Genomic DNA, 113,779 nt, shown 5'->3' with positions numbered 1-113,779 from the left:
ATCCGCCGCGAGGCCCTGACCCTCGTCGAGGCCGTCCGCGCGGGTGTCCGCTCCGAGCTGCCCGCCGACCGCCAACTCTGGGAAGGGCTGCGGGCGTTCTTCACGCACACCGCGCAGAACCCGGACGGCTGGTCGATCCTGCACCTCCAGGCCCGTACGCACGGCGAGCCGTTCGCCGCCGAGGTCACCGCGATGCGCGAGGAGATCGTCGCGTTCGTGACCAGGCTGATCGCCGTCGCCGCCCGGGAGGCACACCGGAATCCCGACCTGCCCGAGCGCGAGGTGGCCGGCCTCGCCGAGGCCCTGGTCGGCGCCGCGGAATCACTCGCCGCGTGGGCCAACGCGACCCCGGGTGTCACGGCCCGCCAGGCTGCGGCGACATCGATGAACTTCGCGTGGGCGGGCCTGGGGAACCTGATGGAGGGAAACCCGTGGTCCGCGCCGGACACGGCCCATGAGGTGAGCGGGTAGTCCATCTCTCACGCGGTGAGCCGGCTTCCGTGACCACGCGCGCCCCGGTCCCGCGGGGAAGCGGCCGGGCGCGGTGCCGGTGAAGCCCGGACGGCGGTCGGCCTCGTCCAACTCCCAGCGGTGAAAAGTACTGACTCCGGAGTAATGTCACCGGGGGTAACAGGGTGGGCCCCGGCTCCCCCGCGAGCACCCCCGAGGCTGCACAGCCCTGGCTCCGGACCATCCCGGAACCCGCACACGCCCCACACGCCAGGCCCGTACCATCCCCTGCTTAACCGGCGGTAGCCCCTCTTCTTCGGGGTCCACGGTGAACGCCTCGGTATGCGAGGTACGTACGTCTTGCAGCAGAGCAGTTCGTCGCTGCACGCCTCAGGAGCCGCCCGTGTCCACTCCGCTTCCCTCCTTCGCCGCCTCGGCCGCCTTCGACGACGCTCCTGGTCCCGTCCTCGTGGAGCCGGAGACCCGGCGCCTGGACGGGGCCGTCCGGGAGGCGTACGTGCCGCCGTTCGCGCCGCCGGTCAAGCACGGCTCACTCGCGGACCTGCCCTTCGACAACGCGAGCGCGGCACCGGACGCCGCGGTCCTCAGCCGCAAGGCGCGAGAAGGGCAATGGGCGGACGTGACGGCCACCCAGTTCGCCGGCCAGGTACACGCGCTCGCCAAGGGACTCATCGCCGAAGGCCTCATGCCGGGCGACCGCATCGCCGTCATGGCGCGCACGACGTACGAATGGACGCTGCTGGACTTCGCCGCCTGGGCCGCCGGCCTGGTGACGGTCCCCGTCTACCCGACCTCCTCCGTGCACCAGGTCCGCTGGATCCTCCAGGACTCCGGAGCGGTGGCCCTGGCGACGGAGACCACCGGACAGGCCGCGGCCCTCGGCCCGGAGCTCGACCGCCTCCCCGACCTGCGGCACATGTGGGTCATGGAGAAGGGCCACCTGGACCGGCTGGCGGAGCTCGGCGAGTCCGTGCAGGACCAGGAAGTCGCCGTACGACGCGGCATGTCGGGCCCCGACACCCTCGCCACCCTCATCTACACCTCGGGCACCACGGGCCGCCCCAAGGGCTGTGTGCTCACGCACGGGAACTTCTTCGCCGAGGTCGACAACGCGATCGAGCTCCTCTACCCGATCTTCAAGGCGAAGTCGGCGCACGAGGTCTCCGTCCTCCTCTTCCTCCCCATGTCGCACGTGTTCGGCCGCATGGTCGCCATCGCCTGCGTCCGCGCCCGCGTACGGTTCGCTCACGCGCCGAGCCTGAAGGCCGAGGACCTCCTCCCCGCACTGGCGGGCTTCCGGCCCACATGTCTGCTGGCCATCCCGTACGTTTTGGAGAAGGTCTTCAACACCGCGCGCGCCAAGGCGGAGGCGGGCGGCCGGGCGTCGTCCTTCGACCGCGCGACGTCCGTGGCGATCCGCTACGGGGAGGCGGTGGAGGCCAGGCAGACGGGCGCGGGGAGCGGGCCTTCCCGGGCCCTGCGAACGGCCCGCACGTTCTACGACCCCCTCGTCTACCGCCGTATCCGCAACGCGATGGGCGGCCGCGTCCGGCACGCGATCTGCGGCGGCTCACCCCTGGGCCGCCGCCTCGCCGCCTTCTACGCCGGCGCGGGCATCGAGATCTACGAGGGCTACGGCCTGACCGAGACGACCGGTGCGGCGACGGTGACGCCTCCGCTCAAACCCCGCCTGGGCACGGTGGGTTGGCCGCTGCCCGGCACCAGGGTCCGTATAGCGGCGGACGGCGAGATCCTGCTCAGCGGCGACCAGGTGCTGCGCGGCTACTGGGACCCGGCGGCGGGCGGAGTGATCCCGGCCGCGCCCGACGGCTGGCTCGCCACGGGGGACCTCGGCAGCCTGGACGACGAGGGATACCTGACGATCACCGGCCGCAAGAAGGAGCTGCTGATCACGGCGGGCGGCAAGAGCGTTGCCCCGGCTCCCCTGGAGAACTGGCTCCGCTCCCACCCCCTCGTCTCCCAGTGCATCGTCCTGGGCGACAACCGCCCCTACGTCTCCGCCCTCATCACCCTCGACCCCGGCGGCATCAACCACTGGCGCCGGATGAACGGCAAGCATCCGGTGCCGGCAGAACTCCTGCTCAACGACGAGGAGTTGCTGAGCATCGTGCAGCGAGCCGTGGACGAGGCCAACCAACTGGTCTCCCGGCCGGAGTCGATCCGCCGGTTCGCGGTCCTGCCCGTCGACTTCACCGAGGAGGCGGGCCATCTGACGCCGTCGATGAAGCTGCGGCGGGAGGCCATCCTGCGGGACTTCGCGACGGAGGTGGAAGGGCTGTACGAGCGGTGAACCCGTGCGGCCACGGCACCCGTGAACGGACGGCTGGGGCTACTGGACGTGCGGGGTGGACTGGCCGTCCAGGAAAGCGGACCAGGCAGCGGGAGTGACGGTCACCTGGAGAGTGTCGGGGTTCTTGGAGTCGCGGATGTGGATGATGTCGGGGAAGGCGGCGACCTCCAGACATTCGCCGCCTTCGCCGTCGCTGTAGCTGGACTTGAACCAGTTGAGTTCCTGGCTGTTCACAGCTCCCCCAGCTTCTTCTCGATCAGGGCCCGGGTTTCCGTGGGCGGGAGGGCCATCGCCCGCATGATGCCATAGCGGTCCGCGATCTTCCGGACCTCCAGGAGGTCGGTGATCAGACGCGGATACCCCTGCACCTCCGTGTACGCCACCTGCGGGTGCTTCTGCGGTGTGAGCAGATTGAACGCGCCACCCATGTTCGGGTGGTCCTCGATGCACGTCGGCATCACCTGGATCTCCACGTTCCGCATACTGCCGATACGCAGCAACCGCCTCAACTGCCCTGCGCGCACGGCCTGACCGCCGATCGGCCGGTCCAGCAGCACTTCTTCCAGCACGTAGCTGCACAACGGGGCGGGCCACCTGTCGAAAACCTGCTGACGCGCCAGCCGGTCCGTCACGCGCCTGTCGATGGTCTCCTCGTCGAGCAGCGGCCGCCGGCGAGAGAACACCGCCCGTGCGTAGTCCTCGGTCTGCAACAGCCCCGGCACACCCTGGTTGGCGTAGAAGTGCAGCTCAACTGCCTCCGCCTCCAACGCCGCGTAGCTCCGATACCAGTCCGGATGCCGCGTCCGAACCCTCGACATCGCCTCCCGCACCTCGGGGACCGCTGCCGCCAACAAGCCCCCGGCGTCCAGCAACCCGTCCGCCTTCTCCAGCAACTCCGGCCGGGGAACCCGTACCCCCCGCTCCATGGCCGAGATCGCGTCGGGCCCGTATCCGACCAGCTCCCCGAACTCCCGCTGCGTCAGTCCTTTCCGTTCCCGCAGCAGCTTCAGTATCTTGCCCAGCGCGGTGAACAGCCCCGTCGTCCCCTCGGACTCCGCCGGTGTCTCCGGCCTCCGCTCGTCCGTCGTCATGTACGCCACCGCCTCACGTCCTCGTGGTCACGGCCGACGACCCGTACGCCGCACCCGACGCAGCCGTACAGCTACCCAGCGTCGCCAGGTCGCCCCTGGTCAGCGTAGATACAACCGGCCACGCTCGGTGATGTGAACGCCGAAATCTCCACCCGCGAGACCCCTGCCGCCGAGCTGGCCCAGCGTCTCAGCTCCACCCCGCGCGGCGCACGGCTGGCCCGGTACCTCACCGCGCAGCAGCTCGCCGCGTGGGGGCACCCGTACGACAGCGACGCGAACCGCACCGCACAGCAGGTGGTGGCCGAACTGGCCGCCAATGCCGTCACTCACGGCCGCGTCCCCGGACGCGACTTCGAGCTGCGCCTCCTGCTCTTCCCCGAGGCCGCCCTGCGTATCGAGGTGAGCGACGCCCGGGGCGACCGCCGGCTCCGCTTCGTCACGGCGGAGGACGGCGAGGCCGGTCGCGGCCTGCTCCTCGTATCGCTGCTCGCTCTCACCTGGGGTGTCTCCGAGCGGGAGGTCGGCAAGACGGTCTGGGCCGAACTCTTCCTCAAGGAGCCGGAGTCGTGCCGTGCCTTCGCATGGCGACGACCGTCTCCGCGAACGCCTGGGCCGGTGGACTGAGAGCGTCCCAGCGGCGGACCGCCCAGCCGACGGGCAGGGGGCGCAGGGCGGGTACGGGTACCAGGCGGAGGTTGCCGTCACCCGGGAGGGTCAGGCCCGGCAGTACGGGGACGACCGCCCGCCCCACCCCCAGCTCCGCCAGCAGCAGTGCCGTATCCCAGTCGGCGACGCTCGTGTCGTACGCGAAACGTATGCCCGACTCGGCGCAGGTCGCGTCGAGATGGGCGGCGGAGGCGGAGTTCGGGGGGAGGCGGATCAGCCGTATGTCGTGCAGGTCGCCGACATCGACGTATGGGCGGTCGCCGAGCGGGTCGTCGGGCCGTACCGCCAGGACCCACGGCAGTTCCACCACCGCCCGCTGCTCGATTCCCCGCACCGGCGGGCCGAGTGTGATCCAGGCGAGGTCGAGCGTGCCGTCGGCGAGGGCGTCGAAGCTCCCGCGGCCCGAACTCACGGTCCGGAACTCCAGGTTGACCTTGGGGTGGCGCCGGCGGTAGGCGACGACCGCGTCCGACATGAAGTGCCGTACGGTCGTCGCCCCGGTGGCCACGCGCACGAAGCCGCTCTCGCCGTCGACCAAGGCGCGCAGCCGGCGTATCGCCAGGTCGAGGCCGGAGATTCCCTCGGCGGCCGCCGCTTCCAGTACCCGCCCTGCCTGGGTCGGCAGGACTCCGCGCGGCTGCCGCTCCAGCAGCGCGACCCCCGTCTCCCGCTCCAGCCGCTTCACGTGCTGGCTCACCGCCGACTGCGTACAGCCCAGATCGCGCGCCACCGCGCTGAGGCTTTCGGCCCGGCACACGGCCACGAACACGCGCAGATCGTCGAGAGTCACAACACCCAAGCTAACACTTGGGTTTCGCGACAAAACCCAAGGATTGACTGGCCTCTGTCGTATCCACGACGATTTTCCGCAGGGCCCGGGCGGCAACCCGCTCCGCCCTCCGCCCGGGATCCGGACCCGGGACGGGGGTGGGGGAGGAGCGGGTGCCGACCCACCACTCCGGCCAACTCCGTCGTCCCCGGCGACCTCGGCACCAAGGGCGGCCTGAACACCGACGCCAGAGCGCGGGTGCTGCGGGCGGACGGCTCGGCGATCCCGGGCCTGTACGCCTCCGGGAAGGCCAGCGGGGCCGTGATGGGCCACAGTTACGCGGGCGCGGGTTCGACGATCGGTCCGGCGATGACGTTCGGGTACATCGCGGCCCGGGACATCGCGGGGGTGCTCTAGTGCCGCGTCACCAAGGTTTGCGCGACGGGGCGAACCTTGGCTGAGGCGGCACTAGACGGCGACCCGCTTGCGCGCGATCAGGAAGGCCTGCTGCGACGACTCCGCGGCGTCCGGTTCGCGTACCGTCCGAGAGACGAGCGCGAACCCCGCACCCTCCAACAGCCCGGCGATCCGCTCCGGCCGCCTGCGGCGGAAGGTGAGCGACACCGGGTGCCCCCAGGGTGAGTCGTGGTGCCGGTGCTCGTCGCCGGCCTGGAAAGCGACGAGCAGATGGCCGCCCGGCGCCAGGACCCGGTGGAACTCGCCGAAGAGGGCGGGCAGTCGGTCCCCAGGGGTGTGGATGGACGAGTAGTAGGAGACGACCCCCGCGAGCCCCCCGTCGGGCAGGTCCAGCTCCAGCATCGAGCCCCGCTCGAACCGCAGCCCCGGGTTCTCCCGCCGGGCGATCGCCAGCATGGACTCCGACAGATCGACCCCGAACACGGACAGCCCGAGCCCGGCGAGGTGTCCCGTGACCCGCCCGGGGCCGCAGCCCAGATCGGCCACGCTCCCGCCCTGCCCGACGAGTTCCGCGTACCCGGCGAGTATCGCCCGGTCCAGCGGCTGGGCGGCGAGCCCGTCGCGGAACTGGTCGGCGTAGTCCTCGGCGACGGTGTCGTAGAAGGTACGGGTACTGGTCACGAAGTCGGGGTCGGTCATGGTCGGGACCTTAGCGGCCGCCACTGACAGCCGAGCGTCTGAGCCACTCCACCCAGCACGGGCAGTCGGGCTTGCCACGCCGTTTGGCCCGGTGCTGGCTGTCGGGTGCCAGGCTGTTTGATCCGGTACTGGCAGTCGGGCTTGCCTCGCCGTTCAGCCCGGTACTGACTGTCGGGCGTGCCAGGCTGTCTGTTGGGCTTGCCTCGCCGTTCAGCCCGGTACTGACTGTCGGGCGTGCCAGGCTGTCTGTGGGGCTTGCCTCGCCGTTTGGCCCGGTACCGGCAGTCGGGCTTGCCTCGCTGTCGCCCGGTACTGGCAGCCGCGCCTTCCACGCCATTCCGCTCGCCACCGGCAGGCGAGCGTCCTACGCCACTCCGGCCGCCCGCAGCCCCGCGGCCGTCGCCGCCGCACCCAGTACGACGACCGTGAACGGCGCCCGGCGCCACGCCAGGACGCCGCCCACCAGCACCCCGGCAGGCCGCGCCCACCCCGCGAAGCCTCCGCCCTCGGTCAGCGCCCCCGTGGCCAGCAGCGCCGCGAGCAGGACGACCGCTCCCGCGGACAGCAACGCCCGCACCCGCGCGGGGGGTTCCACCCGGCCGTGCAGCGCCGGGCCGACCAGCCGGAAGGCGTATGTCCCGACCGCCAGCGCCAGGATCACGGCAGCCGTCGCGCTCATGCGGCGCCCCCGCGGCCGTGCAGGACGAGTCCGGTGAGTGCGAGGAGCACCGGCACGCCCGCCGGGACGGCCGGTGTCACCGCCAGTGCCACGGCGGCGCCGAGCAGCGCGGTCCGCCGTACCCGCGCGTCCTCGCGCAGGGCGGGCAGCACAAGCGCCATGAGTACGGCGGGAAAGGCCGCGTCGAGGCCGTACGTCGCCGTGTCGCCGAGCGCGCCTCCGGCGAGCGCCCCGGCCAGGACGCCCGCGTTCCAGACGACGAACAGGCCGATCCCGGAGACCCAGAACGCGGCCCGCCGCCGTACCGGATCCGTCTGGGCGAGGGCGAAGGCCACCGTCTCGTCGGTCACCAGGTGCGCCCCGGCCAGGCGGGCGAGCCGGCCCCGGCCGATGGTGTCGGCGACGGCCAGGCTGAAGGCGGCCGTGCGGGTGTTGAGCAGCAGCCCGGTGGCCGCCGCGGCGACGGGGCCGCCTCCGGCCAGCAGGACGCCGACCGCACTGAACTGGGCGGAGCCCGCGTACACCGCCAGCGACATCACCACCGGCACCCACACCGGCAGCCCGCCGGTCACGGCGATGGCGCCGAAGGAGACGCCTACGACACCGCTGGCGAGCCAGACCAGGGACGCGTCCCGGACGAGCTCCGGGTAGCCCCCGGGAGGCGTTCTCGGTGTTCGCTCTACCGTACGCATGTTCTCTATGCTGGACAGCAGAGGCTCTGTTCGTCAAGGCGAACGATCGTACTTCTGGAGCGAACGACATGTCCGATGCCGCCGTCCCGCCGTCCCGCCTGCCCCTCGACTGGATCGCCGCCTCACTGCGGCGCGAACGCACCCGCGCGGGACTGTCCCTGTCCGAGCTGGCCAAACAGGCCGGGATCGCGAAGTCGACGCTGTCGCAGCTGGAGGGTGCGAGCGGAAATCCGAGCATGGAGACCATCTGGGCGCTGGCGGTGGCGCTCGGGGTTCCCTTCAGCGCGCTGGTCGAGCCGCCGGCACCGGCCATTCAGGTGATCCGGGCGGGTGAGGGGCCCACGGTTCACTCCGAGCGGTCCAGCTACACGGCCGCGCTGCTCTCGGCGAGTCCGCCCGGAGCCCGTCGCGATATTTACTCCGTTCGGCTGGAGCCCGGCAGTGTGCGCGACTCGCGGCCGCACATCCCGGGGACCGTGGAACACATCGTGGTCAGCGCCGGACGGGTGAAGGCCGGGCCGCTGGGGGAGCAGGTGGAGCTGGGCGTCGGGGACTACATGGCGTACCGCGGGGACGTGCCGCACGCCTATGAGGCGCTGGCGCCGGGGACGGTGCTCGTACTGATCATGCAGCACATGTGAGACGGCCGAGGAGGGGCCCGGGAGGCGCCCGGGAGGGGCGGGACGGGCGGCGGGAAAGGCAGGAGCCCCGCTGCCGTACGGCGCGGGGCTCCTTGGGTACTGCTATCTGTTCCGGATCAAAGCACCAGGCTCCGAGACCGAAGACTCAGACGGGAGTGACGTTCTCCGCCTGCGGGCCCTTCGGACCCTGGGTCACGTCGAAGGAGACCTGCTGGTTCTCCTCCAGCGAACGGAAGCCGCTCGCGTTGATCGCGGAGTAGTGAACGAAGACGTCGGGGCCGCCGCCTTCCTGGGCGATGAAGCCAAAGCCCTTTTCGGCGTTGAACCACTTCACGGTTCCGGTAGCCATAAGCCCTCCTTGGGCCCAAAGGGTTGCCCTGCTCCAGAACCCTGCAAGTGTGAAAACAAGATGCCGCACAACTGCATACGTCTGAAAACGACGAGAGCCCGCGGTCACATGCTCCGCAGGCTCTGTACTGCAAGGGAAACCAAACTGCAACTTGCGGCGAGCCTAGCACGCGGGCAGCCGAAAGCAATAGAGGTCAAGATCACGTCACCCGGACGTTTGAATGCGTCGTGTCGGGTTGACCGGTGCGACGCGCCACCCTGGAGGCTGCACCGTACCTCAAAGGGGCTAGCCTCGCGATGTGGACAATTCTCGCACCCGGCCGCGCGTCGGCCACATCCAGTTCCTCAACTGCCTGCCCCTTTACTGGGGGCTCGCGAGAACGGGCACGCTCCTCGACTTCGAGCTCACGAAGGACACCCCGGAAAAGCTCAGCGAGAAGCTGGTGCAGGGAGACCTCGACATCGGGCCCATCACCCTCGTCGAGTTCCTCAAGAACGCGGACGACCTGGTCGCCTTCCCCGACATCGCGGTCGGCTGCGACGGCCCGGTCATGTCCTGCGTGATCGTCTCGCAGGTCCGGCTGGACCGGCTGGACGGCGCCCGGGTCGCCCTCGGCTCGACCTCGCGCACGTCCGTCCGCCTCGCCCAGCTGCTGCTCGCCGAGCGCTACGGCGTCCAGCCCGACTACTACACCTGCCCGCCGGACCTCAGCCTGATGATGCAGGAGGCGGAGGCGGCGGTGCTGATCGGCGATGCGGCGCTGCGGGCCAACCTGCTGGACGGACCGCGCTACGGCCTCGCCGTGCACGACCTCGGCGCGCTCTGGAAGGAGTGGACCGGCCTGCCCTTCGTCTTCGCGGTGTGGGCGGCCCGCCGCGACTACCTGAAGCGCGAGCCGGTCATCACCCGCCAAGTGCACGAGGCCTTCCTGGCCTCCCGCAACCTCTCCCTGGAGGAGGTCGGCAAGGTCGCCGAACAGGCGGCCCGCTGGGAGGCCTTCGACGAGCAGATCCTCGAGCGCTACTTCACGACCCTCGACTTCCGCTTCGGCGGCCCGCAGCTGGAGGCGGTGGCCGAGTTCGCCCGGCGGGTGGGACCCACGACGGGCTTTCCGGCGGACGTGAAGGTGGATCTGCTGGGGGCGTGAGTCCTGAAGGGCTGCGGCACTACGCTGCTGAGCAGGGGACGTACGGGAGAGGGCCGTACGGCTCACGCGGTACGGGGGAGGGATGACGCCAATGCAGCCGCTCGGAGTCGACGAGCCCAGCGTCGTGGGGCCCTACCGGCTGCTCGGCCGGCTCGGCTCCGGCGGGATGGGCCGCGTCTACCTCGGCCGCAGCGCCGGCGGCCGCACGGTCGCGGTCAAGATCGTGCACCCGCACTTCGCGCTCGACGAGGAGTTCCGCGCGCGCTTCAGGCGCGAGGTCGAGGCCGCGCGGCGGGTCGGCGGCGCCTGGACGGCACCGGTCCTGGACGCGGACCCCGAGGCGCCGATCCCCTGGGTCGCCACGGCCTACGCGGCGGGCCCGTCCCTGGCCGCGGCGGTCGCCGACGGCGGTCCGCTGCCGCCCGCGTCGGTACGGGCGCTGGGCGCGGGCCTCGCGGAAGCGCTGGCGGCGGTGCACGAACTCGGCCTGGTGCACCGGGACGTGAAGCCGTCCAACGTGCTGCTCACACTCGACGGCCCCCTGCTGATCGACTTCGGCATCGCCCGGGCCACGGACGGCACGGCGTCCCTGACCTCCACCGGCGTCTCGATCGGCTCCCCCGGCTACATGTCCCCCGAGCAGATCCTCGGCAAGGGGGCGACGGGCCCGGCGGACGTCTTCTCGCTGGGCGCGGTACTGGCGTACGCGGCGACCGGCGAGTCCCCGTTCCCCGGTGACTCCTCGGCCGCGCTGCTCTACAAGGTCGTCCACGAGCAGCCCGAACTCGCTCTGCCGAGCGGCGACTTGCGGGAGCTGGTGGAGGCCTGCCTGGCCAAGGAACCGGACCTGCGGCCGACCCCGGCCGAGGTGGCCCGGCGGCTCGCTCCCGAGGGGGCGGCACGGCTGGTCGCGGGCGGCTGGCTGCCGGGCGCGCTGGTCGAGCAGGTCAGCCGGGCGGCCGTACAACTGCTGAACCTGGAGGCAGCGGGGGCGACGCGGGAGACGGCGTCGGGGCCGGTGGGGTTCAGCAGTCCTTCAGTGGGGGAGTTCGGGCCGCCGCCGGTGATGACTGCGAGAAATCCGCCGGGTGAGCCTGCGAGTACGTCGCCGGGTGTGCCTGTGGCCGCGCTGCCCGCTGCCTCCGTACCCGAACCACGGGACGCTCAGCGGGAGGCGGAGACCGCCTCGGCCGCCGATCAGCGGCCCGGCAAGGTCTCCGTCAGCGTGGCGGCGACATCGGTGCCGGGGGACGGCGGGCGGGGCCGGAGGCTGAGCTGCACCGTGGCGCTCGCGGTCGCGGGGGCGCTGGCCGCGGTGACGGTGGGCTCGGTGTTCGTGTTCGACCTGCTGCCGGGCAGCAACGGCCATGACGACGCAGGCGCTTCCCACGCCGACGCCTCCTACTCCACGCCGCCGACCGGCAACTCGAGCGAGACCACGGGCCTGCCCGCCCAGGTCCCCGCCCGCTACCTCGGCACGTGGGAGGGCCAGGGCAGCGGCCTCGACGGCACCGTGCCCATGGGCACCTTCCGGCTGACCGTCCACCAGGCGGCCGTGGGCGAGGAGCTGGGCACGCTCCGGCAGACGGACATCCTCGGCGGCGTCTGCAATGACGTGCTCACCCTGAAGCGGGTGACGAGCACACAGCTCGTGGCCACATCCGTGGGCGCCAAGTCCAACCACGACGGCTGCAACCCGGCCGCCCACACAGTCCGCCTCACACCTGTGGGCGACGACCTGAAGTATGAGTCGGAGAGCTCGGCGGAGGGCAATCCCGAGGCGAGGATGCGGAAGGTCAAGTAGCCGCGGGCTTTCGCGTGAGAGCCACCGCATGCGTCACAAAGGTGTGACGGTCGCTCTCACGCAGCAACAGCCCTTCCTACAGTGGAGTCGTCACCGTGATCGTCTCGCCGTTGCCCAGGTGCAGCATGCCTTTGCCAGGTGCGACCGGGCCGCCGACCATGCTGCGGGTCGTGCGGATGCCGATGAGCTCACCGGCGGAGGAGTCCTGCGGGGAGAGCAGGATGCCGCGGCGGCCCTTTTTCGCCTCGACCTGCCAGCCGGAGAAGCCGCCGCAGACCTCCTCTTCGTCACCGCCGATGATCAGCGCAAGCCCGCGTTCCGTACCGCGCTGGATCAGCCGCTTGAACTCCCGCTCCGCATCGCAGTCCTCCAGAACCTCGCCGTCATCGACGATGACGGCGATCGGCTCCTCCGGTGAGGCCGACTCGATCGCCTCCTTGAAGTCGTCGCTTTCGATGTCGTCATCGGTGAAGACCTTCAACACGCCGTCCTGGCTTGCTAGTTCACGCAGCGGGGAAGGCCGGGGCGCGGCGATGACGATGCGCACGCCCTGCGCGAGGTACGAGCGGGCGAGGTTCATCAGTGTGGTGCTGCGGCCTGACTTCGCCGGACCCGCCACCACGAACGTGGGTACGCCCTGAGAGAGATCGGGTCCGAAGGCCATGATGTCGTCGCCGCCGATGCCGACCAGACCCCACAGCTTGGAGGCAGCGGTCTCCGCGTCCCGCATCTCCCAGGCTTCCGTGAAAGCGATACGGCTTGGCAGCACGTCGACCCGGAACGGGCGCCGCGCGCGGGGCAGCGCGGCGTCGCGGGCCGTGGCCGCCTCGCCGATCGCGGCGAGGGCGGCCGCCTGGCCCTGACCGGAGACGTCCTCGGACAGCAGCGCGAACTGTGTCTCGGTGGCCGTCTCGTTCTTGAAGCCTCTCCCCGGCGGGATCTCCTCGGGCACCTTGCGTGAGTTGATGCCGAGCATCGAGAAGTCCGAGCGGTCGGCGAGCCGCAGACCGTACTTCTCCTCCGTCAGTGAGGCCATGCGGCCCATCAGCACCTGCCGGTCGCCGGTGACGACCAGATGGATGCCGACGCTCGCTCCCTCGCGCATCATCGTCTGCAGTTCGTCAGTGAGTTCGCCGTGATTGTATTCGCCGAGCGTGGGCAGCCAGCCCTCCCAGCGGTCCAGCAGCACCACGACGTGCGGCAGCCGCTCCTCATCGGTGACACTGGCCCGCTGCTCCCCGATGTCCGCGAACCCCTTCTCAGAAAAGAGGTCCTGACGTCGGCTCAGCTCCCCTTTGAGGCGGGTGACCAGGCGCACGGCGCGTTCCGTCTGGTTGCGTGCGACGACCGCACCGCAGTGCGGCAGGCGCGTCAGCGCGTTGAGCGCGCCGTTGCCGCAGTCGATGCCGTACAAGTGGACGTCCGCGCTGGAATTGGTGCGGGCCAGCGAGCCGGCGATGGTCCGCAGGATCTGCGAACGGCCACTGCGCGGTGCGCCGCCGACGAGGAGGTGGCCGAATGAGGAGAATTCGATGACGACAGGGCGCCGCGCCTGGTCGGCCGGTAGGTCCTCGACGCCGTACGGCGCTGGGGGAAGCTTGCCCGAACCGGGCATGACAGCCGGCGCCTCGACCTCGTCGAGCAGCAGGGTCTCGGAGAGCGCTGGCAGCCACGGGCTGTGCTGGGCGGGGATACCCAGTGCCTGATTGGCCTCGCGAACCGCGTCCACCAGCACCTTCAGATCGGTGATCTCCTCCTCCTCACGCGCCTCCGCCTTGGGCTTGACGAGCGCAGCGCGACCGAGGTCGTCCCACTTGAGCCGGCCGGCCCACGGTGCGAGGGCCTGCGGATCTGCGGCACCGGGGCGGCGGCCACCGACGCGTCCCGACTGGAAGGGCACCAGAGAGGCGTGGCCGAGACGTACGTATGCCCGGCCCGGTGTGCTTTTGGAGATGTGGCCGGCTTCGGGAGAGTCGATGACGTCGCTGGACTCGCCGCCGTCGGTCACGCGCAGTGCGATACGGAGGTTGGTGTTGGCGCGGATCTCGGGGGAGACGACGCCGCTGGGACGCTGGGTGGCGAGTAGCAGGTGGATGCCGAGGGAGCGGCCTCGCTGAGCAATGTTGACCAGGCCGGTGACGAAGTCGGGCAGGTCACGCACCATGGAGGCGAACTCGTCGATGACGATGAGGAGACGGGGTACGGGCGCGTACGAAGGGTCGCGGCGCGCCAGGTCCTGGTAGTCCTCGATGTCCTTGGCGTCCGCAGCGGCGAGGATGTGCTCGCGCCGTTTCAACTCGGCGCCCAGCGACTCCAGTGCGCGCTCGACGAGGTGGGCGTCGAGGTCGGTCACCATGCCGACGGTGTGCGGGAGTTTGACGCAGTCCTTGAACGCTGAACCACCCTTGTAGTCGACGAGGACGAAGGTCATGTTCTCGGGAGTGTTGGCAACGGCGAGTGACGCCACGATGGTTTGCAGCAACTCCGACTTTCCGGATCCTGTGGTGCCCGCGATCAGACCGTGCGGGCCGTCGCGCCGCATGTCGATGCCGAACGGACCGTCATACGACTCACCGATGACCGCCATTGTCGACTGTCCGCCCATCTGCCAGCGCGCCGCGATGGCGGCACTGGTAGGCGGCTCCAGTTGGAGCACGTCCAGGAGGCGGCTCGCGCCGGGCAGAGCGGAGTCCTCGGTCTCGCCGCTGATGTCCCGCAGCGGTGACAGCGAGCGGGCCAGCCGGGCGCACCAGGCGGGCGAGACGAAGTCGGGGCGGACCTTCCTGACCCGGGCGGTGCCCGTTTGTTCGACGCGCAGTCGCAGTTCGAGCGCCTGCTGTGGGCCCGTCTGCTCCTGGTCCGTGGCATTCACGTGCCAGGCCTGGAAGGACGGGAAGCCGCCCTGAGCCGGCTGGGCGGGCCTTGCCTGCGTGGCCGCGGAGGTAGTGGTGTACTCCTGAGGCCTTGGCTCGGCGATGACCACGGCCTGGCACTCGCCTGGCAGGAACCGCTCCTCAGAGTCTAGGCATATCGCGTATATGCACACGCCCGGGCCCTCGCGCAGCAGGCGTACAACACCTGGCATGGAGCGCAGCCGCCGTGAGCCGTCCCAGAGCACCACGATGTCCGGATCGCTGAAGGCCGCCTTGCGGCCGTCCTCCTTGGCCGCCTTCTGGCGGGCGTCGAGCAGCTGGGTCAGCTCGCCGATGCGGGCACCCACGGTCTCTGCATCCGTGCCGATCAGGAAGTTGGTGTCCTGGCCCCCGCCGGGGCGGGAGTGCGGAAGCCAGCGCACCCAGTCCCAGCTCTCCTGGGCGCCGTGCTCCGTGAGGATGTAGAACTGCACGTCGAGCGGACTGTGCAGCACGGCGGTCTGTGCAACCAACCAGCGACCCAGCGCCTGTGCGGAGTCGCCCGGTCCTGCGATGCCGACGACCCCTCGCTCCTGCAGCGACAATGCCACGGGCGCGTCCTTGATCTGCCAGGTGACCTCGCGCTTGTGGTCGTCCTGTTCGGGGTCGTCGAGAACGACTTCGGAGGGAAGTTCACCGGTGCCGACCCGCAACAGGAGATGGTCGGGGTCCGTCCTGCGGCGCTCCCACAGCCGGGTGCGCGGGCCGGTGCTCAGACCGAGGACGGCCGCCGGGTCGGGAATGGCCTGGCGCCGATCAAGCCGTTCGGCGACAAGCGCCTGCTGCGCGTCCTTCTCGATCCTCTCCTTGTGTTCGTTGTACTCCTTGACCTGCTTGGCATGAGACTTACGCCCATGCTTCTTGTCCATGAAGTAGTTGCCGAACAGGATCAGAGGGCTCAGCAGAGCCATGATCAGGTAGTACCAGCGGCCGAAAATCGCCACAGAGACGACGGCGCCGACAAGCGGCGTGACCGCCATCAGCCACGGCAGCGGCCGCGCCTCGTAGTCGCGCGGCGGCGCCGGCAGCCGGAATCTGGTCTGGCGTTCCGGCGGCTGGAGCCGGGGCGGGCGGTTGTAGTCGAGCCCAGTCCCGTCGTCGGACCACTTGAGGGCGGCGTCCGGCGGCGAGTACCGCTCGAGTTCGAGCAGCGTGTTCCCGACGGCGATCTGACCGCCGAGCGGCCACGCGTCTGCGTCGATCTGCTCCCCGTCGAGCGTGACGTCGTCTTGGTCCGCGTGTACAGCGACCTGACACGTTCCGTCGGTTGCAACTGACAAGGTCAGTGCTCGCTGCGGGACTTCGGGATCGTCGACACGGAGATACGCGGCCGGGCCGCTGCCTATGTCGTACCGGCCGATACCGAGCCGATGCACGGCACCCGCGCCGGGCCCGCCTGCGACGCGCAGTTCGACCACTCCGGTGGGCTCGCCGGGCAAGCAGCCAGCGGGGTCGTGCAGGCTGACGACAGCGCCCTCGCGCAGTGGTGAGGTGCCGATCGTGGCCGCCGGATCAACGGGATACCCGTCGACGTACGCCACGGGGGCGCCGCCGCCTCCGGGCTGGCGCTGCCCGATGGGAATAATCTGTGCACCACCGCTGTATCCGACATGAGCGGCGAGTTCCTTCGCGATGTCCCCCATCGAGGACTCAGGATCCGCATCGAGTACCACGTCGGCAAAGGCGCCACCGAGCGGGTCGACAACGGTCAGAGTCAGGCGCACGATCGTCCTCCCCAGGCACCTGAGGCCCTCCCGGAACTCGGGCCACAGTCCCTACGACGATAGCTTCTTCACCCTTCTCGCAGGCAACGGCAAGTGTGTTGGTTCGCAGAAGGCTGTTGTCGGATCCGGGGTGTGCTCCTGCAAGCGGTCTGCGTAAGCTGCTGCCCCAGCGGACGATCACATCATCCGCATCAGGAGCCACGGGGGTTGGCCCTGCGGCAGGTCGAGCTACGGAGGACGCCACATGGCCGGCGGCAAAGACGCAGATATTACATATGACGAGATGCATAAGGCGGCGACCAAGCTGACCGACGCCAAGGACAAGATCGACGAGAAGCTGGATGCCCTGGAGCGGTACATCCAGCAGCTCGTCAAGGACGGCTACACCACCCGCAAGGGCTCGCAGGCGTTCGAGGACTCCTTCACCGAGTTCAAGAAGGGTGCCAAGGACACCATCGACGGCCTGACGGGTATGTCCAAGTTCCTGACCAGTGCCGCCAAGGCCTACCAGGACTTGGACGACGAGCTGGCCAAGGGCGTCAAGGGCAGCTGAGCCCGGCTCGCGCGATCAACCCGGTGCGACGGGGCGAGCAACGCCCCGTCGCACCGGGATTCTTCGGTTCATTAAGTTATTCATGTGACTCTGCATCAGTGCACACGGGGGCACCATGGGCGGCGAAGCCGATCACACTCGGCTCGACCTTGACGTGATCAAGGGCATGGGAACAGGGCTCGGCAATATCAAGAAGGCGTTCGACGGCCTGGAAGATCTGCACGACAAGTACGAGGACGACTTCGGTAACGGGGATCTGGCCGACAAGTTCGAGGATTTCGCCGACAACTGGGAGCTCAGCCGCAAGAGGCTGACCGACGAAATCGACGCACTGGCGCAGATCGCGAAGGCGGCGGCGAAGGCGTACGAGGACATCGACCATCAGCTGGCCGAGGCGATTCGCGGCGCCGATGACCCGAAGAAGAAGGGGAAGTAGCCCATGGCGGGACGGCCGCGCGACTGGCACCCGGTCGCGGACAACGACCCGATTCCCGGAGATCCGGACCGCGTTGCGGCCCTGGGCAAGCAACTACGCAAGACTGCGGACGAACTTGCGCGGCAAATCCGCAATCTCAAGGCAGTTGCCGAAGTGGACGCCTGGGACAACAAGTCCGGCAAGGAGTTTCGCGAGAAGGCCAAGGGGAACGTCAAGAAGCTTGAGGCTGCCTTCAAGCGGTATGACACCGCCGCCACGGCCATGGGTACGCGAGTCGACGAGGTGGGTGGCGGCCACCAGGACAAGCTGCACGCGAGTCCCACGAACTACGCCTCCGACCTCAATCGTGCCCAGGAAATGGCCGATGCGGCGCTGAAGGACGCCAAGGACGCCGACGAACGCAAAGGCGCGGCACAGAAGAGCCTGGACGGCTTGTCGGGCAAGGATAAGAAGAAGGAAGACCTCGACAAGGACCGCAAGGACTTCGAGGCCAAGCGGGACGCGGCCGGTGACGAAGTCGACGCCGCGCGCGAGAAGATCAACGATGCGAAGAACGTTCGTGACGACGCCGCCAAGCGGGCTCGGGAGTCCATTGACGCGATCATCAACCACGATTCGCTGAAGGATGGGTTCTGGGAAACCCTCGTCGCTAACATTGCGGAAGTCACGTCGTGGATCGCCACGGTATGTGGGATCCTATCCCTCGTAGTGGGCTGGATTCCTGTGATCGGACAGGCCCTGGCCGGTGTGCTGGGTGCCATTGCCATGGTCGCAACATTGATCAACTTTGTGGCCACGTTCGTCCAGGTCCTTCAGGGCAACGCCGAATGGCTGGATCTTGGAATGGCGGCCCTCGGCTTCGTCTTGATGGGGGTCGGCAAAGGGTTCTCCAAGATTGCGGGTAAGTTCGCCAAGGGTGCTCTGGGTAGGCTCGGCAAGGCTGGGGTGGCCCGAACCGCACGTCAGATCAGCCGCGCCAACAAGAACCTTCGGAGGACGGCCGCCAGTCGGTCCACTCTGGGTAAGAGCGACGTGTGGAAGTCGATCAAGGAACCGTTCACGGAACCCTTCTCGACCAGCGCATGGAGCAACAACCTCAAAATTCTTAAGCCCTTCAGTGGAAACTACGCGAAAGCCGGCAGTGAGTTGGCCGGCCGAGGCGGGGGCAGCGGCTTCCTGAACGGCCTCAAGGGTATTCCAAAATCCTTCTCCATGGCCGACCCCGGTGTCGCGTCCGACCTGAAGTCGGTCAAGTTGGGAACAGCGGCCCTGGGCGGTCAATTCGACGCCAATGCCGTCAACCAGATCTCCAAGTCGGCCAGCCGCCTGTCCGTCGTCGGGGCCGGTATTACGCTGGGTGGGCTGGGCCTGGACGGAAACCTCCAAAAACTCGTCGGCCTCGGCTGAGAACACGACTACGCCCGCACGGGAAAGGACAGAGCATGGCCCCACCGGATGACGGCGCTCCGCTGGACGAGACCTACGAGTGCACCTTCGAGTTCCAGCCAGGTTGGATCGACCTGACGCTGCGCGAGGGTACGAAGGCTGAGGCCAAGGCACTGGCCACGGACGTCGTGAACCGCCTCAACCCGCTCGCCCTGGAGATCGAGAACGGCGCGGTCTTCGACGACATGGTCGAGCGTGCGGTTGATCTCAATGCGGATGTCCCCACGCTCGCGGCGGCGTACTACTCCGAGGCGGGAGAAGCTCTGGCCAACCTCATGGTTGATGGGTATGGCGACGAGGGCGTGTCGCGTCCCGGCGTCGACGAGGTCATTCCGATGATTCTGGAATGGGCGAACGCCGAGGTCACGGGCGACCCCGAGATCACTCACCTTGAGCTGCCGGCTGGACCTGCCGTGCGCGTACAGGCCATGCTCAAGGCGAAGCGCATGCTTGGCTTCGGCCGGAAATTGACCGAATTCATCAAATATGCCGTCTTTCCGCCTGGCATGCAGAGCCTCATCGTCGTCACTGTGGAGTGGGAGAAGATCGCCCTCACCGAACAGATCGCGGCGCTGGCCGACGAGGCCGTACGGACAATGACGATCACGCCGCTCGATGCGGAAAACGCCACGGCTCCGGCCGACGGAGGCACCGAATGAAGACGGCAGACCAGTTCACGTCGCGGCCCACGGACTACCGCCTCATTGTCCCCGACGGCTGGTTCCAGATTCCGCTGGATCCCGACGACCGCGATCGTGGAATCGTCGCTCTCGCCGAGCTGACATTCCGCGGAGTGGACAACGCTCCCCACCTGAAGAAAGAGTTCATGCTGGACCTTCAGCGAAAAGCCAAAGACGCGTATCGGGTCGGCGGCACCGAACTCTATCTCTCCACAATGGCGATCGGCCCCGTGCCACTGGCATCGTCGCTGCTCATCAGCGTGCCGGGGCCGGACGAATGGCCGCAGACCTCGGATGCCGACGAAATGGCCGAGCACATGGCCGGGCAGGATCTCGGAGAAGGCGGGGAACTGGGCGTCGTGGCGTTGGAAGCGGCGGGCAAGGCGGTGCGCCACCGTCGGCGGGAAGCAGCGGATCCCGAGGCACAAATGGGGAACACTCTACCGACCACGTCCCTCACGTACTACGTGCCGATTCCCACCACCACGCGCTGGCTGATGCTGAATTTCTCCACCCCCGTCGACCCGCTGGCGGACCAGATGGTGAAGCTGTTCGACACCGTTGCGGGGACGCTCCATTGGGAGTGAAGGAGGAAGAGGAGGAGCAGCAGGGCAGCGGGTCCCGAACGCGCCCGGGGCTTGGGGGCGTAGCGGCTGTTACGGGTGCCGTTGCTGCGGTGGCCGTGATCCTACTGACGGTCGGCACCTGGAAGTGGTTCGTCCGGTCGACGGCCCCGACGCTGTTGGGGTGGCCCGGTGCGTCCTGGGTCGTCGGCGGGGTCTTTGGACTGATGTCGGCCATCGGCGGAGCCTGCGGAGTCCACATCGCGGTCCGGTCCCCACGCGCCAAAGGCATGCGCAGGGTCGGCCAGGGCATCGGAGCCGCCATCTGCACGGTGGCCGCCTTCGGTCCGCTCACGTATGTGCTGAATGCCCTGCCTGGCAAGAACTGCCGGTCATACCAGGCGGGTTGTGAGTACATTCCGGGAACGGTCAGCGCGGTCCTCGCGTACGTAGTGAGCGGGGCTGTGATGGCATTGTTCCTGCACCGCAGGTCGAGGGACAGGGCCGAAACGCAGCGAGCCCAAGAGCGTGAGCGCCTACGGAAACTGCGCAAGCGCGGCATGGGCAAAAGCCGTGCGGCTGTGACTCGTCGGCATTGACTCCCGGCTCGGAATTGCCGCCGCACCAACGTGGTCGGTGTCTTCCCCGACCGCACTACCTGATCCGCCTGGTCGGCGCGGTGCGTATTCACGCCATGCCGGCTACTCACTCCTTCTCCCAATCGGGGTTTCGCAAGCAGTCGGTATTCGCTGACGCACCGAACCTGGGTAATCTCTCCGGAGGTGAGCTTGAACGGCCAGGCATAAATGTGACGCTGCCGAAGGTGCCGGGCTTCTGAGGTACGTCTCGTAGCCGTCGGGGTGGCCTGCCGGGGTTGTAATCGGCCGCTTCTTTCGACATTCCACCCGTGATTGGTCAGGTACTTCACGGTCTCCTGCACCAGAGTCTTAAAGTCCCGTTTGTTCGACCGTCGCCCGTGAGGTTGTAGATGGCCGTCGAGGTTCGCTTGCTCCCGTCCTTGCTATCGAGGATGTCCAGGCCACCGCAGTCCGCCGCGCTGGCGCTCTCGTCGAGTTCGGCATCCGGCATCGTCGACTTCAGGGCGCTCACCACATCAGGTGTCATTGCCTTCAGAGCCTGGTCGTACGTGTGCTTTGAATCCTTCCCGGTCTGCCCTTCGGGCATTCTGAACAGCTTGTTACTCCGCATACGAGAGCAGCAACTGCGACCGTCCTCAATATGTGGTGAGCTTGCATTTGCTTGTTCCGTACTGCCCCTTGCTGTGGCGTGACGTTCTGGCCTGTCGGATGCGCGGCCAGGTCGACCGAGGGGCGGGAGGCGCCAGGCGAATGAGCGGGGTTTTCTACGAGCTCCAACGCGCCTGGGTGAGGCGGACGCTCTCGACATCAGCTCGCGCTCGTCCTTGAGGGCGTGTACACGCGGAACCAGTCGCTGCCTGGGCGATTCTTGAACCGCCTCAGCGGTCTCTAGGGTCGCAAGCATGGAAGAGTTCAGGTTCGAGCTACAGCGGTTCACCAACACCGTGACGTCCAGAAACCAGCACCACGTGTCCTTCTGGCGAGGCGACGTCGGTGGGCTGGGCGCGGTGGAGCTCGCCGTTCCCGCGTTGGAGGTCGTGCCCGACGCTGATCGCACCGTTCGCAAGGGTGCCATGGTGACCGGCGAGAACATCCCTTGTCCGCCTACACGGGGCTGCCGTACGGCGGACGCCCCCGGCTGGCGCGGGGGCGGTTGAGCGTTGCCGGGCAGGATGCGACCGTCTCGCGGAAGACCATGCGGACGAGCAGGGGCGGGCGGGCGCTCAGGATCTGGGCAGCGGGGCGGGAGTACCGGTACCGGGAGGAGGGGAACCGGCGGCGTCACGTGCTGGAGCGGCCGGAGTCCCGGATCGTCATGGTCCGTTCCAGTCGGGCGGATACGACGAACATTTCAGGGTCGGCACATGAAGCCGTGGACTCCGTGGACATCAGTCTCGCGATCCTGTTCGAGGGCGTGTACATGCCTGTCGCTGCGCGGGCGCTGATCTCGATGCCGGGGCGGCTCATGGACCGGCGGGGTGACTAGCCGTTCTTCTCGCGGTGCATCAAGTGGCTTTTCTGTGAAGGGGACTTCCATGAAGTTCACAGAGTCGCATCAGTCCCATGAGGCGCTTGGCCTCGCAAGCGCCTCTCGTGGGATCATCCCATCGCACGCCGACTACCTACCTCGGGGGACGAACGCCATGCTGACCACGCGACAGAGGGCGGCCGGGGCCGGCCTTCTTGCTGCCGTCGCCTTTTCTGTGACTGGTTGCAGCAGCGATTCGGGCGGCGGCTCGGACAGTGACGAGATCGCGGGAGCGGAGTCGGGGGAGACGACTTCCCCGTCGCCGTCCGCGTCCGAGTCGGCCGAGAAGAACGCGCCGACCTTCGCGCTTCCGTCAGACATCGACGTGACAGTCGAGCAGGATCCGACGGGGGACGCCACGAAGGACGCGCTGCTGCGGGACGTTGCCTACTCCGCCCAGGCCCGGCTCGAGGCTTTCGCAAAGGGAAACGGGCAGACGACCAACATGAATCGTTACTTCGCGGCGTCCGCCCTCACCTACTGGTCCGAGCGCGTCGCGACGGTGAAGAAGCAAGGGCTGACCGTGACGGGCGCCTACCGGTTCTACGACTTCGAGGTTACGGATGTCGCGGACGGCAAGACGGCAGCGGTTCGCTACTGCGAGGACCAGAGCAAGGCGTACGGCAAGAACATCAAGACGAACAAGGTGCAGCGCACCCAGCCGAGCGACAAGGACTTCATCCTCTACACGCTCCAGGCTGTGAAGGACTCCCGCGGTGACTGGCAGGTGGGGGTGCAGAGTTGGAAGAAGGGGGACGCATCTTGCGTGCAGGGATAGGTAGAGGCGCTACTCGTCCGGTTCTTCGGACAGCCGCCGTAGTGAGCCTCGTCATGGTGCTGGGAACGGGATATCCGGCTTACGCGGGTGACCCCACGGTCGGCGGTGACGAAGGAACCACGCAGCCGGACCAGAACTCCGGCGCCAACTCCGGCAACGGAACCATCGGTGCCCACATCCAGATCCACCAGAGCAAGACCGGTTCGAGCGGCTCCAGTTCCACCGCCACGTCTTCCAACGCCAACTGGAAGCCCCCGGTCTGCTGGTACGAGCCGATGTACACGTCAGACGAGTACGAGGAGTTCATCAAGACCGCGTACAACGGCGCCGGCGAGCCTGCGGCGAGTTACGCCGAGAAGCGCGACAAGGAGAAGTACCACAAGGGCGACGACGGCCTGTGGTGGCAGGTGAAGTTCCGTAACGACGACTACACCACTGCCTGCCCCGTCACCACCGACAACTGGGAAATCTTCGTTCCGCCGGCGGACCCGCAGCCGGATCCGAACAAGCTGACCCCGGAAATTCTCTCCGAACTGGCCTACAACTCCACCAAGTTGCCCACGCCGCCCGTGGTCCTCAGCCCTGGCGCGGACCGGCTCATCGTGAACCTCGGTACGCGCGTGAAGTTCGCGGGCGACTTCGACCGCGTGTGGACGACAGCCAGCATCAACTACAAGGGCGTCCAGATGGCCGCGACCACCGTCGCGACCCCGGTGGCGCTCAAGGTCGACGCCGGTACCGCCGACGCCGACCCGCAGACGTGCACGTACGACCTGGTCAGGGGCGACGGCGGCTACACGGTCGACAGCGAGGACGCGGGCTGCAACGTCACGTACCGCCGCTCGTCCGGAAGCGGCACCTACCCCTTCAAGGCGTCGATCACCTGGAAGGTCACCTGGACCGACTCGGCCGACCCGGACGGGCCGGCACGGCAGCCGGCGCTGCCTGACGGGCTGTCGACGTTCGAGCAGGACGTGGCGGTCAAGGAGATCCAGTCCGTCAACCGGTAGCTGACGCAAGTGATAGGGGCCTCTTCGCCTGCGACGGCGAGGCCCCTCCGCGTGGCTGCCGCCGAGTCCCAGTCAGCGCCGCTGGCCCGGCTTGAGTCAGGCCGGTCCCTCCGTGAACAGGTCCTCGGCGGTCTCGGCGGTCAGGGCGTTGGTGAGCCACGTCCTGAGTGTGTCCAGGTCCGTGCACATGGTGATCCGCTCGCGGACCTGCTCGGGGACCTCGATGGCGCGTGTGGTGAGGACCAGCAGGATGTCTTCCGCACGGCCTTCGGCTCGTCCTTCGGCGCGCAGACGTTGCGAGGTCTCTGAGCGGAAGAAGGAGAGATGAGCTCTCCGGCTTGGCGTCCGAGTCACCGCCCGAGCAAGCGGTCAGTACGGGGGCAAGGGACAGGGATGCGGCGGTCGCGCACAGGGCGGCTCGCTTCATGCGGAGCTCCTCGTAGTACCGACGCATGTACCGACGCATGTACAGATGCATGTATGGGGGCTAATCGTTCAGCAACTTCCTCAGCACCGGCGACAGTTCAGGCACCCGCGCCCCCGCCGCCTGTGCCGCCGCGACGGCCCTTACGTACGCCACGGCCTCGGCCCGCAGCCGCTCCTTCTCGCTGCCCTGGCGGGCGCCCGCCAGCCAGACGATGACCGCGAGGGGGACGAGGGCGAGGGCTCCGTAGCCGATCGGGGTGCCCTCCGTCGACGCCCAGAGCGCGCCGCCCGCACCGGCGAACACCAGCAGACAGCCCCCCTCGTTGTGCCAGCCGCCCGCGTCGGCGATCCGCTCGTACTCGGCGACCGCGGCGGGCTTCGGCGGGAGGGCCACCGGATTCGGCGGTACTGCGACCGGAGCGGCAGGAGCGTGCTCAGGAGCCGCCTGCTCCTGCCTGACCTCGGCTCGGCGCGGCGCCGCCTTCGGATACGACGGTATCGGCGCCGCTCCTTTCCCGCCGCCGTCCGCCGACCTGCCCTCCAGCCAAGCCGGGACGTGGGTCAGCGCCAGGCCGTTGGCCCGGGCCACGCCGAGGACTTCGCGGTATCCGGTCAGCGCGGGGTGTGTCAGCTCGCGCTTCCAGCGGCTGCGGACGTGAGCGAGCGCGGCCACGGCCACGATCAGGAGGGGGCCCGCCGGGCCGTACGCCAGCACCGGCTTTCCGGCGAGCGAGGGTACCGCGGGGGCCAGGACCGGCCAGATCGCGCCGACCGTCAGCGCCAGGGCGCCGAGCCACACGAGGGGACCGCGCTGTGTCGCGTTCAACACGCGCCGGCGCTCCGCGAGCAGCGCGGTCACGGCCGCGTCGTCCGTGTAGTCGACGCCGGTTCGCGCACCGATCGCCTCGACGGCCTCCAGCACCCGCGCGTCGGACGCCAGCGTCGTCCCGCCCACCGGAAGCAGGCCGGCCTGAATCCCTGTCACTGCCTCACCCCCGTTTCCCGTTCCCCCGTTTTCCGTCTTCCTGTATCCCCGTTTCCCCGTTTCCCCGTAGTCCGCCACCTGCGCGGCGTACGTCGAGCGGCGGGGCCGGCAAAGATCATGGCACGGCGGATCCACGGCTTCGTGAGCGGTTCGTGGAGGCATCATGGCCGCCGCGTGACGAACGCCCTGGCGGCGGCGGGATGTCGGACCGGTGGCCGATTCGCTCCCGCACAGCGAACCGCCCGTCTCGGGGAGCTGTTCAACGGGGCCGCGTGCCCGCTCAGTTGCGGAGGGGGAACGGCGCGCAGGGTGAGCCGCGTGACGCCGGACGCGCCTTGAGGGGCTTATGTGCGGCTGATACGGTGCCATGGCTTGACACTCACCCCAGCGATGGCTATTCGGCCAGGTCGGGCGGTAAGTCCAGCACGTCCCACAGGGGCGGTCGGGGGTGAAGTGTCTGTATTTGCAGAGAATTTGACAGACATTTTCTTGGGTGTACGGGGAGCGGTTGCGTGAAGATCCAGGAGCGTACGGGGGCGGGCGCGGGACGTTCCGCGGCTCCGGCTCAGCCGTCGGTCGGTGACCGGCTTCCCATTCCGCCTCGCGAGCGCAAACCGGCGTTGGCCGCGCTGGCGGTGCTGTTGATCCTGGTCGGTGCACTCGGGGCAACGATGCTCGTGCTGCAGGCCGGGGACCGGATCGAGGTCGTCAAGGTGACGAAGGAGATCCAGGCCGGAGAGTCCGTCAGTGACAGCGACGTGACCTCCGTGATGGTCGCCGAGGACGACAGCATCAACTACGTCGAATGGTCGCAGCTGGACGCACTCAAGGGTCTCAAGGCCAAGTCGACGATCTACCCGGACACGGTCGTGATGGGGCAGATGTTCGCCGAGGGGGAGAGCCTTCCCGCCGGCAAGGCCGCCGTCGGCGTGGCCCTCAAGGAGGGCCAGTACCCGGCGGACATCAAGGCCGGCGACACCGTGGCCGTCTACAACGTCGACACCGGCTCGGGCAGCTCGAACAACTCGGACTCCGACAGTTCCGACTCCACCTCGACGTCGGCCGGCGGTCTCATCGTCGACAACGCGAAGGTCAACACCAAGACCGAGGCCAGCGACGCGACGGTGAGCACCGGCAACCTCTCGCTGACGCTGCTCGTCGACCAGGACGACGCCGCTGCCGTCGCCAAGGCCGCATCCGCGAGCGCGGTCGCCATCGTGCACGTCCCCGGCAACTAGAAGGCGGCAGCACACCCATGGCGCTCATCGCTCTCGCCGCCGACAAGGGTTCCCCCGGCGTCACCACCGCGGCCGTCGCTCTCGCGGCGGTCTGGCCGCGTCGCGTCCTGCTCGCCGAGACCGACCCGGCGGGCGGCGACCTGGTCTACCGCAGTGCCGCGGCGCACGGCGGGCCGCTCAACCCGAACACCGGCATGCTCTCCATAGCGGCCACCGCCCGCCGCGGTCTCGTGCCCGACCAACTCTGGGACCACGTCCAGCCGTTGAGCGGCGGACTCGAGGTCCTGGTCGGCCTCGGCAACGCCGAGCAGGCCGCCGGGCTCGCCGGCCTCTGGCCGACGCTCGGCCACGCCTTCGCCTCCCTCGCCGACTCCGCGAACGCGCCCGCCGACGTCATTGCCGACTGCGGGCGGATCAGCGGGGACACCCCGGCGGTCGAACTCTTCACGCACGCCGCCCTCGTACTGCTCGTCTCGCGCACCGAGCCGGAGGCCATCGCCCGTGTCCGTGACCGGGCCGCGGCCCTGTCCGCCAAGCTGCACGGCGGTCCGCGCGGTGCCGCGAGCCTCGCCACGCCGCTGATCGGTGTCGTCCTGGTCGCCGACCCGGGCGACTCGGCCAAGCTCGCCGGCCAGGTCAACGACATGCTCGTGCACGCCCAGACCGGTGCCCGCGTCGTCGGCACTATCGCCGACGACCCGGCCGGCGCCGACCAGTTGGCCGGCCGTAAGCGCGGCCGTCTCGAGAAGTCGCTGCTGATCCGCTCGGCCCGCAAGGTCACCGCGGACCTCTACCAGCAGTACGGCGCCGCCTGGGCCGTATCCGCGCAGGCACAGCAGGGCCACGCGGGGGCCGGCCGATGACCGCTGTCGACCACTCGCTGGTCAAGCGGTTCCGGCAGGACGCCGGCGACCGTATCGCCGAGCAGCGCCGCCTCGACCAGGTCAACGGCGTCACGCCGATGTCCAGCGAGGACGAGCGGCAGTACGCCCGCGCGGTCATCGCCCAGATCCTGGAGGAGTACGCCCGTACGGAGATCAACTCCGGGCGTACGCCGCTGGACGCGGAGACCGAGGAGCAGTACGCGGCCGCCGTGCACGCCGCGCTGTTCGGTGTGGGCCGGCTGCAGCCGCTGCTCGACAACCCCGAGGTCGAGAACATCGACATCAACGGGTGCGACCAGGTGTTCGTCGGCTACGCCGACGGACGGGAGGCCAAGGGTGACCCCGTCGCCGAGACCGACGAGGAACTCATCGAGCTCATCCAGGTGCTCGGTGCGTACTCGGGCCTCTCCTCCCGTCCCTTCGACTCCGCCAATCCGCAGCTCGACCTGCGGCTGCCGGACGGTTCGCGTCTGTCGGCCGTCATGGACGTGGCCCGGCGCCCGGCCCTGTCCATCCGTCGTGCGCGCATGGGCAAGGTCTTCATCTCCGACCTCGTCGGCAACGGAACGCTGACGCCCGAGGTCGCCCACTTCATGGCCTGCGCGGTCCGAGCCCGCAAGAACATCATGATCGCGGGCGCGACGAACGCCGGTAAGACGACACTGCTTCGCGCGCTCGCCAACGAAATCCCGCCGCACGAGCGCCTCATCACCGTCGAACGCGCCCTGGAGCTCGGCCTCGACACCTTCCCCGACCTCCACCCCAACGTGGTGGCGTTCGAGGAGCGTCTGCCCAACTCCGAGGGCCAGGGCCTGATTTCGATGGCGGAGCTCGTACGACGCTCACTCCGTATGAACCCCTCCCGCGTCATCGTCGGTGAGGTGCTCGGCGACGAGATCGTGACCATGCTGAACGCGATGTCACAGGGCAACGACGGCTCGCTGTCCACGATCCACGCCAACAGCTCCAGCGAGGTCTTCAACCGTATCTCCACCTACGCGCTGCAGGCGTCCGAGCGGTTGCCCATCGAGGCCAGCCAGATGCTGATCGCGGGCGCCGTGAACTTCGTCGTCTTCATCCAGCGGCGCAACAACTACCAGACGGGCGGCCGCCTCCAGCGCATGGTCACCTCGGTCCGCGAGGTCAACGGCGTCGACGGCCGGGTGCTGTCCAGCGAGGTGTTCGCCGAGGCGCCCGACGGCCGGATCGTCCCGCACGCACCCATAGCCTGCCTGGAGGACCTGATGGCCCACGGCTACCGGCCCACCGGGACGTGGGGGTGACCATGACCGCACAGACCGCACAGCTTGCTGCCCTCGGCTCGCTCGGTTCCATGGGCGGCCTGTTCTCCACCACCGTCCTGTACTCCATCGCGAGCGGTGTCGCCGTCGGCGGCGGACTCGCCCTGTTCATGATCGCCGTACGCGGTCTGCCCGCCAAGCCCGAGCACGAGAAGCAGAAGGCCAGCGAGCGCGCGAACGAGCTCATACGGTTCGCGGGACAGCGCGGCTCGCTCGCGGCGATCGTCGGCCTGGTCGTGCTCCTGCTGACCCGCTGGGCGGTGGCCGGTATCGCGGCGGGCGTCCTCGTCTTCTTCTGGGACCGCCTCTTCGGCGGCGCCGCGGAGGAGAAGGCGGCCATGCGGCGCGTGGAGGCCCTCGCCTCCTGGACGGAGTCGCTGCGCGACACGATCGCCGGCGCGGTCGGCCTGGAGCAGGCGATCCCGGCATCGGCGCGAGCCTCGGCCCCCGTCCTGCGCCCCCATCTGGACGCGTTGGTCGACCGGCTGCGTTCCCGTACCCCGCTACCTGAAGCGCTCCAGCTGCTCGCCGACGAGATCGACGACGCCTCCGCCGACATCATCGTCGCCGCGCTGATCCTCAACGCACGGCTGCGCGGCCCGGGTCTGCGCCAAGTTCTGGGCGCCCTGGCCAAGTCGGCGCGCGAGGAGGTCGACATGCGGCAGCGCGTGATGGCGCAGCGGGCCTCGACGCGGCGCTCGGTACAGATCGTCGTCGCGGTCTCGATCGCCTTCGTGCTGGGCCTGTCCATCTTCAACCGCGACTTCGTCGAGCCGTACGGAACGGCGGTCGGTCAGCTGGTCCTGGCCGTCGTCTGCGGCCTGTTCGCGCTCGGCTTCTGGTGGCTGCGCAAGCTGTCCACCATCGAGACGCCCGAACGTTTCCTGGTGCGCAACGAGTCGGCGGTCCAGTTCGTACGTCCCGGGACGCCGCACCAGCAGCGGTCCCCGCAGGAAGAGGGGATGCGGCGATGAACGAGCTGACGATGCCGATCGTCGTCGGCGCGGTCCTGGGCCTCGGCGTCTACGCCCTCGTACGCGCGCTCATGCCGTCCAAGCGGAGCGCGGTCGCGCAGGTCGCGCGGATCGACGCGATGCGGGCGCGCGGGGCGGCGTACGAGTCGGCGCGGACGACGCGGGACAAGAGCCGCCTCGGATCCTTCCGGGCCGAAGTCGGCCATCGCGTCGCCGAGTTCTACCTGCAACAGGGCTGGGAGCAGCGCTCGCTGCGCGCGGACCTGGCGGTGCTGGACCGTAGCTGGGAGAAGTTCCTGGCGACGAAGGTGCTGCTGGCCACGGCCGGTCTGTTCTTCGGCCCCTTCCTGTTCGCGGTCGTCTGGACGCTGGGCTTCGGCAGCAGCCCGATCATCCCGGTCTGGCTGGCGCTGGCCTTCGGGGCCATCTTCTTCTTCCTGCCCGACCTGGAGGTACGCCGGGACGCGGCCGAGAAGCGACGCGACCTCCGGCGGGTGATCGGCGCGTACCTGGACCTGGTGTCGATGAGCCTGGCCGGCGGCCGGGGTCTCCCCGAGGCGCTGATGGCGGCCGCCGAGGTCTCCGACGGCTGGGCGACCGGCCGTATCCGCAACGCCCTGGCCGATGCCCGTATCACCGGCATCAGCCAGTGGCAGGCGCTGGGTTCGCTTGGCGAGGAGCTGGGCGTCGAGGAGCTCAAGGATCTGTCCGCCTCCCTGGCCCTGGTCGCGGACGACGGAGCCAAGGTGCGCGAGTCGCTCGCCTCGCGTGCCGAGACCATGCGGCACCGCGAGCTGGCCGAGATCGAGGGCAGCGCGGGCGAGAAGTCCCAGTCGATGCTGGTCGCCCAGCTCCTGCTGTGCGCGGGCTTCCTGGTGTTCCTGATCTTCCCCGCGGCGATGCGCGTGTTCCAGGTCTGATGTCGACGACTACTTCTTCTTGAGAGGACAACTCACCATGAACGGACGGAACTTCAGCACAGGAATCCCGGGGGTGGACTTCCTGATCACCTTCCTCCAGGGCCGTGTGCAGCGGGCCCGCTCCGGCGAACTCGACCGCGGTGCCTCCGCGGTCGAGTGGGTCATCATCTCGGCGGTCGTCGTGGCGATCGTCGGCGTGGTGGCCGCCATCATCAACGCCGCGCTGAGCGAGGGCGCCAACAAGGTCGGCAACTGCATCAAGGGTGCGGACGCGGGCAAGACCTGCTGATCGCACAGACAACGGGGCTGACAGGGCTGACGGGGCTACGGGGTTGACGGGGTTGCTCGTGGGCGTGGACAGATGGGTACGCCGCAGGGTGGAGACCGCACGCAAGGAGGCGGCCACTCGCGGCGACTCCGGCATGACCGCGATCGAGTTCGTGCTGCTCACGCCCGTCCTCTTCTTCATGATCTTCGCGACCGTGCAGTTCGCGCTGTACTTCTTCGCCGACCACGTGGCCCAGGCGGCGGCCCAGGCCGGCGCCCGCAAGGCCCGCGCCACGGCCGACGCACAGCCGGGGGCGTGGCGGGGCGAGGCTCAGGGCGTGGTGGACAGCTACATCAGCCAACTGGGACCGCAGTTGGTGCTGTCGCCGAACGTGAAGATGCTGCAGCCGGAGCAGAACACGGTCGGCGTCGAGATCTCGGCGAGGGTGCCGACGGTGTTTCCCGGGCTGGACCTGACAGTGCACGCGCGGTCTTCAGGGCCGGTCGAGCGGTTCGTTCAGGAGGGGAACTGATGGGGCTCTCGTCCTCCCTGAGGGAAAGATCCGCTCAGCGGCGCGACGACCGGGGCCTGTCCACCGTCGAGGTGGTGATCCTCGCCCCGGTGATGATCCTTTTCATCCTGGTCCTGGTGGCCTTCGGGCAGCTCGTCGACGGCCGTGGGGCGCTCGACGGAGCGGCCCGGGACGCCGCCCGCGCGGGCTCCATCCAGAAGGACCACGGGACGGCCATGGCCGAGGCGCGCAAGGCGGCGGAGGCGGACCTCGCGGACGTCTGCTCGGGCCCGGTGTCGGTGACGCAGACGAGCGCGGGCTTCAAGCCCGACACGATCTTCACGGTCGAGGTGAGCTGCCAGGTGCGCGGCCTGGCCATGCTCGGCCTGGACGTCCCGACGAGGCTGACGGCAAGCTTCAGCTCGCCCCTGGACCCGTACCGGAGGACGGCGTGAGGGATCTCGTACGGGCCTGGTGGTCCGCCCGCCGCGCGGAAATGGACGACCGCGGCTCCGGCGCAGGCGCCGTCATCATCTTCGCGCTCGTCTTCCTTTCCCTCTCGGCCTTCGTCATCGACGGCGGCATGTCCATCTCCAAGCGGGAGCGCGCGGCGGACATCGCCGAACAGGCGGCCCGCTTCGCCGCCCAGGACATCGACAGGGAAGCCCTCTACGACAACGAGGGCGGCCCCGCGCCGATCAACTTCCAGAACTGCAACGCCCGGGTGAAGACCTTCGCCCGCGAGATGAACATGACGGGCGCGGACATCGCGGCGACCCACTGCGTGACGGCCAACGCCCAACAGGTCGAGGTCGACGTCCAGTTGACCTACTCACCGGTGTTCACCGGGATGTTCTACGGCGGCGACGTGGTCGTTCACGGGCAGGCGGTGGCGGAGAACGAGGTGGGCTGAGGCGTGCACCTGTGATTCGTCACGCCGGAGGAGCGCGGCGCGCGATATTGGCGGACCGACAGCATGGAGGGAAACTGCGTCTGCTCCCCCGGATGCCGGTGGGCAAGCGCACCGTGCAGCACGACAGCAGCCGAGTTGGTTGGACCGCCAGCCGGCCGTCGCATAGGCGCTGGTGAGAGAGGCTTGAGTGGAGGGCCTACTTGCCACCGCTACCGCTTGTCTTGCTGCCTTTGGCACCCCTTTTGTCCTCGGTCTTGACGGCCTGGTTGACCTGCTTGGCCAGTTCGTCATCGAGCTTCTTGAACTCGCGGACCACTGCTTCGGACATGTCGGCCAGTGCTTCGAGTTGCTGCGTGATGTCCTCGCGGCCGTCCTCCCAGTTGGACTCGAAGTCGGCGAGGGCGTCGTTGACGCTGCCGTCCCCGATGTCGTCCTTGTAGGAATCGAAGAGTTTCTTGGTGTGGTTCAAACGGGTCCTGATGGAGCGGAGGCGGCTGCCATAGCCCTCCATCTCGCTCAGCGGGAGTGCAAGGTCGCTCTTCCCCTTGCTCATGCCGACCTTCCCTTCGAGTTGTTCAGATGAACCGAAACGTGCCGGTCACGGCGTCGAAGATGTCATGGAACGCTTCGGCCAGATCCAGGACCGGGCTGGCTCCCGACACAAGCACGACCTGGTCGGTGGTTCCCGGGACGGGAATGTACGTCTGGGTCAGCACCATGCGCAGGGTACGGTTGTCGCCCTGAGCGACGGGTACGTCCTCGACACCGTAAGTCCGCGCGGCCGGGCCGACCTCGGGGATGTCGACGGTTGTTACCTTACGCCAGGCGTCACCCTCGCGACGGGGTGTGATCGTGCGCAGGCTGTCGGCGATGGCACGGGGGTCGGTCGACAGTGACGCGCCTTGCTTGGTTTTCGCGCCGAGGACGGAGACCGTGACAGTGGCGGACAGGGGCACGCCGTCGAAGTTCTCCGCCATGCAACCCAGATAGAGGGCGCCTGAGTCGTGGGCGTCCTGGGCCATCTTGCGGAGCATGTTCGTCAGGTCGGAGCGGTACGGCATGAGCTCAGGAATTTCACGTACTCGGTCGTCGACCAAGGCGCGGACCGTCGACCCGCGGCCTTCGGGGCGGATTTCGAACTCCCACCAAGTATCCGGAACTGCCAGTGAGAAACTGGGCATCAAGACCTCATTCTCTTTCCTTTGTCACATCTAGGCGTTCAGCCCATATCGATACCGAGGTCCTGTGTCGCAATTTCCATCAGCCTGCTTTCCGGCACCTTCGGGGCTTTATAATTCAGCCCTCTCATATGTGTGACGAAATTTGAGGGAAGGGTCACATGATATTTGGTGACGTAGTGCGGGAGATCTTCACGCCAGAGCCATGTCCCGTCCGTGTAGAGCGATCCGATCCCGGTCAGGACGGGTGCGTCGGGGTCCAGTACGTCGGGACCCGCACTCATTTCGCTCCAGATTCCGGTGCCGGACCTCAGGTAGGCGACGATGCTGCTTTCGTCCGGATCACCCGCCGGCCTGACGGCGTCCTTGATCGAGCCGTCGACAGGAAGGCCCCATCCGGGGGCGAGCTCGGAAAAGAATCCTACGGGGCGAATCATCAGAACTCCTCGGTCATGCCACTATCTTCAGGCCATGGGTAGGAAGGTGAGCCATACGCCATCGTCCTTGATGTGCGGAGTGAAGGGCCCCTCTCCGAAGGATGGCACACCGACCGCATTGGTCGGAGCCTTGACGGGGACTCCCAGCGAGTTGGCCATGCCCTGGATTACGTGCGGTTGGGCGACTCCCGAATGGCAGGTGAGCATCCTGATTGGTTCACCGTTATAGCCGGGTATTCGATTGATTGTATCAAGGACATGGTTCGGGTTAATGTCGTGCCCGCCCGCCCTTACTCCCGCGCGGTTCGCCTCACCTGCAACCATGCGCCCATCCCTTGTGCCGTGAATGATGACGTCCTGATATCCGGGGAGTCGGTCTGCGACATCGAAATTCCTGAGAGTCGCGGGGTCGTACCCGATGGCAGTCGCCCCGTCCTTGTGATAGATGGGGATGTCGGAGGGGAGCGCGTCGTCGGCCGCTCTGCCGGGAGGGCCCACGTGTGGAGAATCGGCCTTCCACCATTTGCTCTTGCCCATCATGCTGAAGGTCGAGAATCGGACGTTTCTCAGCCCGCGAATGCTGTCCGCGAGGTTCTTCAGGCCGCCGCCGATGCCACCCATGAACCCAGCGCCGAGGGCACGTAACCCGCCTGCCTTCCACAGCTTGCCCATTTTGGCAAGGCTGGTGAAGCCTTTGGTGGCTGGTATGCAGTCGAGGACCGCCCATAGGAGATCGCCCCAGCCGGCTTGGCCGTTGATCACTTTTCGTACAGTGTCGGCCAGTACGACGAGGGCGGCGGCGAACACGAGCCACCCCAGTGGACCGCCAACGATCATTACGATGATGCCGACGACGGTCACAACCCACTTGCAGACAGTGACGATCTCGTCCCAATGGTCGGAGACCCAGTCGCCGATCTCCTCCCACCAGTGGCGGTTGGGGATGCCGGCGTCGGAGGCCTCCTGGAGTCTGGTCACCGTGCGGCGTGCGGCTTCCTCGCGCAGGCCCTTGGCCTGGTCGGCAAGCTTCTTGGCCGCGTCGAGGGCGTTCTGGGCGGTCTCGACGTTGCGTTCGGCCGCGGCCTGGCGGGCCTTGGCGTGCTGCACATCGCGCGTGGCGCGGCGGACCTCTGCCTCGTCCGGCTTGGGGACGTCCTTTCCGGCGTCCTTCGCCGGGTCGTAGGAGTCTGCCTTCTCGGCCGCCGAGCGTACCCAGTCGTTGGCGCCGGACAACGCCGTCTGGGCAGTGCTGAGTTCGGCCTGCGCCTTACGGCCGTCACGCAGGGCCTTGTCCGCCTTGGCCTGCGCATCCTCCAGGTCGGGCCAGAACGAGGCCAGAGCGTCGCCTGCCAGATCGTACGACTTTTTCAGTTTCCGCAGATGCTTGGGTGCGTCCGCGAACTCCTCGGCGAACACGTCAGCCGTCTTGCCCGCCCAGGAGAGGATCTCGTCCTCCTTCGCCAGGCCCTTCAAGTCGCGGAGAGCTTCCGCCACGTCCTCGGCGAAGTCATGCAGGGTGCCTGCGAGTTTGCGGATGCGCTGTGGGTCACCCGGCGTCGGGTCCCTGTCCAGGTCGAGTATGTGCCAGTCGGTCGGCCTGTGCGACACGTGTTGCCCCCGTAACACCTGCAGCGCCTACATCAGAACTTACGTGTGAATGTATCGCATGTCCGGGCCACGCTTCGGATCGTCAGGGCGATGCGTCTACGGGGCACAAGTCAGCGGCAGTTCCGTTTACCGCGGCGTGAATGGCGGCGCACATGGAGAGTTGACGCCGGAGTCGCACGCCGAGCTGCGCCGCGGAGGGGCCCGGCGGCTTCGCCGAAGACGCCATCAAGGAAACGCTGACATTCGTGCCGTTCCGGAAGCTGCCACTGTGGGTTCACCTGCGCAACTTTCACAGCCGGATCGATCCACAGGTCCGGAGACATCCGCTACGACTACGACAACCAGGGCCGGGTGATCGTACGGCCCAAGAAGAGGCTGTCCCGCAAGCCGGATGTGTGGCGATACACCTGGGACAGCCAAGACCGCCTGATCGGTGACCACGCCCGAAGGATCCAAGTGGGCTTACGAGTACGACCCGTTCGGCCGCCGAACCGCGATACGACGCTTCGCTTCGGACGACGAGACCGTGGTGGAGGACGTGACCTTCGTCTGGGACGGATTCGTTCCGGCCGAGCAGGTCAGTTGGGCCCAGCGAGCCGTTCATGCGACGGGCGCGGAGGACCTGTTCGTTGACGACCGAGCCTGATGCGGGCGCCGGGGTGCGGCGGGCGGCCGCATCCCGCAGAAACTCCCTCAGGCTGCACGACAGTTCCTCACTGAGTTCGGTGGGAAGCGCTGGCCAGGGACGGCAACCGGGGATGTACGTGTGGTGCGACCTCGTCTCCGCGCAGGTCGCACCGTGCACGTCACTTCGAGTCCGTCATCCGGTACTCGCCGGCGATCACCGAGGGCTTGCCGGATTTCGGCAGGGTGGCGAGCGTCATGCCCTGGAAGGTGTCGGTGATGATGGCCCGTTTGGTGGAGTCGTAGACGGACTCCTTTTCGTTGGGCGTGATCTGGAAGCTGCCCATGTACTGCGGCTTGAGCAGCGTTTCCTGAGTGTGCGACGTCGGAACCACCGCGAGTACGCCGCCGTCGGCCAGCCGCAGCGCGTACGTTTTCTCGTGCGCCGGGTCCTTGGCGAAGAACTTCTTGGTCGCCCAGCGGGACACGTCGCTCTTGTCGCGCTCCTTGTAGAGCTTGAGGGCGTCCTTGGCCGGCTCCGTGGTATGGGAGAGCGCGGCGCCGGCCTTCTTGCCGCCGGTCTCGAAGAGGTCCTCGTACGCCGCGCTCACGTCGTTCGGGGCCAGCGTGCCTACCCGGGTGGAGGGGGTGACGGCGGTGGCGAGACCGTGGTTGCTGGTGTCGACGGCCGGAATGGGAGCGTCGGAGTAGACCGCGGACATCAGCTTCCAGCTGCCGCCCTCCTTGTCGAAGACCAGCAGGGCCGGAGTCTTCGTGCCGCTCGCGGCGGCCTTGATCGCGAACCAGTCCTCGTCGGCCGGGATGTAGTACTCACGGGCCTCGTAGGAGAAGGGCTTCTTGTAGTCGCTCTGGTCCGCCTTCGTCCAGGTGCCGAAGGTCGTGTAGTCCGCCTTGCTCTGCTCGTGGACCTGACCGCCTTCGACCGTGCTCAGCAGTTTTTCGTCCTGCGTCGCGTTCGCCTTGTTGTTGACGGCCACGTAGTTGTCGAGGATCTTCGCCGCCTGCTGGCGCGTCACCGCGCCCTTGGGCGTTGCGCTCGGCGAGGCGGTCGGATCGGCCGCGCCACCGGTGCCGTCGGCGCAGCCGGTGAGTGCGGCGGCCGAGGCCATGCCGAGGGCGGCGAGGGCTATGACGTTCTTGCGGGCGGCGCGGGTCGGGGTGGGGCGGGGCATGACGGGTTCGCTCCTTGGGAGAGGCGTGAGGGGGGCCCTGGTCCTGACGGTTGTTTGCCTTGTCTTCGACCTCGGGACACGGAGTGGTGCCGGTGTTTGAGCCGTGGGGTGATCTCACCGCGTCAGCGGTTGATCGACTGGATCTCCTGGACGGTCATGTCCTGGGTGGTCTCGAAGGTGCCGTCGGGCAGGTCGCCGCCGGTGCCGTCCGAGCCCGTCCACGTGATCTGCCAGGTGATGCTGGCCTTCAAGGGGTACGGCGTGCCGTTCGTGGCGCGCAGGTACCTGATGCCGCACGGCGGGGTCTTGTCGGCGTTGCCCTTCGTGTACGGGGTGCCGATGCTGCCGTCGTGGTTGATCTCGCATTCGCCGGAGGCGGGGTAGGTCTCGGCGTCGTCCGTGCCTGGCTCCAGGTGAAGGGCAACCGGCTTGGCCGTTGTTTCCGCCCAGAGGTCGGTATGAGGGAGTTCCGCGCGGACCTTGGTGTCCGTGAAGGTGCCCTTGTCCAGCCAGACCCAAGTGGGCAGGTTGACCGTGGACTTGGCGGCGGGCTTCGCCTCGATCTCGGTGGTGGGAACCTTGACCTTGTTGTAGGCGTATTCGGCGAGCGTCTTGGGTGTGGGGGCGTTGGCGATCTTGGGGATTTGGCCCGCGTCCTGCCAAAACATGAGGCGGCTGCATTCCCAGGACGAGATGTTGTTCAGGTCGGGTGCGACGCCCCGCCAGTAGTAGCCATCCTTGCCGAGGTTGTAGTTCTTGTATCCCTTCACCGTCGATTCTTCGGTGTCGTAGTAGTTGGCGGCGTTTTTCTCGTCCCTGAAGTGGTCGGTCCAGAGCTTCGTCCCGAACCACCCCTGGCGGACGCTGACGTCGCCGTCGCCGTCCGTTTCCGAGAAGTGCTTCAGTTGGGCGGGCGTGAAGACCGGCTCGTACCAGCAGGGCGGGGGAGTCCAGTTCACGTCCTCTGAAGAGAGGCTGCCCCGCTTTCCGCCTCTGGGGCCGCTCACCTGGGTGACCTTGATCTGAGAGTGGCTGGCGGAGGCGTACAGCTCGTTCTGATCGGCTCCGCCGGAAGGGCCGGTAGGGGACGGTGGGGTGTTGGTGTTGTCCGTAGGGCCGTTGGCGTGTGCTGCGCCACCGCTCCACAGCACGATGGCCGCGGCGGCGACCGCCATGAGGCGTCGTGAGCGCGTCGGGATCTTCATGCCTGGCACTCCTGTGCCTTGCCCCTCACCTCGATGGCCTGTGTCTTCCAAACGCCGGAAGGGTCCGACGGCGGGAACATGAGCATGCTGTACTTCTGGTAGCTGCTCAGATTCTCCTCCGTATAGAGGATCTTGCCCGTCTTGATTTCCTTGCCGTAGAACTTGGCTTGGTTTCGACAGAAATTGACCACGATGCGCTTGCCGTCGCTCAGCGTGGTCGTCTTCGCGTCGAAGTACCTGTCTGTCCCAGTGACAGTCCACCCGCCCTTCACCCAGGCCTGGATCTGGGACTTGGCGTACTTGGCAGCCGGGGGACCTGAGTAGAACTGGTACGCCGGATCGTTCGGGTCTTGCTCGGCGATGCCGTGGTCCAGCGCCCGGATGTAGTTCTCTGCATCTGCGAGCGCCGCCGCGTGCTTCGTGTCCGACGGCTCGTCGAAGTCGAAGAGCAGTTTCAGGTCCTTCGGGACGCTCACGTCGGGGCGATCGCCGCCCGTCGCAGACGCCGAAGCCGACGGGCTGCTCGACCCCTTGTCTGCCCCCTTGATGTCGTCCGACGAGTCGTCGCTCCCACCGCATGCGGTGAGCAGGAGCGCCGCCGTCGTGGCGAACGCGGCGGCGGTGGTGGTCAGAGCGCGGCGGGCCACAGTTGATCTCCCCCGTGGTTCGGCGTATGCAACAGAGAACGAAGCTATCAGGGGCGGGTAGAGGGGCTGTTGAGCGGCGGCGGGGGGTGTGTGGGGAGTGTGAGAAGTGTGGCGGGGCGGCTGCGAAGGGCGTGCGTCCTGCGTGGTGCGGCTGCGATGACTTCAGGGGCAACTCGGGCTTCACCGGCAGAACATGAGGAAGCGGGCGAGCTCGTAGTCCTTGTCCCTGCCCGACCTTCGACGGTGTCAGTCGCAGTCCATAAGATCTCTGTAGGCTCAACACACCCCCTTGCCCAACTCCTCCCACACACGACCCAGGACACCCGCCATGGCGCGACGCAGCACTTCAAGCTCGACGGGAAGCTCGGCGAGCCCGAGGAACCGGACACCGCAGCCGGTGCGTGTCCGGCGGCGCAGCTTCGGGGACTTCGTGAAGGCGTTCTTCGCCTTCGTCGCCCTGCTCGTTCTGGTCGTCGGGGTGCCGGGGGCGCTCGCCGTGCTCGTCGGGTGGCCGTTGCCGCACGAGTTCACGCCGATGGACTGGCTCAAGCAGGACATCAGCGTCGACACTTTCCTGCACATCCTCACCGTCGTCGTCTGGCTCGCCTGGGCGCAGTTCACCGCCTGTGTGCTCGTGGAGGCGAAGGCCGCGGTGTCGGGTGTCGGGGTGCCGGGGCGGGTGCCCGGCGCCGGGGGCAGTCAGTTGCTCGCGCGGCAGCTCGTCGCCGCGCTGCTGCTCGTCGGCGCCACCGCCGCGAGTCTGACTCCGGGGCTGTCGCAGCTCGGGCAGAGCCTGGAGGGGAACCAGAAGCCCAGCGTCGCCGCCGCGCAGCAGACGCCCGGGCTGTTCGCCCAGCAGCAGGAGCAGGCCGCCAGCACCGCCGCCGCTCTCGCCGAGCAGGCCTCCAACGCCGCCGCGCACGCGGACGCGGGGGGGAGCACCGCCAAGGGCGACACGAAGTACTACCGGATCCAGCCGCCCGAGGGTCGTCACCACGACTCCCTGTGGGAGATCGCCGACCGGCACCTCGGTGACGGGCGGCGGTACAAGGAGATCTTCGAGCTCAACAAGGACCGTGTGCAGCCGGACGGTTCCCGGCTGTCCGAGGCCAGCCTCATCCGGCCCGGCTGGATCATGGAGATGCCCGGCGACGCGCGCGGCGGCGACCTCGTGGAGATGCCCGACGAGGCGCCCAACGCCTCGCCGGACGTGCAGCAGCAGATCCATGAGTACGCCCAGACCGGGGATCACGCGCAGGGGGGCGGCGGTCAACAGGCCGGCGGCGGCGCCTCGCACGTCGCTTTGCCCGAGCAGCGGCCCGCCCCCGATCAGCGTCAGCATCAGCAGCAGAATCAGAATCGGCAGCACCAGCAGCACGCCACCGCCGGTGCTCAGGAGAGCAGCTCCTTCGGGCTGCCCCACGCCCTCATCGGTGCCCCTCTCCTCGCCGCCGGTCTTCTCGGTGCCCTCGGCCGTCGGCGCCGGCACGCGTTGTGGCAGTCGGCGCTCGGTGCCGTCGGCGGGCGGCGCGGTATGGAGCCGCCGACGCCGACCGGGGACGCCCTGGACGTGCAGGACGCGCTGCTGGTGGGTGCCGACCCCGAAGGCGTACGACTGCTGGACCGGTCGCTGCGCGGTCTCGCGGCGTCCCTCACCGCCGAGTCGCGTCCGCTGCCGACCGTCTACGCGGCCTGGATGAGCAACGGCGACCTGCACCTCCAGCTCGCCCAGCCGTCCGGCAAGCCGCCGGCTCCGTGGCAGCTCGGGCAGGACCAGACGTTCTGGGTGCTGGCGAGGTCCGACGCCGAGCGGTACGAGGACGTCGACACCGCCGCTCCGTACCCCGGCCTCGTCAGCCTCGGAACCATGGACGACTCGCGGCTGCTGCTCAACCTGGAGGCCGTGCCCGGCATCGTCTCCCTGAGCGGCCGCGAGGCCGACCGGGCCGCCGTGTTCGCCTCCGTCGCCGCGGAACTCGCCACCAACGGATGGTCCGACCGTATGACGATCACGCTCGTCGGGTTCGGGGAGGATCTGACTCCGCTCGCGCCCAACCGGCTGCGCCACCTCGACGACATCGAGGCGCTCGTCGAGACCATGGAGGCCGAGACGCGGCAGCGGCGAGGGGCCCTCGGGGCCGCCGGCCACGACTCCGTCCTCACCGGCCGTACGGGGCCCGCCCAGCACACCCGTTGGGCTCCGCACCTCGTGCTGCTCGCCGCCCAGCCGTCCGCCGAGGACGCCGTCAAACTCGCCGAACTCGCGGCCGACGCCTCCCGCCTCGGGATCGGCTACCTCGTCGGCACCGAGACCGGCGACCTGCCCGGCGCCGCCTGGGAGATGGAGATCACCGGCCAGGGCAAGCTGCTCGCCCCGCTTCTCGGACTCGAACTCGACGCCCAGCTCCTGCCGGCGGCCCAGCAGCGGGCGGTCGTGGAGCTGTTCGTCGAGGCCGACCCCGACCACGGGCCCGACGGGCCGGCCAACACCCCGCCGTTCCTCGTCGACATCAGCGAGCAGGGGCGGCCCGCGGTGTACGCGCGCCTCGTCGGCTCGTACGAGATCATCGGCCTGGAGACGCCGGACGGCGAGCGCAGCGCGCTGCTGCACGAGGCCCTGGCGCTGCTGCTCCTGCACCGGGAGGGCGTGCACCCTCGCGTGCTGTCCTCCGCGCTGTGGCCGCGCGGCGTCACCGACGACGTGCGCGACGCCCTCCTCGAGCGGCTGCGCGCCTGGCTCGGCACCGACCCGGACGGCTCGCCCCGGCTCACCGCCGACGCGGCCGGCCGGCTCACCCTCGCCAAGTCCGTCGTCTCCGACCTGGACGTGCTGCGCTCGCTGTACTACGAGGCCACCCAGGGCAAGGGCGTCGACAACCGGGCCGTCCGCGGACGGCTGCTCACCGACGCGCTGGTGCTGGTGCGCGGACCGCTGCTCGCCGATCGTTCCGAGGGCCGGTACCGCTGGCTCACCCACGAGATCGTCGACGCCCAACTCCCGCTGCTCGTCGCGGACATCGGCCTCGCGCTGTCCGCGTTCCACCTCGAGAAGGACCGTGCCGAGAAGGCGATCGAGGCGCTGAACGCGGCGGTGCGGACCGCCCCGGACGACGAGCGGCTGTGGAACGAGCTGCTGCGTGCCACGCACGCCACCGGCGACACCGACCGGCTCCAGACTCTCGCCGCCGACCTCGTCGGCCGCAGTGGAGCCCGCGGCCTGCCGCCGCGCACCGAGGCACTGCTCGACGAGCTGCTGCCTACGTGGCGGGGCGGCGTCGCGGCGGTGGGATGAACAGCCTCCTCGTGACCGCCGCCGCGCTGTGGGGCGCGACGGCGGGGACGCTGCTGCCCCGGGCGGCCTACCGGTTCTCCGTCCCGTCGGGGGAGGGCTGGCGGGACACGTGCCCGGGCGGGCATCCGGTCGGCGGGTGGGTCGGCCGGGCGCGGTGCGGGGAGTGCGGCGGTGCCGTCGGCACTCGGGACGCGGACACCGTCGTAAGGGCTGCGGCGCAGGACGCGGAGACCGCCGTCACGGTCGCGGCGCAGGACGCGGACACCGCCGTCACGGTCGCGGCGCAGGACGCGGACACCGCCGTCACGGCTGCGGCGCAGGACGACGACAGCGCCGTACCGGACGACGACACCGCCGTACCGAACAACACCGCCGTACCGGTCGACAGCGCCGTACCGAGTGAAAGCGGCCAACCGAACACCGCCGTACCGAAAGCCGTGTACGGCCCCGGCACCCTCCTCCTCGCCATCGTCACCGGCCTCATCTGTGGCGCTCTCGCCGCCGCCACCGGGACCCGGCCGGAAATCGCCGTCTGGCAGCTGCTCGCGCCGGTCGGTGTGCTGCTGGCGGTCGTCGACTTCCGGGTGCAGCGGCTGCCGGATGTGCTGACCCTGCCGTTCGCGGCCGCCGCGCTCGGGCTGCTCGGCCTGGTCACGCTGGTGCCGGAGCACGCCGGGGACTGGATGACCGCGCTGCTGGGCGCCCTCGCGCTCGGCGGCGGCTTCTTCGTGCTGTTCCTGATCAACCCGGGCGGCATGGGCTTCGGCGATGTGAAGCTGGCGCTCGGCCTCGGCGCCGCTCTCGGCTGGTACGGCTGGCCGACGGTGATGCTCGGCACCTTCGCCGCGTTCCTGCTGGGGGCGCTGTACGGCGGCGCCCTGGTCGTCGCGCGGCGGGCCGGGCGCAAGACGGCCATCCCGTTCGGGCCCTTCCTGATCGCGGGGGCGTACGTGGGGCTGCTGATCGGGGCGTACGCCGCCTGACCCCGACTGCCCCCGCCGGAACCCGCCCGCGAACCCGCCGATCCCGCGGAACCCGCCCGCCGAACACGCCGATCCCGCCCGCCGATCCCCCGGAACCCGCCTGACACCGACTGCCATCGGCCTGACGTCGGGTCGGCGGAGTCGCTGGCGTAGGCTGGTTCGGTCCGTCCAGAACCCTTACGAAAGGGACGCCCCGGTGACCGAGAAGGCCGACCTCCAGTCAGTGCTCGACCGTGCCGCGGCCGGCGGACGGATCACCCCCGAGGAGGCGCTCGACCTCTACCGCGACGCCCCGCTGCACGCGCTCGGCGCCGCCGCCGACGCCGTGCGCCGCCGGAGGTACGCGGGGACCGAGCACATCGCCACGTACATCATCGAGCGCAACATCAACTACACGAACGTGTGCGTCACGGCGTGCAAGTTCTGCGCCTTCTACGCGGCCCCCAAGGACACCGCCAAGGGCTGGACCCGCGACCTGGACGACATCCTGCGCCGGTGCGCCGAGACCGTCGAGCTCGGCGGTACGCAGATCATGTTCCAGGGCGGTCACCACCCGGACTACGGCGTCGAGTACTACGAGAAGCACTTCTCCGCCATCAAGCGGGAGTTCCCACAGCTCGTCATCCACAGCCTGGGGGCGAGCGAGGTCGAGCACATGGCCCGGATTTCCAAGGTGCCGGTCGAGGAGGCCATCACCCGGATCCACGCCGCGGGCCTCGACTCTTTCGCCGGCGCCGGTGCCGAGCTCCTTCCCGAGCGGCCCCGCAAGGCCATCGCCCCGCTGAAGGAGAGCGGCGAGCGCTGGCTGGAGATCATGGAGGCCGCGCACAAGCTGGGCGTCGAGTCCACGTCGACCATGCTCATGGGCACCGGCGAGACCAACGCCGAGCGCATCGAGCACCTGCGGATGATCCGGGATGTGCAGGACCGCACCGGCGGCTTCCGCGCATTCATCCCGTACACCTACCAGCCCGAGAACAACCACCTGAAGGGCCGTACGCAGGCCACGCTCTTCGAGTACCTGCGAATGATCGCCATCGCGCGGCTGTTCATGGACAACATCGCCCACATTCAGGGCTCGTGGCTGACGACGGGCAAGGAGGTCGGCCAGCTCTCCCTGCACTACGGCGCCGACGACCTCGGCTCGATCATGCTGGAGGAGAACGTCGTCTCCTCCGCCGGCGCCAAGCACCGCTCCAACCGGCTGGAGATCATCGACCTGATCAGGAAGGCCGGGCGGGTGCCTGCCCAGCGCTCGACGACGTACGAGCACCTCGTGGTCCACGACGACCCGGCGAACGACCCCGTCGACGAGCGGGTCATGTCCCACATCTCGTCCACCGCGATCGAGGGCGGGACCGCACACCCCGAGCTGAAGCTGCTCGCCTCCAACTGACCCGACCGAAACCCGACCGACCCAACTGACCCGACCGAAACCCGACCGACCCGACCGACCGGACTGGCCTGCCCGTGCTGACGATTCACGCCGCCGACCTCCTGATCCCGGGGGACCGGCGGCCGTCCGTGCCGGGTGGCGCGGTGCTCGTCGACGGCCGGGGGCTCGCCGCCGTCGGCCCGTACGAGGAACTGGCCGCCGCGCATCCGACGGCCCGGGTCCGGCGCTGGCCGGGTCTTCTCACGCCGGGGCTGCTGAACCCGTACGGGCCCGAACTGCTGGAGCAGGCCTACCATCCGGATCCGCGCGAGGCCGGGGAACTGGGCACCGAGCCGCTCACCGGCGAGGCACTCGCGGCACTCCCCATGACCGACGCGCGCTGGGGTGCGAGCGCGCGGCGGGGCGTGCAGCGGATGCTGGCGCACGGAACCGTCGCGGTCGCGGGGGAGCTGCGGCGGCCCGTGGTGGTGGACGCCGTGTACCGGGCGGGGCTGAGCAGCGAGCACCGTCTCACGCCTCCCGCAGGCCCGCCGACGCTCGACCCGCTGGCCGGGCGGAGTCTGGCCGAGGCGATCCTGCTGCCGCTGCAGCCCGCCGGCGTGGACGGCATCGACGACGGCGTCGACGCGACGTTCGCCGTGTTCGACGTCCCGGGCGAGGCCGCGCTGGCGGAACGCGGTGCGGCGGCCTGCGTGGCGACCGTCGTGAGGGGGCGGCTGCTGCACAGGCGGCGCTGAGCCGGACAGTCCTGGCCGGCGAACGTCTTCGCGACCGCCCCCGAACTCTGCTTCATCCCACTGCAGTTGGTGGCCGCATCGTCAGACGCAGAGTCATCGTCAGACGCAGAGTCATCGTCGGACGCAGAGTCATCGTCGGACGCAGAGTCATCGTCGGACGCAGAGTCATCGTCGGACGCGGTTTCGTCGTCGGACGCAGTTTCGGCTGGGTGCTGATCGCGGTGTTCGGCCTGTCATGCGGTTGGGTGGAGGACGTGGCCGCCAGGAAGGAGCCGAAGCTCCTCCTGTGACGCCGTGCTGCAAGAATGGCGGCGTGACCCGCGCTTCCCTGAACAAGCAGCCGCACGAAGTCGCCTCGATGTTCGACCACGTGGCGGAACGGTACGACCTGACCAACGACGTGCTGTCGCTCGGCCAGGACCGGGTGTGGCGCAAGGAGGTCGCGAAGGCCGTCGACGCCCGGCCCGCGCAGAAGGTCCTGGACCTGGCCGCCGGTACGGCCACCTCCTCGCTGCCCTTCGCCCGTACCGGCGCCTACGTCGTCCCCTGCGACTTCTCCCTCGGCATGCTGCGGGTGGGCAAGGAGCGGCATGCCTGGCTGCCGTTCACCGCGGGCGACGCGACGAGGCTGCCGTTCAAGGACGACACCTTCGACGCCGTCACGATCTCCTTCGGGCTGCGCAACGTGCAGGACACGGACGCCGCGCTGCGCGAGATGTACCGGGTGACCAGGCCCGGCGGCCGGGTGGTGATCTGCGAGTTCTCGCACCCGACCTGGGCGCCCTTCCGCACCGTCTACACCGAGTACCTGATGCGCGCCCTGCCGTCGGTCGCCCGTGCGGTGTCCTCGAACCCCGACGCTTACGTCTACCTCGCCGAGTCCATCCGCGCCTGGCCCGACCAGCCCGCCCTCGCCGAGCGGCTGCGCAAGGCCGGCTGGTCGAAGGTGGCATGGCGGAACCTGACGGGCGGGATCGTGGCCCTGCACCGGGGGTACAAGGAGAGCTGAACCGCGCGCCAGGGTTGCGCCAGGGTTTCAGCGGGAGCCGAACCCCACGACGGCGTACGGATCGCCCGGCTCGTCGAGCTCCCGTTGCAGCCCGCCGCTCGGCGGACGCGGCAGCCGGGGCTCGCGCACCCCGGCGCCCCCGCCGCCCTCACCTTCGCCGAAGTCGAACCACACCGTGACCACGGCCCCGCGCGGCACCTCGACACCGGGCGGCGGGTACTGCCGTACGACGAAGTCGACGACGGTCTGATGGAAGTCGGGCCGGTCCGGCGCGGCGAGCAGCACCCCGCGCGCGTCTGCGGTCCGGCGCGCGTCCTCGGCCATCAGACCGACAAGTCGCGGTACGCGCACTTCGGGTGTCTTGGGCGCTATGTGCACAGACGTCACCCCCAGCGGTACCGGCAGGGTAACCCCCGTCCGATACCGCCCGGAAGCGTCACGTGTCTTTCTGTGGCAGTCGGTTACTCTGTGTCACTACTTTGGAGGTCGAGCCGGTAGCAGAGCCCCTTGTGCTGCGAGGCCGGCGTCGTGAAGACCTCGGCGAGACGCATGCCCAGCCGCCGCGTCACCGCGATCGACCGCGTGTTGCCGGCGAGGACCATCGCCACCACGCTCGGCACGCCCGCGGCGCGCACCCGCTCCAGCGTCAGCTGCGCGGCCGCGGTGGCGTACCCCTTGCCCCAGTGCTCCCGGCCGAGCCGCCATCCGATCTCGATCTCGCCCTTCGGGCCCCACTCCTGCGGCCACGGCTGGGCGCCCGTGAAGCCGATGACCTGCCCGGACTCGTCGAGCATGGTCCACAGACAGAAGCCGTGCTCGGCGTCGTGCCGGCGCTGGCGGGCGGTGAGCTCCTCGTAGACGGACAGTTCCGCGGACTTGCCGCCGTGGAACTCCATGACGTCCGGGTCGTCGAAGATCCGGTGCCAGGCGACGGCGTCCTCGTCGGTGGGTACGCGGAGCCGTACCTCGGGGAGAGCTCGGTTCACGGGGGCAGCCCTTCAGCCGGGTGATCGGTAACGCTGAATAGACTGCCCATGTCCAGTGCCCGTCGGCACGCAGATTTCGAACTTGGGGAGATCCCGCCGTGACCGAGCCCCTCTCCGAAAACACCGCCGATGTGATCGTCGTCGGCGCGGGGCCAGCCGGCTCCACGACCGCGTACCACCTCGCCAAGTCCGGCCTCGACGTACTCCTCCTGGAGAAGACCGAGTTCCCGCGCGAGAAGGTCTGCGGTGACGGACTCACCCCGCGCGCGGTCAAGCAGCTCGTGGCGATGGGCATCGACATCTCGGAGGAGGCCGGCTGGCTGCGCAACAAGGGCCTGCGCATCGTCGGCGGCGGCGTCCGCCTCCAGCTGGACTGGCCGGATCTCGCCTCCTTCCCGGACTACGGCCTCGTCCGCAAGCGTGACGACTTCGACGAGCAGCTCGCCCGCCAGGCCCAGAAGGCGGGGGCGCGGCTGTACGAGCGCTGCAACGTGGGTGCGCCGATCGTCGACGACCGCACCGGCCGCATCACCGGCGTCCACGCCAAGCTCGGCGAGGAGAAGCGCGAGGTCACCTTCCGCGCGCCGCTCGTCGTGGCCGCCGACGGCAACTCCACCCGGCTGTCCCTGGCGATGGGCCTGCACCGCCGCGAGGACCGCCCGATGGGCGTCGCGGTCCGCACGTACTTCACCTCACCACGCCACGAGGACGACTACCTGGAGTCCTGGCTCGAACTGTGGGACCGGCGCGGAGCCGAGGACCGGCTGCTGCCGGGCTACGGCTGGATCTTCGGCATGGGGGACGGGACCTCGAACGTCGGCCTGGGCGTGCTCAACACCTCCGACTCCTTCAAGGAGCTGGACTGGCGCGAGGTCCTGAAGGCGTGGTGCGCGTCCATGCCGGAGGACTGGGGCTACACCCCCGAGAACATGACCGGCCCGATCCGCGGCGCCGCGCTCCCGATGGCCTTCAACCGGCAGCCCCATTACACCAAGGGCCTGCTGCTGGTCGGTGACGCCGGCGGCCTGGTGAACCCCTTCAACGGCGAGGGCATCGCCTATGCCATGGAGTCCGGCCAGATCGCCGCCGACGTCATCGTCCAGGCCCACGCCCGCTCCACGCCCGCCCAGCGGGAGACGGCACTGCAGCACTACCCGCGCGTTCTCAAGGACACCTACGGCGGCTACTACACGCTGGGCCGCGCCTTCGTGAAGCTCATCGGCAACCCGAAGGTCATGAAGATCGCGGCCCAGCGTGGCCTGACCCATCCGCTCCTGATGAAGTTCACCCTGAAGCTCCTCGCCAACCTCACCGACCCGACGGGCGGCGACGCGATGGACCGGATCATCAACGGCCTGAGCAAGGTGGCGCCGAAGGCGTGACCGGCGGGGCCTCAGAAGGTGAGCGCCTCCTGTTCGGCGGCCCGGCGCGCGAACACCACGTCCCGCCGGTCCGCCACCCGCCGCGGCGCCTCCTCGCGCCCGCGCCTGGAGAGCCGGTCGAGACACACGTGCCCGTTCGTGTGATCGGTTGATCGGTCTCGTGCGCCAGAAAGCGGGCGAAGCACCCCGTGCCCTCGACGACGAGCGGATTGCCGCCCTTGTCGAGCCCGCGCACCACGGCGGGGTCGGGACGCGGTGCGTCCATGAACGGCGCCCGGCACCGACAGGGTGGCGGGGGCCACCCCTCGCCCTCGTCGAGCAGCCGTCGCCCGTTCGGGTCGAGCGGCTCCAGTTCCGGGTTGACGATGTGTCCGACATGTCGGACACCATCGTCGTTCGGACAGTCGTACACGAACAGTCCCAACCCGGTGCCTGCTTGGTCCGCCATCTCCGAGTGGGACAAGCCCGGCATCCTGTACGGCGAGACGGCCCGCGAGTGCACCAAGGACGAGATCGTCGCCGAACTGTGGGTCCGGCTGAAGGACGGCCTGAACGACGCCGGCAAGACGACGTTCACGGACGGCGACCGCCCCGGCTGGTTCATGGACCCGGCGGTGACGGGACTCTGCGGCGGCCCCGACCCGCAGAACCGCGAACAGCTCCTCATCCACCCCACGGGCACGCTCCGCAACCGGCCGTCGGCGAGGACCGCGGTCCCGAACTTCTTCCTCGCGGGCGACCATGTCCGCACCGACGTCGATCTCGCGACGATGGAGGGCGCCGGCGAGTCGGCGCGACGGGCCGTCAACGCGTTTCTGGCCGCGGACAATTCGGACACTGGGCGGTGTCGCGTCCGGGAGCTGTACCGGCCGCCGGAGAGGGAACCCCTGAAGCGGATCGACGAGGTCCGCTACCGGCGGGGCATGCCCAACACCTTCGAAGTGGGATGAGCCGGAGGCACGTCCGTGGATGAGGCCGAAGGGCCGCTGCCCCCGAGCGGCTGCGGCCCTTCCGGCGATCCGTGCGACTCAGAGGACGCGCACCGCGCCCGTCGCCGGGTATCCGGACAGGTCCTGGATGACAACACCCTTGGAGGGGTTGGCCGCGTCCAGGTACTGGCCGTTTCCGATGTACACGCCCACGTGGTACGCGGAACCCTTGGCACCCCAGTAGAGGATGTCGCCGACCTGGACGTTGGACAGCGACACGTCCGTGCCGACCATCGACTGGTCCTGCGAGACGCGCGGCAGGTCGACACCGACCTGCTTGAACGCCGCCTGGACGAGGGCGGAGCAGTCCCAGGCGTCGGGCCCCATGGCACCCATGATGTACGTGTCGCCCACCTGTGCCTTGAGGAAGGCGATGACCGTCGCGACGCTGCCGCTGGCGGGGGCCGACGCGGTCGTGGTGGTCGGCAGAGTGGTCCGCTCCGAGGAGCGCGACACGGCCTGTTCTGCGGCCGCCTTGCGGGCCGCCTCGGCGGCCTTCTTCTTGGCCTCCGCCTTCTTCTTCGCCTTCGCGAGGTCCGACTTGGCCTGCTTCGCGGCCTTCGCGGCGGCCGCGTCACGCTCGGCCTGCAGCTCGTAGTTCGCGGCGGCCTGCTGCGTGGCGTCCGCGGACTGGGCGACCTGGGCGGCCAGGTCGGCCGTCAGGGTGGGCAGTTCAAGGGTCTGCGTCACCGGCTCGGCCGCGTTCGCCGCGCCGGACGCCCCGGCCACTGCCAGGGTGCTGAGGACGCCACCGGCAACTCCGGCCCGCATCGCGATTTTCGACGCGCTGCGGCGGGGTTTCCGGTGGCTGCGTATGTGAGCGGTGTGGGACATGGGTACAAGCGGTATCAGGGGCTCCTCCATACCTTCAAGAAACGTGTGGTGCGCCACAGTTGCTCAATGGAGGTCCGAATCCCCGGTCCGTCACTCTTTATTGACGCCGTAACGGACAAAGCGGACTGACGTGATCAAGCCTGTGATCACGGTCTTTCGTCTTTACGCCCGAATTGCCCTCCGCTTACCACTTGTAGCGGTGGGTGGCCAAGCCCTCTTCTGGGGCCCCTCTCATCAATGTGGCGGAGGTCACGCAACGGTTACGGGGGCGGTCGCGTCCCGCGTGTGGATCACGACCGGATTGCGGGCGGGTCACGACCCGTGACCCGCTCGTGAACGCGTGCACGCGTCCACATCCGGCCGCCGTCTCCCCCTGATGTGTGAACGCGGTCCTCTAGCAGGGCACCGCCTCCAATACCAATTTGCATGCAACGGAAGTCTCTTGATATGGAGACGCCCCGCTCGACCTGCGTCGATGAACGAAAATGTCACCTCTGGTGATCACTCGGACGCTTCTTGTGTGAAGATCACCGCTCATCCGACTTCATGATCGTTCGTCAGGTGGTGGAGATCACAAAGCTTGGGCAATACCCCGTGTCGCAGATCACAGAGCGGCGGGCATAAGATGCGAGGCAGTTGGGCTTGTGAGCTGCTTCACATGTTCTCGATCTTCGCCGGTGCGGGCGGGGTTCGTGGGACCCGTGGGGCGGATGCGGGTCCGACGCCATCGCCAGCAGTCAGTGCCGACTGAGAGGAGCGAGGAGCGGTGAACGCCTATGCGCCCATCCTCGTACTGGGAGCCCTCGGGGCAGGCTTTGCGATCTTCTCCGTGGTCATGGCCACGCTGATCGGTCCGAAGCGGTACAACCGGGCGAAGCTCGAGGCCTACGAGTGCGGTATCGAGCCGACCCCCACGCCGGCCGGCGGCGGGCGCTTCCCCATCAAGTACTACCTGACGGCGATGCTCTTCATCGTCTTCGACATCGAGATCGTCTTCCTCTACCCCTGGGCCGTCACCTTCGACGCCCTGGGTGTTTTCGGGCTCGTGGAGATGCTGCTCTTCGTGCTCACCGTCTTCGTCGCGTACGCGTACGTATGGCGGCGCGGCGGTCTGGAATGGGACTGAGGGGCATTAGGACATGGGACTCGAAGAAAAGCTGCCGAGCGGTTTCCTGCTGACCACCGTCGAGCAGGCCGCGGGCTGGGTGCGCAAGGCGTCCGTCTTCCCCGCCACGTTCGGCCTCGCCTGCTGCGCCATCGAGATGATGACCACCGGCGCCGGCCGCTACGACCTGGCGCGCTTCGGCATGGAGGTCTTCCGAGGCTCGCCGCGCCAGGCGGACCTGATGATCGTCGCCGGGCGGGTCAGCCAGAAGATGGCGCCGGTGCTGCGGCAGGTCTACGACCAGATGCCGAACCCCAAGTGGGTGATCTCCATGGGGGTCTGCGCCTCCTCGGGCGGCATGTTCAACAACTACGCCATCGTCCAGGGCGTCGACCACATCGTGCCGGTCGACATCTATCTGCCCGGCTGCCCGCCACGGCCCGAGATGCTGATGGACGCGATCCTCAAGCTCCACCAGAAGATCCAGACCTCCAAGCTCGGCGTGAACGCCGAGGAGGCGGCCCGTGAGGCGGAGGAAGCGGCGCTCAAGGCCCTGCCGACGATCGAGATGAAGGGGCTGCTGCGGTGAGCGACGCGAACGGCACCAACGGGGCGTCGAACGGCGTGAACCCCGAGAAGGACCTCGGCGCCTCCAACCTGCCCGGCCAGCGCGGCGACGGCGGCGAGGAGATCCGCGTCCAGCGCGGCATGTTCGGCGCCGACAACGGCGGCGACACCTCCGGCTACGGCGGCCTGGTCCGGTCGGTCCGCCTCCCGGGACCGGCGAGCCGCCCCTACGGCGGCTGGTTCGACGAGGTCGCCGACGAACTCGAGGGCGCGCTGGAGGAACAGGGCCTCCTGCCCGACAACGCGATCGAGAAGACGGTCGTCGACCGCGGCGAGCTCACCTTCCACATCGAGCGCGAGCACCTGCTCCGCGTCGCCCTGACCCTGCGCGACGACCCCGCCCTGCGCTTCGAGCTCTGCACCGGTGTGAGCGGTGTCCACTACCCGCAGGACAAGGGCCGCGAGCTGCACGCCCTCTACCACCTGCGCTCGATCACCCACAACCGGCTGATCCGCCTCGAAGTCAGCGCACCGGACGCCGACCCGCGCATCCCGTCCCTGGTCCCGGTCTATCCGACCAACGACTGGCACGAGCGTGAGACCTACGACTTCTTCGGCATCGTCTTCGACGGCCACCCGGCCCTGACGCGGATCATGATGCCGGACGACTGGCAGGGCCACCCGCAGCGCAAGGACTACCCCCTCGGCGGCATCCCCGTCGAGTACAAGGGCGCCCAGATCCCGGCTCCGGACCAGCGGAGGTCGTACTCGTGAGCACGCAGTCAGCATCCGCCCGTGAGACCACCGAGGGCACCGTATATACGGTCACCGGTGGCGACTGGGACGAGGTCGTCCAGTCCGCGGCCCGCGCCGACGACGAACGCATCGTCGTCAACATGGGTCCCCAGCACCCCTCCACCCATGGGGTGCTCCGCCTGATCCTGGAGATCGAGGGCGAGACCGTCACCGAAGCCCGGTGCGGCATCGGCTATCTGCACACCGGCATCGAGAAGAACATCGAGTTCCGCACGTGGACGCAGGGCACCACGTTCGTGACCCGCATGGACTACCTGACGTCCTTCTTCAACGAGGCCGCCTACTGCCTCGCCGTCGAGAAGCTCCTCGGCATCGAGGACGAGATCACCGAGCGGGCCGAGATCATCCGGGTGCTCCTGATGGAGCTGAACCGGATGTCCTCGCACCTGGTGTGCATCGCCACCGGCGGCATGGAGCTCGGCGCCACCACGATCATGATCTACGGATTCCGTGATCGTGAAATGATTCTCGACATCTACGAGCTCATCACGGGCCTCAGGATGAACCACGCGTTCATCCGCCCCGGCGGACTCGCGCAGGATCTGCCGCCCGGCGCGGTGGACCACATCCGCGAGTTCGTGAAGAAGATGAAGAAGAACCTCCCGGAGTACGACAAGCTCGCCACCGGGAACCCCGTCTTCAAGGCCCGTATGCAGGACATCGGCTACCTCGACCTGGCCGGCTGCATGGCCCTCGGCGCCACCGGCCCGATCCTGCGCTCGACCGGCCTGCCGCACGACCTGCGCAAGGCACAGCCGTACTGCGGCTACGAGACGTACGACTTCGACGTCCCGACCGCCGACAGCTGCGACGCCTACGGCCGCTTCCTGGTGCGTCTGGAGGAGATGCGCCAGTCGCTCAGGATCGTCGAACAGTGCCTGGACCGGCTGCAGCCCGGTCCGGTCATGGTCGCCGACAAGAAGATCGCCTGGCCCGCCCAGCTCGCCCTGGGACCCGACGGGCTCGGCAACTCCCTCGACCACATCAAGAAGATCATGGGCACCTCCATGGAGGCCCTGATCCACCACTTCAAGCTGGTGACCGAAGGCTTCCGCGTCCCGCCGGGACAGGTGTACGCGGCGGTCGAGTCGCCCAAGGGCGAACTCGGGGTGCATGCCGTGTCCGACGGCGGCACCCGCCCCTACCGGGTCCACTTCCGCGACCCGTCCTTCACCAATCTGCAGGCGATGGCGGCGATGTGCGAGGGCGGCCAGGTCGCCGACGTCATCGTCGCCGTCGCGTCCATCGACCCCGTGATGGGAGGCGTCGACCGGTGACCACGAGTTCTTCGGACCGGGGCGTCAGCCTGGGCATGCCCGAACTGCCCGCGCCCGCCTACCCGGACGACGTTCGAACCCGGCTGGAGACGGACGCGCGCGAGATCATCGCCCGCTACCCGGACTCCCGCTCCGCCCTGCTGCCCCTGCTGCACCTCGTGCAGTCGCAGGAGGGCCATGTCACGCGCACCGGGATGCACTTCTGCGCGGACATGCTCAACCTGACCACGGCCGAGGTCACCGCCGTCGCGACCTTCTACACCATGTACCGGCGCCGGCCGAGCGGTGACTACCAGGTCGGCGTCTGCACCAACACGCTGTGCGCGGTGATGGGCGGCGACGCGATCTTCGAGACCCTGCAGGAGCACCTGGGCGTCGGCAACGGCGAGACCACCGACGACGGCAAGGTCACCCTGGAGCACATCGAGTGCAACGCGGCCTGCGACTTCGCGCCGGTCGTGATGGTCAACTGGGAGTTCTTCGACAACCAGACCCCGGCGAGTGCCAAGCGCCTTGTCGACGACCTGCGCGCGGGACGGCCGGCCGAGCCCACCCGCGGGGCTCCGCTGTGCACCTTCAAGGAGACCGCCCGGATCCTGGCAGGCTTCCCCGACACGCGGGACGGCGCCGTCGAGGCGAGCGGCAGTGCCGGACCCGCTTCGCTGGTGGGCCTCCGCCTGGCCAGGGGAGAGGCCGCACCCGCGCGCGTGGTCCACCCGCGCGACGGCCGCCCGCACGACAAGCGGCAGGACAGGGCGGTGCACGAGCCGTCGCCCACCGAGCATCTGAGCTCGCACGACGCGCCGCAGGACACGTCGGCATCCGACCCCGCCCACCCGGCCGGGCCCGCCGCCGAGGAGGGGGAGTGATGACCTTGGCACCCGAGATCAAAGACACCAGCCCCGAGAAGCTGCTCGCACCCGTGCTGTCGGCCTTCTGGGACGAGGACAAGTCCTGGACGCTGGACGTCTACCGAAGGCACGAAGGATACGAGGGGCTCCGCAAGGCGCTGGCCATGTCGCCGGACGACCTCATCGCGTACGTCAAGGACTCCGGTCTGCGCGGTCGCGGTGGCGCGGGATTCCCCACGGGAATGAAATGGCAGTTCATTCCCCAGGGGGATGGAAAGCCGCACTATCTAGTTGTCAACGCCGACGAATCGGAGCCCGGAACCTGCAAGGACATCCCGCTCCTCTTCGCGAACCCGCACAGCCTCATTGAGGGCATTGTCATCGCGTGTTATGCCATCAGGTCTTCGCATGCCTTCATCTATCTGCGTGGTGAAGTCGTCCCTGTGCTGCGGCGGTTGCACTCAGCCGTCGCTGAGGCCTACGCGGCGGGCTACCTCGGCGAGAACATCCTGGGCAGCGGACTCGACCTACAGCTCACCGTGCACGCGGGCGCGGGCGCGTACATCTGCGGTGAGGAGACCGCACTGCTCGACTCGCTCGAGGGCCGCCGGGGTCAACCGCGGCTCCGTCCCCCCTTCCCTGCTGTCGCGGGCCTCTACGCGTGCCCGACTGTGGTGAATAACGTCGAGTCGATCGCGTCAGTTCCCGCGATTCTGCACAAAGGCAAGGAATGGTTCAGGTCGATGGGCAGCGAGAAGTCCCCGGGCTTCACGCTCTACTCGCTCAGCGGCCATGTCGCCAATCCGGGCCAGTACGAGGCTCCGCTCGGCATCACGCTCCGTCAGCTCCTCGACATGAGCGGCGGGATGCGCGCCGGGCATCGCCTCAAGTTCTGGACGCCTGGCGGCTCCTCGACTCCGATGTTCACCGACGAGCATCTCGACGTCCCTCTTGATTACGAAGGAGTGGGCGCCGCGGGTTCCATGCTCGGCACAAAAGCTCTCCAGTGCTTCGACGAGACGACCTGCGTCGTGCGCGCCGTCACCCGCTGGACCGAGTTCTACGCCCACGAGTCCTGCGGCAAGTGCACGCCGTGCCGCGAAGGGACGTACTGGCTCGTGCAGTTGCTGCGCGACATCGAGGCCGGCAAGGGCGTCATGTCCGATCTCGACAAGCTGAACGACATCGCCGACAACATCAACGGCAAGTCCTTCTGCGCCCTCGGCGACGGCGCCGCCTCGCCGATCTTCTCCTCGCTCAAGTACTTCCGCGAGGAGTACGAGCAGCACATCACGGGCCGCGGCTGCCCCTTCGACCCGGCCAAGTCGACGGCCTGGGCCGACCGCACGGAGGTGAACGCATGACCGTGACCACCAGCGCCCCCTCCGGAGGAGGAGAGGCGGCGGTCCCGCCGGAAGACCTCGTCTCGCTGACGATCGACGGCGCCGAGATCAGCGTGCCCAAGGGCACCCTGGTGATCCGTGCCGCCGAGCAACTAGGCATCGAGATCCCCCGCTTCTGCGACCACCCCCTCCTCGACCCGGCCGGCGCCTGCCGCCAGTGCATCGTCGAGGTGGAGGGCCAGCGCAAGCCGATGGCCTCGTGCACCATCACCTGCACGGACGGGATGGTGGTGAAGACCCACCTCACCTCGCCGGCAGCCGAGAAGGCCCAGCACGGTGTGATGGAGCTGCTCCTCATCAACCACCCGCTGGACTGCCCGGTCTGCGACAAGGGCGGCGAGTGCCCGCTGCAGAACCAGGCGATGTCCCACGGCAACGCCGAGTCCCGCTTCGAGGGCAAGAAGCGGACGTACGAGAAGCCCGTACCGATCTCCACGCAGGTGCTGCTCGACCGCGAGCGGTGCGTGCTGTGCGCCCGCTGCACCCGCTTCTCCAACCAGATCGCGGGCGACCCGATGATCGAGCTCCTCGAGCGGGGCGCGCTGCAGCAGGTCGGCACCGGTGAGGGCGACCCCTTCGAGTCGTACTTCTCCGGCAACACCATCCAGATCTGCCCGGTCGGCGCGCTCACCTCGGCGGCGTACCGCTTCCGCTCCCGCCCGTTCGACCTCGTCTCCTCGCCGTCCGTCTGCGAGCACTGCTCGGGCGGCTGCGCGACGCGCACCGACCACCGGCGCGGCAAGGTCATGAGGCGGCTCGCCGCCGACGACCCCGAGGTCAACGAGGAGTGGATCTGCGACAAGGGCCGTTTCGGGTTCCGGTACGCGCAGCAGCGGGACCGGCTGGAGACGCCGCTGGTGCGCAACCCCGAGGGCGAGCTCGTACCGGCCTCCTGGCCGGAGGCGCTGCAGATCGCCGCTCAGGGACTGCTCGCCTCGCACGGCAGGACCGGCGTCCTGACCGGCGGCCGCCTCACCATCGAGGACGCCTACGCCTACAGCAAGTTCGCGCGCGTGGCCCTCGGTACCAACGACATCGACTTCCGCGCGCGCGTGCACAGCAGTGAGGAGGCCGACTTCCTGGCCGCCCGGGTCGCCGGGCGCGGCCGCGACCTCGACGGTACGGGCGTCACGTACACCTCGCTGGAGAAGGCGCCGGCCGTTCTGCTCGTCGGGTTCGAGGCGGAGGAGGAGGCGCCCGGGATCTTCCTGCGGCTGCGGAAGGCCTGGCGGGGGCACGGACAGAAGGTCTTCTCCCTCGCCACGCACGCGACGCGCGGTCTGCAGAAGGCGGGCGGCACCCTGCTGCCCGCCGCTCCCGGCACCGAGACCGAGTGGCTGGACGCGCTCGCGAGCGGCGTCGGCCTGGAGGACGGTGGAGCCGAGGCGGCCGAGGCGCTGCGCGCCGAGGGCGCCGTCATCGTCGTCGGTGAGCGGCTGGCCGCGGTCGCCGGGGGCCTCACCGCCGCCGTACGGGCCGCGTCCGCGACCGGCGCCCGGCTGGTGTGGATTCCACGCCGGGCAGGGGAGCGCGGGGCGGTCGAGGTGGGCGCGCTGCCGTCGCTGCTGCCGGGCGGCCGTCCGGCCACCGACCCGCGCGCGCGTGAGCAGGTCGCCGCCGCCTGGGGTGTCGCCGAACTCCCGCACCGCTACGGGCGGCACACCGGTGAGATCGTCGAGGCCGCAGCCAGGGGTGAGCTTCAGGCCCTCCTCGTGGCGGGTGTGGAGGTCGCCGACCTGCCTGACCCGGCACGCGCGCGTGAAGCGCTTCACGAAGTGGGCTTCCTGGTGTCGCTGGAGCTGCGGCCCGGCGAGGTCACCGAGCACGCGGACGTCGTACTCCCCGTCGCGGCGGTCGCCGAGAAGGCCGGCACCTTCCTCAACTGGGAAGGAAGGGTCCGCTTCTTCGAGGCCGCGCTCAAGCCCGACCAGATGACCCGGCGCCTGGCGCCCGCAGACGCGCGTGTGCTCCAGATGCTGGCCGACGCCATGGATGTACACCTGGGTCTGCCGGATCTGCGCACCGCGCGCGCGGAGCTGGACCGGCTCGGCGCCTGGGACGGGCCGCGGGGGAGCGAGCCCCTGGAGACGGCGGACGCGCTGCCGCGGCCGGCCGCCGGAGAAGCCGTCCTGGCCGGGCACCGCCTGCTCCTCGACCAAGGCCTTCTCCAGCAGGGCGACGAGGCTCTCGCCGGCACCCGGCACGCCGCCCACGCGCGCGTGTCGGCCGCCACGGCCGCCGAAGCCGGCGTCAAGGACGGCGACGTGCTCGCCGTGACCGGCTCCACCGGAGTGGTCGAACTCCCGCTGCGGATCACGGAGATGCCCGACCGGGTGGTCTGGCTCCCGCTGAACTCCACCGGCGGCGGCGTCGCCTCCGACACCGGGGCGCTGCCCGGCTCCCTCGTCCGTATCGGCCCGGCGACGCCCGCCGGCGAGGCCCCCAAGGAGGTGGAGGCATGAGCCCGTACCTCGCCGCTGAAGACCTCTCGGTGTTCGGCCACGACCCCTGGTGGCTGGTCGTCGTCAAGGCGGTGTTCTGCTTCGCCTTCCTGATGGTGACCGTGCTGTTCTCCATCGTGTGGGAGCGCAAGGTCGTCGCCTGGATGCAGCTGCGCATCGGCCCCAACCGGCACGGACCGTGGGGCATGCTCCAGTCGCTCGCCGACGGCATCAAGCTGATGTTGAAGGAAGACATCATCGTCAAGCGCGCGGACAAGGTGGTGTACGTCCTCGCGCCGATCGTCGCGGCCATCCCGGCCTTCATGGCGATCGCGGTGATCCCCTTCGGGCCGGCCGGCAACGAGATCTCGATCTTCGGCCACCGCACCACGATGCAGCTCACCGACCTGCCGATCGCGGTCCTCTACATCCTCGCGGTCGCCTCGGTCGGCATCTACGGCATCGTCCTCGCGGGCTGGAGCTCCGGATCCACCTACCCGCTGCTCGGCGGCCTGCGCTCCTGCGCGCAGATGATCTCGTACGAGATCGCCATGGGCGCCGCGTTCGCTTCGGTGTTCCTCTACTCGGGGTCGATGTCGACGTCGACGATCGTCGAGCAGCAGCACGACCGCTGGTACATCGTCCTGCTGCCGGTCTCCTTCGTGATCTACATCGTGACGATGGTCGGCGAGACCAACCGCGCCCCCTTCGACATGCCGGAGTCCGAGGGCGACCTGGTCGGCGGCTTCAACACCGAGTACTCGTCGATCAAGTTCGCGATGTTCATGCTGGCCGAGTACGTGAACATGGTGACGGTCTCTGCGGTCGCCACCACGCTCTTCCTGGGCGGCTGGCGGGCCCCGTGGCCGGTCAGCACCCTCTGGGAGGGCGCGAACCACGGCTGGTGGCCGTTGCTCTGGTTCGTCGTCAAGGTCCAGCTGCTGCTCTTCTTCTTCATCTGGCTGCGCGGCACGCTGCCCCGCGTCCGCTACGACCAGCTGATGAAGCTCGGCTGGAAGGTCCTCATCCCGGTCTCCGTGGTCTGGCTGATGCTCGTCGCGACCGTACGGACCCTCAGGAACGAGAACTACGACTTCGCCGACATCGCGCTCTACATCGGCGGCGGCGTCCTCGCCGTGCTGCTGCTCTCCTTCGTCGCCGACATGTTCCGGGAGAAGGCGAGGACGGCCGAGCGGCCCGCCGCCGAAGAGCCTGCGGGCTTCGACCCGATGGCAGGCGGATTCCCCGTGCCGCCGCTGCCGGGACAGGAGCTTCCACCGGTGCCGCGACGCCGCCCGCGCCGTGACCGGGAGTTGATTGTCAGTGGTGGGTCGGATACTGCGAGTGACGGATCGATGGGCGGAACTCGTGAGGGAAAGGAGGCGTCCGATGGCTGAGGAGCCCAAGGAGACCAAGCCCGGTTTCCAGAACCCCGTGGCCGGCTTCGGCGTGACCTTCAAGGCCATGTTCAAGAAGCGGCTGACCGAGCAGTACCCGGAGCAGCAGAAGACCACCGCTCCGCGTTTCCACGGACGGCACCAGCTCAACCGCCATCCGGACGGCCTGGAGAAGTGCGTCGGCTGCGAGCTGTGCGCCTGGGCCTGCCCCGCCGACGCCATCTATGTGGAGGGCGCCGACAACACGGACGAGGAACGCTACTCCCCGGGCGAGCGGTACGGCCGCGTCTACCAGATCAACTACGCCCGCTGCATCCTGTGCGGCCTGTGCATCGAGGCGTGCCCCACGCGTGCGTTGACCATGACGAACGAGTTCGAGCTCGCCGACAGCAGCCGCGCCAACCTCATCTACACCAAGGAGCAGCTGCTCGCCGGTCTCGAAGAGGGCATGGTCGACAGCCCGCATGCCATCTACCCGGGGACGGACGAGCAGGACTACTACCAAGGGCTGGTGACGGAGGCCGCGCCGGGCACGGAGCGGCAGGTGGCCTTCTCCAAGGGCGAGGTCCCCCAGGAGGCCGCCTCGACCCCCGGTGAGGACGAGCCGGCGTCGGAGAAGGTGATCGGCCGATGACCGCGCAGCTCGCCGCGTACTCCACCTCCACGGGTGAGGCCTTCCAGTTCTGGGTCCTCGGCACGGTCGCCGTGATCGGCGCCCTGTGCACCGTCTTCATGAAGAAGGCTGTGCACAGCGCGCTCTGCCTGGCCGGCACCATGATCGTCCTGGCGGTGTTCTACCTCGCCAACGGCGCATATTTCCTGGGCATTGTGCAGATCGTCGTCTACACCGGCGCGATCATGATGCTGTTCCTGTTCGTGGTCATGCTCGTCGGCGTCACCGCAGCCGACTCCTTGAAGGAGACCATCAAAGGCCAGCGCTGGCTGGCCCTGGTGTGCGGACTCGGCTTCGGCATCCTGCTCGCCGCGGGCATCGGCAACGCCTCCATCAAGGAGTTCGACGGCCTCACCCAGGCCAACGCGAACGGCAATGTGGAGGGCCTCGCGGCCCTCATCTTCACGAAGTACGTCTTCGCCTTCGAAATCACCGGCGCCCTGCTGATCACGGCGGCCGTCGGCGCCATGGTGCTCACCCACCGCGAGCGCACCGAGCGGGCCAGGACCCAGCGCGAGATGGCCGAGCAGCGGGTGCGTGAGGGCAGGCACGTACCGCCGCTGCCGGCGCCCGGCGTGTACGCCCGGCACAACGCGGTGGACATCGCGGGCCTGCTGCCCGACGGCACTCCGTCCGAGCTCACCGTCAGCAAGACGCTGCGCGAGCGCGGTCAGATCCGTGACGTGTCGGCCGAGGCGCTCAACGACCTGCGGGCCCTGGAGCAGCGCGCCGAGGAGCGCCTGGAGAGGACCGCGATCGAGCCGGCGAACTTCAAGCGGGCCGAGGAGGCGTCGAAGTGAACCCCGTCAACTACCTGTACCTCGCCGCGTTGTTGTTCACGATCGGCGCGACCGGCGTGCTGATCAGGCGCAACGCGATCGTCGTGTTCATGTGCATCGAGTTGATGCTCAACGCCTGCAACCTCGCGTTCGTCGCCTTCTCCCGGATGCACGGCAACCTCGACGGCCAGATCATCGCTTTCTTCACGATGGTCGTCGCCGCCGCGGAGGTCGTGGTCGGGCTCGCGATCATCGTGTCGCTGTTCCGTACCCGCCACTCGGCCTCGGTCGACGACGCCAGCCTGATGAAGCTGTAAGGGGTCGCTGAATCGTGGAGAACCTGATTGCGCTGCTGATCGCGGCGCCTCTGCTCGGAGCGGCGGTCCTGCTGTGCGGCGGCCGGAGGCTGGACGCTGTCGGCCACTGGATCGGCACCGTCCTCGCCGCCGTCTCCTTCGTGTTCGGCGCGATCCTCTTCGCCGACCTGCTGGGCAGGAGCGCCGAAGACCGGACCCTGACCCAGCATCTGTACAGCTGGATCCCGGTCGAGGGCTTCCAGGCGGACGTCGCCTTCCGCCTCGACCAGTTGTCGATGACGTTCGTGCTGCTGATCACGGGCGTCGGCTCGCTGATCCATCTGTACTCGGTCGGGTACATGGAGCACGACGAGCGCCGCCGCCGCTTCTTCGGCTACCTGAACCTGTTCCTCGCGGCGATGCTGCTGCTCGTCCTCGCCGACAACTACCTCCTGCTGTACGTCGGCTGGGAAGGCGTCGGCCTGGCGTCGTACCTGCTGATCGGCTTCTGGCAGCACAAGCCCAGCGCGGCCACCGCGGCGAAGAAGGCCTTCCTGGTCAACCGCGTCGGCGACATGGGCCTGTCCATCGCCATCATGCTGATGTTCACGACCTTCGGAACCTTCGCCTTCGGCCCGCTGCTCGGGACCGAGGAGGAGCCGGGGCTCGTCGGAGACGCCGGCGAGGCCACGCTCACCGGCATCGCCCTGATGCTGCTGCTCGCCGCATGCGGCAAGTCCGCCCAGGTACCGCTGCAGTCCTGGCTCGGGGACGCGATGGAGGGCCCGACCCCCGTCTCGGCCCTCATCCACGCCGCGACGATGGTGACGGCGGGCGTCTACCTGATCGTCCGCTCGGGCGCGATCTTCAACGCGGCGCCCGACGCGCAACTCGTGGTCACGGTCGTCGGCGCGGTCACGCTGCTGTTCGGTGCGATCGTCGGTTGCGCGAAGGACGACATCAAGAAGGCACTGGCCGGCTCGACCATGTCGCAGATCGGCTACATGGTGCTCGCCGCCGGCCTCGGCCCCATCGGCTACGTCTTCGCGATCATGCACCTGGTGACACACGGCTTCTTCAAGGCCGGGCTGTTCCTCGGCGCCGGTTCGGTCATGCACGGCATGAACGACGAGGTCGACATGCGGCGGTACGGCGGCCTCAGGAAGTACATGCCGATCACGTTCGTCACCTTCGGTCTCGGCTACCTCGCCATCATCGGCTTCCCGGGCCTGTCCGGCTTCTTCTCCAAGGACAAGATCATCGAAGCGGCGTTCGCCAAGGGCGGCACCGAGGGCTGGATCCTCGGCGGCGCGGCCCTGCTCGGCGCGGCCATCACGGCGTACTACATGACGCGCGTGATGCTGATGACGTTCTTCGGAGAAGAACGCTGGCGCCATGCCGAGACGCCGTCCCCCGCCGAGCCGAGCGTGGAACCCGCAGCCGGGCACCGCGGCGAGCACGCGGAGCCGCACCCCCACGAGTCCCCCGGGTCCATGACGATCCCCATGATCGTGCTGGCCTTCGGATCGGTCTTCGCGGGCGGCTTCTTCAGCATCGGCGACCGCTTCCTGCACTGGCTGGAGCCCGTCACCGGGCACTCCCACGGCGACTCGCCGGTCAGCGCGACGACCGTCACCCTGGCCACCATGGTCCTCCTGGTCGTCGGCGTCGCCATCGCCTACGCCCAGTACGGCCGCCGCCCGGTCCCCGTCGTCGCCCCGCGCGGGTCGCTGCTCACCCGGGCCGCCCGGCGCGACCTGCTCCAGGACGACTTCAACCACGTCGTCCTCGTCCGCGGCGGCGAACACCTCACGAGGTCCCTGGTGTACGTCGACCACACCCTGGTCGACGGCGTCGTCAACGGCACGGCGGCCTCGGTCGGCGGCCTCTCCGGGCGGATGCGCAGGCTGCAGAACGGCTTCGCGCGTTCGTACGCGGTCTCGATGTTCGGCGGTGCGGCGATCCTCATCGCCGCGACCCTGCTGATGAGGGCGGTCTGATACCGATGTCCTTTCCTCTGCTGACAGCGACGGCGGTGCTCCCCGCGATCGGGGCCATCGCCACGGCCGCCGTACCGGCCAAAAAGCGCGATGCCGCCAAGTGGCTTGCGCTGCTCGTCTCGCTCGCCACGTTCGTCCTCGCGATCGTCGTCCTGGTGCGTTTCGACCCGGACGGCGCGCGCTACCAGCTGACCGAATCCCAAGCCTGGATCAAGGACTTCGGGGTCAGGTACGAACTGGGCGTGGACGGCATCGCGGTGGCGCTGATCGCGCTGACCACGCTGCTGATCCCGTTCATCATCCTCGCGGGCTGGCACGACGCCGACCCGCTGGAGACGGGCAGCAAGCGCTGGCGGCCCACGCAGGGCTTCTTTGCCCTGATCCTGGCCGTCGAGGCGATGGTGATCGTCTCCTTCGAGGCCACCGACGTCTTCCTCTTCTACATCTTCTTCGAAGCCATGCTGATCCCGATGTACTTCCTCATCGGCGGCTTCGGGGACCGCGCCCACGAGCACGGCGAGGAGGTGGCGTCGACGCAACGGTCGTACGCCGCAGTGAAGTTCCTCCTCTACAACCTTGTCGGCGGACTGATCATGCTGGCCGCGGTGATCGGCCTCTACGTGGTCGCCGGGAACTTCAGCCTCCAGGAGATCGCCGAGGCCCGGGCCAACGGCTCGCTGGACATGGCGACCGACACCGAACGGTGGCTGTTCCTCGGCTTCTTCTTCGCCTTCGCGGTGAAGGCGCCGCTGTGGCCGCTGCACACCTGGCTGCCCAACGCCATGGGTGAGGCCACCGCCCCGGTCGCCGTGCTGATCACGGCGGTGGTCGACAAGGTGGGCACCTTCGCGATGCTCCGCTTCTGCCTCCAGCTGTTCCCGGAGGCGAGTAAGTGGGCGACGCCCGTCATCCTCGTACTGGCGCTGATCAGCATCATCTACGGGGCGTTGCTCGCCGTCGGCCAGCGGGACATCAAGCGGCTGGTGGCGTACGCGTCGATCTCGCACTTCGGGTTCATCATCATGGGCATCTTCGCGATGACCAGTAAGGGCCAGTCGGGCGCGACGCTGTACATGGTCAACCACGGGATCTCGACGGCCGCGCTGATGCTGGTCGCCGGCTTCCTGATCTCCCGGCGCGGCTCCCGGCTCATCGCCGACTACGGCGGGGTGCAGAAGGTCGCCCCGGTGCTCGCCGGCACCTTCCTGATCGGCGGTCTGGCGACCCTGTCGCTGCCCGGGCTCGCGCCCTTCGTGAGTGAGTTCCTGGTCCTGGTCGGCACGTTCGCGCGCTATCCGGTGATCGGCATCATCGCCACGTTCGGCATCGTCCTCGCCGCGCTCTACACCCTCGTCCTCTACCAGCGGACGATGACGGGCCCGGTGAGGACCGAGGTGGCCGCGATGCCCGACCTGCGGGCGCGGGAACTCGTGGTCGTCGCCCCGCTGGTGGTGCTGCTGATCTTCCTGGGCGTCTACCCGAAGCCCGTCACGGACATCGTCAACCCGGCGGTGCAGCAGACCATGTCCGACGTACAGAAGAAGGACCCCCAGCCCGAGGTGGAGGCGGCCAAGTGAGCGCAGTAGCCGTCCACAGCCTGTGGACAACCGCGGCCGATCCGATCTCGAAGATCGACGCGCCGAAGATCGAATACGGGCAGCTGTCGCCCACCTTGATCGTCGTCGGCGCGGCGATCGTCGGGGTGCTGGTCGAGGCGTTCGTACCACGCAAGTCCCGTTACTACGTCCAGGTGTTCGTCTCCGCCGTCGCGCTCGCCGCCGCCTTCGCCGCGGTCGTCGCGCTCGCGGCGAACGGGTACGGCACGACCAAGGCACACATCGCGGCGATGGGCGCGATCGCGGTCGACGGGCCGGCCCTCTTCCTGCAGGGCACGATCCTGCTGGCGGGCCTGGTCGGCCTGTTCACCTTCGCCGAGCGGCGGCTGGATCCGGAGGCGCACGGCAACCGGGTCGACTCGTTCGCCGCGCAGGCCGCGTCCGTGCCGGGCAGCGACAGTGAAAAGGCCGCGGTGAAGGCCGGGTTCACCACGACCGAGGTGTTCCCGCTGCTGCTCTTCGCCGTCGCCGGCATGCTGATCTTCCCGTCGGCCAACGACCTGCTGACCCTCTTCGTGGCCCTGGAAGTCTTCTCGCTGCCGCTGTACCTGATGTGCGCGCTGGCCCGCCGCAAGCGCCTCATGTCGCAGGAAGCCGCGGTCAAGTACTTCCTGCTCGGCGCGTTCGCCTCCGCGTTCACCCTGTTCGGCATCGCGATGCTGTACGGGTACGCGGGCTCGATGTCGTACGCGACGATCGCGCAGGTCGTCGACGGCACGGTCACGAACGTCCACCCGGCCCTCGCGGACACCATGGGCAACGACGCGCTGCTGCTGATCGGCGCCGCGATGATCGTCATGGGGCTGCTGTTCAAGGTGGGCGCCGTGCCCTTCCACATGTGGACGCCGGACGTCTACCAGGGCGCGCCGACCCCGGTGACCGGGTTCATGGCCGCGGCGACCAAGGTGGCCGCGTTCGGCGCGCTGCTGCGGATCCTGTACGTCGTGCTGCCGGGCCTGCGCTGGGACTGGCGGCCGGTGATGTGGGGCGTCGCGATCGTCACCATGCTCGGCGGCGCGATCGTCGCGATCACACAGACCGACATCAAGCGGCTGCTGGCCTACTCGTCGATCGCGCACGCGGGCTTCATCCTCGCGGGTGTCATCGCCACCACGCCGGACGGGGTGTCGTCGGTCCTCTTCTATCTGGCCGCGTACTCGTTCGTGACGATCGGTGCTTTCGCCGTGGTGACGCTGGTCCGTGATGCGGGTGGCGAGGCGACGCACCTGTCCAAGTGGGCCGGGCTGGGGCGCAGGTCGCCGCTGGTGGCGGCCGTCTTCGCGGTGTTCCTGCTGGCCTTCGCGGGCATTCCGCTGACCTCCGGTTTCGCCGGGAAGTTCGCCGTGTTCAAGGCGGCGGCGGAGGGCGGCGCGGCCCCGCTGGTCGTGATCGGTGTGATCTCGTCGGCCATCGCGGCGTTCTTCTACATCCGCGTCATCGTGCTGATGTTCTTCAGCGAGCCGCGGCCGGAGGGCCCGACGGTCGCCGTGCCGTCGCCGCTGACGATGACCGCGATCGGGGTCGGCGTGGCGGTCACGCTGGTGCTCGGTGTGGCACCGCAGTACTTCCTGGACCTGGCGAACCAGGCCGGGGTGTTCGTGCGCTGACGCGGCGCTTGCTCTTGCCTGTACGGCAGCGGCCCGGCTCCCTCCAGGGGGCCGGGCCACCGTGCTGTGGCGAGGGCGGGCTACTCGGCCAGGCGGGCGTGGACGCCTTCGGTGCGACGCTCATCAGTGCTCCCATGGGACGGAGTCGCCGGGTGCATTCAGACTATCGGGCCGAAACGGGCGGGCCTCCCGTGTACGTATGAACGAGTGCCGCGTCCTTGACGGGACGGGCACCGAGGCAGCCTGTGGATAACTCCGGCGCTGTCGGTGCGGGCGCCTATCGTGGACGCAGTGGTCGAGGGACGACGTACGGGGGACACGCGATGGGTGGGACGGGCGGTATCAGCGAGATGCCAGGGGTGACGGAGAGCGAGGCGCTGGCCACGCTGCACCGCGTCTTCGGATACGAGGCCTTCCGCGGCGAGCAGCAGGCGGTCATCGAGCACGTGGTGGCGGGCGGCGACGCCGTCGTGCTGATGCCGACCGGCGGCGGCAAGTCGCTGTGCTACCAGATCCCGGCGCTGGTCAGACCCGGTACGGGAGTCATCGTCTCCCCGCTCATCGCGCTCATGCAGGACCAGGTGGACGCCCTGCGGGCGCTGGGCGTGCGCGCCGGGTTCATGAACTCCACGCAGGACTTCGACGAGCGCAGGGTGGTCGAGGCCGAGTTCCTGGCCGGCGAGCTGGACCTGCTGTACCTGGCACCGGAGCGGCTGCGGCTGGACTCCACGCAGGACCTCCTCTCGCGCGGCAAGATCGCCGTCTTCGCGATCGACGAGGCGCACTGCGTGTCCCAATGGGGCCACGACTTCCGCCCCGACTACCTCTCCCTCTCACTGCTCGGGGAGCGCTGGCCGGACGTCCCCCGGATCGCGCTCACGGCGACGGCCACGCATGCGACGCACCAGGAGCTCACCCAGCGACTGAACATGCCGCACGCCCGGCACTTCGTGGCGAGCTTCGACCGCCCGAACATCCAGTACCGGATCGTGCCGAAGGCGGACCCCAAGAAGCAGCTGCTCGGCTTCCTGCGCGGGGAGCACGCGGGCGACGCCGGCATCGTGTACTGCCTTTCCCGTAACTCGGTCGAGAAGACGGCGGAATTCCTGTCCCGCAACGGCGTCGAGGCGGTGCCGTACCACGCGGGCCTGGACGCGGGCACCCGTGCGGCACACCAGTCCCGCTTCCTGCGGGAGGACGGCCTGGTCGTCGTGGCGACCATCGCCTTCGGCATGGGTATCGACAAGCCGGACGTCCGCTTCGTCGCCCACCTCGACCTGCCCAAGTCGGTCGAGGGCTACTACCAGGAGACGGGCCGTGCCGGCCGCGACGGACTGCCGTCGACGGCCTGGATGGCGTACGGCCTCAACGACGTCATACAGCAGCGCAAACTGATCCAGTCGAGCGAGGGCGACGAGGCGTTCCGGCGCCGGGCAGCCGCGCACCTGGACTCGATGCTGGCCCTGTGCGAGACGGCCCAGTGCCGCCGCGGCCAGCTCCTCGCCTATTTCGGCCAGGACCCCGAGCCGGCCGGCTGCGGCAACTGCGACACCTGCCTCACCCCGCCCGAGACCTGGGACGGCACGGTGGCGGCCCAGAAGGTGCTGTCGACCGTCGTGCGGCTGCAGCGGGAGCGGGGGCAGAAGTTCGGTGCCGTGCAGATCGTCGACATCCTGCTGGGGCGGCGCACGGCCAAGGTGATCCAGTTCGACCACGACCAGCTGTCCGTGTTCGGCATCGGCGAGGAGCTCACCGAGGGCGAGTGGCGGGGTGTCGTACGGCAGTTGCTGGCACAGGGGCTGCTCGCGGTCGAGGGGGAGTACGGCACGCTGGTGCTGACCGAGGCCAGCGGATCGGTGCTGCGGCGCGAGCGGGAGGTGCCGCTGCGCAAGGAGCCGAAGAAGCCGGAGACGTCGCGGCCGGCATCGGGGAGCTCGGGGCGGGGCGAGCGCAAGCCCAAGGCCGCCGCGGCCGAGCTGCCCGAGGACCTTCTGCCCGCCTTCGAGGCCCTGCGCGCCTGGCGTGCCGAGCAGGCCCGCGAACAGGGCGTCCCCGCGTACGTCATCTTCCACGACGCCACGCTCCGCGAGATCGCCACCGTCTGGCCCACGTCGGTGACGCAACTCGGCGGCATCAGCGGGGTGGGCGAGAAGAAACTGGCGACGTACGGGGAGGGCGTGCTCGCGGTGCTCGCCGGGATGGGCGCGCCTGCCGGGGCGGCGCCGGGCCCGGCAGGTCCGGCTGACCCGAGCCCGGCGGGCGACGTGAACCCGGAACCGGACCACTGGCCGGAGATGGACGCGGAACCGGAGCCGGACGACTGGATATAGGCGCGGTCGGACTCGCAGGCCCGCCCCTCACCTTCACCCCAGGGCACGCGCCGCGTACGCCCTGACGTCGGCGTCGGAGTCCGTGGTGGCGGTGGCTAGAGCGGCCTTGGCGTCGTCGGCGCCGGTGTGCGGGGTCAGCGCGAGTACGGCCGCCTTGCGGACGTCGGCGTTCGGGTCGGCGAGGGCCTTGGCGAGGGCGGGGACGGCCACGTCGGAGTCCGCCGCCGACAGAGCTGTGGCTGCGCCGGCGCGGACCTGCCATGCGGGGTCGGACAGCGCGGCCACGGCCCGTGCGGCGAGCGGTGCCGGGCAGCCGGTCGTGCCGAGCGCCCCGTAGGCGGCGCCGCGGACCAGGGCGTCGGGGTCGTCGATGAGCGCGGCGAGGGCCGGGCGGACGACTTCGGACGGGGTGACGGCGTCCCTCGGACCAGCCGCGAGGGCGGTGGCCGGCCCGTCGCCGAGCGGGCCTGCGGTCGTCGCTGCCGTTACCGTCGCCAAGGCCTTGGCGATGGTGACGCGAACCTCGCGGGACGGGTCGGTGGTTGCCGCGCGGGCGAGTTCTTCGGCGGCGTCGACCGATACGAGTGCGCGTACGGCCTCGATACGGACGGCGGTGTCGGAGTCCGTCAGGGAGCCTGCGAACAGAGCGGTGTCACCGAGGCGCAGGGCGCGCAGCACGTCCAGCGCGGTGGCGCGAACGACCGGGTCGGACTCGGCCAGGGCGGTGCCGAGACCGTCGCGCAGGGCGGGTTCGGGCGGCAGGGTCTCGACGAGCTCGCGCAGGGAGGCCGCGGCGGCGGCGCGCACCTCGGCGGAGGTGTCGCGCAGCGCCTCGGCCAGGGCAGGGCCCGTCCCAGGCGGAAGCGCCTCGGTGAGGACGGCGACGGCCTCGCGTCGGACGGCGGCCACCGGGTCGGTCAAGTAGGGCCGCAGGGCGTCGAGTTCGGGCTGCTCCTCGGCGAGGGCGACGAGTTCCAGGAGGCGGGCCGAGGTCTGTTCGGGGGCAGCGCGGGAGACGGGGCTCTCCGGCCCGGTGTCCTGCCGCTCCGGCCCGGCTCCCGCCGTCCCGGCCGCGAGCGGTGCCCGGTTCCGTGACCCGGCCGTCGCCACGTCCTCGGCAGCGACCTCGCCCAGCTGCCGGGAGGGACCACCGGTCGGGGTGAACTCCTCGACCGGAACGAGATACGGAGCCACGGGACGAGCCGTGAACTCCATCGCACCAGAGGGGGACTTGTGCAGATCGAGGTGGTGGAACCAGGACGCGTCGTCGCGATGAGGGTGGTCGAGGCGGTCGTGGTAGAGGCCCCAGCGGGACTCCGTGCGGGCCAACGAGGCACGCGCGGCCATCTCCGCGCAGTCGCGGATGAAGGTGACCTCGGCGCAGCGCATCAGCTCGTGCGGCGTGCGAGCACCTATCGCGGCGACGTCCGCGCGCATCCGCTCGAACGCCTCCAGCGCCAGCGACAGCCGGGCGCCGGATTTCGGCGGGGCCACGTAGTCGTTCACGAAGCGGCGCAGCTTGTACTCGACCTGGGGCTGCGGCGGGCCGTCCGGGTTGCGCAGCGGGCGGTAGACCAGCTCGTGCGCCTCCCGGATCTGGTCAGGAGGCAGTTCCCCGTCGTACGCCGGGTACTGGGACGCGTCCGCGCCGGCGAGGTCGCCGAAGACGAACGCGCCGATCATGTAGTTGTGCGGGACGCAGGCGAGGTCGCCGGCCGCGTACAGGCGGGGGACGGTCGTGCGGGCGTGGTCGTCGACGCGCACGCCCGAGGCCGAGTGGCCGCCGCACAGGCCGATCTCGGAGATGTGCATCTCGACGTCGTGGGTGCGGTAGTCGTGCCCGCGCCCGGAGTGGAAGGTGCCGCGGGTGGGGCGCTCGGTCGAGTGCAGGATCGACTCCAGCGCCGAGATCGACTCCTCCGGCAGATGGCTCAGCTTCAGGTACACCGGGCCGCGGTCGGAGGCGACCTCCGCGGCGAACTCCGCCATCATCTGGCCCGACCAGTAGTCGGAGTCGACGAAGCGTTCGCCGTGCCGGTTGACCTGGTAGCCGCCGAAGGGGTTGGCGACATAGGCGCAGGCGGGGCCGTTGTAGTCCTTGATCAGTGGGTTGATCTGGAAGCACTCGATGCCGGTGAGCTCGGCGCCCGCGTGGTAGGCCATCGCGTAGCCGTCGCCCGCGTTGGTCGGGTTCTCGTAGGTGCCGTACAGGTAGCCGGAGGCGGGCAGACCGAGGCGGCCGCAGGCGCCGGTCGCCAGGATCACCGCGCCCGCGCGGACGGTGACGAACTGCCCGGTGCGGGTGTTGAAGCCGGCCGCTCCCACGGCGCGCCCGTCCTCGGGAGAGGTCAGCACGCGCACCGGCATCACCCGGTTCTCGATCCGGATCCGCTCGCGCATCTCGCGCCGCCGCAGCTGCCGGTACAGGACCTTCTTGACGTCCTTGCCCTCCGGCATCGGCAGCACGTACGAGCCGGAGCGGTGGACCTGGCGCACCGCGTACTCGCCGTGCTCGTCCTTCTCGAACTTCACGCCGTACGACTCCAGCCGCTGGACCATGGCGAAGCCGCGGGTGGCGGTCTGACGCACGGTGGACTGGTCGACGACGCCGTCGTTGGCGCGGGTGATCTCGGCGACGTAGTCGTCGGGTTCGGCGCGGCCGGGGATGACCGCGTTGTTGACGCCGTCCATGCCCATGGCGAGCGCGCCGGAGTGCCGGACGTGTGCCTTCTCCAGCAGCAGCACGTTCGCGCCGTGCTCGGCGGCGGTCAGCGCGGCCATGGTGCCGGCGGTGCCTCCGCCGATGACGAGGACGTCGCAGGCGAGTTCCTCGGCGTCGCCGAGGGCGGGGATCTCCACCAGGGTGTCCACCAGGCTGCCTTTCAGATGCTCAGGGAGGTCAGGACGTCGCGTCGCAGGGTCACGCGCGCCGGATCGTCGTGTGCCGCACGCTCGCGCGGGCGCGGCACATCCCGTACGGCGACGAGACGGCCCGCCCCCAGCAGGGCCACCCGGTCACCCAGGAACAGGGCCTCGTCCACGTCGTGGGTGACGAAGACGACGGTCGCGCCGGTGCCGTGCAGCACCTCCACCAGAAGGTCCTGCATGCCGGCGCGGGTCTGGGCGTCGAGGGCGCCGAAGGGTTCGTCCATGAGGACGGTGCGCGGGCGTCCGGCCAGGGCGCGGGCCAGCTGCGCGCGCTGGCGCTGGCCGCCGGAGACACGGTGCGGCAACTGCCCCGCCCGGTCGGCAAGTCCGACCCGGTCGAGCCAGGTCTCGGCCTGGACGCGGCGCTCGGAGCGGCGCAACCCCTTGATCGCGAGGGGAAGTTCGACGTTGGCGCGCAGGGTGCGCCAGGGCAGGAGGGCGTCCTCCTGGAAGACCAGCGCGCGGTCGGGGGCGGGGCCCTTCAGCGGGCTTCCGTCCTGGGTGACGGCTCCGGACAGCGGGGGCAGCAGTCCGGCCAGGGTGCGCAGCAGCGTCGACTTGCCGCAGCCCGAAGGGCCGACGACGGTGAGGATCTCGCCGGGTGCCACCTCCAGGTCCAGCCCGTCCAGTGCGGTCGCACCGGGGCGGCCGAGAGCGGCACCGCGCAGGGCGAGTGCTGCACCGCGCGGGGTGAGTGCTGCACCGCGCGGGGCGAGTGCGGCTCCGGGCCGCGCGTGCTCTGCGGGGCGGACCGCGGGTTTCTCCGCCGAGCGGACCTCAGACGAGCTGGTCATGGGGCACCTCCTGCTCCGTCTTGTGACGCGCCGTCACGGGGGTGGGGGCCGTGCCCCGGGCCGCCCGGGGCACGCGCACTGTGGGGACGTACGACGTGCGCGGCAGCCAGCGGGTCAGCCGCCGGCCCAGCAGTTCCACGGCCGTGGAGGTGATCCAGCCCAGCACCCCGATCGTGGCCATGCCGACGAACACGCCCGGGTAGTCGACGACCGTGTAATCCTGCCAGGTGCGGTAGCCGACGCCGTACTGGCCGGAGATCATCTCGGCGGAGATCACACAGATCCACGAGACGCCGATGCCGACCGAGAGGCCGCCGAAGATGCCGGGCAGCGCGCCCGGCAGGACGACCGAGCCGAGGATCCGCCACCGGCCGCCGCCCATGGTGCGCACCGCCTCCTCCCACACGGGGGTCAGCGCGCGGACCGCGTGCCGGGTGGAGACCAGGACCGGGAAGAAGGCGGCCGTGCAGGTGATGAAGACGATGCCCTGTTCGTTGGAGGGGAAGAGGAGGATCGCGACGGGGACGAGGGCGATCGCCGGGATGGGGCGGACCACCTCCAGCACCGGGCCCAGCAGGTCCTCGGCGAGACGGGACCGGGCGACGAGCACGCCGGTGGCCACGCCGAGGACCGCGGCGAGCAGGAAGCCGGTGAGGATGCGGGTAAGGCTGTCGGTGAGGTCGGTCCAGTAGTCGGGGCCGGACAGCCGGGCGGCGAAGGCACGGGCCACGTCGGCGACCGTGGGGAACTGCGAGAAACGCAGCCACAGGTCGACGTTCAGGCTGGTCAGCAGCTGCCAGACACCGAGGGCGGCCGCCAGCGAGGCCGCCCGCAGCACATACCGGGTCACGCTGCCCGCTCCAGTGCTTCGGCGTATGTGACGACACGGGCGCCGCCGTGCTCCGCGACGTACGCCTTCGCGGTCGCCGGTGCGACGAAGGGGAGCAGCTCGTCGCCGTCGGCCACCCAGACCGCCCTGTCGGCGAACCAGAGGGTGCCGGTCGTGGCGTCGGGGACGTAGGCGGCCCGGAAGCCGTCCTTGTGCTGCGCGACGTACCCGAGCAGCTCGGCGGGGGTCGTGAAGCTACGGGTCTCGGTGGCGCCCTTGGGCCACACCTCGCTCGCGGCCGGTGCGGGCGTGGCGGCGAGACGCCGGGCGTAGGCGGATCCGAGGGCCTTCTTGACGTACTGGTCGTCGACGAACGAGTCCACGTCCACGTCGCCGGTGAGCTTGGCCGCCTTCAGCACCGACACGTCCTGCTTCAGCGCGGAGACGAGCCGGGGCTTGACCGACGGGTCGAAGGTGGAGATGCCGTGGGCGCCGTTGTAGAGGTAGACGACCTCGGCGGGCAGGCCGGTGGCGTCGGCGACCTTCTCGGCGGCGGCCACGGGGTGGGCGTTGAGGTAGTCCGTGGCCTCCGCCTGGGCCCTGAGGAAGGCTTCGAGGACGGCCGGGCGCTTCTCGGCGAAGTCCTCGCGGGCGGTGACGCCGTGGAAGGTGGGGAGGTTCAGCTGTGCGCCGTCGTAGAGTGCCTTCGCCTTGCCCTGGTAGGCGAGCAGGCCCGGCCAGGCGACGAACTGCGAGAGCGCGTCCGCGCTGCCGGCCGCGAGGGCCGAAGCGCCGACGGCGGGCTGCTGGTTGAGCTTCTCGATGCCCTTGCCGGGGTCGATGCCGGCGCGCTGCAGGGCGCGCACGAGGGTGCCGTCGGCGGCCGAGCCGACGCTCGTGGACACCTTCTTGCCCCGCAGATCGGCGAGGGAGGCGAGCTTGGAGTCCGGGGCGGTGACGATCGTGTTGAGGCCGCCGCGGAGGTTGTAGCCGGTGACGGAGACGAGGTGGGTGGGCTTGCCGAGCTGCTTGCCGCGGGCCGCGTTGATGAGGAGGGGGAAGTCGCCCATCGAGCCGATGTCGATCTTCCCGGCGGTCATCTGGGCGGTGATGGGCGCGCCGGTGGCGTAGTCCTGCCAGTTCACCTTGTAGGTGGTGCCGTCGCCGAGGGCGTTCAGTTGCTTCTCGAAGTAGCCGAGGGAGCGAAGCAGGGTCCCCGCGGTGACCGTGTTGATCGTCTTCGACTGGTAGCCGACGGTGACGGTGACGGTGGAGCCGTCGCCGGCCTCGGCGTCGCCGCCGCAGGCGGTGAGCGGAAGGAGGGAAGCGAGGACGACTGCGGCAACTGCTTTGTGCTTCATGGGAGTTCGGGGCCTTTCACCGGAGCAGATAGGGCATGTTGACCGTGACGGCTCCGGTGGGACAGCGGGCCGCGCACGGGCCGCAGTACCAGCACTCGTCGACGTGCATGTACGCCTTGCCGTTGCTCTCGTCGATGGCGAGGGAGTCCAGCGGGCACATGTCCACGCAGAGCGTGCAGCCGTCGATGCACTTCGACTCGTCGATGGTCACGGGCACGTCGGCCCGCTGGGGCGCCAAGGGCATGGCTGTCTCCAGGGAGGTCGAGCAAGGGGGCTGTGTCAGAGGGAGCGGTGCAGCAGGCCGCTCATCGTGATGCGGTCGCCGCGGAAGCGGATGAACTCCAGGTCGACCGGGCGGCCGTCGGCGAGGTGCGTGAGCCGTTCCAGCATGAGGACGGCGGCGCCGCGCGGGGCTTCGAGTACGGCGGCGGAGTGGGCGTCCGCGTTCACCGCCTCAAGGGTGATCTCGGCGTGGCCGAGCCGCCGGCCGGTGATGGCTTCCAGGAGGCGGAAGACATCGGTGTTCTCCAGGTCGGCGCCGAGCAGGGCGGTGCCGATGTCGAGGGGGATGTAGGTGAGGTCGAGGGAAAGGGGGAGTCCGTTCAGCCGGCGCAGGCGCTCGATGTAGAGCACGTCGGTGCCGGGCGGGACGTGCAGGCGTTCGGCGACCGGGACGGGTGCGGGGGCGGGGCCCATCGTGCGGACCTCGTTGGTGACCCGGCCGTGCTCGCGGAGGGTCTCCGCGAGGCCCATCAGACAGTCGAGGCCGTGCGGGTACTTCTGGGCGACGACCACTGTGCCCACGCCGGGGAGGCGTTCGACGAGACCTTCGGCGCGCAGGAGGTCCAGGGCTTGGCGGACCGTGTTGCGGGAGGCGCGGTAGTCGGTGGCGAGGGTCGACTCGTGGGGGAGGGGGCCGTCCGTGAAGCCGCCGGTGAGGACTTGGTGGCGGAGCAGGTCGGCGAGCTGGCGGGCCTGGTCGGCGCGCAGCCGTCGCCGCGCGCGGTGGGCGGCGACGGTGGTCGCGCCCTGGCCGGCGTGGTCTCGGATGCGGTCGCTGGGTGCCATGCCTCGAACCATAGCGAGGTAGTAGGAAAAGCAGTGTTGCAGGAGTGTTGCGCCACCAACGGCTCCAGCGACAGGGCCGCTGACCTGGGGAAACGGTGGCTCTTGGGTGACATCTGCCACAACACGCGGCCCGTTCGGCGATTGCGGAGGAGGCCGGGCTGCCCGAAGTGGGGGGGGGCAGCCGCCCGGTGTCAGGAAAGTGCCGTCAGCCCCGGCGCGAACGTGATCAGCAGTGGCAGCAGTGGTACCAGCGCCGCCACCGTCGTCGTCAGCGCCCGGTGCCGGCGGTCCAGGCGGGGTGGGGGCTGGAGGAGACGGTTGACGCGTTCGCCCAGGAGGTGGTTGCTGGAGGCGCAGGACAGGACGCCCCGGTGCTGGTTGAGTTCGATGAGGGCCAGCGCGGTGGTCAGGTGGCCGCAGCGGCGGGACGCCGTGTCGTCGGCGGCCAGTTCCACCAGGCGGTGGGTCTGGTCGCAGAAGTGGGCGAAGAGAGGGACGCGGGGAAAGCCGGTGGCCAGCGCCGTGGACAGGTGCAGCAGCCAGTCGTGGCGGGCCCGCGCGTGGCCCCGCTCGTGGGTGAGGACGGCGTCGAGCTGGTGGTCGGTGAGGCGGTGCAGCGCCCCGGTCGTGACGACCAGTTGGGGTGGGTGGCCGGGCATCCACCTGGCGTCGGGGTACTCGTCCTCCAGGACCAGCAGGGGGCCGCGTGCGGCGGGCAGGCCGGCCGGCAGGTCGGGGGCCCGCTCGCGCAGGTGCGCCCGTGCCCGTCCGTTGCGCCGGCGCGCCTCGACGAGTTCACGGGCGAGCATCGCGGTCGTCCAGGCGGCCCCGCAGGCCAGCAGCAGGGTGAGGGCCGCGGCCCACGGCGGGGCGACCGACAGGTCGTACGCCGCGGTCACGTCCGGCGGAGCCGGCGCGAAGACGTGGTCGCGGACGGTGTGGAAGACCGCCGCCGCACCCAGCACCAGAGCCGTCAGACAGCTCAGCAGCACGGTGGCGACCAGGCACTGCCACACCCACAGCGCGACCACCGGTTCCCGTTCCGGCCACCGGGTCCGGGTCAGCGCACGCGGGGCCGGCACGGCGGCCGTCAGGGCGACGGCACTCAGCAGGAGCAGGCAGACAGTCATCCACGGGCTCCGGATCCTGGTCGGAAGAAGGGCGGCTACGGCTCGGGCGGTGCAGGGCGGCAAGCGCGTCGCGCACCTCATGCGCATCGCGTCGCGCGAGTTCGCGAACCCCGCCCGACCGTAAGTATGACGGCGTGGACGGCGGGAGTCAGGGGGCAGAGAGCGGCCGTCTGCCCCCGCGACGCCTCAACTCCCCGCCACGACCCGCCCGGTGACCTCGCCCAGCCCCACCGGGACCCCGCCCGGCCCCGGTGCCCACGCCGACAGGGTCACCACGTCCCCGTCCTTCAGGAAGGTGCGCTTGCCGTCGGGGAGTTCGAGCGGGTCGCGGCCGTTCCAGGTCAGTTCCAGGAGGGAACCCCGTTCCCGCTGGGTGGGGCCGCTCACCGTGCCGGAGCCGTAGAAGTCGCCGGTGCGCAGGGATGCGCCGTTGACGGTCATGTGGGCGAGCTGCTGCGCGGCCGTCCAGTACATGGTGGAGAAGGGCGGCTCGGAGACCACCTGACCGTTGATCGCGACCGAGATCCGCAGGTCGTATCCGCCGGGCTCCTCCTCCACGTCGTCGAGATACGGCAGCAGCGGGTGCGTCCGCCGAGGCGGGGCCACGCGTGCGTCCTCCAGCGCGTCCAGCGGCGTGATCCACGCCGACACCGACGTGGCGAAGGACTTGCCGAGGAAGGGGCCGAGGGGGACGTACTCCCAGGCCTGGACGTCCCGCGCGGACCAGTCGTTGAGCAGGCAGAGCCCGAACACGTGGTCGCGGAAGCCGGCGAGCGGCACCGGGCTCCCCATTCGCGACGGCGTCCCGACCACGAAGCCGACCTCCGCCTCGATGTCGAGGCGGACGGAAGGGCCGAAGACGGGTGCCGGGTCGGTAGGGGCCTTGCGCTGCCCGGACGGCCGTACGACGTCCGTCCCCGACACCACCACCGTGCCCGAGCGGCCGTGGTAACCGATGGGCAGGTGCTTCCAGTTGGGGGTCAGGGAGTCCTCGGCGTCCGGACGGAAGATCTGGCCCACGTTCCGGGCGTGGTTCTCGGAGGCGTAGAAGTCCACGTAGTCCGCGACCTCGAAGGGGAGGTGCAGGGTCACCGACGACAGCGGGTGGAACAGGGGTTCGATGGCCTCCCGGTGGGACGGCACCGTCACCCACGCCGTCAGCGCGCGCCGTACGTCCGACCACGCGGTGCGGCCCGCGGCCAGCAGCGGGTTCAGGGTCGGCCGGGCGAGCAGGGAGACGTACGGGGAGCCGAGTGCGGCGGCCGCCGCGCCCGCGTCGAGGACGGCGTCGCCGAGCCGCACACCCACCCTCCGGTCGGGGGAACCGGGGAGCGAAAACACGCCGTACGGAAGGTTGTGCGGGCCGAAGGGGTCGCCCTCGGCGACATCGAAGGGGGGCATGGAGTGCTGCCTCACTTTCGTGCGTTCCGTGGACACCTGCTCTGTCAGGTGGTCGCCGCACACGTTACGTCCGAGTCGCCGCTCATGGGCAGTGCCACCTGAGTCGTCCGCCTCAGGTGGCGCTCCGCCAGCACTCGTGTGCGGAAAGTTGTCCACAGGCCGGTACGCAATCTTGACGGAGCGGTGCGAACAGGGAGACTCTGGGCGGGTGCCGGAAGGCCTCGGGGAGGGGGTGTTCCGATGGCACATCAGGGGGGCGGATGGCCATTGGGGAGGCCGGCCTCATGTCGGCGCGCCCGGGCTCACAGCCGAAGCGGCTGGAAGAGACCATGCGCGGGCGACTCGGTCGGGAATGCGTGTACGTACCGTCGTGCCGGTTCGGGTTGTACCTGACACTGCGCCACTGGTGCCCGCCCGGCGGCCGGGTGCTGATGTCGCCGGTCAACGACGACGTCATCTTCTTCGTCGTGCTCGCCGCCGGGCTGCGGCCCGTGCAGGCGCCGCTGAATCCGCTGGACGCGTCGATCGACGTCGACGCCGTGCCGGACGAGGTGTGGGGTTCGCTGTCCGCCGTACTGACGACGAACCTGTACGGCAATCCGGATCCGGTGCCCGAACTGCGCAGCCGGTGCGATGCGCTGGGGATCCCGCTGTTCGAGGACGCGGCACATGCCATCGGCAGCGCGGCGGGCGGCCGTCCGGTGGGCACCTGGGGTGACGCTTCCGTCTTCAGCCTGTCCAAGCACGTGGGGGCCAAGGCCGGCGGCATGTTGTCGGTCGCCGACCCCGGTCTGCGCGAGGCGCTGGAGAAGGCAGGCCGCGACCTGCTCGCTCCGGCGCGGACGGCCTCCGAACTGGCCTACGCCGTCCGGCCCTACGCGGAGGCGGCCGTGCGCGGACTGCGGCTGCGGCGCGCGGCCTGGGCCACGATGCGGCTGCTGGGGCTGATGGAGCGCGAGGAGATCCGGATGCCGCTGCGTGCGGACGAACTGGCCTGCGCCGGTGCCCTTGCCCCGGACCTCGGGGCGTACGACTCATGGGTGCGCGTGGACATGCACGACTACCGGCTGCGATCCGGCCGCTTGCGGCTCGGCCGCATCGGACGCAGGCTCGACCGGCTGGACGAGACGCTGGCGCGTTGCCGCTCGGGTACGGAGCTGCTGCTGTCGACGAAGTGGGCGAAGCCGCGCGGGGAGCCGGGCACGGCCCAACCCCTCTTCCGTGTACCGCTCTTCGTCGAGGACCGGGACGCCGCGATCGCTGCGCTGGCGAGCCGCGGCATCATCGTCGGCTACCTCTACGACCCGCCCCTGGACGACTACGCGGGCGCGGACTTCACCGATCTGTCGCCCGCCCCCGAGGGGGCCCGCTGGTTCGCGCGGCACGCCCTGCCCGTTGACCCCCTGCGGGCCCGCGCCGTCGTCGAGGTGCTGGAGGAGTCCGGGGCGCGGCCCGTCGAGGTGCCGAGAGCGCTGGGTTCCTCCCGTGGCTGAGACGCGGGTGCACGAGCCCGCCGCGGCCCGCGCCGACTGCGGCCTGGCGCCGCCCAAGAGCGGTCCCGCGGCCGACTCGATGTTCAAGAACGCCTACTTCCTGATGCTCAGCACCGGCGTGTCCGCCGTGCTCGGCCTGGGCTTCTGGCTGGTGGCGGCGCGCTACTACTCGGAGGAGGCGGTCGGCCAGGGCTCCGCCGCCATCGCCGCGATGCGGCTGCTCGCCAGCATCACGGCGACCACGATGATCGGCGCCGTGGTGCGCTTCGTGCCACTCGCGGGCCGTTCCACCGGTTCGCTGGTGTGGCGTGCCTACGCGGCCAGTTCGGTGGTGGTCGCCGTGGCCGCCGTCGTCTTCCTGCTCACCCTCGACCTGTGGGGGGCGTCGTACGCGCCGCTCGGCACCGCCACCGCGGGGGCGCTGTTCGTCGCGGCCTGCGTGGCCTGGGCCCTGCTCACCCTTCAGGACGGGGTCCTCACCGGGCTGCGCCAGGCCGAGTGGGTGCCGGTCGGCAACGCGGTGTTCTCGGTCGGGAAACTGGCCCTGCTGATCGTCTTCGCCACCGCGCTGCCGGTCCTGGGCATCTTCGTGTCCTGGGCCGTGGCGATCGCGTTCTCGACCGTGCCGCTGGGCTGGCTGATTTTCCGCAAGCTCATCCCGCGGCAGGCCGCGGCGGACCGCCACGTGGAGCCGCCGCGACTGCGCGACATGGGCCGGTTCCTGGCGGGGGACTCGCTCGGCGCCCTGTTCAGCCTGGCGATGATCAACCTGTTGCCCGTGATGGTCGCCGTCCGTTTCAGCGCCGCGGAGAACGGCTTCTTCTACGTGGCGTACACCGTCGGCGGCACGATGGAGTTCATGGCCATCAACATGGCCTCGTCGCTCACCGCCCACGCCTCGCACGACCCGCGCCGGCTCGCCGACGGAGTCCGCGGCGCGCTGCGCCGGATGGCGATGCTGCTGGTGCCGGTGATCCTGGTCCTGGTGGTCTTCGCGCCGCAGATCCTCGCCCCGTTCGACGAGGACTACGCCGAACACGGGTCCACGGTGCTGCGGCTGCTCGCCGCCGGCGCGCTGCCGAGGGTGGCCGTGGAGCTGTACATCGGGGTGCTGCGCGTCCAGGGCCGTACCGGTGCGCTCGCCTTGCTGCAGGGCACCATGTGCACGCTGGTGCTGGGCAGCGCGGCCGTGCTGTTCGAGTCGGCCGGTATCGCGGGCGCCGGGTGGGCGGTGCTCGGCAGCATGACGCTGATGGCCGTCGTCTGCGTCCCCGGTCTGCGCTCCGCGCTGCGCGGCACCGGCAACCGCATACCCGACGACCTGGGCCGCCCCTCCGGCGCCCCCGCCTACGGCACCCGCTGGGCCCGGCTCAACGCGACCGCCGGCTACGGCACGACCTGGGCCCGCCGGGCCGCGTACGAGCACGGGGAGGCCCGCGAGAACCCGGTCACCCTGTTCATAGGCCGCCCCGGGTACGAACGCGAGGCTCTGGAGGCGGACACGCTGGCCCTGATAGTCCGCCCGCACATCGCCGACCGGCCGGCGCACACTGCCGACACGGCGCCGGACTCCGGCCCCCGCGACGAGGAGGGAACCGCCGAGGAGGACACGGAGGCGGACACATCCGACGCAACCACCTCGCGGCACGGGCAGGCCGAGCACGACGGGTCCGGAGCAACGGCCCTGCGGCACGGCTCGGTTGAGCCGCACGGCCCCGCCACACCGCCTTCGCGCCACGGCCCCGCCACACCACCTTCCACACCGCCTTCGCGCCACGGCCCCGCCACACCACCTTCCACACCGCCTTCGCGCCACGGCCCCGCCACACCACTTTCCACACCGCCTTCGCGCCACGGCCCCGCCACACCACCTTCCACACCGCCTTCGCGCCACGAGCGGCACGACCCCGCCCCCGCGCCTCGGCACCATCAGGCACCCGACCGCGACACCCTCCACAGACACCCCTCGAACCCCCGCCCCGCCCCAGCCCGGCCGCCCGCCGAGCCGCCCCGCCCCGACCCCGCGACGTGGGAGCGGCGCCTCAGGTTCGCCCTGTGGGCGCTGCTCGGCGCCGCCGTCGTGGTCTACTGCGCGGCGGCGCGCGGTCTGCCGTGGCTGTCCGATGCGTCCGAGGCCGCCCTCGGCGGGCGGGAGTTGCTGGAGGGGCTGCCGCTCGGGGCGACGGCCGCCGCGGTGCTGATGCTCCTGGTGTACGTGGCCGCGGTGACGCTGTGCTCCCCGGGAGACGCATGGCTGCCCGGCAGCGCACTGGGCGCCTTCACGCTCGCGCTGTACGCCGCGTCCGTGGCTCTGGGCCGGGAACCGCGGCCCGTCGGCGGGGCGTGGTACTCGGAGACGGCCGGTTCCCTCGCGGGCGCGCTGGGCCTCGACGGGGCAGGTCCGCTGTTGCGCTGGGCACCGCCCGTCCTGCTGACGCTGTGCCTCGTACCGCTGTGGTCGCTGCTCGCGCGCGCGGGCGGACGGTTGCGGTGGCCGGGGTGCTGGGCGGTCATGTACCTCGCCGCGGTGGGCGGCTGGGCGTGGCGTCGGGAGCTCGCGCCGTTGGCCCTGCCCCTGTTCGTCCTCCTCGTCCTCCTCGCGCTGCTCCTGTCGCCGCGCCGCGACACCCGGGCAACCGAACTCGCGTACCGCACCACACCCGACGACAGAACCAGGAACTGATCAAGCCCAAGAGCCGAGCCATCAGAGCCGAGCCAACGGAGCCCAGCCAACGGAGCCGAGCCGCCAGGGGGGAACCACCGTGCGTCCGCCAGCAACTCCACGGGAGAGATCCGAGCCGGAACCCGTACCCGGGCAACAGACCCCCGGCAGCCCGGAAGCGCAGTCCGGGGCGGTGCCGGAGTCGGCCGCCCTGCCCGCGACGCCCGAGCCGGCCGTCGTAACGTCCCCGACCGGGCGGACCGCCGCCGTCCGGTCTCCGCGGAAGGCATCAGCCCGCTCCTCCCAGGAGTCGCACGGACCCACCGAGGAACCCGTGACGGATCTTTCCGAACTCTCGGACCTCTCGGACCTCCCGGCCTGGCCGCCCCGGCACGCGTACGCCGCCTGGCCGGCCGTCCCGCTGCCGGCCGCACTCGCCCTGTGGGCGTACGCGGTCACGCACACCGACATCTCCGGCCTCGACGACTTCGGGCTGGTCTCCGCCCTGCACCCGACGTTCTGGCTCGGCCTGGCGGTCCTCACGACCGGCTTCTGGTTCACCGTCCGCGACCCGCGCCGCCGCCATGCCTGGTCCCTGGCGTACGTCCTCGGGCTGCTGGTGATGGAGCGGGCCACCCAGGCCGTGCTCTATCCGACCCCGTTGTACGCCTGGGCGTGGAAGCACGACGCGGTCATCGACCACCTGATGACGTCCGGCGGGCTCCAGACATCCAAAGAGTTCGGCGACATGGCGGTGTACGACCAGTGGCCGGGCTTCTTCGCCGCCCAGGCCGCGCTGGTGCGGCTGACGGGGGTGGACTCCGCAGCGATGTACATGGCCTGGTGGCCGCTGGTGTCCAGCCTGATGCTGCTGCTCCCACTGCTGCTGATCTACCGCACGTTCACCGCGGACCGGCGGCTGGTCTGGCTGGCGGTGTGGGTCTTCTGCGTCGCCAACTGGGTGGGCCAGGACTACTTCTCCCCGCAGTCCGTGGCGTTCGCCCTGCACCTCGGCGTCCTGGCCGTGGTGCTGCGCCGGTACGGCCGCTCGGGCGCGGGCTCCGGTGAGCGGCGGTCCGCCGTGTGGACGCTGGTGATCACCGTCATGGTCGTGGCGATCGTCATCTCGCACCAGCTCACCCCCGGCATGCTGGCCGTCTCGCTGGCCGCGCTCTGCATCACCCGCCGGTACCGCGACTGGACCGCGCTGGTCACCACGCTCGTGATCTTCCTGGCCTGGTGCCTCACGGCCGCGCTGCCCTTCCTGTCCGCCGCGCTGCCCGACATGATCCGCTCCGTCGGCGACGTCAGCGGCAACCTCTCCACCGGTTACGAGGCGACCCCGACCGGCACCGGAGCGGTGGCGACGTCCTGGGTGGCCCGGCTGCTGTCGGGCTCGGTGATGCTGCTCGCTGTGCTCGGTGTGCTGCGTCAGCGCGTGCTGCGCCACCGGGCCCGGCCGCTGCTGCTGCTCGCGGCGGCCCCGCTGCCGATGCTCGCGGCGAGCAGCTACGGCGACGAAATGATCTTCCGGGTGCTGATGTTCATGCTGCCCGGCGCCTGCTTCTTCGCCGCCGCCGCTCTGCTGCCCAAGGTGCGCACCCTGGCCGCCGACGCCGCCGAGCGGGAGGGCAGGCCGCGGGCCGCGGGCGAGGGGCGCCCCAGGTCCGTCGCCGGCCGGTTCGGCACCTGGGTGCCGCTGCTCGCGCTGCTCGCCACAACGCTCGCGTTCGTGCCGAGCTACTCGGGCAAGGACCGGATGAGTTACTTCCCTCCGCAGGAGGTGGACCTCGTCCGGGAGACGTTCGACCGGGCGCCGGAGGGTTCTCTCGTCGTCGCGGCCGACCGGAACTACCCGTTGGCGTACGCTTCGTACTGGAATGTCGACCACTACTGGTTCCTAGAGGACGCTCGCAGCCATGTCGACCAGATCCTCAGGAACCCGGCCGCCACGCTCGCCCGGGACATGTCCGTGGTGGAGCGGCCGGGCCGCGCCTACTTCCTGCTCACCCAGGGGCAGTTCGCCGACTCCGAGATGAACGGCCTGCTCGACGGCGCCGAGTTGCGGCGCATCGAGCGGTCGGTCGCCGCGTCGCCGCTCTTCGAACGGGTGGCGGGCAACGGCGCCGGAGCGGTGTACGTGCTGAAGGGAGCGAGCCGATGACACCGCAGGAACTGGTGATCCGTATGCTGCCGCCGTTCGGCGGCTGGCTGGCCCTCGCCGCGCTCACTCTGCCCGACGCGTCACCGCTGCGGGCCGCGGCGGTCGCCGTCTTCCTGACGGCGGGCCCGGGCGCGGCCGTGGTCAGAATCGGCGGGCCCGCGCTGCGGTCGCGGCCGGCGGAAGGACCCGTCGACCGACGGGACCCCGACTACGGACGCCACTCCGACCTGCTGGAGCGGCTGATGCTGGTGGTCTTCCTGAGCGTGGGCGTCGTCCTGCTCGCCGCGACGGTGCTGATCGCCGGTCATGCCTTCAGCGGGCAGCGCGTGCTGCTGGCGCTCACCGTGCTGACCACGCTCGCCGCGTTCTGCCCGCCGCTGCGCGCATCCCCGCCGCCGAGGACACGGAAGGGTTCTGCTCCGTGAGGTTCTCCCGCCCCTTTCCCCATCGCTTTCCTCGTCCGCATACCCGTCGCTTTCTCCGTCCCTTTCCTCATGCCCTTCCTCTTGTACTTCCTCGTCTCTTTCGCCGGACGCGTGTCGGACACCACCGCAAGCCGAAGTCGCACCGGGACTCGGCCGGCCCCGCGACCCCGGGGCGCCGTCGCCTGCTGATCACCTCCGCCACCGTCGCCTGCGCGGTCCTGGTGGGTGTGCTCGCCCTCCGCGACGCCTCCGGGCCGGCCGCGGGATCGGGCTCGCGGCCCTCCGCGCTCGGTGGCGCGTGCCGGCCCAACGCCCTCCTCGAACCGCCCTGCGGCGCCTGGTTCGGTGCCTTCGTGCCGCACAACAAGCACGATCTGGGGGAGAAGGTCCTCGCCTACGAGAAACACGTGGGCCGCAAGCTCGACATCGTCTACACGTACCACGACATGTCCCGCGTCGAGGGCGCCCGCCTGGAGGGCCGGCTCCTCACCGAGGAGGAACAGGCCGTCGGCCGGGACCACATGCTGCTGCTGTCCTGGGAGAGCAAGTGGTGGGGCGGTACGAAGCGGCAGCAGCCCACCTGGAAGCAGATCGCGGCCGGTGACCTGGACGCCTCGGTGATCGACGTCCAGGCCGGGCGGATCAAGGAGTACGGGAAGAAGGTGTTCCTCTCCTTCGACCTGGAGATGGACACCCGCACGCCGGCCAACGGCACCCCGGAGGACTACGTCCGGGCGTACCGGCACATCCACGACCGGTTCCGCGAACTGGGCGTCGACAACGTCGTGTGGACCTGGATCATCACCGGATACCTGGACCACGCCGACCTGTTCAAGCGGATGTACCCGGGCGACGACTACGTCGACTGGATCGGCTACAACCAGTACAACTACTACCGCTGCCACAACGCGGAATGGCTGACCTTCCAGCAGACGCAGACCGAAACCCACGACTGGATCCGCAGGAACCTCTCCGCCGACAAGCCGCTGATGCTGTCCGAGTTCGGCACCGCCGACGACCCGTCCCGGCCCGAGAGGCAGGCCGACTGGTACGCGCAGGTGCCCCGGGTGCTCAAGAATCTGGACGGGGTCAAGGCCGCTCTCCAGTGGAACTACCGCGATCCGGGGCCGGACTGCGATCTGTCGGTCGCGAACGACGACGCCTGGGCGAGCCTGCGCAAGGCGGTCTCCGACCCGTACCTCAACCAGCCGCCGCAGTGACCGAACGTCCCCACCGCAGTCGGCTCAGCCCGCGAACACGGGCCCGCGTACGACCGCGCGGGCCCGCCGGTACCAGCGCCACGCCACCGTCTTCGGGCCGTCCGGGTACGGCGCGACCCGGACGCCCGTGCCCGCCAGCCAGCCCTCGACGTCGGCGACGGTGTGGCTCTGCCGGACGATGAGGCGGGCGATGCGGTAGCGCTCGTCCCGGTCCGAACTGAGCGCGTGCCGCACGGCCGTCGCCGTCTCGTACCCGGCGTCGGCGGACATCGCCCGCACCCGCGGGCTGTTGTAGCCGTGCGGATAGGCGAGATGCGGGACCGGATGGCCGAGACAGTCCTCCAGCACCGCCTTGGACGTGCGCAGTTCGTGCGCCAGGTCCCGGCCGGACAGCGTGTCCAGCTGGGCGTGCGTCACCGTGTGGCTGCCCACCTCCATGCCGCACTGCTCCAGCTCCGCCGCCCGGTCCAGGGTCATCATCGGGGCGGGCGGCAGCAGGCTGCGTCCGCCCGGGGTGACGGCGCCGGTCGTGAGGTAGGCGGTGGCCGGCAGCGCACGCCCGGCGAGCGCCTCGGCGGTCGGGCCGGGCAGGTCGGCGAAGCCGTCGTCGAAGGTGAGCAGCACGGGCCGGGGCGGAAGCGGAGCCCGCCCCGCGAGGTGGTCGGCGAGCGCGCTGATGGTGACGGGTGTGCGGCCGCTGTCGACGACGGCGTCGAGATGGGCCGCGAACTGCTTCGGTGTGACGGTGAACTCGGCGATCCAGCCGGGCGGGTCGTCCATAACGGCGTGATACAGGAAGACCGGGATGCTCCCGCGGCCCCCCGGTCCGCGGCCCCCCGCGCCGCGGACCGGTTCGCCGCCTCTGCCGCTCGCCCCCGCCGCGTTCATCGCGTCCCCCGGCCGGTCGTACGGAGGGCGCGCCGGGCCCGGACGTAGCCGACGGGGCCGTACAGCATCCCCCTGCGCTGAAGGCGGGACAGGCGCCCTGGCCACGGGTGGCCGCGGGTGTCGTGGTCGCCCGGGGCCCCCCTTCCGTCCGCCGCGCGCGCGGCGGTCAGGGTGCGGGCGTGGGCGAGACCGCGGGGCAGTCGTGCGAGGAACGCCGGCAGCAGGGCCGGGCGGCGCACCAGAACGGCGGTGAGATACGCGGTCAGGCCCGCGCCGTAGCCGTACGCCTGGGTCTCGAGGTCCCGCCAGGTGTCGCGGTGGTGGTGCCACACCAGGGCCTGCGGGGTGTACCGCAGCCGGTGCCCCTGGGCGAGTACGCGGACGAACCCGTAGAGGTCGTCACCGCCCCGGGCGAGCGTTCCCGCGCCGGTGGCCGGGTCGAAGCCGCCGACGGCACGCAGCACCGACGTGCGGAAGGCCATGTTGGCGCCGGAGCCGAACCGCCCCGCGGTGAACGGGAACAGCGGCTCGTCGGCGGGCGGGTCCTCGGGGTCGTACGTGCGCGGGGCGAAGCCCTTCGCGAAGCCGCCGTGGCTCTCCAGCAGTATCTGGGCCGGGGTGCTCAGCCGCGCCGGCAGGATCAGGCCGGTGACGCAGCCGAGACCGGGGTCGGCGGTGAACGGTGCGGCCAGCTCGGTGAGCCAGCGCGGGTCGGCGACGACGTCGTCGTCGGTGAAGGCGATCACCTCGCCGCGGGCGGCCTCGATGCCCCGGTTGTGGGCGACGGCGAGTCCGGGGACGGGCTCGCGCACATACCGCACGCGCTCGCCGTACTTGCGTTCGACCAGGTCCCGGGTCCCGGTCGTAAGGGGCGCGTTGTCGACCACGACGATCTCGAAGTCCGGGTGGTCCTGGGCGAGCAGTGAGTCGAGAGCGCGGGCGAGCTGCTCGGCGCGCTCCCGGGTGGCGACCACGACGCTGGTGAGCGGCGGCTCGGGCAGCTCCTCGGGTGCCTGCCCCGGTGGGCGGCTCTCCCGGGCGAGCCCGGCCAGTACGGCCTTGGGCTCCGCGCCCTCGGGAACCCGGCCGAGCAGCGTGCCGACGGGCCGCCCCTCCCGCCTGACCAGGACGAAGACCTCGCCCGAGGTCACGGGCGGACTGCCGGGCCCGGGTCTGAGCCAGGCATCCTCCCCCCTGAGGTCCAGCTCGGCGACCTGCACCGGTCTGATGCTCCGGAACCGCCGTATCTCGTCCTGCGCGCGCGTTGTACGGGACATGCGACCTCTCCCCCTCGCGTCTTTGCTTCCGTGGTGCCCCGTGGTGCCCCTCGTGTCACGACCGGCGCAGCCGGGCCACGCCCTTCAGCGTCCGTGCGGCCGCCGACGCGAGCCGGGGCCGGTTGCGGACGAAGTGGTGCGCCCGGCGGGCGGGTTCGACGCTCAGCCAGTGCATCGCGGCGCCCGGTCCGGGGCGGGTCGCCGCCCCCTCGTACACGGGCAGTTCGCCCGTCTTCAGCGAGTCCTTGTACTCAGCGGCGCCCCGCCCCAGATCCAGCAGGCCGATACCGGCCGCGGCCGCCGCCTCGGCCATCCGCAGATGCAGCACCAGTCCCGGCGAGAACTTCGCGAACTCCGGGTCGTACGACGGGAACCAGCAGGCCAGGACCGTCGACGAGCGCAGTCCGAAGTGCGCGGCGAGCGGCCGGTCGCCGGCGTACAGCACGGACAGCGTGCCCGCGCACTCGGCCTCCCGGGTGTCGGCGAGCGTGTGCACGAGCCGGGTGATCCACTCCTGCGAGAACCGGTCGCGGCGGCCCGTCCTGCGGTACTGCGCGGACTTCCACTCCATGAGGGTGCGCAGCGCGGCGGGATCACGCTCGTCGAACGCGAAGCGCAGCTCGCCGACCTGGCGGCCGAGCCTGCGCTCCTTGGCGAGCGTGGTTTTGAGGAACTTCGGCGACTGGGCGCGCAGTACGGTCTCGTAGGCGTCGTACCCCTTCTCCACGTCGATGACGTAGGAGGTGTACTCCGCGGCCGCGGCCGGAACGAACAGGCCCTGCTCCGCCTCCAGGTTGTCGAAGGCGAAGCTGGACAGCGAGCAGGCCCGCAGCAGTTCGTCGGCCTCCAGCGCGAAGCCCTGCGGCAGCACCGCGCCCTGGCAGTCGGACACGCCGAACGCCAGCGCCCGGCCCTGTCCCAATGGCCCTCTCTCGTGCGGCAGGAAACCGGCGGCCTCGACTCCCTCGTACACCACCGCCACGCGCGCCCTCGGCCGGACCCGGCCGACCGCGTCGGTGAACTCCGGCTCCATGAACGGGTTCCGTGGCAGACCCGACTTGGCGCGCAGTTCCCGCCAGAGTTCCCTGTCCCCGGCACCGAGCTCCTCGGGCCTCAGCACACGAATGCGTCCACTGCTCAACATGACCCCCCGATCAAGTCCCCCCTGGACACCTCAGGACGGTACCGCCCGAGGTGGGGCCAGGGGTAGGTACCGGACCATCCTGTGTCCAATTGGTGCAGAGGCCGCTATTTCTTTTTGCTGTTTCTTTCCGCTTCTCCTTGCGGACCGTTCGCCCTTCGTCGCCGCATCGGCATGATCACCGGACCGCTCGACACCCCGGGCGACACCGGTCGCCCGGCGGGCCGTCACCCCCGCCCTGACGACCATGCGGCAGCCCTTCGACCGCATCAGGGCCGAAATGGTCCGTATGTCCTCGCCCGGATCGCCGACGAGGGCACGGCGGGTGTGATCCTGCCGACAGATCCGGTGGTACGAGGCGGGGCGCAGCCGCTCCAACTCCCGCAACCGGAACGGCCGTCACGGATGTGAAAGCAGTAGCCGTCCGGTTCGCGTCGAGTCGAGGGGGCTTTCCATCCGTATTCTCTGATCATGGCAGCACCCACCGCGTATTCACTGATCGCCACCGACCTGGACGGAACTCTGCTCCGCGGGGACGACACCCTCTCCGACCGGTCGGTCGCCGCGCTCCGGCGGGTGGTGGCGGCAGGCGCGCGGCACCTCGTGGTGACCGGCCGCCCGGCGCCCAGGGTGCGGCCGCTCCTCGACGACCTCGGGAGCAACGGGCTCGCGGTCTGCGGACAGGGCGCGCAGGTGTACGACGCCGGCGCGGACCGTCTGCTGTGGTCCGTCACCCTGGACCGGGAGCTGGCCGAGACCGCGCTCGGCAAGATAGAGGCCGAGGTGGGACAGGTGTACGCCGCGGTCGACCAGGACGGCGTCGACGGACTCACGCTCATCGAACCGGGCTACCTGATGCCGCACCCGACCCTCCCCGCGGTACGGGTCGGCCGGCGTGACGACCTGTGGTGCGAACCCATCAGCAAGGTGCTGCTGCGCCACCCCGAACTGAGCGACGACGAGTTGGCGGCGACGGCGCGATCGGTGGCCGGGTCGCTCGCGACGGTCACCATGTCCGGCCCCGGCACCGTCGAACTCCAGCCAAGCGGTGTCACCAAGGCCACCGGTCTCGCCCTGGCCGCCGAACACCTGGGCCTCGGCCCGGACCGGACCATCGCCTTCGGCGACATGCCCAACGACATCCCGATGTTCGACTGGGCCGCCTACGGCGTGGCGATGGCCAACGCCCACCCCGAACTCAAGGCCGTGGCCGACGAGATCACCCTGTCGAACGAGGACGACGGCATCGCCGTCGTCCTCGAGCGGCTCTTCCCCGGGCCCCGGTAGACGCCGACGCGGGGCCTAGTCGACGCCGACCGGGCCTAGTAGGCCCCGAAGACGTTGTCGATCGAGCCGTAGCGCGCGGCCGCGTAGTTGCAGGCGGCGGTGATGTTCGCGACCGGGTCGTACGAGTCCCAGGACGTGCCGGCGACGTGGTAGGCGCGGAAGGTCGGGTCGATGACCTGCAGCAGGCCCTTGGACGGCGTGCCCGCGGCCGCGTTGGAGTCCCAGAGGTTGATGGCGTAGGGGTTGCCCGAGGACTCGCGGATGATGTTGCGGTAGATGCCGTCGTACGTCCCCGGGATCCCGTGCTCCGCCATGACCTGGAGCGACGCCCGGATCCAGCCGTCGAGGTTGTTGGCGTACCCGAGCGAGGAGGCGGTGGTCACGGTGGGGGTGGCCGCGGACGCGGTGGTCGCGCCGATGAGCGGGAGCGCCAGAACGGCTATTCCGGTGCCGGCGACGGCGAGCTTGCGGGCGAGGCGGGCTGTTCTGGTGCGGCGGGGCTGACCGGCTGCGGACATGGCGAGTTCCTCTCCGGCGCCTGCGAGGTGAGCTGTCGGGTTCGGGCGGGAGCTGCCCGGCCGCGCCCTGACGGACGCGACTGCACCCCCAGCCGTCCCGGTACGCCTTTGTGGCGTCCGGTGCGGCGACTTACCTGGGTCCCCCGCTCCTGCCGTGCGCGAAGTGTGTTCGTCGATGAGTCTCGGGCCGGGCGGCGGCAGGATTCGGCGTCCACCCGACGGCCGGGAACGTATGCGAGAGCACATGTCCGGAACAAGTACCGGATTCACACCTCGCCCCTATTGACCTTGATCTGAGGTGTTTGGGGTGCTTGATCCTTTGCGGTCGCCAAGTATCAACTCGCCACGGTAAGAGGTGAGTCGTCTCCGGAGAGGGTGAAGTCGGCTCGCGTGGCGAAGTGAGGCAAGTCACGGGCTTCCGCAAGAACGGCAAATCGGGCAATGAGCCCAACTCATTGTCAACCAGACGTTCGTGGGATCCGCTTCTCCCAGGTCCGGTGGAAGACCACCTCGCCGCCGTCCGTGCAGACCACCTCGTCGGACGTGACGAAGTCCGCCCCGTCGCACCTGATCTCCGAACGCGTGCGGACCGTCGTGTCCCACGCCGTCTCGGGACGGTGCAGCCGGATCGACCAGTCCGAGCGGGTGCGGGCAGAGAGGGGGTCCCGCTCGTTGATCGTGTACGTCTCCAGCGCCTCCTCCGTGCTCTCCAGCCCGTCGGGGTACATACGGGTGCCGTCGCGGCACGGGTCGACCTCGACCCGCCACTCGCCCTTGGCCACATCACGCACCACGAGCCGCTGCGGGCGCGGTTCGTCCAGTGTGGCGGGGGAGTTGACGCCGAGCGGTGCTGACTGCTCCGGCTCCTCGAACGTGACCGTCCCGCCCGACTCACGGCCTCGGACCGGCAGTTCGAGGAAGCTGCCCACAGGGTCCAGGGTGAAGCCCGCCGCCGAGTCCGGCCGGGGCCAGATCCACGGCCAGTACGCGGAGGAGACGGCGAGCCGGATGCGGTGGCCGGCCGGGAAGGCGTGGCCGACGCCGTTCAGCTCGAAGGCGACCTCCTCGGTGGCACCCGGCGTCCACGGCACCGCCCGCTCCGGGCCCCGCCGCGCCGACAGGTTCAGCACACCCCGGGTGACCAGGGTGGAGGCACCGTCGGGAGCCACGTCGCACACCCGGGCGATCACCTGCCCGCCCGGCACCTCGGAGGTCAGCCGCAGCCGCACCCCCGGCCGCCCCAGCACCCAGGTCTCCTCGCCCACCTCGAACTCGAAGCACACCGACCGTGCGTCCTCCTCCCGCTGGTCGGGCGGCAGGTCGGCGTCGTCGCCCATGGGTACGACACGGCCGGCGTCGAGGCCGGTGTGCTGCGGGGAGCGGACGAGCAGCGGGCTGCCCCGGAGGACGTGCGTGACGGTCTTGACGTGGGGGGAGGGCCAGGCCTGCTCGCCGACCCAGCGGCCCGGCAGCGTCTCGTACCCGGTCGCCGGGGGGTGAGAGTCGCTGACGTACGCACGCAGCAGCGGCTCGGCCATGGCTCCGGTGTCGGCCCCTTTCAGCCAGTGGTCCCACCAGCGCAGGGTCTCCTGGAGGAAGCCGATCGCCGGGCCCGGCGGCAGGCCGCGGTCGGGGTACTGGTGCGGCCAGGGGCCGATCAGGCCGCGGACGCGGTCGGGCGGGAGGTGTTCGACGAGCCCGAGCACCGTGTCGCGGTAGGGGTCGTGCCAGCCGCCCACCGCCAGGACGGCGGCCCGGATCGCCCCGTAGTCCTCGCGGACGCTGTCCCGGCGCCAGTAGTCGTCCCGGGTCTGGTGGTCCAGCCAGGTGTGGAGGAACGGCTCCACGGATTCCAGGCGCCCGAGCCACAGGTCCCGCCAGGCCTCGCCGGCGTACAGCGGGTCGGGCGGCCTGCACACGCGGGAGAGCATCCCGGCCGCCCGGGCGTGCATGCCGGCCGCGAGGACGGAACCTCCCATGTAGTGCACGTCGTTGTCATAGCGGTCGTCCGTGGAGCAGACCGCGACGACCGCCTTGAGCGGCTCGGGCGCGAGGGCCGCGATCCGGAGGGAGTCGAAGGCGCCCCGGGACACGCCGAACAAGCCCACCTTGCCGTCGCACCACGGCTGCGCGGCGAGCCAGTTCACCACCTCGACACCGTCGGAGAACTCCGTGCCCGTGTACCCGTCCGCGGGCACGCCCTCGCTGTTGCCGTGCCCGCGGGCGTCGACGCGGACGCAGGCGTAGCCGTGCCCGGCGTACCAGGGGTGGCGCTGCCGGTCGCGGGGCGCGGTCCGGTCGGTCAGCCGGCCCGGGAGGTACTCGAGAAGCGCCGGCACGGGCTCGCCCGTCAGGGGGCGCCACACCCGCGCGTGGAGCCCGGGCCCGTCCGGGAGCGGGATGCGCAGGTCCTCATGGGCCGTCTCGTAAGGGAAGGACGTACGGATGTGCACCACGTTCCACTACTTCCATGCAAATCTACAGAAGTCCGTCTATATCAGGTGATCGAAAACATACCCGTCGTGATGTGGTACCGCCTGGCCTGACAGGGGTACTCCCGGTCGGGCGAAGTCGGAACTGCGGGAGGTGGGCGCTCGTGGTGATCGAAACGTGACCGGATACGCTGACTTGAGTGATGGCAGCGACCTATCGACAAACCGTGTAATCGCCAGTAGACACCAGCAGACAGGAGACCCCTCGTGACCGTCGTCGGGCCGTTCGGGCTGAGCGTGCGGGACCAGGCTCTGGAAGCCGATGTCCAGGCCGGATTGGCGGCCGTCGAGGAGGGTTTGTTCGAGGCCACCAAGAGCGAGGTCCCCTTCATCACTGAGGCCGCCCAGCACCTCGTGCGGGCGGGCGGGAAGCGGTTCCGGCCGCTGCTCGTGATGCTCGCCGCCCAGTTCGGGGACCCGTACGCGCCGGGGATCGTGCCCTCGGCGGTCGTCGTCGAGCTGACCCACCTGGCGACGCTGTACCACGACGACGTGATGGACGAGGCGGAGGTCCGGCGCGGGGTGGCCAGCGCGAACACCCGCTGGGGCAACTCGGTCGCGGTCCTGACGGGTGACTTCCTGTTCGCCCGTGCCTCGCACATCCTGGCCGACCTCGGGCCGGAGGCGGTCCGTGTCCAGGCCGAGGCGTTCGAGCGCCTGGTGACCGGGCAGATCCTGGAGACGGCCGGGCCGACGGACGGACGTGACCCGGTCGACCACTACCTCGACGTGCTCGGCGGCAAGACGGGCTCGCTGGTCGCGGTGTCGTGCCGATTCGGCGCGATGATGTCGGGCGCCGACGAGACGGTCGTGGACGTGCTGACGCAGTTCGGCGAGAGGCTCGGTGTCGCCTTCCAGCTCGCGGACGACGTCCTGGACATCGCGTCCGACTCCCGCGAATCAGGCAAGACCCCGGGCACGGACCTGCGTGAGGGCGTCCCGACGCTGCCGGTACTGCGCCTGCGCGAGCGCGCGGCCCGGCTGGGCCTGGCCGAGGACATCGCCCTGTGCGAGCTGCTCGACTCCGACCTGTCCGACGAAGCCCGGCACGCCGAGGCGCTGGCCGGCCTGCGATCCCATCCGGCGCTGGAGCAGGCCCGCAGGGACACCGTGCGGTACGCGCAGGAGGCCCGGTCGGCCCTGGCCCCGCTGCGGGAGTGCGACGCGAAGGCGGCACTCCTGGAGCTGTGCGACGCGGTGGTGCACCGGGCCGGCTAGTCGCGGCCTCGAGTGAATCAACCTGTGTGGCGCACGTCACATATCTGGACTGAGTCCAATCTGAGATCGCTTCCGTATGCATGCCCAGAAGCTGACGCAGGGGGCGTCAGCTGCCATACGGGGAGCTAAAAGCATCATGGGCATGAACACGACGTCTTCGAAGCGCCGTAAGAGCCTCGTGGCCGCCGCCGTCGCGGTGGCCGCCGCCGGCGGTGTCGCCGCCGCGATGATTCCCGCCTTCGCCGCCGAGGGCACCCGCGTCGACCACGCGGGCCACGCCGGCCAGGGCATCGTCACCCAGAGCGGAACCACCCACGGCGGCAGCGGCGGGACGATCCTCGCCGCCAGCCTGCGGGGCGCCAACGAGGTGCCCGTGGCCGGCGGCCCGGCCGTCGGGGACGAGAACGGGGCCGCGCTCGAGTTCATCAGGGTCAAGGGCGACAGGGTGTCCGTCGCCGTGACCTGGCGGGGCACGGGAAAGCCGACCCTGCTCCACATCCACCAGGGCGCCAGGGGCACCAACGGCGGCGTCAAGGTCGACTTCACCAGGCTGCTGGAGAACAGCAGGCGCCACAGCGTCACCGGGACCGTCAAGGTCGAGGACCCGGCCCTGCTCGACGCGCTGAAGTCCGACCCCGGTTCCTTCTACGCCAACCTGCACACGGCCGAGTTCCCGGGCGGCGCCGTCCGCGGCCAGCTCCACAAGGTCACCACCGCGTTCGACTTCCGGCACGCCCTGGCCAACTTCCAGGCGTCCGTGGTCAAGGGCAAGCAGATCTACGAGTGCAAGCCCGCCGAGGGCGGCGGCCACGCCTTCGCCCAGCGGGACGTCAGCGCCCTGCTCGGCGGCCACATCGCGCACTCCTTCGTCAAGCCCAACTCCGGTACCCCGCAGTGGATCGCACCTGATCGCAGCGCGGTCACCGGGTCGCTGATCTCCAAGACCCCGAACGGCGACAAGAACATCCCCGAACTGGACCTCAGGGCCACCCAGTCCGGCAAGCACCACGGCCTGCTCGCCGGCACCGCGGAGATCCTGCGGCTGAACACCGTCGGCGGCGTCGCCCCGGCCGGCTCCTGCACACCGGGCACCATCACCGGAGTGCCTTACCAGGCGGACTACGTGTTCATCCAGCGCTGAGCCACCAGTTGGCGAGGGCGGCCCCTCTCCCGTACGACCCCTACGGGTCGGGGGAGGTGCCGCCCTCTCACGTCATACCCCAGGTGTACGCCGAGTTGATCCCGCGGGCTGACGTATCCCCTCCGCCGATTTGGTCAGATGGAGACCACGGAAAACACCACTCCTCACCGATTCGGGTGAGAATGGCGGCTCAGGGTGGGACTTGGTGCGAGGACGAGACGAGACGGACAGCCGCCGCCGACGACGGAGGTAAGGCACACATGGCACCGTACGAATCCGACGACAGCACGAGCGCCGGGGAGGTCGAGGACCTCCGCGCCGGGCGGCGCAGGGCGGCGCGGTACATCGTCCCGGTCACCGTGGTGGGGGTGGCGGCGGCGACCATCGGGCTCGTCCCGGCGCTCGCCGACTCCGGCGACCCCGACCTGCCGAAGATCAGCGCCCAGCAACTCATCGAGAAGATCGCCGAGTCGGACGTACAGCGGCTGTCCGGCACCGTGAAGATCAGCACGGATCTGGGACTGCCCGACCTCGGCGGCCTGGAGAGCGGCCTGCTGTCCGGTGCCACGAGGTCCGGTGACGACGGTTCCTCCGCGGACCCGTCCGCCAGACTGACGGAGCTCGCCTCCGGCACGCACACCCTGCGCGTCTCGGCCGACGGTCCGGACAAGCAGAAGCTCTCGCTGCTCGAGAACGCCGCCGAATACAGCGTGATCCACAACGGCAAGGACGTCTGGGGCTACGACAGCGAGTCCAACGAGGTCTACCACTCCACCGCGTCCGGCAGCGCGGACCGGCGCGAGAAGCACGAGCAGGACGTCCCGGCCACGCCCAAGGAGTTCACCGAAGAGGCCCTGAAGGCGGTCGACGACACCACCTCCGTCACCGTCGAGGGCACCGCGCAGGTCGCCGGCCGGGACGCGTACCGGCTCGTCGTCAAGCCGAAGGGCTCCGGTTCCACCGTCGGCGCGATCAGCGTCGCCGTGGACGCCGAGACCGGGCTGCCGCTGAAGTTCACGCTGACCCCGGCGAGCGGCGGCGCGGCCGTGATCGACGCCGGCTTCACCCGGATCAGCTTCGCCGAGCCGGCCGCCTCCACCTTCGACTTCACGCCGCCCGAGGGCGCGAAGGTCACGGAGGAGGACGACGCGGCCACGAAGGCACCCGAGGGCTTCCGGAAGTCCGACGAGGAGGACTTCGCCAAGGGCCTCGACGGTCTGAAGGTCATCGGCGAGGGGTGGAACTCCGTCGCCACCTTCGACACCGGCGGCGAGGGCATGCCGTCCGCTTCCGGCGGCGGAGACCTCGGCGGCTTCCTCGGCTCGTTCGGCGACCAGGTGAGCGGCAAGTTCGGCAAGGGCACGGTCTTCTCGACCCGCCTGATCAACGCGCTGGTCACGGACGACGGCACGCTCTACGTGGGCGCGGTCACCAAGGACGCACTGGTGAAGGCGGCCGACGCCGGGCAGTGAGAAACGTACGTAAGCACCGTACGCGTACGACGAATCGAGGGAGCCGATGGACGAACCGTCCGCCACGGAGCCGGACACGGAGGGCGCGGGGGACAGCGTCATCGCCACCCGTGCGCTCACCAAGCGCTACCGCGGCGGGCAGCTCGCCGTCGACGGTCTCGACCTGACCGTCCCGGCGGGCAGCGTCTTCGGCTTCCTCGGTCCGAACGGATCCGGCAAGACCACCACCATCCGCCTGCTGATGGGCCTGATCGAACCGACGTCGGGCACGGCACGCCTCCTGGGCCGGCCCATGCCCCGCGCCACACGCTCGGTGCTCCCGCACGTCGGCGCCCTCATCGAGGGACCGGCTCTCTACGGCTTCCTCTCCGGCCGCGAGAACCTCCTGCGGTACGACGCCGCCGACCCGACCTCCGACCCGCGCACCCGGCGCGCCCGCGTCGCATCCGCGCTGGACCGGGTGGGGCTCGCGGCGGCCGCGGGCAAGAAGGCGAAGGCGTACTCGCTGGGCATGAAGCAGCGCCTGGGCCTCGCGGCCGCGCTGCTGCAGCCGCGCAGGCTCCTCGTGCTCGACGAGCCGACCAACGGACTCGACCCGCAGGGCATGCGCGAAATCCGCGCCCTAATCCGGGAGCTGGCCTCCGACGGCACGACCGTCTTCCTCTCCTCGCACCTGCTCGACGAGATCGAGCAGGTGTGCACGCACGCCGCGGTGATGGCCCAGGGGCGGCTGATCACCCAGGGGCCCGTGGCGGACCTCGCGGCGGGAACCCGCGGCCGGCTGGTCGTGACCACCCCGGACACGGGGGAGGCGGCCCGGGTGCTGAAGGAACAGGGCGCCGCGGACGTCGTCGTCACGGACGACCGGGTGACCGCGGAACCCCCGGACCGCGACCTCGCCGACCTGAACACGGCGCTGGTGACGGCCGGCGTCCGCGTCCGCGGCTTCGGGGTCGAACGGGCCTCGCTGGAGGACGCGTTCGTGGCGCTCACGGGGGAGGGGTTCGATGTCGCAGGCTGAAGTCGCCCCTGAAGCGCGCCGCAGACCAAGCCCGTTGTGGACCTTCGGACTGCTGCGCAGTGAACTGTCCACCACCTTCCGGCGCTGGCGCACACTCGCACTGCTCGGCGTGCTGGCCGCGGTACCGATCCTGGTCGGGATCGCCGTGAAGATCGAGACGAGCGACGGCTCGTCGGCCGGCGGCGGGGGTGGCGAGGGCCCCGCGTTCATCTCGCAGATCACCAACAACGGCCTGTTCCTGGTCTTCACCGCGCTGGCCGCGACGCTCCCCTTCTTCCTGCCGATGGCGATCGGCGTCGTCGCGGGCGACGCGATCGCCGGCGAGGCGAACGCGGGCACCCTGCGCTACCTCCTGGTCGCCCCGGCCGGCCGCACCCGCCTCCTGCTCACCAAGTACGCGACCGTCATGGCCTTCTGCCTGGTCGCCACGCTCGTGGTGGCGCTCTCGGCGCTGACGGTCGGCGCACTGCTCTTCCCGCTCGGCGACCTGACGACCATCTCCGGCACACGGATCGGCTTCGCCGAAGGCCTGGGCCGGGCCCTGCTGATCGCCCTGGTCGTCGCAGCGTCACTGATCGGCGTGGCGGCCCTCGGCCTGTTCGTCTCCACCCTGACGAACAGCGGCATCGCGGCGATGGCGACGACGGTGGGCCTGCTGATCACCGTCCAGATCCTCGACCAGATCCCCCAGCTCCACGCGATCCAGCCGTACTTCTTCTCCCACTACTGGCTGTCCTTCGCCGACCTCATGCGCGACCCCGTCTACTGGGACGACCTGGTGAAGAACCTCGGCCTCCAGGCCCTGTACGCCGCGGTCTTCGGCTCGGCGGCCTGGGCACGCTTCACGGCGAAGGACGTGACGACCTAGTGCCGCGTCAGCCGGCGCGGCACTGGCTCGCGTCGCGGGCCAGGCGGGAATATGACGACAGGGCCCGGTTCAGGCGGCCTCGTGGGGGAAGCGGGCGAGCGGTGCGTCCTGCGCGAAGAACGTCTTCGCCCGGGCGAGGGCCTCGGTGTCCTTCAGTACGTCGCCGGCCTTGCTGCCGTTGCCGAGCAGGACTCCGCCGAAGCGCATACCGAGGTACGCGGCCGAGTTGTTGAGGGTGCCGATCAGCGGGTCGGCGACCGTCCGCTCCTCGTCCGCGAGCGCGGTGACACCCCAGAGCGTGCGCCCGGCCATCGTGGCCTTGAAGCCGACACCGGGGATGCGCAGCCAGCCCGACCAGTGGTCGAGGTAGCGCTTGGTGTGCGCGGACACCGAGTACCAGTACAGCGGCGACGCGATCACGATGTCCGTCGCCGCGAGAGTGGCGTCGAGCAGCAGGGCCGCGGCGCCGTCCGTGGGGCGCACGTGGTCGCTTGCGTGCCGCTGGTCCACGAAGTCGGGCAGCGGATGCTCGGCGAGGGCGATCCACTGCTGCTCGACGTCCGGGGGCAGCTGCTCGGCGGCCCTGCGCGCGAGCAGTTCTGTGTTGCCTTCGGTACGGCTGCTGCCCAGGACGAACAGGAAGCGGCGGGTCATGGGGTCTCCCGGATGGTCGGCGCGGAATTTAAAGGCATGTGCATTATATGCTCACGCAATTAATTGTCCAGGGTGTGCCCGGACGGGACTGGCCGGGTTCAGCGGCGCCGCACGGCCGTCCCCGTGAGACGGGCCAGCGGCCCGGTCCCCCGGGGTGGCTCGCCGCCCACGTCACCCAGGCGCCAAGCGGGCACCCAGGGCACGCGATACACGTCGATCACCGACTCGATCCCCCTGAGGGCCTGTGCCAGCGGCCGCGGCAGCCGCCCCGGCGCGTCCGCGACGAGCACGACGGCGTCCAGGTCGAGCCCGGCCGGGGCGTCCCCCCGCCGGAACACCTCCACGGCGCGCAGGGCCGCCACCAGTCCGGCGGCGTGCGTGCGGGCGACGAGCAGCACCGAGTGCGGGGCATCGGGACCGGGCCAGTCGCGGCCGCAGTCGTGACCGCCGTAGACGGCGGCGAGGGTGGAGACACCTGCGCCGCCATGGGTGCCGACCCAGGAGTACCGCCGTGCCGCGGCGTGACCGGGGGCGCCTTCCGGCCCCACTGTCTCCGGCCCCGCCGTTCCCGCGTCCACCGGCCCGCGGATCCAGATCTCCGGACCCGGCCGGCCTTCCGTCCGCATGCCGCGCGCTCCTCCCTCCGCGATGCCCGCCGCAGCGCCTCGCCCCGTGACAAGGCGTGAGTTCCTGGAACGAGCCTGTGACGCCACGGTGACGTGAGAATCGCGGGCGAGCGGCGAGACTCAACAGTAGTCGTACGAACCGATCTTGACGCTGAGGGAGCACGCACCCGGCGGCGGGAGGGAGCACCATGGAAACCGAGCGCGCTGTACGGCGACTCCCCGACGCATCCGAGTGAGGGAACCGATGTCTCGACTCAGCCGCGACACGAAGCGGGAACACCCGCGCGCCGTACGCCCGGCCGCTGCCGAAGCGGCACCGATCGACGTCCGCGTCACCGCCGCCGGCCCGGGCGCGGACGGCGCGTCGGTGGGCGGCGTACCGGTCGTCGCGGCCGCCGGCGAGGAGATCCAGCACGCCGTCCTGACCCACCTCCACCGCGTCGCGCTCGCCACCGGCCGGCCCGTCCTCGCCACGGTCCACGACGAACGGCTCGGCTACGTCGTACCCCTCCGGGTGAATCCGGACGGTTCGAGCGAGTTCGCCGCCGAGCCCGTACGGGTGGCCCCGCCGGGGGAGCCGGAGGACGTGCCCCAGCGGGCAGAGCGCGACAAGCCCACGCGTGTCATGCGCCCGGTCCCCGAGCCGGTACGGGACGCCACCCCCACGTTTCCGCCGAGGGAGGCGGAAGAGCCGCGGGGGTTCTCGGACAGAGGCACCCGGGCGGAGGAGTCACGGGCGTTCGCTGAGGCGGCCCCCACGTTTCCGCTGCGAGCCGTCCCGGAGCCGGCCGAGGCCGCGGCACCCGGCACGGTCGCGTCACCGACGGGGGCGTTCGGCCCGCCACCGGTGATGGACGCAAACCCGGCTTCCCGAACCGACGCCTGGCCCACACCGCCGACCGCGCCCGCACGGGGAGAGGGGGGCACCCCCGCACCGGCCCCGTACCAGGCACCCCCCTCCGCCCCGGCCCGCCACCAGGACTGGCCCCCCGCCCCGCAGCCGATCCCGGAGCCCACTCCGGCCCCGGCCCCGGCCGCCAACCACAACCCTGCCCCCGCGCCTCGCCCGGACCGGGCCCTCGACCCCGACCCCAAGCCCACCCCCGCCAGGGGATTCGACGCCGTTGCCGAAGCCGTGCTCGGGGACGAGCCGTTGGCCGCCGGCGAGGGCGCCGCGCCGCCGCTCCTCGCGGAGCCGGTCGCGCGGATCAACGAGGCCGTCAAGTCGGGCCGGATCGACGCGGCAGCGGATTTGGCGGAGCGGACCGTGACAGAGGCGTCGGGAACGCTGGGGCCGGAGCATGCCGAAGTGCTCCGGCTGCGCGAACTCAGCGCCTACATCGCCTACTTGACCGGTGACCCGGTCCGCTCCTTCCACCTCTCCCTCGACCTCGCCCGCATCCACCGCCGCGAGCGGGACGCGGAGGCGGCGTACGGCAACGTCCAGAGCGCGGCCACCGCCTGGCGGGCCGTGCGCAACCCGGTGCAGGGCCTGGACCTGGGCGTGGACCTGATCGCCCTGTGGAGCGAGCTCACCGCGGAGGAGGGCCCGGCCGTCGACGACATCGAGCAGCTGGAGTCGGCCCGGGCGCGCATGACCCGCCTGGCCGAACGCGCCCGCAAAGCGGAGTCCGCGGGGAGCTGACGCGGACGCCGGCTACGACGACAGCTGCCACACCGCGTGGGCGATGGCGTCGCCGTTCCGGTCCAGCGCCGTGTCGTTGATGTTGGACGTGGTGTCGCAGGACGAGTGATAGCAGCGGTCGAAGGCCCGCCCCGCGGTACCGCCCCATTTCGCCGCCTGCGCCGCCGTCTTGACGTAGTCGGCACCGCTGAACAGACCTCCGACGGGGATGCCCACGTTCTTGAAGGGCGCGTGGTCGGAGCGGCCGTCGCCCTCGGTCTCCGGCTCGGTGGCGATGCCGAGGCCGGTGAAGTAGTCCTTGAACGTCTTCTCGATCGCGGGGTCGTCGTCGTAGACGAAGTAGCCGGGGTTCGGCGAGCCGATCATGTCGAAGTTCAGATAGCCGCTGATCTTCGCGCGGTTCGCCGGCGAGAGGTTCCTGACGTAGTGGCGGGAGCCGACCATGCCCAGCTCCTCCGCGCCCCACCAGGCGAATCTCAGGTGCTTGGCGGGCTGGTAGCCGGCCCGGGACACCGCGAGCGCGGTCTCCAGGATGGCCGCCGAGCCGGACCCGTTGTCGTTGATTCCGGGCCCGGCGGTGACGCTGTCGAGGTGGGAGCCCGTCATGATCACCTGGTTGGTGTCGCCGCCGGGCCAGTCGGCGATCAGGTTGTAGCCGGTGCGGCCGGAGGACGTGAACTGCTGGACCGTGGTGGTGAACCCGGCCGCGTCCAGCTTGGCCTTCACATGGTCGAGGGAGGCCTTGTAGCCGGCGCGGCCGTGTGCCCGGTTGCCGCCGTTGGCAGTGGCTATGGACTGCAGCTGGGTCAGGTGCGCCTTGATGTTGGCGACGGGCAGGTCGGGCGCGGCGGCCACCGCGGACTCGGGCGCGGGCGCCGCGCCGGCTATGGATCCGCCGGCCAGCAGGGTGACGGCCGCGACGGCACCGGCAGCGGTGGCACGCCCGGAAACGGAGAGCTTCATGTGGGGGCTCCGAATTCCTTGGGAATCACGGGGATTCCACAGTGAATGGGGTGCCAGGATGGTGAAGCCGAAACTGACTCTCCGTCAAGAGCGCTATCTGGACAGGTTGTTCGCATACCGGAAACGAGGGGCCGGGAAGCCGGGCGGGTTCCGCGGCACTAGTGCACGCAGAACTCGTTGCCCTCCGGGTCCGTCATGACCACCCACTCCCCGGCAGGCTCCTTCACGCGCCGCAGCACATTCGCCCCCAGCGCCAGCAGCCGCTCGACCTCCTCCTCGCGCCGCCCCTCGCCCGGGTGAAGATCGAGATGGAGACGGTTCTTGACGGTCTTGGGCTCCGGCACCCGCTGGAACAGCAGCCGCCGCCCGAGCCCGGTCCCACTGTCCTCGTCATAGGGGTCCTCGGGATGCCGTACGGCGATCAGGTCCCGGAAGGCCGCCCGACCGTGGAACTCGACGGTGGCCGCGCCGGACAGCGCACCGAGGTCCAGCAGCCGTTCGACGAGGGCGCTGTTGTCCTCGGCCTCGTAGCGGAGCGCGGCGGCCCAGAAGTCGGCCTGCGCATGTGGGTCGGCGGAGTCGACGACGAGCTTCCAGTGCACGGGGGCGGGTGCGGATGCGGGGGTCTGCGTCATGCGCCACTTATAGCGGCCCGGGGCCTCCGGCAGGGCTGGAACTCGTCGTGAGGGAAGACCGCCCAGCCCGTTCGGCGCTGAGGACGAGGCCGTTCCGGCCGAACGGGGGTCTGGGGGGAGGGAGCCCCAGGATCAGGCGTCCACAGGATCAGGACTGGGCCTGCCGACGCGGGACGGGCCCACCCTGCTGGTCCGGCGCGCGGTGCGCCACGCGTCGGCCGTGAGCAGCGTCAGTGCCAGCCACACCAGCGCGAACCCGGCCCACCGCTCGGCCGGCATGGCCTCGTGGAAGTAGAGGACACCGAGCAGGAACTGGAAGACCGGCGTCAGGTACTGCAGCAGCCCCAGCGTGGACAGGGGCACGCGGATCGCGGCCGCGCCGAAGCAGACGAGGGGGAGCGCGGTCACGACACCGGTCGCGGCGAGCAGCGCGGCATGGCCCGGGCCCTCACTCGTGAACGTGGAGTCCTCGTTTGCGGTGAGCCACAGCAGATAGCCGAGAGCGGGCAGGAACTGGATCGCGGTCTCGGCAGTCAGCGACTCGATGCCGCCGAGGTTGACCTTCTTCTTCACCAGGCCGTACGTGGCGAACGAGAAGGCGAGGGTGAGGGAGATCCACGGCGGCTGCCCGTATCCGATGGCCAGCACCAGGACGGCGGCGAAGCCGACGCCGACCGCCGCCCACTGCACGGGCCGCAGCCGCTCCTTCAGGATCAGCACGCCCATCGCGATGGTGACCAGGGGGTTGATGAAGTAGCCGAGCGAGGCCTCGACCACATGGCCGGAGTTCACGGCCCAGATGTAGACGCCCCAGTTCAGGGTGATGACGGCCGCGCCCAGGGCGACCAGTCCGAGCCTGCGCGGCTGCCGCAGCAGCTCACCGGCCCAGGCCCAGCGCCGCACGAAGACCAGCGCCACCGCGACGAACACGAGGGACCACACCATCCGGTGGGCGAGGATCTCCACCGCTCCGGCGGGCTTGAGGAGGGGCCAGAAGAGGGGGACGAGGCCCCACATCCCGTACGCCGCGAACCCGTTCAGCAGACCTGTGTGCCGCTCACCCTTCGACTTCCCGGTCACGGGTCCTCCTCACTCGCCTCGCTGCTCCGGTGCAGCAAGCACGAAGGTAACGCCGAGGACCCTCGCCTGTCATGCCTGTATCGCCATACGGTCATGACAGGCGAGGGTGGGTGCCTGTGCGGGGGTGATCAGCGGTGATCAGCCTTTGAGTGCGGCCGCGATCGACTCCGCGATCGGCGTGGTCGGGCGGCCGGTCAGCCGGGACAGGTCGCCGGTGACGACACCCAGCTCGCCCTTCTCGATGGACGCGTCGACGCCCGCCAGGATCGCGGGGAGGGGTGCGGGCAGCCCGGCGCCGGCCAGGATCCCGGTGAAGGCCTCGACGGAGACCGCGTTGTAGGCGATCTCCTTGCCGGTCTGCCTGCTGAGCTCGGCCGCGTACGCGGCGAAGGTCCAGGCGGTGTCGCCGCCCAGCTCGTACGTCTTGTTCTCGTGGCCTTCGCCGGTCAGCACCGCGACGGCCGCGGCCGCGTAGTCGGCACGCGCGGCGGAGGCGACCTTGCCCTCACCGGCTGCCTGGACGACCGCCTGGTACTCGAGGACCGGGGCGAGGTTCTCGGTGTAGTTCTCGTTGTACCAGCCGTTGCGCAGCAGCGCGTACGGGACGCCGGAGGTCAGCAGGGCTTCCTCGGTGCCCTTGTGGTCGTCGGCGAGCGCGGCCGTGAGCGTTCCGGGGGCGCTGGTGTAGGCGAGCAGCGCCACACCGGCGGCCTTGGCGGCGTCGAGGACGACCTTGTGCTGGCCGACGCGGCCCTTGTCGAACTCGTTGCCGGAGATCAGCAGCACCTTGTCGCCGGCGGCGAAGAGGCCGTCGAAGGACTCGGGTGCGTTGTAGTCGGCGACCGCGAGCTTCACCCCGCGGGCCGCGAAGTCGGCGGCCTTCTCCTCGCTGCGTACGACGGCGGTGATCTGGCCGGCCGGAACCTTCTCCAGCAGCTGCTCGACCACGTGGCGGCCGAGGTTTCCGGTGGCGCCGGTGACAACGATGCTCATGATTCAGAACTCCTCGTGGGGGTGCGTCTGCACTAACCCTAGGAGGAGCGCTAACTCTTCGAAAGTACCCACTTTGAAGTAAGGTACTGGCATGGCCGTAAGTACCAAGGCAGTGAACAAGTACGACACCGGCGAGGCGATGTGCCCCTACCGCCTGGTCCTGGAGCACGTGACCTCCCGGTGGGGAGTCCTGGTCCTGATCGAACTCCTGGAGCGCCCCTACCGCTTCAGCGAACTGCGCCGGGCCATCGGCCGGGTCAGCGAGAAGATGCTGACCCAGACCCTCCAGACCCTGGAGCGAGACGGCCTCGTCCACCGCGACGCCAAGCCGGTGATCCCGCCGAGGGTCGACTACTCCCTGACCGGCCTGGGCCGCGAGGCGGCCGAGCAGGTGCGCGGGCTGGCGATGTGGACCCAGGAGCGGATGACGGAGGTGCAGAAGGCGCGGGAGGTGTACGACACCCGGAAGGGGGGCTCCGAGCAGGCATGACGCATACGCTCCGGGCCGGCTGAACGAATGCCGACGGCGCTCGCCGGGCACCCACTCACGTCGGTCACACGACGCCGAGGGCCCGGGTGCGCGACCGCACCGGGCCCACGGACGTCAGCGGCAGGTCAGCCCACGACCGTCCACGTGTCCCCGCCCGCCAGCAGCGCCGCGAGATCGCCCTTGCCCTTCTCCTCGATCGCGGTGTCGAGCTGGTCGGCCATCTGCGTGTCGTAGACCGGCCGCTCCACGGAGCGCAGGACGCCGATCGGCGTGTGGTGCAGGTTGTCCGGGTCGGCCAGCCGGGAGAGGGCGAACGCCTGGGTCGGCGAGGCCGCGTGGGCGTCGTGGACCAGGACCTGGGCCTCGTTCTCCCCAGTCACCGTGACCACCTTCAGGTCGCCGGTGGCCTGATCCCGTACGACGCCGCGGGAGCCGTCCGCCCCGAAGCGGATCGGCTGCCCGTGCTCCAGCCGGATCAGCGCCTCCCCTGCCTGCTGCTTGTCCTTCAGCACCTCGAAGGCACCGTCGTTGAAGATGTTGCAGTTCTGGTAGATCTCGATCAGCGCGGTGCCCGGATGGGCGGCGGCCTGCCGCAGCACCTCCGTCAGGTGCTTGCGGTCGGAGTCGATCGTCCGCGCCACGAACGACGCCTCCGCGCCGATCGCCAGCGACACCGGGTTGAAGGGCGCGTCCAGCGATCCCATCGGCGTCGACTTGGTGATCTTGCCGACTTCTGAGGTGGGCGAGTACTGGCCCTTGGTCAGACCGTAGATCCGGTTGTTGAACAGCAGGATCTTGAGGTTGACGTTGCGGCGCAGGGCGTGGATCAGGTGGTTGCCGCCGATGGACAGCGCGTCACCGTCCCCGGTGACCACCCACACGCTCAGGTCGCGCCGGCTGGAGGCCAGCCCCGTCGCGATCGCGGGCGCACGCCCGTGGATGGAGTGCATGCCGTACGTGTTCATGTAGTACGGGAAGCGTGACGAGCAGCCGATGCCGGAGACGAAGACGATGTTCTCCTTCGCCAGGCCCAGCTCCGGCATGAAGCCCTGCACCGCGGCGAGGATCGCGTAGTCGCCGCAGCCGGGGCACCAGCGCACTTCCTGGTCGGTCTTGAAGTCCTTCATGGACTGTCTGGCTTCGGCCTTGGGCACCAGAGTGAGCGCCTCGATCGTGCCCGCGCCTTCTGCGGACGTCTCAGCCATCGATGGCCTCCTTGAGAGCCGTGGCGAGCTGTTGGGCCTTGAACGGCATGCCGTTGACCTGGTTGTACGAGTGGGCGTCGACCAGGTACTTCGCCCGGACGAGGGTGGCGAGCTGACCGAGGTTCATCTCGGGGATCACCACCTTGTCGTAGCGCTTCAGAACGGTGCCGAGGTTCTTCGGGAACGGGTTGAGGTGGCGCAGATGGGCCTGTGCGATCGACTCCCCGGCCGTGCGCAGCCGCCGTACCGCCGCCGTGATGGGTCCGTACGTCGAGCCCCAGCCCAGGACCAGGATCGTGGCCCCGTCCGGGTCGTCGACCGCGAGGTCCGGGACGTCGATGCCGTCGATCTTGGCCTGCCGGGTGCGGACCATGAAGTCGTGGTTGGCGGGGGCGTACGAGATGTTGCCCGTGCCGTCCTCCTTCTCGATGCCGCCGATGCGGTGCTCCAGACCCGGCGTGCCCGGGATCGCCCACGGGCGGGCGAGCGTCTGCGGATCACGCTTGTACGGCCAGAAGACCTCGGTGCCGTCCCCGAGAGTGTGGTTCGGGCCCTGCGCGAACTGCACCCGCAGGTCCGGGAGCTCGTCGATCTCAGGGATGCGCCAGGGCTCCGAGCCGTTGGCCAGATAGCCGTCGGAGAGCAGCATCACCGGCGTGCGGTACGTCAGCGCGATACGGGTGGCTTCGAGGGCGGCGTCGAAGCAGTCGGCCGGGGTGCGAGGGGCGATCACCGGGAGCGGGGCCTCGCCGTTGCGGCCGTACATCGCCTGCAGCAGGTCCGCCTGCTCGGTCTTGGTCGGCAGTCCGGTGGACGGGCCGCCGCGCTGGATGTCGATGATCAGCAGCGGCAGCTCGAGGGAAACGGCGAGACTGATGGTCTCCGACTTCAGGGACACGCCCGGCCCGGACGTCGTCGTCACGCCCAGCGAGCCGCCGAAGGCCGCGCCCAGCGCCGCGCCGATGCCCGCGATCTCGTCCTCGGCCTGGAAGGTGCGCACACCGAAGTTCTTGTGCTTGCTCAGCTCGTGCAGGATGTCCGAGGCCGGAGTGATCGGGTACGAGCCCAGGAACAGCGGCAGGTCCGCCTGCCGGGACGCGGCGACCAGCCCGTAGGACAGGGCGAGGTTCCCGGAGATGTTGCGGTAGGTGCCGACCGGGAAGGCCTTCGTCGCCGGGGCGATCTCGTAGGAGACCGCGAAGTCCTCCGTCGTCTCGCCGAAGTTCCAGCCCGCACGGAACGCGGCGATGTTGGCGGCCGCGATGTCGGGCTTCTTGGCGAACTTGGTCTTCAGGAACGTCTCGGTGCCCTCGGTCGGCCGGTGGTACATCCACGACAAGAGACCGAGCGCGAACATGTTCTTGCTGCGCTCGGCCTCTTTGCGGGTGAGGTCGAATTCCTTGAGGGCCTCGACGGTCAGACTGGTCAGGGGGACCGGGTGGAGGTGGTAACCGTCGAGGGAGCCGTCCTCCAGCGGCGAGGCCGCGTACCCCACCTTCTGCATCGCCCGTTTGGTGAACTCGTCCGTGTTGACGATGATCTCCGCGCCGCGCGGCAGATCGGCGATGTTCGCCTTCAGGGCAGCGGGGTTCATGGCGACCAGCACATTCGGCGCATCACCCGGAGTGAGGATGTCGTGGTCGGCGAAGTGCAGCTGGAAGGAGGACACGCCCGGCAGAGTGCCTGCGGGGGCCCGGATCTCGGCCGGGAAGTTCGGCAGCGTGGACAGGTCGTTGCCGAAGGACGCCGTCTCCGAGGTGAAGCGGTCACCGGTGAGCTGCATGCCGTCACCCGAGTCGCCGGCAAAACGAATGATCACCCGGTCGAGGCGGCGGACGTCCTTCGCGCCGGCCTCCTTGCGCTGCTCTCCTACGACGGTTCCGTCTGCCTGCTCCGCTGGGCTACTGACCTGGCTGGTCACTGAACTGGACCTCCCTAGAGGCGGCTGTCTGGAAGCGGCCTTCCCGCAGGCCCCTTCCCAGGATCAACCCTACGACCGTGAGGACCGCCTTCCCTGGGTGATTCGCATGATGGACATGCTTTTGAGATGGCCGGGCGCCCTGACTTGTCACGATTTACCCTCCCCCGGCGCGTCATTGAAGACGCTCCGGGGCCGTCGTCCGGTTCTGGGGCTCCCGTCGGATGTCCGTGGGGCTCCCGTCGGATGTCCGGACTCCGGGCTCGCGGCGGACATGCAGTCGTCTCAGGAGTTCAGATAGGTCAGCACGGCCAGAACACGCCGGTGGTCCCCGTCGCTCGGGGACAGCCCGAGCTTCAGGAAGATGTTGCTGACGTGCTTCTCGACGGCGCCGTCGCTCACGACCAGCTGACGGGCGATCGCGGAGTTGGTCCGCCCCTCGGCCATCAGCCCCAGGACCTCCCGCTCCCTCGGGGTGAGTCCCGCGAGCACGTCCTGCCTGCGGCTGCGCCCGAGCAGCTGCGCGACCACCTCCGGGTCGAGGGCCGTACCCCCCTGGGCGACCCGCACGACCGCGTCCACGAACTCACGTACCTCGGCTACCCGGTCCTTGAGCAGATAGCCGACACCGCGGCTGGAACCCGCCAGCAGTTCGGTGGCGTAGCGCTCCTCCACGTACTGCGACAGCACGAGCACCCCGAGACCGGGATGCGCCTTGCGCAACCGCACCGCGGCCCGCACCCCCTCGTCGGTGTGCGTCGGCGGCATCCGTACGTCGGCGACCACGACGTCCGGCAGCTCGCCCTGCCCGTCGAGCTCCGTGATCGTCTTGACCAGCGCGTCCCCGTCACCGACACCGGCGACGACCTCATGCCCACGGTCGGTCAGCAGCCGGGTCAGGCCCTCCCTGAGCAGCACTGAATCCTCGGCGATGACCACCCGCACCCTGTCCTCCACGACTCTCGGCCCCCCGCAGCCCGCCCGCACGACACTGTCCAGCACTCCAGCACTCCAGCATTCCAGCATTCGGATGCCTGTGCGCACGTGCCCCGCGAATAGGCTCACCCGGCCCGTCAGGCGTTCGAGGACGAGGCGGTTCAGGCAGGCCGAATGTGGTCTGGGGGCCCAGCCCCCAGGAACGGAGGGGAAACGGATGGGAAACGGATGGGAACGGACGGGTAAGGCAGCGGTGCGAAGCCCCACCGCCCAGCCGAGCCGCTCGCCCCGCGGGGCGACTCACCCCCGCCAGGGCAACTCCGCGGTCACCCTCGTCGGCCCCCCGACCGGCGAGTCCACCACCAGAATCCCGTCCACCGCATCCAGCCGTCCGGCCAGCCCCGCCAGCCCCGACCCGCCGGATGCATCCGCGCCGCCCACGCCGTCGTCCACGACCTGCAGCATCAACCGGTCCTCGACCCGCCACACATCCACCGCCGCCCACGTCGCCCGAGAGTGCTTGCTGATGTTCTGCAGCAACTCCGACACCGTGAAGTACGCGATCCCCTCGATCGCCGCCGCCGGCCGCTCGGCCAGGTCCACCTCGACCCGCACCGGCACCGTGCACCGCGACGCCACGGCAGACAGTGCCGCGTCCAGACCCCGGTCCGTCAGCACCGCCGGATGGATCCCGCGGGCCAGGTCCCGCAGCTCCTGCAGCGCCGTCTTCACCTCGCCGTGCGCCTCGTCCACCATCCGTGCCGCCGCCTGCGGATCCTCCGCCAGCTTCTCCTTCGCCAGCCCCAGATCCATCGCCAGGTTGACCAGCCGGGCCTGCGCCCCGTCGTGCAGATCGCGCTCGATGCGCCGCAGGTCGGCGGCGGCCGTGTCGACCACGACCCCCCGGTCCGACTCCAGCTCCACCACGCGCGCCGACAGCCGCGTCGGCCCGAGCAGCCCGTTAACCAGCAGCCGGTCCACCATCGTCAGCGCGCGCACGATCCACGGCGAGGCCAGCGTGAACAGCAGCCCCACCAGCGCGGTCACGGTGATCTCGAAGGGGTTGTCGAGGTAGATCCGGTGCTGGTCGTCGCCGTACAGCTGCAGTCCGCCCTGCCCGCCGTACATCGGGAAGAGCCAGCACCACAGCGGATACGTCAGCAGCGCCCACCCGTATGCCCAGAAGGCCACGGCGACGGCGAAGGAGACCACCGCCCACGGGAACCGCACCACGGCGTACAGCAGGTTCCGCCATGACGTGCCGCTCTTGAGGACCGCCCCCATCCAGGCCATCACGCCGCTCTTCCGAACCCGCAGCGGCTCCGGGTCGGCCACCTCCAGACCCAGCAGCGAGCGCGCCCGGGCCCGCTCCAGCGCCCCGAAACCCCGGCACCCGGCCAGCGCGGCCGCCAGCACCGGTATCCCGAGGAACGTCACCAGCAGACCTACACCGAGCGAGACCGTCGTGACGGCGTACGTGAACAGCAGAATGCTCACCGGCAGACTGAGCAGCACGTACCCGAACTCGCGCCAGCTGCGCGCCTCGAACGGCGCCCGCAGCCCGGCGGGCAGCCGACGCCACTGCCGGCGCCCAGGGGCGTCGCCGGGGAACCCGAACCCGCTGTCGTGCGCGAAGCCGCTGTCGTGCGCGAGCTGGCCGTTGGGCGCGAACCCGCTGTCGTGCGCGAGGCGGCCGTTGGGCGCGAACCCGCTGTCGTGCGCGAGGCGGCCGTTGGGCGCGAACCCGCTGTCGTGCGCGAGGCGGCCGTTGGGCGCGAACCCGCTGTCGTGCG

104 protein-coding genes, 2 pseudogenes and 1 riboswitch (1 of these 107 only partly in view) are annotated in these 113,779 nt (G+C 69.9%); of the genes and pseudogenes, 61 read left to right on the top strand and 45 right to left on the bottom strand.

From position 1 onward, the window contains the following. Window positions 1-471 carry the 3' portion of a TetR/AcrR family transcriptional regulator gene (locus ACZ562_RS09245; RefSeq protein ID WP_471175498.1) on the top strand. 192 nt of this gene lie to the left of the window's left edge, so the window shows 471 of its 663 coding nt (coding positions 193-663); its start codon lies off the left edge, out of view; it ends in the stop codon at window positions 469-471. A gap of 382 nt (window positions 472-853) precedes the next feature. After that, window positions 854-2,782 carry an AMP-dependent synthetase/ligase gene (locus ACZ562_RS09240; RefSeq protein WP_471175496.1) on the top strand — a complete coding sequence of 643 codons (1,929 nt, stop codon included), beginning with the start codon at window positions 854-856 and terminating at the stop codon, window positions 2,780-2,782. 39 nt (window positions 2,783-2,821) lie between these two features. On the opposite strand, the gene ACZ562_RS09235 is transcribed toward ACZ562_RS09240, so the two are convergent. Together ACZ562_RS09235 and ACZ562_RS09230 are read right to left on the bottom strand one after the other, a co-directional pair. Further along, on the bottom strand, window positions 2,822-3,016 hold the full coding sequence (locus tag ACZ562_RS09235) for a DUF397 domain-containing protein (protein ID WP_471175494.1): 195 nt from the start codon (window positions 3,014-3,016) through the stop codon (window positions 2,822-2,824). Next, window positions 3,013-3,873: a helix-turn-helix domain-containing protein gene (locus tag ACZ562_RS09230; protein ID WP_471175686.1), complete on the bottom strand. Its 861-nt coding sequence runs from the start codon at window positions 3,871-3,873 to the stop codon at window positions 3,013-3,015. The genes ACZ562_RS09235 and ACZ562_RS09230 overlap by 4 nt, the downstream gene beginning before the upstream one ends. A gap of 132 nt (window positions 3,874-4,005) precedes the next feature. On the opposite strand from ACZ562_RS09230, the gene ACZ562_RS09225 reads away from it, so the two are divergent. Continuing rightward, complete coding sequence (locus tag ACZ562_RS09225) at window positions 4,006-4,497, top strand: ATP-binding protein (RefSeq protein WP_471175492.1); 492 nt, start codon at window positions 4,006-4,008, stop codon at window positions 4,495-4,497. Here ACZ562_RS09225 and ACZ562_RS09220 read toward each other — a convergent pair. Continuing rightward, the gene (locus tag ACZ562_RS09220; RefSeq protein WP_471175490.1) at window positions 4,424-5,329 is read right to left on the bottom strand and encodes a LysR family transcriptional regulator; all 906 of its coding nucleotides are present in this window, start codon (window positions 5,327-5,329) and stop codon (window positions 4,424-4,426) included. The genes ACZ562_RS09225 and ACZ562_RS09220 overlap by 74 nt on opposite strands. A 177-nt stretch (window positions 5,330-5,506) precedes the next feature. Here ACZ562_RS09220 and ACZ562_RS09215 point away from each other — a divergent pair. Beyond that, window positions 5,507-5,725 (top strand): annotated as a pseudogene (locus ACZ562_RS09215) (FAD-binding protein); the annotation flags it as partial. 51 nt (window positions 5,726-5,776) lie between these two features. Here ACZ562_RS09215 and ACZ562_RS09210 read toward each other — a convergent pair. The 3 genes from ACZ562_RS09210 to ACZ562_RS09200 form a co-directional block, all read right to left on the bottom strand. Further along, entirely contained in the window at window positions 5,777-6,424 is a 648-nt protein-coding gene (locus tag ACZ562_RS09210) for a class I SAM-dependent DNA methyltransferase (RefSeq protein ID WP_471175488.1), read from the bottom strand. Window positions 6,425-6,788: 364 nt separating this feature from the next. Next, a complete protein-coding gene (locus tag ACZ562_RS09205) occupies window positions 6,789-7,103 on the bottom strand; it encodes an AzlD domain-containing protein (RefSeq protein ID WP_471175486.1) in 315 nt (104 codons plus the stop codon). Next, window positions 7,100-7,795 (bottom strand): AzlC family ABC transporter permease, encoded by a 696-nt coding sequence (locus ACZ562_RS09200; protein WP_471175484.1) that lies wholly within the window; start codon window positions 7,793-7,795, stop codon window positions 7,100-7,102. Before ACZ562_RS09200 ends, ACZ562_RS09205 begins: the two co-directional genes overlap by 4 nt. Window positions 7,796-7,863: 68 nt before the next feature. Here ACZ562_RS09200 and ACZ562_RS09195 point away from each other — a divergent pair, with 68 nt between their 5' ends. Continuing rightward, on the top strand, window positions 7,864-8,436 hold the full coding sequence (locus tag ACZ562_RS09195) for a helix-turn-helix domain-containing protein (protein ID WP_471175482.1): 573 nt from the start codon (window positions 7,864-7,866) through the stop codon (window positions 8,434-8,436). A 145-nt stretch (window positions 8,437-8,581) separates the two neighbouring features. Here ACZ562_RS09195 and ACZ562_RS09190 read toward each other — a convergent pair whose 3' ends face one another. After that, entirely contained in the window at window positions 8,582-8,785 is a 204-nt protein-coding gene (locus ACZ562_RS09190) for a cold-shock protein (RefSeq protein WP_003992177.1), read from the bottom strand. A 298-nt stretch (window positions 8,786-9,083) separates the two neighbouring features. Between ACZ562_RS09190 and ACZ562_RS09185 the strand changes: the two genes are divergently transcribed. Both ACZ562_RS09185 and ACZ562_RS09180 read left to right on the top strand, forming a co-directional pair. After that, complete coding sequence (locus ACZ562_RS09185; RefSeq protein WP_471175480.1) at window positions 9,084-9,932, top strand: menaquinone biosynthetic enzyme MqnA/MqnD family protein; 849 nt, start codon at window positions 9,084-9,086, stop codon at window positions 9,930-9,932. A gap of 91 nt (window positions 9,933-10,023) precedes the next feature. Beyond that, window positions 10,024-11,736: a serine/threonine-protein kinase gene (locus ACZ562_RS09180; RefSeq protein WP_471175478.1), complete on the top strand. Its 1,713-nt coding sequence runs from the start codon at window positions 10,024-10,026 to the stop codon at window positions 11,734-11,736. A gap of 76 nt (window positions 11,737-11,812) precedes the next feature. On the opposite strand, the gene ACZ562_RS09175 is transcribed toward ACZ562_RS09180, so the two are convergent. Then, window positions 11,813-16,372 (bottom strand): FtsK/SpoIIIE domain-containing protein, encoded by a 4,560-nt coding sequence (locus ACZ562_RS09175; RefSeq protein WP_471175476.1) that lies wholly within the window; start codon window positions 16,370-16,372, stop codon window positions 11,813-11,815. Window positions 16,373-16,616: 244 nt separating this feature from the next. On the opposite strand from ACZ562_RS09175, the gene ACZ562_RS09170 reads away from it, so the two are divergent. From ACZ562_RS09170 to ACZ562_RS09150, 5 genes are all read left to right on the top strand, one after another. Then, window positions 16,617-16,925 (top strand): WXG100 family type VII secretion target, encoded by a 309-nt coding sequence (locus tag ACZ562_RS09170; protein WP_471175474.1) that lies wholly within the window; start codon window positions 16,617-16,619, stop codon window positions 16,923-16,925. Between the two features lie 115 nt (window positions 16,926-17,040). Continuing rightward, entirely contained in the window at window positions 17,041-17,361 is a 321-nt protein-coding gene (locus tag ACZ562_RS09165) for a hypothetical protein (RefSeq protein ID WP_471175472.1), read from the top strand. Window positions 17,362-17,364: 3 nt separating this feature from the next. Next, entirely contained in the window at window positions 17,365-18,768 is a 1,404-nt protein-coding gene (locus ACZ562_RS09160; protein ID WP_471175470.1) for a hypothetical protein, read from the top strand. A gap of 35 nt (window positions 18,769-18,803) precedes the next feature. Continuing rightward, on the top strand, window positions 18,804-19,466 hold the full coding sequence (locus tag ACZ562_RS09155; protein ID WP_471175468.1) for a hypothetical protein: 663 nt from the start codon (window positions 18,804-18,806) through the stop codon (window positions 19,464-19,466). After that, window positions 19,463-20,074, top strand: coding sequence for a hypothetical protein (locus ACZ562_RS09150; RefSeq protein WP_471175466.1), 612 nt, complete (start codon window positions 19,463-19,465; stop codon window positions 20,072-20,074). The genes ACZ562_RS09155 and ACZ562_RS09150 overlap by 4 nt, the downstream gene beginning before the upstream one ends. 900 nt (window positions 20,075-20,974) lie before the next feature. On the opposite strand, the gene ACZ562_RS09145 is transcribed toward ACZ562_RS09150, so the two are convergent. Then, window positions 20,975-21,235, bottom strand: a complete 261-nt coding sequence (locus ACZ562_RS09145) for a hypothetical protein (protein ID WP_471175464.1) — start codon at window positions 21,233-21,235, stop codon at window positions 20,975-20,977. A gap of 316 nt (window positions 21,236-21,551) precedes the next feature. Here ACZ562_RS09145 and ACZ562_RS09140 point away from each other — a divergent pair, with 316 nt between their 5' ends. The 4 genes from ACZ562_RS09140 to ACZ562_RS09125 are packed head-to-tail and all read left to right on the top strand — an operon-like array spanning window position 21,552 to window position 23,965. After that, window positions 21,552-21,806, top strand: a complete 255-nt coding sequence (locus tag ACZ562_RS09140; RefSeq protein WP_471175462.1) for a hypothetical protein — start codon at window positions 21,552-21,554, stop codon at window positions 21,804-21,806. Window positions 21,807-21,844: 38 nt separating this feature from the next. After that, on the top strand, window positions 21,845-22,135 hold the full coding sequence (locus ACZ562_RS09135; RefSeq protein ID WP_471175460.1) for a hypothetical protein: 291 nt from the start codon (window positions 21,845-21,847) through the stop codon (window positions 22,133-22,135). Window positions 22,136-22,184: 49 nt separating this feature from the next. After that, on the top strand, window positions 22,185-22,955 hold the full coding sequence (locus tag ACZ562_RS09130) for a hypothetical protein (protein WP_471175458.1): 771 nt from the start codon (window positions 22,185-22,187) through the stop codon (window positions 22,953-22,955). Window positions 22,956-23,008: 53 nt separating this feature from the next. Then, window positions 23,009-23,965: a hypothetical protein gene (locus ACZ562_RS09125; protein ID WP_471175456.1), complete on the top strand. Its 957-nt coding sequence runs from the start codon at window positions 23,009-23,011 to the stop codon at window positions 23,963-23,965. A gap of 96 nt (window positions 23,966-24,061) precedes the next feature. Here the strand turns inward: ACZ562_RS09125 and ACZ562_RS09120 are convergent, their stop codons facing one another. Both ACZ562_RS09120 and ACZ562_RS09115 read right to left on the bottom strand, forming a co-directional pair. Then, window positions 24,062-24,319 carry a hypothetical protein gene (locus tag ACZ562_RS09120; protein WP_471175454.1) on the bottom strand — a complete coding sequence of 86 codons (258 nt, stop codon included), beginning with the start codon at window positions 24,317-24,319 and terminating at the stop codon, window positions 24,062-24,064. 133 nt (window positions 24,320-24,452) lie between these two features. Next, window positions 24,453-25,376, bottom strand: coding sequence for a hypothetical protein (locus ACZ562_RS09115; protein ID WP_471175452.1), 924 nt, complete (start codon window positions 25,374-25,376; stop codon window positions 24,453-24,455). A 512-nt stretch (window positions 25,377-25,888) separates the two neighbouring features. On the opposite strand from ACZ562_RS09115, the gene ACZ562_RS09110 reads away from it, so the two are divergent. From ACZ562_RS09110 to ACZ562_RS09070, 9 genes are all read left to right on the top strand, one after another. Next, window positions 25,889-26,614 carry an SAF domain-containing protein gene (locus tag ACZ562_RS09110; protein ID WP_471175450.1) on the top strand — a complete coding sequence of 242 codons (726 nt, stop codon included), beginning with the start codon at window positions 25,889-25,891 and terminating at the stop codon, window positions 26,612-26,614. A 17-nt stretch (window positions 26,615-26,631) separates the two neighbouring features. After that, on the top strand, window positions 26,632-27,477 hold the full coding sequence (locus ACZ562_RS09105; RefSeq protein WP_471175448.1) for a hypothetical protein: 846 nt from the start codon (window positions 26,632-26,634) through the stop codon (window positions 27,475-27,477). Then, window positions 27,474-28,781, top strand: coding sequence for a CpaF family protein (locus tag ACZ562_RS09100; RefSeq protein ID WP_471175446.1), 1,308 nt, complete (start codon window positions 27,474-27,476; stop codon window positions 28,779-28,781). The genes ACZ562_RS09105 and ACZ562_RS09100 overlap by 4 nt, the downstream gene beginning before the upstream one ends. Before the next feature lie 2 nt (window positions 28,782-28,783). Beyond that, on the top strand, window positions 28,784-29,773 hold the full coding sequence (locus ACZ562_RS09095) for a type II secretion system F family protein (protein ID WP_471175444.1): 990 nt from the start codon (window positions 28,784-28,786) through the stop codon (window positions 29,771-29,773). Beyond that, entirely contained in the window at window positions 29,770-30,693 is a 924-nt protein-coding gene (locus tag ACZ562_RS09090; protein WP_471175442.1) for a type II secretion system F family protein, read from the top strand. Before ACZ562_RS09095 ends, ACZ562_RS09090 begins: the two co-directional genes overlap by 4 nt. 37 nt (window positions 30,694-30,730) lie before the next feature. After that, complete coding sequence (locus tag ACZ562_RS09085; RefSeq protein WP_329301115.1) at window positions 30,731-30,982, top strand: hypothetical protein; 252 nt, start codon at window positions 30,731-30,733, stop codon at window positions 30,980-30,982. A gap of 133 nt (window positions 30,983-31,115) precedes the next feature. Continuing rightward, window positions 31,116-31,493 carry a TadE family protein gene (locus ACZ562_RS09080; RefSeq protein ID WP_471175684.1) on the top strand — a complete coding sequence of 126 codons (378 nt, stop codon included), beginning with the start codon at window positions 31,116-31,118 and terminating at the stop codon, window positions 31,491-31,493. After that, entirely contained in the window at window positions 31,493-31,927 is a 435-nt protein-coding gene (locus tag ACZ562_RS09075) for a TadE/TadG family type IV pilus assembly protein (protein ID WP_471175440.1), read from the top strand. Before ACZ562_RS09080 ends, ACZ562_RS09075 begins: the two co-directional genes overlap by 1 nt. Further along, window positions 31,924-32,385, top strand: coding sequence for a pilus assembly protein TadG-related protein (locus ACZ562_RS09070; RefSeq protein ID WP_471175438.1), 462 nt, complete (start codon window positions 31,924-31,926; stop codon window positions 32,383-32,385). Before ACZ562_RS09075 ends, ACZ562_RS09070 begins: the two co-directional genes overlap by 4 nt. A 196-nt stretch (window positions 32,386-32,581) precedes the next feature. Here ACZ562_RS09070 and ACZ562_RS09065 read toward each other — a convergent pair whose 3' ends face one another. Genes ACZ562_RS09065 through ACZ562_RS09050 form a run of 4 tightly spaced genes read right to left on the bottom strand, consistent with a single transcriptional unit; the run spans window position 32,582 to window position 35,608 of the window. Continuing rightward, window positions 32,582-32,938: a hypothetical protein gene (locus tag ACZ562_RS09065; RefSeq protein WP_471175436.1), complete on the bottom strand. Its 357-nt coding sequence runs from the start codon at window positions 32,936-32,938 to the stop codon at window positions 32,582-32,584. 22 nt (window positions 32,939-32,960) lie between these two features. Then, entirely contained in the window at window positions 32,961-33,566 is a 606-nt protein-coding gene (locus ACZ562_RS09060; RefSeq protein WP_471175434.1) for a hypothetical protein, read from the bottom strand. A 38-nt stretch (window positions 33,567-33,604) separates the two neighbouring features. Next, window positions 33,605-34,000 carry a hypothetical protein gene (locus ACZ562_RS09055; RefSeq protein ID WP_471175432.1) on the bottom strand — a complete coding sequence of 132 codons (396 nt, stop codon included), beginning with the start codon at window positions 33,998-34,000 and terminating at the stop codon, window positions 33,605-33,607. A gap of 27 nt (window positions 34,001-34,027) precedes the next feature. After that, the gene (locus ACZ562_RS09050; protein WP_471175430.1) at window positions 34,028-35,608 is read right to left on the bottom strand and encodes a putative T7SS-secreted protein; all 1,581 of its coding nucleotides are present in this window, start codon (window positions 35,606-35,608) and stop codon (window positions 34,028-34,030) included. Window positions 35,609-36,041: 433 nt separating this feature from the next. On the opposite strand from ACZ562_RS09050, the gene ACZ562_RS09045 reads away from it, so the two are divergent. Then, entirely contained in the window at window positions 36,042-36,254 is a 213-nt protein-coding gene (locus ACZ562_RS09045; RefSeq protein ID WP_471175428.1) for an RHS repeat domain-containing protein, read from the top strand. A gap of 160 nt (window positions 36,255-36,414) precedes the next feature. Here ACZ562_RS09045 and ACZ562_RS09040 read toward each other — a convergent pair whose 3' ends face one another. From ACZ562_RS09040 to ACZ562_RS09030, 3 genes are all read right to left on the bottom strand, one after another. Continuing rightward, window positions 36,415-37,425, bottom strand: a complete 1,011-nt coding sequence (locus ACZ562_RS09040) for a DUF8094 domain-containing protein (protein WP_471175426.1) — start codon at window positions 37,423-37,425, stop codon at window positions 36,415-36,417. A 122-nt stretch (window positions 37,426-37,547) separates the two neighbouring features. Next, entirely contained in the window at window positions 37,548-38,630 is a 1,083-nt protein-coding gene (locus ACZ562_RS09035; protein ID WP_471175424.1) for a hypothetical protein, read from the bottom strand. Next, window positions 38,627-39,277, bottom strand: a complete 651-nt coding sequence (locus tag ACZ562_RS09030) for a hypothetical protein (protein ID WP_471175422.1) — start codon at window positions 39,275-39,277, stop codon at window positions 38,627-38,629. The genes ACZ562_RS09035 and ACZ562_RS09030 overlap by 4 nt, the downstream gene beginning before the upstream one ends. A 328-nt stretch (window positions 39,278-39,605) precedes the next feature. On the opposite strand from ACZ562_RS09030, the gene ACZ562_RS09025 reads away from it, so the two are divergent. From ACZ562_RS09025 to ACZ562_RS09005, 5 genes are all read left to right on the top strand, one after another. Next, on the top strand, window positions 39,606-42,569 hold the full coding sequence (locus tag ACZ562_RS09025; RefSeq protein ID WP_471175420.1) for a BTAD domain-containing putative transcriptional regulator: 2,964 nt from the start codon (window positions 39,606-39,608) through the stop codon (window positions 42,567-42,569). Beyond that, on the top strand, window positions 42,566-43,552 hold the full coding sequence (locus ACZ562_RS09020) for a prepilin peptidase (RefSeq protein WP_471175418.1): 987 nt from the start codon (window positions 42,566-42,568) through the stop codon (window positions 43,550-43,552). Before ACZ562_RS09025 ends, ACZ562_RS09020 begins: the two co-directional genes overlap by 4 nt. A gap of 196 nt (window positions 43,553-43,748) precedes the next feature. Then, window positions 43,749-44,948: a cyclic dehypoxanthinyl futalosine synthase gene (mqnC, locus tag ACZ562_RS09015; protein ID WP_471175416.1), complete on the top strand. Its 1,200-nt coding sequence runs from the start codon at window positions 43,749-43,751 to the stop codon at window positions 44,946-44,948. Window positions 44,949-45,022: 74 nt separating this feature from the next. Then, on the top strand, window positions 45,023-45,685 hold the full coding sequence (locus ACZ562_RS09010; RefSeq protein ID WP_471175414.1) for an imidazolonepropionase-like domain-containing protein: 663 nt from the start codon (window positions 45,023-45,025) through the stop codon (window positions 45,683-45,685). A 313-nt stretch (window positions 45,686-45,998) separates the two neighbouring features. Continuing rightward, window positions 45,999-46,694 (top strand): demethylmenaquinone methyltransferase, encoded by a 696-nt coding sequence (locus ACZ562_RS09005; protein ID WP_471175412.1) that lies wholly within the window; start codon window positions 45,999-46,001, stop codon window positions 46,692-46,694. Between the two features lie 27 nt (window positions 46,695-46,721). Here ACZ562_RS09005 and ACZ562_RS09000 read toward each other — a convergent pair whose 3' ends face one another. Further along, complete coding sequence (locus tag ACZ562_RS09000; protein WP_471175410.1) at window positions 46,722-47,072, bottom strand: PASTA domain-containing protein; 351 nt, start codon at window positions 47,070-47,072, stop codon at window positions 46,722-46,724. Window positions 47,073-47,155: 83 nt separating this feature from the next. Further along, on the bottom strand, window positions 47,156-47,680 hold the full coding sequence (locus tag ACZ562_RS08995; protein WP_471175408.1) for a GNAT family N-acetyltransferase: 525 nt from the start codon (window positions 47,678-47,680) through the stop codon (window positions 47,156-47,158). 98 nt (window positions 47,681-47,778) lie between these two features. Here ACZ562_RS08995 and ACZ562_RS08990 point away from each other — a divergent pair, with 98 nt between their 5' ends. Next, window positions 47,779-49,062: a geranylgeranyl reductase family protein gene (locus ACZ562_RS08990; protein WP_471175406.1), complete on the top strand. Its 1,284-nt coding sequence runs from the start codon at window positions 47,779-47,781 to the stop codon at window positions 49,060-49,062. Window positions 49,063-49,073: 11 nt separating this feature from the next. Here ACZ562_RS08990 and ACZ562_RS08985 read toward each other — a convergent pair. Continuing rightward, window positions 49,074-49,507, bottom strand: a pseudogene (locus ACZ562_RS08985) (peptide deformylase); the annotation flags it as partial. On the opposite strand from ACZ562_RS08985, the gene ACZ562_RS08980 reads away from it, so the two are divergent. After that, a complete protein-coding gene (locus ACZ562_RS08980) occupies window positions 49,428-50,012 on the top strand; it encodes an FAD-dependent oxidoreductase (protein WP_471175404.1) in 585 nt (194 codons plus the stop codon). The pseudogene ACZ562_RS08985 and the gene ACZ562_RS08980 sit on opposite strands and share 80 nt — an antisense overlap. 78 nt (window positions 50,013-50,090) lie before the next feature. Here the strand turns inward: ACZ562_RS08980 and ACZ562_RS08975 are convergent, their stop codons facing one another. Beyond that, the gene (locus ACZ562_RS08975; RefSeq protein WP_471175402.1) at window positions 50,091-50,915 is read right to left on the bottom strand and encodes a C40 family peptidase; all 825 of its coding nucleotides are present in this window, start codon (window positions 50,913-50,915) and stop codon (window positions 50,091-50,093) included. 736 nt (window positions 50,916-51,651) lie between these two features. Between ACZ562_RS08975 and ACZ562_RS08970 the strand changes: the two genes are divergently transcribed. From ACZ562_RS08970 to recQ, 15 genes are all read left to right on the top strand, one after another. Further along, a complete protein-coding gene (locus ACZ562_RS08970) occupies window positions 51,652-52,011 on the top strand; it encodes an NADH-quinone oxidoreductase subunit A (RefSeq protein ID WP_007383963.1) in 360 nt (119 codons plus the stop codon). Window positions 52,012-52,024: 13 nt separating this feature from the next. Continuing rightward, entirely contained in the window at window positions 52,025-52,579 is a 555-nt protein-coding gene (locus ACZ562_RS08965) for a NuoB/complex I 20 kDa subunit family protein (RefSeq protein WP_003998928.1), read from the top strand. Further along, complete coding sequence (locus ACZ562_RS08960) at window positions 52,576-53,331, top strand: NADH-quinone oxidoreductase subunit C (RefSeq protein ID WP_471175399.1); 756 nt, start codon at window positions 52,576-52,578, stop codon at window positions 53,329-53,331. Before ACZ562_RS08965 ends, ACZ562_RS08960 begins: the two co-directional genes overlap by 4 nt. Further along, window positions 53,328-54,650 (top strand): NADH-quinone oxidoreductase subunit D, encoded by a 1,323-nt coding sequence (locus ACZ562_RS08955; protein ID WP_471175397.1) that lies wholly within the window; start codon window positions 53,328-53,330, stop codon window positions 54,648-54,650. Before ACZ562_RS08960 ends, ACZ562_RS08955 begins: the two co-directional genes overlap by 4 nt. After that, window positions 54,647-55,519, top strand: coding sequence for an NADH-quinone oxidoreductase subunit NuoE (nuoE, locus tag ACZ562_RS08950; protein WP_471175395.1), 873 nt, complete (start codon window positions 54,647-54,649; stop codon window positions 55,517-55,519). Before ACZ562_RS08955 ends, nuoE begins: the two co-directional genes overlap by 4 nt. Continuing rightward, a complete protein-coding gene (gene nuoF, locus ACZ562_RS08945) occupies window positions 55,516-56,865 on the top strand; it encodes an NADH-quinone oxidoreductase subunit NuoF (RefSeq protein ID WP_471175393.1) in 1,350 nt (449 codons plus the stop codon). The genes nuoE and nuoF overlap by 4 nt, the downstream gene beginning before the upstream one ends. Continuing rightward, window positions 56,862-59,366, top strand: a complete 2,505-nt coding sequence (locus ACZ562_RS08940; protein ID WP_471175391.1) for an NADH-quinone oxidoreductase subunit G — start codon at window positions 56,862-56,864, stop codon at window positions 59,364-59,366. The genes nuoF and ACZ562_RS08940 overlap by 4 nt, the downstream gene beginning before the upstream one ends. Further along, entirely contained in the window at window positions 59,363-60,742 is a 1,380-nt protein-coding gene (gene nuoH, locus ACZ562_RS08935) for an NADH-quinone oxidoreductase subunit NuoH (RefSeq protein WP_471175389.1), read from the top strand. The genes ACZ562_RS08940 and nuoH overlap by 4 nt, the downstream gene beginning before the upstream one ends. Further along, window positions 60,735-61,376 carry an NADH-quinone oxidoreductase subunit NuoI gene (gene nuoI / locus ACZ562_RS08930; RefSeq protein WP_471175387.1) on the top strand — a complete coding sequence of 214 codons (642 nt, stop codon included), beginning with the start codon at window positions 60,735-60,737 and terminating at the stop codon, window positions 61,374-61,376. The genes nuoH and nuoI overlap by 8 nt, the downstream gene beginning before the upstream one ends. Further along, window positions 61,373-62,215 (top strand): NADH-quinone oxidoreductase subunit J, encoded by an 843-nt coding sequence (locus ACZ562_RS08925; RefSeq protein ID WP_471175385.1) that lies wholly within the window; start codon window positions 61,373-61,375, stop codon window positions 62,213-62,215. The genes nuoI and ACZ562_RS08925 overlap by 4 nt, the downstream gene beginning before the upstream one ends. After that, window positions 62,212-62,511 (top strand): NADH-quinone oxidoreductase subunit NuoK, encoded by a 300-nt coding sequence (gene nuoK / locus ACZ562_RS08920; RefSeq protein ID WP_028420845.1) that lies wholly within the window; start codon window positions 62,212-62,214, stop codon window positions 62,509-62,511. Before ACZ562_RS08925 ends, nuoK begins: the two co-directional genes overlap by 4 nt. Window positions 62,512-62,525: 14 nt before the next feature. Next, window positions 62,526-64,490, top strand: coding sequence for an NADH-quinone oxidoreductase subunit L (gene nuoL / locus ACZ562_RS08915; protein ID WP_471175382.1), 1,965 nt, complete (start codon window positions 62,526-62,528; stop codon window positions 64,488-64,490). A gap of 5 nt (window positions 64,491-64,495) precedes the next feature. Beyond that, window positions 64,496-66,067 (top strand): NADH-quinone oxidoreductase subunit M, encoded by a 1,572-nt coding sequence (locus tag ACZ562_RS08910; protein ID WP_471175380.1) that lies wholly within the window; start codon window positions 64,496-64,498, stop codon window positions 66,065-66,067. Further along, a complete protein-coding gene (gene nuoN, locus ACZ562_RS08905) occupies window positions 66,064-67,713 on the top strand; it encodes an NADH-quinone oxidoreductase subunit NuoN (RefSeq protein ID WP_471175378.1) in 1,650 nt (549 codons plus the stop codon). The genes ACZ562_RS08910 and nuoN overlap by 4 nt, the downstream gene beginning before the upstream one ends. 323 nt (window positions 67,714-68,036) lie before the next feature. Next, window positions 68,037-70,043, top strand: a complete 2,007-nt coding sequence (gene recQ / locus ACZ562_RS08900; protein ID WP_471175376.1) for a DNA helicase RecQ — start codon at window positions 68,037-68,039, stop codon at window positions 70,041-70,043. A 33-nt stretch (window positions 70,044-70,076) separates the two neighbouring features. On the opposite strand, the gene ACZ562_RS08895 is transcribed toward recQ, so the two are convergent. From ACZ562_RS08895 to fahA, 8 genes are all read right to left on the bottom strand, one after another. Beyond that, window positions 70,077-72,914, bottom strand: coding sequence for a fumarate reductase/succinate dehydrogenase flavoprotein subunit (locus ACZ562_RS08895; protein ID WP_471175374.1), 2,838 nt, complete (start codon window positions 72,912-72,914; stop codon window positions 70,077-70,079). Between the two features lie 11 nt (window positions 72,915-72,925). Beyond that, window positions 72,926-73,765, bottom strand: a complete 840-nt coding sequence (locus tag ACZ562_RS08890; protein ID WP_471175372.1) for an ABC transporter ATP-binding protein — start codon at window positions 73,763-73,765, stop codon at window positions 72,926-72,928. After that, window positions 73,749-74,615 carry an ABC transporter permease gene (locus tag ACZ562_RS08885; RefSeq protein WP_471175370.1) on the bottom strand — a complete coding sequence of 289 codons (867 nt, stop codon included), beginning with the start codon at window positions 74,613-74,615 and terminating at the stop codon, window positions 73,749-73,751. Before ACZ562_RS08885 ends, ACZ562_RS08890 begins: the two co-directional genes overlap by 17 nt. Continuing rightward, a complete protein-coding gene (locus ACZ562_RS08880; RefSeq protein ID WP_471175368.1) occupies window positions 74,612-75,955 on the bottom strand; it encodes an ABC transporter substrate-binding protein in 1,344 nt (447 codons plus the stop codon). Before ACZ562_RS08880 ends, ACZ562_RS08885 begins: the two co-directional genes overlap by 4 nt. Before the next feature lie 16 nt (window positions 75,956-75,971). Further along, window positions 75,972-76,199 (bottom strand): 4Fe-4S dicluster domain-containing protein, encoded by a 228-nt coding sequence (locus ACZ562_RS08875; RefSeq protein ID WP_010986276.1) that lies wholly within the window; start codon window positions 76,197-76,199, stop codon window positions 75,972-75,974. Between the two features lie 35 nt (window positions 76,200-76,234). Then, window positions 76,235-77,023, bottom strand: a complete 789-nt coding sequence (locus tag ACZ562_RS08870; RefSeq protein ID WP_471175366.1) for a GntR family transcriptional regulator — start codon at window positions 77,021-77,023, stop codon at window positions 76,235-76,237. A gap of 191 nt (window positions 77,024-77,214) precedes the next feature. Then, entirely contained in the window at window positions 77,215-78,153 is a 939-nt protein-coding gene (locus ACZ562_RS08865) for a M56 family metallopeptidase (protein ID WP_471175364.1), read from the bottom strand. 186 nt (window positions 78,154-78,339) lie between these two features. After that, window positions 78,340-79,554, bottom strand: a complete 1,215-nt coding sequence (gene fahA / locus ACZ562_RS08860) for a fumarylacetoacetase (protein WP_471175363.1) — start codon at window positions 79,552-79,554, stop codon at window positions 78,340-78,342. Between the two features lie 284 nt (window positions 79,555-79,838). On the opposite strand from fahA, the gene ACZ562_RS08855 reads away from it, so the two are divergent. The 5 genes from ACZ562_RS08855 to ACZ562_RS08835 all read left to right on the top strand — a co-directional run bounded on the left by ACZ562_RS08855 (window position 79,839) and on the right by ACZ562_RS08835 (window position 87,518). Next, window positions 79,839-81,047, top strand: a complete 1,209-nt coding sequence (locus ACZ562_RS08855; RefSeq protein WP_471175682.1) for a DegT/DnrJ/EryC1/StrS family aminotransferase — start codon at window positions 79,839-79,841, stop codon at window positions 81,045-81,047. Further along, a complete protein-coding gene (locus tag ACZ562_RS08850; protein ID WP_471175361.1) occupies window positions 81,040-83,730 on the top strand; it encodes a lipopolysaccharide biosynthesis protein in 2,691 nt (896 codons plus the stop codon). The genes ACZ562_RS08855 and ACZ562_RS08850 overlap by 8 nt, the downstream gene beginning before the upstream one ends. Window positions 83,731-83,809: 79 nt before the next feature. Continuing rightward, window positions 83,810-85,873, top strand: a complete 2,064-nt coding sequence (locus tag ACZ562_RS08845) for a glycosyltransferase (protein WP_471175359.1) — start codon at window positions 83,810-83,812, stop codon at window positions 85,871-85,873. Continuing rightward, window positions 85,870-86,298 carry a hypothetical protein gene (locus ACZ562_RS08840; RefSeq protein ID WP_471175357.1) on the top strand — a complete coding sequence of 143 codons (429 nt, stop codon included), beginning with the start codon at window positions 85,870-85,872 and terminating at the stop codon, window positions 86,296-86,298. Before ACZ562_RS08845 ends, ACZ562_RS08840 begins: the two co-directional genes overlap by 4 nt. A 227-nt stretch (window positions 86,299-86,525) precedes the next feature. Continuing rightward, entirely contained in the window at window positions 86,526-87,518 is a 993-nt protein-coding gene (locus tag ACZ562_RS08835) for a glycoside hydrolase family 26 protein (protein ID WP_471175355.1), read from the top strand. 24 nt (window positions 87,519-87,542) lie between these two features. Here ACZ562_RS08835 and ACZ562_RS08830 read toward each other — a convergent pair whose 3' ends face one another. The 3 genes from ACZ562_RS08830 to ACZ562_RS08820 form a co-directional block, all read right to left on the bottom strand. Then, entirely contained in the window at window positions 87,543-88,298 is a 756-nt protein-coding gene (locus tag ACZ562_RS08830) for a polysaccharide deacetylase family protein (RefSeq protein ID WP_471175353.1), read from the bottom strand. A gap of 104 nt (window positions 88,299-88,402) precedes the next feature. Then, on the bottom strand, window positions 88,403-89,683 hold the full coding sequence (locus ACZ562_RS08825; protein WP_471175351.1) for a glycosyltransferase family 2 protein: 1,281 nt from the start codon (window positions 89,681-89,683) through the stop codon (window positions 88,403-88,405). Between the two features lie 55 nt (window positions 89,684-89,738). Further along, window positions 89,739-90,827: a GNAT family N-acetyltransferase gene (locus ACZ562_RS08820; RefSeq protein WP_471175349.1), complete on the bottom strand. Its 1,089-nt coding sequence runs from the start codon at window positions 90,825-90,827 to the stop codon at window positions 89,739-89,741. A 468-nt stretch (window positions 90,828-91,295) separates the two neighbouring features. Between ACZ562_RS08820 and ACZ562_RS08815 the strand changes: the two genes are divergently transcribed. Continuing rightward, complete coding sequence (locus ACZ562_RS08815) at window positions 91,296-92,111, top strand: HAD family hydrolase (protein ID WP_471175347.1); 816 nt, start codon at window positions 91,296-91,298, stop codon at window positions 92,109-92,111. Between the two features lie 35 nt (window positions 92,112-92,146). On the opposite strand, the gene ACZ562_RS08810 is transcribed toward ACZ562_RS08815, so the two are convergent. Together ACZ562_RS08810 and ACZ562_RS08805 are read right to left on the bottom strand one after the other, a co-directional pair. Further along, window positions 92,147-92,629 carry a transglycosylase SLT domain-containing protein gene (locus ACZ562_RS08810; RefSeq protein WP_471175345.1) on the bottom strand — a complete coding sequence of 161 codons (483 nt, stop codon included), beginning with the start codon at window positions 92,627-92,629 and terminating at the stop codon, window positions 92,147-92,149. 4 nt (window positions 92,630-92,633) lie between these two features. Then, window positions 92,634-92,805, bottom strand: a riboswitch (cyclic di-AMP (ydaO/yuaA leader). A gap of 282 nt (window positions 92,806-93,087) precedes the next feature. Beyond that, window positions 93,088-95,082: a CocE/NonD family hydrolase gene (locus tag ACZ562_RS08805; RefSeq protein ID WP_471175680.1), complete on the bottom strand. Its 1,995-nt coding sequence runs from the start codon at window positions 95,080-95,082 to the stop codon at window positions 93,088-93,090. Between the two features lie 246 nt (window positions 95,083-95,328). Here ACZ562_RS08805 and ACZ562_RS08800 point away from each other — a divergent pair, with 246 nt between their 5' ends. From ACZ562_RS08800 to ACZ562_RS08780, 5 genes are all read left to right on the top strand, one after another. Beyond that, the gene (locus tag ACZ562_RS08800; RefSeq protein ID WP_471175343.1) at window positions 95,329-96,339 is read left to right on the top strand and encodes a polyprenyl synthetase family protein; all 1,011 of its coding nucleotides are present in this window, start codon (window positions 95,329-95,331) and stop codon (window positions 96,337-96,339) included. 142 nt (window positions 96,340-96,481) lie between these two features. Then, the gene (locus ACZ562_RS08795) at window positions 96,482-97,480 is read left to right on the top strand and encodes a CHRD domain-containing protein (RefSeq protein WP_471175341.1); all 999 of its coding nucleotides are present in this window, start codon (window positions 96,482-96,484) and stop codon (window positions 97,478-97,480) included. A gap of 260 nt (window positions 97,481-97,740) precedes the next feature. Then, window positions 97,741-98,952, top strand: a complete 1,212-nt coding sequence (locus ACZ562_RS08790; RefSeq protein ID WP_471175339.1) for a LolA family protein — start codon at window positions 97,741-97,743, stop codon at window positions 98,950-98,952. A 46-nt stretch (window positions 98,953-98,998) separates the two neighbouring features. Next, entirely contained in the window at window positions 98,999-99,973 is a 975-nt protein-coding gene (locus tag ACZ562_RS08785) for an ABC transporter ATP-binding protein (protein ID WP_471175337.1), read from the top strand. Then, window positions 99,960-100,841, top strand: coding sequence for an ABC transporter permease (locus ACZ562_RS08780; protein ID WP_471175335.1), 882 nt, complete (start codon window positions 99,960-99,962; stop codon window positions 100,839-100,841). Before ACZ562_RS08785 ends, ACZ562_RS08780 begins: the two co-directional genes overlap by 14 nt. Window positions 100,842-100,910: 69 nt before the next feature. On the opposite strand, the gene ACZ562_RS08775 is transcribed toward ACZ562_RS08780, so the two are convergent. Continuing rightward, on the bottom strand, window positions 100,911-101,495 hold the full coding sequence (locus tag ACZ562_RS08775) for a flavodoxin family protein (protein ID WP_471175333.1): 585 nt from the start codon (window positions 101,493-101,495) through the stop codon (window positions 100,911-100,913). 98 nt (window positions 101,496-101,593) lie between these two features. After that, the gene (locus tag ACZ562_RS08770; protein WP_471175331.1) at window positions 101,594-102,121 is read right to left on the bottom strand and encodes a DUF6668 family protein; all 528 of its coding nucleotides are present in this window, start codon (window positions 102,119-102,121) and stop codon (window positions 101,594-101,596) included. 244 nt (window positions 102,122-102,365) lie between these two features. Between ACZ562_RS08770 and ACZ562_RS08765 the strand changes: the two genes are divergently transcribed. After that, window positions 102,366-103,766 (top strand): tetratricopeptide repeat protein, encoded by a 1,401-nt coding sequence (locus tag ACZ562_RS08765; protein ID WP_471175329.1) that lies wholly within the window; start codon window positions 102,366-102,368, stop codon window positions 103,764-103,766. A 12-nt stretch (window positions 103,767-103,778) separates the two neighbouring features. Here the strand turns inward: ACZ562_RS08765 and ACZ562_RS08760 are convergent, their stop codons facing one another. From ACZ562_RS08760 to ACZ562_RS08745, 4 genes are all read right to left on the bottom strand, one after another. Further along, entirely contained in the window at window positions 103,779-104,729 is a 951-nt protein-coding gene (locus tag ACZ562_RS08760) for a M28 family metallopeptidase (protein ID WP_471175327.1), read from the bottom strand. Window positions 104,730-104,887: 158 nt separating this feature from the next. After that, the gene (locus tag ACZ562_RS08755) at window positions 104,888-105,364 is read right to left on the bottom strand and encodes a VOC family protein (protein ID WP_471175325.1); all 477 of its coding nucleotides are present in this window, start codon (window positions 105,362-105,364) and stop codon (window positions 104,888-104,890) included. A 132-nt stretch (window positions 105,365-105,496) separates the two neighbouring features. Next, window positions 105,497-106,444 (bottom strand): EamA family transporter RarD, encoded by a 948-nt coding sequence (gene rarD / locus ACZ562_RS08750; protein ID WP_471175323.1) that lies wholly within the window; start codon window positions 106,442-106,444, stop codon window positions 105,497-105,499. 138 nt (window positions 106,445-106,582) lie between these two features. Beyond that, entirely contained in the window at window positions 106,583-107,437 is an 855-nt protein-coding gene (locus ACZ562_RS08745; protein WP_471175321.1) for an SDR family oxidoreductase, read from the bottom strand. Between the two features lie 91 nt (window positions 107,438-107,528). Between ACZ562_RS08745 and ACZ562_RS08740 the strand changes: the two genes are divergently transcribed. Beyond that, the gene (locus ACZ562_RS08740) at window positions 107,529-107,927 is read left to right on the top strand and encodes a winged helix-turn-helix transcriptional regulator (RefSeq protein WP_471175319.1); all 399 of its coding nucleotides are present in this window, start codon (window positions 107,529-107,531) and stop codon (window positions 107,925-107,927) included. A 125-nt stretch (window positions 107,928-108,052) separates the two neighbouring features. Here the strand turns inward: ACZ562_RS08740 and ACZ562_RS08735 are convergent, their stop codons facing one another. The 4 genes from ACZ562_RS08735 to ACZ562_RS08720 all read right to left on the bottom strand — a co-directional run bounded on the left by ACZ562_RS08735 (window position 108,053) and on the right by ACZ562_RS08720 (window position 113,558). Then, a complete protein-coding gene (locus tag ACZ562_RS08735; RefSeq protein ID WP_471175317.1) occupies window positions 108,053-109,132 on the bottom strand; it encodes a 2-oxoacid:ferredoxin oxidoreductase subunit beta in 1,080 nt (359 codons plus the stop codon). Next, window positions 109,125-111,053, bottom strand: a complete 1,929-nt coding sequence (locus tag ACZ562_RS08730; RefSeq protein ID WP_471175315.1) for a 2-oxoacid:acceptor oxidoreductase subunit alpha — start codon at window positions 111,051-111,053, stop codon at window positions 109,125-109,127. The genes ACZ562_RS08735 and ACZ562_RS08730 overlap by 8 nt, the downstream gene beginning before the upstream one ends. Before the next feature lie 282 nt (window positions 111,054-111,335). Beyond that, a complete protein-coding gene (locus ACZ562_RS08725; RefSeq protein WP_471175678.1) occupies window positions 111,336-111,995 on the bottom strand; it encodes a LuxR C-terminal-related transcriptional regulator in 660 nt (219 codons plus the stop codon). A 291-nt stretch (window positions 111,996-112,286) separates the two neighbouring features. After that, a complete protein-coding gene (locus ACZ562_RS08720) occupies window positions 112,287-113,558 on the bottom strand; it encodes a sensor histidine kinase (protein ID WP_471175676.1) in 1,272 nt (423 codons plus the stop codon). Window positions 113,559-113,779 lie beyond the last annotated feature (221 nt).

It is taken from the genome of Streptomyces sp. NPDC040410, from assembly GCF_055595715.1.
This window is presented reverse-complemented; position numbering and strand designations above follow the sequence as displayed.

Bases quoted from the DNA above. Each gene is read 5' to 3' on its own strand.
- ACZ562_RS09065 (WP_471175436.1), bottom strand. From the start codon at position 32,938: ATGAGCAAGGGGAAGAGCGACCTTGCACTCCCGCTGAGCGAGATGGAG.
- ACZ562_RS09080 (WP_471175684.1), top strand. From the start codon at position 31,116: ATGACCGCGATCGAGTTCGTGCTGCTCACGCCCGTCCTCTTCTTCATG.
- ACZ562_RS08910 (WP_471175380.1), top strand. From the start codon at position 64,496: ATGTCCTTTCCTCTGCTGACAGCGACGGCGGTGCTCCCCGCGATCGGG.
- ACZ562_RS08830 (WP_471175353.1), bottom strand. From the start codon at position 88,298: ATGGACGACCCGCCCGGCTGGATCGCCGAGTTCACCGTCACACCGAAG.
- ACZ562_RS09095 (WP_471175444.1), top strand. From the start codon at position 28,784: ATGACCGCACAGACCGCACAGCTTGCTGCCCTCGGCTCGCTCGGTTCC.
- ACZ562_RS09100 (WP_471175446.1), top strand. From the start codon at position 27,474: ATGACCGCTGTCGACCACTCGCTGGTCAAGCGGTTCCGGCAGGACGCC.
- nuoI (WP_471175387.1), top strand. From the start codon at position 60,735: ATGGCTGAGGAGCCCAAGGAGACCAAGCCCGGTTTCCAGAACCCCGTG.
- ACZ562_RS08925 (WP_471175385.1), top strand. From the start codon at position 61,373: ATGACCGCGCAGCTCGCCGCGTACTCCACCTCCACGGGTGAGGCCTTC.
- ACZ562_RS09020 (WP_471175418.1), top strand. From the start codon at position 42,566: ATGAACAGCCTCCTCGTGACCGCCGCCGCGCTGTGGGGCGCGACGGCG.
- ACZ562_RS08745 (WP_471175321.1), bottom strand. From the start codon at position 107,437: ATGAGCATCGTTGTCACCGGCGCCACCGGAAACCTCGGCCGCCACGTG.
- ACZ562_RS08980 (WP_471175404.1), top strand. From the start codon at position 49,428: ATGTGTCCGACATGTCGGACACCATCGTCGTTCGGACAGTCGTACACG.
- ACZ562_RS09040 (WP_471175426.1), bottom strand. From the start codon at position 37,425: ATGCCCCGCCCCACCCCGACCCGCGCCGCCCGCAAGAACGTCATAGCC.
- ACZ562_RS09055 (WP_471175432.1), bottom strand. From the start codon at position 34,000: ATGATTCGCCCCGTAGGATTCTTTTCCGAGCTCGCCCCCGGATGGGGC.
- ACZ562_RS08840 (WP_471175357.1), top strand. From the start codon at position 85,870: ATGACACCGCAGGAACTGGTGATCCGTATGCTGCCGCCGTTCGGCGGC.
- ACZ562_RS09160 (WP_471175470.1), top strand. From the start codon at position 17,365: ATGGCGGGACGGCCGCGCGACTGGCACCCGGTCGCGGACAACGACCCG.
- ACZ562_RS09085 (WP_329301115.1), top strand. From the start codon at position 30,731: ATGAACGGACGGAACTTCAGCACAGGAATCCCGGGGGTGGACTTCCTG.
- ACZ562_RS09035 (WP_471175424.1), bottom strand. From the start codon at position 38,630: ATGAAGATCCCGACGCGCTCACGACGCCTCATGGCGGTCGCCGCCGCG.
- ACZ562_RS09210 (WP_471175488.1), bottom strand. From the start codon at position 6,424: ATGACCGACCCCGACTTCGTGACCAGTACCCGTACCTTCTACGACACC.
- ACZ562_RS09180 (WP_471175478.1), top strand. From the start codon at position 10,024: ATGCAGCCGCTCGGAGTCGACGAGCCCAGCGTCGTGGGGCCCTACCGG.
- nuoH (WP_471175389.1), top strand. From the start codon at position 59,363: ATGAGCCCGTACCTCGCCGCTGAAGACCTCTCGGTGTTCGGCCACGAC.
- ACZ562_RS08770 (WP_471175331.1), bottom strand. From the start codon at position 102,121: ATGCGGACGGAAGGCCGGCCGGGTCCGGAGATCTGGATCCGCGGGCCG.
- ACZ562_RS09205 (WP_471175486.1), bottom strand. From the start codon at position 7,103: ATGAGCGCGACGGCTGCCGTGATCCTGGCGCTGGCGGTCGGGACATAC.
- ACZ562_RS08820 (WP_471175349.1), bottom strand. From the start codon at position 90,827: ATGTTGAGCAGTGGACGCATTCGTGTGCTGAGGCCCGAGGAGCTCGGT.
- ACZ562_RS09200 (WP_471175484.1), bottom strand. From the start codon at position 7,795: ATGCGTACGGTAGAGCGAACACCGAGAACGCCTCCCGGGGGCTACCCG.
- ACZ562_RS09190 (WP_003992177.1), bottom strand. From the start codon at position 8,785: ATGGCTACCGGAACCGTGAAGTGGTTCAACGCCGAAAAGGGCTTTGGC.
- ACZ562_RS08890 (WP_471175372.1), bottom strand. From the start codon at position 73,765: ATGACCAGCTCGTCTGAGGTCCGCTCGGCGGAGAAACCCGCGGTCCGC.
- ACZ562_RS09155 (WP_471175468.1), top strand. From the start codon at position 18,804: ATGGCCCCACCGGATGACGGCGCTCCGCTGGACGAGACCTACGAGTGC.
- ACZ562_RS08780 (WP_471175335.1), top strand. From the start codon at position 99,960: ATGTCGCAGGCTGAAGTCGCCCCTGAAGCGCGCCGCAGACCAAGCCCG.
- ACZ562_RS08975 (WP_471175402.1), bottom strand. From the start codon at position 50,915: ATGGAGGAGCCCCTGATACCGCTTGTACCCATGTCCCACACCGCTCAC.
- ACZ562_RS09060 (WP_471175434.1), bottom strand. From the start codon at position 33,566: ATGCCCAGTTTCTCACTGGCAGTTCCGGATACTTGGTGGGAGTTCGAA.
- ACZ562_RS08855 (WP_471175682.1), top strand. From the start codon at position 79,839: ATGTCGGCGCGCCCGGGCTCACAGCCGAAGCGGCTGGAAGAGACCATG.
- ACZ562_RS09135 (WP_471175460.1), top strand. From the start codon at position 21,845: ATGCGGACGAGCAGGGGCGGGCGGGCGCTCAGGATCTGGGCAGCGGGG.
- ACZ562_RS08810 (WP_471175345.1), bottom strand. From the start codon at position 92,629: ATGTCCGCAGCCGGTCAGCCCCGCCGCACCAGAACAGCCCGCCTCGCC.
- ACZ562_RS08735 (WP_471175317.1), bottom strand. From the start codon at position 109,132: ATGGCTGAGACGTCCGCAGAAGGCGCGGGCACGATCGAGGCGCTCACT.
- ACZ562_RS08740 (WP_471175319.1), top strand. From the start codon at position 107,529: ATGGCCGTAAGTACCAAGGCAGTGAACAAGTACGACACCGGCGAGGCG.
- ACZ562_RS08940 (WP_471175391.1), top strand. From the start codon at position 56,862: ATGACCGTGACCACCAGCGCCCCCTCCGGAGGAGGAGAGGCGGCGGTC.
- ACZ562_RS09090 (WP_471175442.1), top strand. From the start codon at position 29,770: ATGAACGAGCTGACGATGCCGATCGTCGTCGGCGCGGTCCTGGGCCTC.
- ACZ562_RS09025 (WP_471175420.1), top strand. From the start codon at position 39,606: ATGGCGCGACGCAGCACTTCAAGCTCGACGGGAAGCTCGGCGAGCCCG.
- ACZ562_RS09075 (WP_471175440.1), top strand. From the start codon at position 31,493: ATGGGGCTCTCGTCCTCCCTGAGGGAAAGATCCGCTCAGCGGCGCGAC.
- recQ (WP_471175376.1), top strand. From the start codon at position 68,037: ATGGGTGGGACGGGCGGTATCAGCGAGATGCCAGGGGTGACGGAGAGC.
- ACZ562_RS09165 (WP_471175472.1), top strand. From the start codon at position 17,041: ATGGGCGGCGAAGCCGATCACACTCGGCTCGACCTTGACGTGATCAAG.
- ACZ562_RS09140 (WP_471175462.1), top strand. From the start codon at position 21,552: ATGGAAGAGTTCAGGTTCGAGCTACAGCGGTTCACCAACACCGTGACG.
- ACZ562_RS08795 (WP_471175341.1), top strand. From the start codon at position 96,482: ATGAACACGACGTCTTCGAAGCGCCGTAAGAGCCTCGTGGCCGCCGCC.
- ACZ562_RS08765 (WP_471175329.1), top strand. From the start codon at position 102,366: ATGTCTCGACTCAGCCGCGACACGAAGCGGGAACACCCGCGCGCCGTA.
- ACZ562_RS09150 (WP_471175466.1), top strand. From the start codon at position 19,463: ATGAAGACGGCAGACCAGTTCACGTCGCGGCCCACGGACTACCGCCTC.
- ACZ562_RS08760 (WP_471175327.1), bottom strand. From the start codon at position 104,729: ATGAAGCTCTCCGTTTCCGGGCGTGCCACCGCTGCCGGTGCCGTCGCG.
- ACZ562_RS09195 (WP_471175482.1), top strand. From the start codon at position 7,864: ATGTCCGATGCCGCCGTCCCGCCGTCCCGCCTGCCCCTCGACTGGATC.
- ACZ562_RS08865 (WP_471175364.1), bottom strand. From the start codon at position 78,153: ATGACTGTCTGCCTGCTCCTGCTGAGTGCCGTCGCCCTGACGGCCGCC.
- ACZ562_RS08790 (WP_471175339.1), top strand. From the start codon at position 97,741: ATGGCACCGTACGAATCCGACGACAGCACGAGCGCCGGGGAGGTCGAG.
- ACZ562_RS08785 (WP_471175337.1), top strand. From the start codon at position 98,999: ATGGACGAACCGTCCGCCACGGAGCCGGACACGGAGGGCGCGGGGGAC.
- ACZ562_RS08875 (WP_010986276.1), bottom strand. From the start codon at position 76,199: ATGCCCTTGGCGCCCCAGCGGGCCGACGTGCCCGTGACCATCGACGAG.
- ACZ562_RS09145 (WP_471175464.1), bottom strand. From the start codon at position 21,235: ATGCCCGAAGGGCAGACCGGGAAGGATTCAAAGCACACGTACGACCAG.
- ACZ562_RS08880 (WP_471175368.1), bottom strand. From the start codon at position 75,955: ATGAAGCACAAAGCAGTTGCCGCAGTCGTCCTCGCTTCCCTCCTTCCG.
- ACZ562_RS09230 (WP_471175686.1), bottom strand. From the start codon at position 3,873: ATGACGACGGACGAGCGGAGGCCGGAGACACCGGCGGAGTCCGAGGGG.
- ACZ562_RS08755 (WP_471175325.1), bottom strand. From the start codon at position 105,364: ATGACGCAGACCCCCGCATCCGCACCCGCCCCCGTGCACTGGAAGCTC.
- ACZ562_RS09125 (WP_471175456.1), top strand. From the start codon at position 23,009: ATGGTGCTGGGAACGGGATATCCGGCTTACGCGGGTGACCCCACGGTC.
- ACZ562_RS09105 (WP_471175448.1), top strand. From the start codon at position 26,632: ATGGCGCTCATCGCTCTCGCCGCCGACAAGGGTTCCCCCGGCGTCACC.
- ACZ562_RS08965 (WP_003998928.1), top strand. From the start codon at position 52,025: ATGGGACTCGAAGAAAAGCTGCCGAGCGGTTTCCTGCTGACCACCGTC.
- ACZ562_RS08870 (WP_471175366.1), bottom strand. From the start codon at position 77,023: ATGGCACCCAGCGACCGCATCCGAGACCACGCCGGCCAGGGCGCGACC.
- ACZ562_RS09130 (WP_471175458.1), top strand. From the start codon at position 22,185: ATGAAGTTCACAGAGTCGCATCAGTCCCATGAGGCGCTTGGCCTCGCA.
- ACZ562_RS08825 (WP_471175351.1), bottom strand. From the start codon at position 89,683: ATGTCCCGTACAACGCGCGCGCAGGACGAGATACGGCGGTTCCGGAGC.
- ACZ562_RS08775 (WP_471175333.1), bottom strand. From the start codon at position 101,495: ATGACCCGCCGCTTCCTGTTCGTCCTGGGCAGCAGCCGTACCGAAGGC.
- ACZ562_RS08815 (WP_471175347.1), top strand. From the start codon at position 91,296: ATGGCAGCACCCACCGCGTATTCACTGATCGCCACCGACCTGGACGGA.
- ACZ562_RS09170 (WP_471175474.1), top strand. From the start codon at position 16,617: ATGGCCGGCGGCAAAGACGCAGATATTACATATGACGAGATGCATAAG.
- fahA (WP_471175363.1), bottom strand. From the start codon at position 79,554: ATGCCCCCCTTCGATGTCGCCGAGGGCGACCCCTTCGGCCCGCACAAC.